At 71.5% G+C, this 115343-nt stretch carries 95 protein-coding genes (2 of these 95 only partly in view); 46 read left to right on the forward strand and 49 right to left on the reverse strand.

Annotated features, from left to right (window positions below; all coding sequences use genetic code 11):
- Positions 1 to 68 carry the beginning of an FAD-binding oxidoreductase gene (locus ACFYPH_RS19810; RefSeq protein ID WP_387183564.1) on the reverse strand. 1435 nt of this gene lie to the left of the window's left edge, so the window shows 68 of its 1503 coding nt (coding positions 1-68); the start codon lies at positions 66 to 68; the stop codon falls past the left edge of the window.
- A 302-nt stretch (positions 69 to 370) separates the two neighbouring features.
- On the opposite strand from ACFYPH_RS19810, the gene ACFYPH_RS19815 reads away from it, so the two are divergent.
- Complete coding sequence (locus ACFYPH_RS19815) at positions 371 to 934, forward strand: STAS domain-containing protein (RefSeq protein WP_354855748.1); 564 nt, start codon at positions 371 to 373, stop codon at positions 932 to 934.
- Here the strand turns inward: ACFYPH_RS19815 and ACFYPH_RS19820 are convergent.
- Positions 882 to 1928 (reverse strand): polysaccharide deacetylase family protein, encoded by a 1047-nt coding sequence (locus ACFYPH_RS19820; protein WP_387183568.1) that lies wholly within the window; start codon positions 1926 to 1928, stop codon positions 882 to 884. The genes ACFYPH_RS19815 and ACFYPH_RS19820 overlap by 53 nt on opposite strands.
- Before the next feature lie 925 nt (positions 1929 to 2853).
- On the opposite strand from ACFYPH_RS19820, the gene ACFYPH_RS19825 reads away from it, so the two are divergent.
- From ACFYPH_RS19825 to ACFYPH_RS19835, 3 genes are all read left to right on the forward strand, one after another.
- The gene (locus ACFYPH_RS19825) at positions 2854 to 4884 is read left to right on the forward strand and encodes a PQQ-dependent sugar dehydrogenase (protein ID WP_387183571.1); all 2031 of its coding nucleotides are present in this window, start codon (positions 2854 to 2856) and stop codon (positions 4882 to 4884) included.
- A 215-nt stretch (positions 4885 to 5099) separates the two neighbouring features.
- The gene (locus ACFYPH_RS19830) at positions 5100 to 5573 is read left to right on the forward strand and encodes a glycerophosphodiester phosphodiesterase family protein (protein ID WP_387183574.1); all 474 of its coding nucleotides are present in this window, start codon (positions 5100 to 5102) and stop codon (positions 5571 to 5573) included.
- Positions 5546 to 6001, forward strand: a complete 456-nt coding sequence (locus ACFYPH_RS19835) for a glycerophosphodiester phosphodiesterase (protein WP_387183789.1) — start codon at positions 5546 to 5548, stop codon at positions 5999 to 6001. Before ACFYPH_RS19830 ends, ACFYPH_RS19835 begins: the two co-directional genes overlap by 28 nt.
- A 110-nt stretch (positions 6002 to 6111) precedes the next feature.
- On the opposite strand, the gene ACFYPH_RS19840 is transcribed toward ACFYPH_RS19835, so the two are convergent.
- Positions 6112 to 8421 carry a BTAD domain-containing putative transcriptional regulator gene (locus tag ACFYPH_RS19840; protein ID WP_387183576.1) on the reverse strand — a complete coding sequence of 770 codons (2310 nt, stop codon included), beginning with the start codon at positions 8419 to 8421 and terminating at the stop codon, positions 6112 to 6114.
- A gap of 463 nt (positions 8422 to 8884) precedes the next feature.
- Here ACFYPH_RS19840 and ACFYPH_RS19845 point away from each other — a divergent pair, with 463 nt between their 5' ends.
- Genes ACFYPH_RS19845 through ACFYPH_RS19860 form a run of 4 tightly spaced genes read left to right on the forward strand, consistent with a single transcriptional unit; the run spans position 8885 to position 17835 of the window.
- Complete coding sequence (locus tag ACFYPH_RS19845; RefSeq protein WP_387183579.1) at positions 8885 to 11221, forward strand: amino acid adenylation domain-containing protein; 2337 nt, start codon at positions 8885 to 8887, stop codon at positions 11219 to 11221.
- Entirely contained in the window at positions 11218 to 14505 is a 3288-nt protein-coding gene (locus ACFYPH_RS19850; RefSeq protein ID WP_387183582.1) for an amino acid adenylation domain-containing protein, read from the forward strand. Before ACFYPH_RS19845 ends, ACFYPH_RS19850 begins: the two co-directional genes overlap by 4 nt.
- On the forward strand, positions 14502 to 17651 hold the full coding sequence (locus tag ACFYPH_RS19855) for a type I polyketide synthase (RefSeq protein ID WP_387183585.1): 3150 nt from the start codon (positions 14502 to 14504) through the stop codon (positions 17649 to 17651). Before ACFYPH_RS19850 ends, ACFYPH_RS19855 begins: the two co-directional genes overlap by 4 nt.
- Positions 17644 to 17835 carry an MbtH family NRPS accessory protein gene (locus ACFYPH_RS19860; RefSeq protein ID WP_007461660.1) on the forward strand — a complete coding sequence of 64 codons (192 nt, stop codon included), beginning with the start codon at positions 17644 to 17646 and terminating at the stop codon, positions 17833 to 17835. The genes ACFYPH_RS19855 and ACFYPH_RS19860 overlap by 8 nt, the downstream gene beginning before the upstream one ends.
- A gap of 73 nt (positions 17836 to 17908) precedes the next feature.
- Here ACFYPH_RS19860 and ACFYPH_RS19865 read toward each other — a convergent pair whose 3' ends face one another.
- On the reverse strand, positions 17909 to 18928 hold the full coding sequence (locus tag ACFYPH_RS19865; RefSeq protein WP_355066410.1) for an aldo/keto reductase: 1020 nt from the start codon (positions 18926 to 18928) through the stop codon (positions 17909 to 17911).
- A gap of 150 nt (positions 18929 to 19078) precedes the next feature.
- Between ACFYPH_RS19865 and ACFYPH_RS19870 the strand changes: the two genes are divergently transcribed.
- The 4 genes from ACFYPH_RS19870 (at position 19079) to ACFYPH_RS19885 (ending at position 22172) form a co-directional block, all read left to right on the forward strand.
- Positions 19079 to 19654 (forward strand): TetR/AcrR family transcriptional regulator, encoded by a 576-nt coding sequence (locus ACFYPH_RS19870; RefSeq protein WP_354855755.1) that lies wholly within the window; start codon positions 19079 to 19081, stop codon positions 19652 to 19654.
- 151 nt (positions 19655 to 19805) lie between these two features.
- On the forward strand, positions 19806 to 20288 hold the full coding sequence (locus ACFYPH_RS19875; RefSeq protein ID WP_387183589.1) for a hypothetical protein: 483 nt from the start codon (positions 19806 to 19808) through the stop codon (positions 20286 to 20288).
- Positions 20289 to 20363: 75 nt separating this feature from the next.
- Entirely contained in the window at positions 20364 to 21554 is a 1191-nt protein-coding gene (locus tag ACFYPH_RS19880; RefSeq protein WP_387183592.1) for an MFS transporter, read from the forward strand.
- Between the two features lie 150 nt (positions 21555 to 21704).
- Positions 21705 to 22172, forward strand: a complete 468-nt coding sequence (locus ACFYPH_RS19885; protein ID WP_387183595.1) for a hypothetical protein — start codon at positions 21705 to 21707, stop codon at positions 22170 to 22172.
- An 8-nt stretch (positions 22173 to 22180) separates the two neighbouring features.
- On the opposite strand, the gene ACFYPH_RS19890 is transcribed toward ACFYPH_RS19885, so the two are convergent.
- From ACFYPH_RS19890 to ACFYPH_RS19940, 11 genes are read right to left on the reverse strand one after another with little or no spacing between them, the layout of a single operon-like run.
- The gene (locus ACFYPH_RS19890) at positions 22181 to 23386 is read right to left on the reverse strand and encodes a 2-oxo acid dehydrogenase subunit E2 (RefSeq protein WP_354855735.1); all 1206 of its coding nucleotides are present in this window, start codon (positions 23384 to 23386) and stop codon (positions 22181 to 22183) included.
- Positions 23379 to 24392: an alpha-ketoacid dehydrogenase subunit beta gene (locus ACFYPH_RS19895; protein ID WP_387183598.1), complete on the reverse strand. Its 1014-nt coding sequence runs from the start codon at positions 24390 to 24392 to the stop codon at positions 23379 to 23381. The genes ACFYPH_RS19890 and ACFYPH_RS19895 overlap by 8 nt, the downstream gene beginning before the upstream one ends.
- Positions 24385 to 25323, reverse strand: coding sequence for a thiamine pyrophosphate-dependent dehydrogenase E1 component subunit alpha (locus ACFYPH_RS19900; RefSeq protein WP_387183601.1), 939 nt, complete (start codon positions 25321 to 25323; stop codon positions 24385 to 24387). The genes ACFYPH_RS19895 and ACFYPH_RS19900 overlap by 8 nt, the downstream gene beginning before the upstream one ends.
- The gene (locus ACFYPH_RS19905; protein WP_355066403.1) at positions 25320 to 25568 is read right to left on the reverse strand and encodes an acyl carrier protein; all 249 of its coding nucleotides are present in this window, start codon (positions 25566 to 25568) and stop codon (positions 25320 to 25322) included. The genes ACFYPH_RS19900 and ACFYPH_RS19905 overlap by 4 nt, the downstream gene beginning before the upstream one ends.
- The gene (locus ACFYPH_RS19910) at positions 25561 to 27444 is read right to left on the reverse strand and encodes an HAD-IIIC family phosphatase (RefSeq protein ID WP_387183604.1); all 1884 of its coding nucleotides are present in this window, start codon (positions 27442 to 27444) and stop codon (positions 25561 to 25563) included. The genes ACFYPH_RS19905 and ACFYPH_RS19910 overlap by 8 nt, the downstream gene beginning before the upstream one ends.
- Before the next feature lie 37 nt (positions 27445 to 27481).
- Positions 27482 to 28510, reverse strand: coding sequence for a 3-oxoacyl-ACP synthase III family protein (locus tag ACFYPH_RS19915; RefSeq protein ID WP_387183607.1), 1029 nt, complete (start codon positions 28508 to 28510; stop codon positions 27482 to 27484).
- Positions 28507 to 30111 carry a hypothetical protein gene (locus ACFYPH_RS19920; RefSeq protein WP_387183610.1) on the reverse strand — a complete coding sequence of 535 codons (1605 nt, stop codon included), beginning with the start codon at positions 30109 to 30111 and terminating at the stop codon, positions 28507 to 28509. The genes ACFYPH_RS19915 and ACFYPH_RS19920 overlap by 4 nt, the downstream gene beginning before the upstream one ends.
- The gene (locus tag ACFYPH_RS19925) at positions 30108 to 30338 is read right to left on the reverse strand and encodes an acyl carrier protein (RefSeq protein ID WP_234591281.1); all 231 of its coding nucleotides are present in this window, start codon (positions 30336 to 30338) and stop codon (positions 30108 to 30110) included. The genes ACFYPH_RS19920 and ACFYPH_RS19925 overlap by 4 nt, the downstream gene beginning before the upstream one ends.
- Positions 30335 to 31723: an MFS transporter gene (locus ACFYPH_RS19930; RefSeq protein ID WP_355066399.1), complete on the reverse strand. Its 1389-nt coding sequence runs from the start codon at positions 31721 to 31723 to the stop codon at positions 30335 to 30337. The genes ACFYPH_RS19925 and ACFYPH_RS19930 overlap by 4 nt, the downstream gene beginning before the upstream one ends.
- Before the next feature lie 11 nt (positions 31724 to 31734).
- Positions 31735 to 38394 (reverse strand): condensation domain-containing protein, encoded by a 6660-nt coding sequence (locus ACFYPH_RS19935; protein ID WP_387183614.1) that lies wholly within the window; start codon positions 38392 to 38394, stop codon positions 31735 to 31737.
- Positions 38391 to 39206, reverse strand: a complete 816-nt coding sequence (locus ACFYPH_RS19940) for an alpha/beta fold hydrolase (RefSeq protein ID WP_355138552.1) — start codon at positions 39204 to 39206, stop codon at positions 38391 to 38393. Before ACFYPH_RS19940 ends, ACFYPH_RS19935 begins: the two co-directional genes overlap by 4 nt.
- 172 nt (positions 39207 to 39378) lie before the next feature.
- Here ACFYPH_RS19940 and ACFYPH_RS19945 point away from each other — a divergent pair, with 172 nt between their 5' ends.
- The gene (locus ACFYPH_RS19945) at positions 39379 to 40050 is read left to right on the forward strand and encodes a hypothetical protein (protein WP_355138554.1); all 672 of its coding nucleotides are present in this window, start codon (positions 39379 to 39381) and stop codon (positions 40048 to 40050) included.
- Here ACFYPH_RS19945 and ACFYPH_RS19950 read toward each other — a convergent pair.
- Positions 39965 to 40573, reverse strand: a complete 609-nt coding sequence (locus tag ACFYPH_RS19950; protein WP_355138556.1) for a class I SAM-dependent methyltransferase — start codon at positions 40571 to 40573, stop codon at positions 39965 to 39967. The two genes, ACFYPH_RS19945 and ACFYPH_RS19950, sit on opposite strands and share 86 nt — an antisense overlap.
- 255 nt (positions 40574 to 40828) lie before the next feature.
- Here ACFYPH_RS19950 and ACFYPH_RS19955 point away from each other — a divergent pair, with 255 nt between their 5' ends.
- The gene (locus ACFYPH_RS19955) at positions 40829 to 41746 is read left to right on the forward strand and encodes a low temperature requirement protein A (protein ID WP_387183619.1); all 918 of its coding nucleotides are present in this window, start codon (positions 40829 to 40831) and stop codon (positions 41744 to 41746) included.
- 125 nt (positions 41747 to 41871) lie between these two features.
- Here the strand turns inward: ACFYPH_RS19955 and ACFYPH_RS19960 are convergent, their stop codons facing one another.
- Complete coding sequence (locus ACFYPH_RS19960) at positions 41872 to 42408, reverse strand: hypothetical protein (RefSeq protein WP_355066388.1); 537 nt, start codon at positions 42406 to 42408, stop codon at positions 41872 to 41874.
- 444 nt (positions 42409 to 42852) lie between these two features.
- On the opposite strand from ACFYPH_RS19960, the gene ACFYPH_RS19965 reads away from it, so the two are divergent.
- From ACFYPH_RS19965 to ACFYPH_RS19980, 4 genes are all read left to right on the forward strand, one after another.
- On the forward strand, positions 42853 to 43944 hold the full coding sequence (locus ACFYPH_RS19965; RefSeq protein WP_387183622.1) for a hypothetical protein: 1092 nt from the start codon (positions 42853 to 42855) through the stop codon (positions 43942 to 43944).
- 16 nt (positions 43945 to 43960) lie between these two features.
- Complete coding sequence (locus ACFYPH_RS19970; protein WP_387183625.1) at positions 43961 to 45721, forward strand: phosphoribosyltransferase; 1761 nt, start codon at positions 43961 to 43963, stop codon at positions 45719 to 45721.
- Entirely contained in the window at positions 45718 to 46782 is a 1065-nt protein-coding gene (locus ACFYPH_RS19975; protein WP_354855719.1) for a hypothetical protein, read from the forward strand. The genes ACFYPH_RS19970 and ACFYPH_RS19975 overlap by 4 nt, the downstream gene beginning before the upstream one ends.
- 181 nt (positions 46783 to 46963) lie before the next feature.
- Entirely contained in the window at positions 46964 to 50893 is a 3930-nt protein-coding gene (locus ACFYPH_RS19980) for a ThuA domain-containing protein (protein ID WP_387183628.1), read from the forward strand.
- 55 nt (positions 50894 to 50948) lie between these two features.
- On the opposite strand, the gene ACFYPH_RS19985 is transcribed toward ACFYPH_RS19980, so the two are convergent.
- Complete coding sequence (locus ACFYPH_RS19985; RefSeq protein WP_387183631.1) at positions 50949 to 51362, reverse strand: hypothetical protein; 414 nt, start codon at positions 51360 to 51362, stop codon at positions 50949 to 50951.
- Positions 51363 to 51450: 88 nt separating this feature from the next.
- Between ACFYPH_RS19985 and ACFYPH_RS19990 the strand changes: the two genes are divergently transcribed.
- Both ACFYPH_RS19990 and ACFYPH_RS19995 read left to right on the forward strand, forming a co-directional pair.
- Positions 51451 to 51798: a PadR family transcriptional regulator gene (locus ACFYPH_RS19990; protein ID WP_387183634.1), complete on the forward strand. Its 348-nt coding sequence runs from the start codon at positions 51451 to 51453 to the stop codon at positions 51796 to 51798.
- A complete protein-coding gene (locus tag ACFYPH_RS19995; protein ID WP_387183637.1) occupies positions 51795 to 52868 on the forward strand; it encodes a hypothetical protein in 1074 nt (357 codons plus the stop codon). Before ACFYPH_RS19990 ends, ACFYPH_RS19995 begins: the two co-directional genes overlap by 4 nt.
- 4 nt (positions 52869 to 52872) lie before the next feature.
- On the opposite strand, the gene ACFYPH_RS20000 is transcribed toward ACFYPH_RS19995, so the two are convergent.
- Positions 52873 to 53325: a septum formation initiator gene (locus ACFYPH_RS20000; protein ID WP_387183639.1), complete on the reverse strand. Its 453-nt coding sequence runs from the start codon at positions 53323 to 53325 to the stop codon at positions 52873 to 52875.
- A 97-nt stretch (positions 53326 to 53422) separates the two neighbouring features.
- Entirely contained in the window at positions 53423 to 54322 is a 900-nt protein-coding gene (locus ACFYPH_RS20005) for a helix-turn-helix transcriptional regulator (RefSeq protein WP_387183793.1), read from the reverse strand.
- A 105-nt stretch (positions 54323 to 54427) separates the two neighbouring features.
- Here ACFYPH_RS20005 and ACFYPH_RS20010 point away from each other — a divergent pair, with 105 nt between their 5' ends.
- From ACFYPH_RS20010 to ACFYPH_RS20035, 6 genes are all read left to right on the forward strand, one after another.
- A complete protein-coding gene (locus tag ACFYPH_RS20010; RefSeq protein ID WP_355066380.1) occupies positions 54428 to 55126 on the forward strand; it encodes an SDR family NAD(P)-dependent oxidoreductase in 699 nt (232 codons plus the stop codon).
- Between the two features lie 23 nt (positions 55127 to 55149).
- On the forward strand, positions 55150 to 55833 hold the full coding sequence (locus ACFYPH_RS20015) for a response regulator transcription factor (protein ID WP_387183642.1): 684 nt from the start codon (positions 55150 to 55152) through the stop codon (positions 55831 to 55833).
- Entirely contained in the window at positions 55830 to 57119 is a 1290-nt protein-coding gene (locus ACFYPH_RS20020) for an ATP-binding protein (RefSeq protein ID WP_387183644.1), read from the forward strand. The genes ACFYPH_RS20015 and ACFYPH_RS20020 overlap by 4 nt, the downstream gene beginning before the upstream one ends.
- 28 nt (positions 57120 to 57147) lie before the next feature.
- Entirely contained in the window at positions 57148 to 57702 is a 555-nt protein-coding gene (locus ACFYPH_RS20025) for a DUF5872 domain-containing protein (RefSeq protein WP_354855713.1), read from the forward strand.
- 94 nt (positions 57703 to 57796) lie between these two features.
- Positions 57797 to 58291 carry a PepSY domain-containing protein gene (locus tag ACFYPH_RS20030; RefSeq protein WP_355066374.1) on the forward strand — a complete coding sequence of 165 codons (495 nt, stop codon included), beginning with the start codon at positions 57797 to 57799 and terminating at the stop codon, positions 58289 to 58291.
- Between the two features lie 209 nt (positions 58292 to 58500).
- Positions 58501 to 58932 carry a cold-shock protein gene (locus ACFYPH_RS20035; protein WP_387183648.1) on the forward strand — a complete coding sequence of 144 codons (432 nt, stop codon included), beginning with the start codon at positions 58501 to 58503 and terminating at the stop codon, positions 58930 to 58932.
- A gap of 21 nt (positions 58933 to 58953) precedes the next feature.
- Here ACFYPH_RS20035 and trxA read toward each other — a convergent pair whose 3' ends face one another.
- From trxA to ACFYPH_RS20055, 4 genes are all read right to left on the reverse strand, one after another.
- On the reverse strand, positions 58954 to 59301 hold the full coding sequence (gene trxA, locus ACFYPH_RS20040) for a thioredoxin (protein ID WP_354855710.1): 348 nt from the start codon (positions 59299 to 59301) through the stop codon (positions 58954 to 58956).
- Positions 59271 to 59663, reverse strand: a complete 393-nt coding sequence (locus ACFYPH_RS20045) for a MerR family transcriptional regulator (RefSeq protein WP_355066371.1) — start codon at positions 59661 to 59663, stop codon at positions 59271 to 59273. The genes trxA and ACFYPH_RS20045 overlap by 31 nt, the downstream gene beginning before the upstream one ends.
- 131 nt (positions 59664 to 59794) lie before the next feature.
- A complete protein-coding gene (locus ACFYPH_RS20050; protein WP_387183650.1) occupies positions 59795 to 61009 on the reverse strand; it encodes a chitosanase in 1215 nt (404 codons plus the stop codon).
- Between the two features lie 148 nt (positions 61010 to 61157).
- Positions 61158 to 62054 carry a LysR family transcriptional regulator gene (locus ACFYPH_RS20055; protein WP_387183652.1) on the reverse strand — a complete coding sequence of 299 codons (897 nt, stop codon included), beginning with the start codon at positions 62052 to 62054 and terminating at the stop codon, positions 61158 to 61160.
- Between the two features lie 70 nt (positions 62055 to 62124).
- Between ACFYPH_RS20055 and ACFYPH_RS20060 the strand changes: the two genes are divergently transcribed.
- Positions 62125 to 63003, forward strand: coding sequence for a dihydrodipicolinate synthase family protein (locus tag ACFYPH_RS20060; RefSeq protein ID WP_387183654.1), 879 nt, complete (start codon positions 62125 to 62127; stop codon positions 63001 to 63003).
- Between the two features lie 33 nt (positions 63004 to 63036).
- Here ACFYPH_RS20060 and ACFYPH_RS20065 read toward each other — a convergent pair whose 3' ends face one another.
- Complete coding sequence (locus ACFYPH_RS20065) at positions 63037 to 64662, reverse strand: glycoside hydrolase family 43 protein (protein WP_387183656.1); 1626 nt, start codon at positions 64660 to 64662, stop codon at positions 63037 to 63039.
- Between the two features lie 250 nt (positions 64663 to 64912).
- Here ACFYPH_RS20065 and ACFYPH_RS20070 point away from each other — a divergent pair, with 250 nt between their 5' ends.
- The 4 genes from ACFYPH_RS20070 to ACFYPH_RS20085 all read left to right on the forward strand — a co-directional run bounded on the left by ACFYPH_RS20070 (position 64913) and on the right by ACFYPH_RS20085 (position 69166).
- Complete coding sequence (locus ACFYPH_RS20070) at positions 64913 to 66208, forward strand: extracellular solute-binding protein (protein WP_355066361.1); 1296 nt, start codon at positions 64913 to 64915, stop codon at positions 66206 to 66208.
- 52 nt (positions 66209 to 66260) lie between these two features.
- On the forward strand, positions 66261 to 67259 hold the full coding sequence (locus ACFYPH_RS20075) for a sugar ABC transporter permease (RefSeq protein ID WP_354855703.1): 999 nt from the start codon (positions 66261 to 66263) through the stop codon (positions 67257 to 67259).
- On the forward strand, positions 67256 to 68095 hold the full coding sequence (locus tag ACFYPH_RS20080) for a carbohydrate ABC transporter permease (RefSeq protein WP_355066360.1): 840 nt from the start codon (positions 67256 to 67258) through the stop codon (positions 68093 to 68095). The genes ACFYPH_RS20075 and ACFYPH_RS20080 overlap by 4 nt, the downstream gene beginning before the upstream one ends.
- A 90-nt stretch (positions 68096 to 68185) precedes the next feature.
- The gene (locus ACFYPH_RS20085; protein ID WP_387183796.1) at positions 68186 to 69166 is read left to right on the forward strand and encodes a LacI family DNA-binding transcriptional regulator; all 981 of its coding nucleotides are present in this window, start codon (positions 68186 to 68188) and stop codon (positions 69164 to 69166) included.
- Between the two features lie 53 nt (positions 69167 to 69219).
- Here ACFYPH_RS20085 and ACFYPH_RS20090 read toward each other — a convergent pair whose 3' ends face one another.
- The 5 genes from ACFYPH_RS20090 to ACFYPH_RS20110 form a co-directional block, all read right to left on the reverse strand.
- On the reverse strand, positions 69220 to 69927 hold the full coding sequence (locus ACFYPH_RS20090) for a vancomycin high temperature exclusion protein (protein ID WP_387183661.1): 708 nt from the start codon (positions 69925 to 69927) through the stop codon (positions 69220 to 69222).
- A gap of 89 nt (positions 69928 to 70016) precedes the next feature.
- Positions 70017 to 71459, reverse strand: coding sequence for a B12-binding domain-containing radical SAM protein (locus ACFYPH_RS20095; RefSeq protein WP_354855699.1), 1443 nt, complete (start codon positions 71457 to 71459; stop codon positions 70017 to 70019).
- Between the two features lie 220 nt (positions 71460 to 71679).
- Positions 71680 to 72363 carry an HAD hydrolase-like protein gene (locus tag ACFYPH_RS20100; RefSeq protein WP_354855698.1) on the reverse strand — a complete coding sequence of 228 codons (684 nt, stop codon included), beginning with the start codon at positions 72361 to 72363 and terminating at the stop codon, positions 71680 to 71682.
- A 4-nt stretch (positions 72364 to 72367) separates the two neighbouring features.
- Positions 72368 to 74506, reverse strand: coding sequence for a hypothetical protein (locus ACFYPH_RS20105; RefSeq protein ID WP_355066350.1), 2139 nt, complete (start codon positions 74504 to 74506; stop codon positions 72368 to 72370).
- Positions 74507 to 74786: 280 nt separating this feature from the next.
- Positions 74787 to 76127, reverse strand: coding sequence for a PHB depolymerase family esterase (locus ACFYPH_RS20110; RefSeq protein WP_355066349.1), 1341 nt, complete (start codon positions 76125 to 76127; stop codon positions 74787 to 74789).
- 524 nt (positions 76128 to 76651) lie between these two features.
- Here ACFYPH_RS20110 and ACFYPH_RS20115 point away from each other — a divergent pair.
- Complete coding sequence (locus ACFYPH_RS20115; RefSeq protein WP_387183667.1) at positions 76652 to 78718, forward strand: cellulose binding domain-containing protein; 2067 nt, start codon at positions 76652 to 76654, stop codon at positions 78716 to 78718.
- A 137-nt stretch (positions 78719 to 78855) separates the two neighbouring features.
- Entirely contained in the window at positions 78856 to 79656 is an 801-nt protein-coding gene (locus tag ACFYPH_RS20120; protein ID WP_387183670.1) for an SAM-dependent methyltransferase, read from the forward strand.
- Between the two features lie 3 nt (positions 79657 to 79659).
- Here the strand turns inward: ACFYPH_RS20120 and ACFYPH_RS20125 are convergent, their stop codons facing one another.
- The gene (locus ACFYPH_RS20125) at positions 79660 to 80640 is read right to left on the reverse strand and encodes a DUF559 domain-containing protein (protein ID WP_363941208.1); all 981 of its coding nucleotides are present in this window, start codon (positions 80638 to 80640) and stop codon (positions 79660 to 79662) included.
- Positions 80641 to 82227: 1587 nt separating this feature from the next.
- Here ACFYPH_RS20125 and ACFYPH_RS20130 point away from each other — a divergent pair.
- Positions 82228 to 83028: a helix-turn-helix transcriptional regulator gene (locus ACFYPH_RS20130; protein WP_387183673.1), complete on the forward strand. Its 801-nt coding sequence runs from the start codon at positions 82228 to 82230 to the stop codon at positions 83026 to 83028.
- Positions 83019 to 83210: a DUF397 domain-containing protein gene (locus ACFYPH_RS20135; RefSeq protein ID WP_355138606.1), complete on the forward strand. Its 192-nt coding sequence runs from the start codon at positions 83019 to 83021 to the stop codon at positions 83208 to 83210. Before ACFYPH_RS20130 ends, ACFYPH_RS20135 begins: the two co-directional genes overlap by 10 nt.
- Positions 83211 to 83281: 71 nt before the next feature.
- Here the strand turns inward: ACFYPH_RS20135 and ACFYPH_RS20140 are convergent, their stop codons facing one another.
- Entirely contained in the window at positions 83282 to 86056 is a 2775-nt protein-coding gene (locus ACFYPH_RS20140) for a M14 family zinc carboxypeptidase (RefSeq protein WP_387183676.1), read from the reverse strand.
- A 193-nt stretch (positions 86057 to 86249) separates the two neighbouring features.
- Here ACFYPH_RS20140 and ACFYPH_RS20145 point away from each other — a divergent pair, with 193 nt between their 5' ends.
- Positions 86250 to 86594 carry a hypothetical protein gene (locus tag ACFYPH_RS20145; RefSeq protein ID WP_354862326.1) on the forward strand — a complete coding sequence of 115 codons (345 nt, stop codon included), beginning with the start codon at positions 86250 to 86252 and terminating at the stop codon, positions 86592 to 86594.
- A gap of 75 nt (positions 86595 to 86669) precedes the next feature.
- Here ACFYPH_RS20145 and ACFYPH_RS20150 read toward each other — a convergent pair whose 3' ends face one another.
- From ACFYPH_RS20150 to ACFYPH_RS20165, 4 genes are all read right to left on the reverse strand, one after another.
- On the reverse strand, positions 86670 to 87995 hold the full coding sequence (locus tag ACFYPH_RS20150; RefSeq protein ID WP_387183679.1) for a glycoside hydrolase family 18 protein: 1326 nt from the start codon (positions 87993 to 87995) through the stop codon (positions 86670 to 86672).
- A gap of 120 nt (positions 87996 to 88115) precedes the next feature.
- The gene (locus ACFYPH_RS20155; protein WP_355066333.1) at positions 88116 to 88535 is read right to left on the reverse strand and encodes a PPOX class F420-dependent oxidoreductase; all 420 of its coding nucleotides are present in this window, start codon (positions 88533 to 88535) and stop codon (positions 88116 to 88118) included.
- Positions 88536 to 88636: 101 nt separating this feature from the next.
- Positions 88637 to 89092: a pyridoxamine 5'-phosphate oxidase family protein gene (locus ACFYPH_RS20160; protein ID WP_387183682.1), complete on the reverse strand. Its 456-nt coding sequence runs from the start codon at positions 89090 to 89092 to the stop codon at positions 88637 to 88639.
- 148 nt (positions 89093 to 89240) lie between these two features.
- A complete protein-coding gene (locus ACFYPH_RS20165) occupies positions 89241 to 89651 on the reverse strand; it encodes a VOC family protein (RefSeq protein ID WP_354862333.1) in 411 nt (136 codons plus the stop codon).
- Between the two features lie 120 nt (positions 89652 to 89771).
- Between ACFYPH_RS20165 and ACFYPH_RS20170 the strand changes: the two genes are divergently transcribed.
- From ACFYPH_RS20170 to ACFYPH_RS20180, 3 genes are all read left to right on the forward strand, one after another.
- Complete coding sequence (locus tag ACFYPH_RS20170) at positions 89772 to 90665, forward strand: NAD-dependent epimerase/dehydratase family protein (protein WP_387183685.1); 894 nt, start codon at positions 89772 to 89774, stop codon at positions 90663 to 90665.
- A gap of 48 nt (positions 90666 to 90713) precedes the next feature.
- Positions 90714 to 92105 (forward strand): hypothetical protein, encoded by a 1392-nt coding sequence (locus ACFYPH_RS20175; protein ID WP_387183688.1) that lies wholly within the window; start codon positions 90714 to 90716, stop codon positions 92103 to 92105.
- A gap of 479 nt (positions 92106 to 92584) precedes the next feature.
- Positions 92585 to 93481, forward strand: coding sequence for an acetyltransferase (locus tag ACFYPH_RS20180; protein WP_387183691.1), 897 nt, complete (start codon positions 92585 to 92587; stop codon positions 93479 to 93481).
- 163 nt (positions 93482 to 93644) lie between these two features.
- Here ACFYPH_RS20180 and ACFYPH_RS20185 read toward each other — a convergent pair whose 3' ends face one another.
- The 13 genes from ACFYPH_RS20185 to ACFYPH_RS20245 all read right to left on the reverse strand — a co-directional run bounded on the left by ACFYPH_RS20185 (position 93645) and on the right by ACFYPH_RS20245 (position 107863).
- Positions 93645 to 94259 carry a DUF305 domain-containing protein gene (locus ACFYPH_RS20185; RefSeq protein WP_387183694.1) on the reverse strand — a complete coding sequence of 205 codons (615 nt, stop codon included), beginning with the start codon at positions 94257 to 94259 and terminating at the stop codon, positions 93645 to 93647.
- Positions 94260 to 94330: 71 nt separating this feature from the next.
- Positions 94331 to 95224, reverse strand: coding sequence for a DUF1996 domain-containing protein (locus tag ACFYPH_RS20190; RefSeq protein WP_355138622.1), 894 nt, complete (start codon positions 95222 to 95224; stop codon positions 94331 to 94333).
- A 235-nt stretch (positions 95225 to 95459) separates the two neighbouring features.
- Entirely contained in the window at positions 95460 to 97343 is a 1884-nt protein-coding gene (locus ACFYPH_RS20195) for a Xaa-Pro dipeptidyl-peptidase (RefSeq protein ID WP_387183698.1), read from the reverse strand.
- 125 nt (positions 97344 to 97468) lie between these two features.
- Positions 97469 to 97954: a DUF2231 domain-containing protein gene (locus ACFYPH_RS20200; RefSeq protein WP_387183701.1), complete on the reverse strand. Its 486-nt coding sequence runs from the start codon at positions 97952 to 97954 to the stop codon at positions 97469 to 97471.
- Between the two features lie 87 nt (positions 97955 to 98041).
- Complete coding sequence (locus ACFYPH_RS20205) at positions 98042 to 99058, reverse strand: SEC-C metal-binding domain-containing protein (protein WP_387183703.1); 1017 nt, start codon at positions 99056 to 99058, stop codon at positions 98042 to 98044.
- A 399-nt stretch (positions 99059 to 99457) separates the two neighbouring features.
- Positions 99458 to 100294 (reverse strand): aldo/keto reductase, encoded by an 837-nt coding sequence (locus tag ACFYPH_RS20210; RefSeq protein WP_387183706.1) that lies wholly within the window; start codon positions 100292 to 100294, stop codon positions 99458 to 99460.
- Positions 100295 to 100376: 82 nt separating this feature from the next.
- Positions 100377 to 101588, reverse strand: coding sequence for an exonuclease domain-containing protein (locus ACFYPH_RS20215; RefSeq protein WP_387183709.1), 1212 nt, complete (start codon positions 101586 to 101588; stop codon positions 100377 to 100379).
- 14 nt (positions 101589 to 101602) lie between these two features.
- Positions 101603 to 102475, reverse strand: a complete 873-nt coding sequence (locus tag ACFYPH_RS20220) for a DUF6218 family protein (RefSeq protein WP_387183712.1) — start codon at positions 102473 to 102475, stop codon at positions 101603 to 101605.
- Positions 102476 to 102479: 4 nt separating this feature from the next.
- Entirely contained in the window at positions 102480 to 102884 is a 405-nt protein-coding gene (locus ACFYPH_RS20225) for a hypothetical protein (protein ID WP_387183715.1), read from the reverse strand.
- Positions 102881 to 105331 carry an AAA family ATPase gene (locus ACFYPH_RS20230; protein WP_387183719.1) on the reverse strand — a complete coding sequence of 817 codons (2451 nt, stop codon included), beginning with the start codon at positions 105329 to 105331 and terminating at the stop codon, positions 102881 to 102883. Before ACFYPH_RS20230 ends, ACFYPH_RS20225 begins: the two co-directional genes overlap by 4 nt.
- Positions 105332 to 105420: 89 nt before the next feature.
- Positions 105421 to 106239 carry a hypothetical protein gene (locus ACFYPH_RS20235; protein WP_354856904.1) on the reverse strand — a complete coding sequence of 273 codons (819 nt, stop codon included), beginning with the start codon at positions 106237 to 106239 and terminating at the stop codon, positions 105421 to 105423.
- Positions 106240 to 106308: 69 nt separating this feature from the next.
- A complete protein-coding gene (locus ACFYPH_RS20240; protein ID WP_387183722.1) occupies positions 106309 to 106791 on the reverse strand; it encodes a hypothetical protein in 483 nt (160 codons plus the stop codon).
- Between the two features lie 511 nt (positions 106792 to 107302).
- Positions 107303 to 107863 carry a DUF4352 domain-containing protein gene (locus tag ACFYPH_RS20245; protein ID WP_387183725.1) on the reverse strand — a complete coding sequence of 187 codons (561 nt, stop codon included), beginning with the start codon at positions 107861 to 107863 and terminating at the stop codon, positions 107303 to 107305.
- Positions 107864 to 107965: 102 nt separating this feature from the next.
- On the opposite strand from ACFYPH_RS20245, the gene ACFYPH_RS20250 reads away from it, so the two are divergent.
- From ACFYPH_RS20250 to ACFYPH_RS20280, 7 genes are all read left to right on the forward strand, one after another.
- Entirely contained in the window at positions 107966 to 109873 is a 1908-nt protein-coding gene (locus ACFYPH_RS20250) for an N-6 DNA methylase (RefSeq protein WP_387183727.1), read from the forward strand.
- Between the two features lie 195 nt (positions 109874 to 110068).
- On the forward strand, positions 110069 to 110476 hold the full coding sequence (locus ACFYPH_RS20255) for a YbaB/EbfC family nucleoid-associated protein (protein ID WP_387183730.1): 408 nt from the start codon (positions 110069 to 110071) through the stop codon (positions 110474 to 110476).
- Position 110477: 1 nt separating this feature from the next.
- On the forward strand, positions 110478 to 110810 hold the full coding sequence (locus ACFYPH_RS20260) for a type VII secretion target (RefSeq protein WP_387183733.1): 333 nt from the start codon (positions 110478 to 110480) through the stop codon (positions 110808 to 110810).
- Complete coding sequence (locus tag ACFYPH_RS20265; protein ID WP_387183736.1) at positions 110807 to 112189, forward strand: WXG100 family type VII secretion target; 1383 nt, start codon at positions 110807 to 110809, stop codon at positions 112187 to 112189. Before ACFYPH_RS20260 ends, ACFYPH_RS20265 begins: the two co-directional genes overlap by 4 nt.
- Positions 112189 to 112599, forward strand: coding sequence for a hypothetical protein (locus tag ACFYPH_RS20270; protein WP_387183739.1), 411 nt, complete (start codon positions 112189 to 112191; stop codon positions 112597 to 112599). The genes ACFYPH_RS20265 and ACFYPH_RS20270 overlap by 1 nt, the downstream gene beginning before the upstream one ends.
- Positions 112600 to 112896: 297 nt before the next feature.
- On the forward strand, positions 112897 to 113961 hold the full coding sequence (locus ACFYPH_RS20275) for a serine/threonine-protein kinase (protein WP_387183741.1): 1065 nt from the start codon (positions 112897 to 112899) through the stop codon (positions 113959 to 113961).
- Positions 113962 to 113974: 13 nt separating this feature from the next.
- Positions 113975 to 115343, forward strand: partial view of a helicase-related protein gene (locus ACFYPH_RS20280; protein WP_387183744.1) — the start only. 1433 nt of this gene lie beyond the right edge of the window; the window shows 1369 of its 2802 coding nt (coding positions 1-1369); its start codon is at positions 113975 to 113977; its stop codon lies beyond the right edge, outside the window.

Raw genomic sequence — 115343 nt, forward strand, 5'->3', positions numbered from 1 at the left:
AAAACCGCGGCCCCCGCGCCGACGGCCGCCGTCGCCTTGAGTACTTCGCGACGAGATAGGTCGCGCATGGTCCGATCCTCTCGATGTGGGTTACGCCAGCGATCGACCAGAGCGACTCTGGTTCAGTGGCACGCAACTCACGGTATTACGGGAGAGTTATTCGGAGATGAGCCTTTTTGTCCGAAAACCCAGTCGAGTGATCGGGGTGGGCCGGCTCGGGGCGGGCCCGCACGGCTGGGCCGTCACGCCACGGCGTGCAAGTCGTGCGGGGACGAGTGCACTGGCGGCCAGCGGAAATCCTCATTACGGTGTGACTGGGTCAAGTCACGCGCCCATCCTGTCCAGGATCTCCAACGGGAGGCGTGTGCCCATGATCGACCGGGTAGAGATGGCGATCCAGCCTCCGCGGGCGACATCGACCCGATTCGCTCGTCGCTACCGGAGTGGGTTCTGGGGCCCGGCTGTCCCGGAACGGCCCTTCTCCGTGGCCCGTTACACCGAGCCCATCAACTCGTCTGCCCCGTTCTCCGCCGACCGGTTGATCGTCGCCCCGGCGGCCTATGTCGACATGGACACCGCCCCGCTGCTGGGGGCGGCGCTGACCAACGCCCTGGACCGCCACCCCGACGTCTGTTGCGATCTCGCGGCTGTCGACTTCTTCAGCGCCGCAGGGGTCCACGTCCTGCTCCTGGCCGCCGACCGGGCGAAGCGGGGCGGCTCCCGCTTCTCGATCAGGGGTGCCGGCGGTATCACCCAGCGTGTACTGCGCATCACCCAGGTGGAGCACCTGTTCGAGCGAATCGCCTCCTGCCGCGAGGCAGTGAAGACGGGCTCTGGTCCTGCGTGGCATCCGGCTGACGCCACGCAGGACCGTCGCGGTGTCAGCCGGCCGTACAGGAGCGGATCTGCGGTCGGGCGCTGCTGTTGCCGTTGAACATCGTGGTGAAGCCGAACGTGTTGCCGCCCCCGTTGGGACGTACGGTCATGACGTTGCCGCTGCTGTCCCAGGTGGCGCTGCCGTTCCAGATGGTGGAGACCTTCTGCGGCGAGGTGAGGGCGACCACCACGGTCCAGGTGTTGGTGCCGCTGACGGTGACCGAGGTGTTGTACCGGTCACCCCAGACGTTCGTCGTCGTCGCCGTCGCGGTGCAGCTGCCGCCGGACGGCGGCGGGGTCGTGCTGCTGGGCGGGGGAGTCGTGCTGCCCGGTGGCGGGGTCGCGCCGTCGGGTGCGACCGCGCGACCGGTGGACGGCGAGATCATGCCGGGGCAGAGGTTGCGGCTGGTCAGGTTGGCCACGATCTGGCCGATGGCGTCCCGGGTGTTCTGGCTCCCGTCGTGCATGAGGATGACCTGGCCGGCCTGGAGGCGGCTGGCGTTCGACACGATCTGGCTGACGCTCGCGCCGTTCCAGTCCTGTGAGTCGACATCCCAGATCACCTGCCGCATCCCGAGCGACGAGGCGACCGACTGGAGGGTCGAGTTGGTTTCCCCGTACGGCGGCCGGAACAGCTGGGGCCGGATGCCGGTCGCGGACTGGATCGCCGAACTCGTCTGGGACAGGTCGGACTGCATCTGGGACTGACTCATCGACGTCATGTGGGCGTGGCTCCAGCTGTGGTTGCCGACCCACATGCCGGCGGCCACCTGTGCCTGCGCCGCCGACCTGTTGTTCTGCACGTTCTGCCCGATGTTGAACATGGTGGCCCGTACGCCGTTGGCGCGCAGCACGTTCAGCAGTGCGCTGGTGCTGCCGGTCGGACCGTCGTCGAAGGTGAGGCCGACGTAGCCGTTGCAGGTGGCGGCGCTCGACGGGGTGGCGGTGGCCACGACGACGATGCCGCACGTCGCGACGGCGGTGGCGAGGATGGACAGCGCCGCACGTAGTCGCCTCGACCGTACGAGCGTGCCAGCGGAGACAGTGCTCATCTGTGCCCCTTCTACCGGTCCGAACGTGCCCCGGTGTGCGGGCGGCATGGTCCGGTCCGGACGTGTGGGTGGTGGGTGGGGAGATCGACCGAAACCCGCCGGAAGCGGGATCGCATCGACCAGAATGGATCGAAGTATTACAGCGAGAATTCCGACGCGTCAACAATTTCCGGAACCCGCGCCGATAGCCACCCGGAGCTGTCCTCGCGTCACCGGACCGATCCGGAGCAGCCGGGATGTCGCCGCAATGGCGATCCGGTGGCTGCGGCGGTGGGGCTGATCGCCTCGGTATTCAGGGCGGCCGGACGGTCGTGATCCGGAAACCTCCCGGAATTCCCGACGGAGATCCGACCAATCAACGAACGGCTTCGCCGAAGCATCCGTTGTGGAGAGATTGATCAGGGCCGTGGCCAGGCTCGACAGTTCGTCAAGTGCGCGGGGGTCGCCAGGCGGCTCCGCAATCTTTCCGGTAAACGTTGACAGTGCGCCGACGTGCTACCAATACTTCCGCCATCGACAGACCTTGACGGGTGTCGATTCGGGTCGCTCGCGGCGACCTGGTCTGCCGGGCGGCGACGGCAGGCGGCCGCACCTTGGCCAACGGTCTCACGCAGGGCGAGCTGACCGCCGGCCGGATCGCCCCGCACGGCGGGCTGGGCGGTCCGGCCGCCGGATCGGATCAGCGTGGGCGCCCGCGGTGGTGCCGCGCGTACCGCCCCGACTTCGGCGGCGACCTCGTTGATCGGGTTTGTCCTCGATCGAACGAGATCGTTGACATGTGTCGCGAATCCATCTTTGATGGTCGATGTTGCTTCCTCGTCGGTCCGGTCGGGCGCTGGGTCGTCCGGCGTGGGGTCGGGCCGTTCGATGCCCCGACCTTGGAGGACGGATGCGAACCTTCGCCCGAGTCAGACCACGACGGCTGGTGCCGGCGTTTGCCGCGGCGATGCTGCTGGCCGTGGCGGTCGGCGTGCCGGCGTCGGCCGCGGGCCCGTCGACCGTCGTCGGTGTGGCGTCCGGTCGGTGTCTGGACGTGGTGGGCAACTCACGCACACCCGGCGCCGGCATCAACATCTACGACTGCGTCGGCCAGGCCAACCAGGCGTGGACGTTCACCGCCGCCGGCGAGTTGCGGGTGTACGACGCGACGATGTGCCTGGACGTGGTCGGCCAGGACACGAGCGCGCCCGCCGCGCTGCAGATCTACGGCTGCACCGGCGGCGCCAACCAGCGCTGGCGGATCAACGCCGACGGAAGCATCGTCGGTGTCCAATCTGGACTCTGCCTGGACGTGACCGGCGGGGGCACCGCCAACGGCACGACTGTCGGCCTCTGGACGTGCAACGGGCAGGCCAACCAGCGCTGGACGTCGTCGCTCGGCAGCACCGACAGTCAGCCACCCACACCGCCCGGCAACCCCCGGGTGAGCGGGCTGACCTGCAACTCGGTGACCTTCGCGTGGAACGCCTCGACGGACAACGTCGCTGTGGCGTTCTACGACATCTATCACGATGGCCAGCTCATGACCTCGGTGAACGGCGGCACCCTGTCGGCCAGCCTCACCGTCGTCCCCGGAGCGAGTTGGGGCCTGTACGTCAACGCGCGTGACGCCGCCGGAAACGTGTCGCAGGCCAGCGCCACCGTGACGATCACGCCGCCGCCCTGCCAGGCCGACACCGTGCCGCCGAGCACGCCGACGCAGCTCACCGGCACCGCGTCGGGGACCACGGTGACCCTGCGCTGGGCCGCGTCGAGCGACAACGTCGGGGTCCGGGCGTACGACGTCTACCGCGGTGGCGTGAAGATTGGAACTGTCACGGGCGCCCCGCCGGCCACCACCTTCACCGACAGCGGCCTGGCGGCGAACACCACGTACCAGTACCAGGTCCTCGCCCGCGACGGGCAGGACAACGCCTCGGCGCGCAGCGCCTCTGTCTCGGTGAGCACCGGCGGCACCTGCGCCAACCCGGTGTGCACGGTGCGGCAGGTCACCACCGACACCGACATCCCGTGGGGGCTGGTGACGCTGCCGGACGGCACCGTCCTCTACACCCGCCGCGACGCGCACGACATCATCCATCTCAACCCCACCACGGGGGCGAAGACCACAGTGGGCACCGTGCCGAACGTGCAGAGCACCGACGGTGAGGGTGGCCTGCTGGGTCTCGCGATCTCGTCGACCTTCGCCAGCGACCGGTGGCTCTACATCATGCACACCTCGCCCAGCGACAACCGGATCGTCCGGATCAAGATGGAGAACGACCGGCTCACCACCGCCAGCGAGCAGGTCCTGCTCAGCGGGATTCGGCGCAACAAGTTCCACGACGGCGGTCGCCTGCGGTTCGGCCCGGACGGCAAGCTGTACGCCAGCACCGGCGACGCGCAGAACGGCGCCTACGCCCAGGACCGCTCCACCCTTGAGGGCAAGATCCTGCGCCTCAACCCGGACGGCAGCGTCCCGGCGGACAACCCGTTCGGCAACTACGTGTGGAGCTACGGGCACCGCAATCCGCAGGGGCTCGCGTTCGACTCGCAGGGCCGCCTGTGGGAGCAGGAGTTCGGCAACTCGATCATGGATGAGACCAACCTGATCACGCGAGGCGGCAACTACGGCTGGCCGGACTGCGAGGGCACCAGCGGCACCTGCGGCACCGCCGGCTACATCGCGCCGGCCCGCACCTACCCGACCGCCGAGGGCTCCTGCTCCGGCATCGCGATCGTGCGCGACGCGCTCTACGTCGCCTGCGCCCGCGGTACGCGGATGTACCGCGCCGTGATCAGCGGCAGCAGCCTGACGAACGTGCAGACGTACTTCAGTGGCACCTACGGCCGGCTGCGGACGGTGGAGCCGGCGCCCGACGGGGGACTGTGGCTCACCACCACCAACACCGGTGACAAGGACAGCACCCCGAACAACAGCAACGAACGCGTCCTGCACGTCACCCTGGGCAACTAGCGCCCACGTTCGCCGACGGCCACCGCGACGATCCGGTGGCCGTCGGTGAACTCCCGGCGCGGCCGCGCTGCCCGTCAGGTCCGTCGTGTCGCGGCCACGGCCGTCGAGGGTTCGGCGAGCGTTCACACCCCGCTTGTGGCGAGGTCATCGCGCCGGATCGCCTCCCACCTAGCCTCACCAGGGCATCTGCACCTGAAAGAGCTGAGGTTTGCACCATGTCCCTGCGTCACGTTCTGGCGGGCCTTGCCGTTCTGCCCGCGCTCGCCGCTCCGGTGGCCGCGCACGCGTCAACCGTCGACAGCGCCAGCGCGCCGCACCCCCGGAAGACCCATTTCGACCTCCAAGCCCACCGCGGCGGCATCGGCATGACCACCGAGGAGTCGCTGGAAGGCTTCGGCAAGGCGATGCGTCTCGGTGTCACCACACTGGAGCTGGACACCCAGATCACCAAGGACCAGAAGGTGGTCGTCAACCACGACCGCCAGATCAGCGCTCAGAAGTGCGCCGACACCGCACCGGTCACGGCCGGTGACCCGATGTACCCGTACGTCGGCAAGTACATCAAGGACCGGGCGCGCCCGAGCAGACCGCGCCTCGCGAGCTGTTCGTCCGGCGGGTCTTCGAGGAGATCCACTCCTCCGGCATCGAGAAGCAGGTCACCATCCAGTCGTTCGACTGGGGTGCGCTGAGCCAGATGCACCGGCTCGCGCCGAAGTGGCCGCTGGTGGCCCTCACGAACTATGACTTTCTCCAGGTTGGCCAGCCGGGCGCGTCCCCCTGGCTGGGCGGGATCGACGCTGACGACTACGACGGTGACTTCGTGAAGGCCGCCGCCGCCATTTCCGGCGTCACCGCCCTGTCGCCCAACTACGGATTCCCCCAGAACGGGACCATCAGCGACCCGAACTTCCGCTTCTACCCGGACGCGACCATGGTGGCCGAGGCGCACGCCCGGGGCCTGAAGATCATTCCGTGGACCTGCGACGACCCGGCCACCGTGTCCGCGCTGATGGACATGGGCGTCGACGGGATCATCACCAACTACCCCAACCGGGTCCGGGCGATCATGGCCGAGCGTGGCATGCGGTTGCCGAAGAGCTACCAGCCCCGCCACTGACCCGCACGCCCGATCCGGGGCCGGTCCCGTGAGCCGCCTGGCGCGCTCGCGGGGCCGGTCCCGTGCGGCGGGCCTGCCCCGGCGCGGCCGGCGACGGTCGGCCGGCCCGGTCAGGCCGGATGCTCAATGAGCCTCCTCGGATTCCCCGTCCGCTGCGCGGGGACGCCGGTCTGGCGGTGGGCGCCGCCCAACTCCGTCGTCCACGGCCGGGTCTGCGCGGCCGGCGCCCGCCACCGGGCCAGTGCCCCGGCCGGCGGCTCGGCGTGCTGCCCGGCGGCCCCCGCGTCCGGGTCGGTCGCCTCGCCGCCGGCCGGCGCGATGCCCAACTCCCGCATCCGCTCGACGTACGTGCGATAACGCCGCTGCGCCTCGCCGTGCCGCCCGGCCGCGCGCAGCACCTGCACCAACTCCAGGTGGGCGTCCTCGTCGTACGGGTCCCGGTGCACCAGCCGCATCAGGTAGACCAGCTTCTGGTCCGTGTCCGAGGCGTGCTGGGCCAGAGCCCGCAGCACGCTGGTGTGCGCGACCTGCGCCTCCTCCCGCAGCGGCTGCGCCCAGTCCTCGTACGGGTCGTCGGCGAGGAAGTCCCCGCCGTACAGCTCGTCGGCACGGACCAGCGCACGGGCCGTGTCCGGGTGTCCGCCCCGCAGGGCGACCTGCGCCTCCTCGGCGGCGGTCAGGAACGTCTCGACGTCCACGTCGATCACGTCCAGGTCGATCGCCACCGAACCCCGGTCGGCCAGCACCGCGCCCCGGCCGCTGGTGCGGCGTCCGGTGCCGAGCACCCGGCGCAACGTGGACAGCAGCACCGACAGCCGGTTCGCGGTCCGCGACGGCGACTCGTCCGGCCAGAGCAGCTCCATCAGCCTGGCCCGGGGCACGGCGCGTCCCCGGTGCGCGACGAGGATCTTCAGCAGGTCCCGTGCCTTCTTGGACTGCCACTCGCCGTACGGGACGACGGCGCCGGCCCGGAACACCCGGAAGTCGCCAAGCGTGTGGATGACCACCGCCGGTACGCGCAGCGTGATCGCGGTGAGCCCGTCGGCGACGCCCGGGTCCAGGCGTACCCCGCAGCGGCGCAGCTTCTGCTCGGCGCCCTCGGCGCCGCGGCGGGCCTGCCGTCCCTGTAGCCGGGCGGCGATCAGCTGGACGGTGGCCTCCTCGGCCGGGTCGCCCAGTTCCCGGCAGAGCGCGGCGGCGTCGTCGAGCAGCCCGGCGGACGCGCGCGGGTCGTCCGCCGCGAGCACGGTGAGCTGGAGCGCCTCGACGAGGGTGGCGCGTCGCCGCCCGACGGTCGCGCCGGTGCGGGCCTCGGCGGCGTCGAAGTGGGCGGCGACGGTGTCACCGCGCAGCAACGCCACCCAGCCGCGGGCCAGCAGGGCGTACGGCCGTTCGGGCTCCCGGGCCATGGTGACCGCCCGTTCGGCGAGATCCTGCGCGGCGCACAGGTCGTCGGCCGCGCGGATCCGCGCCAGCTCGGCCAGGACCCAGGCGGTCGAGACGATGCGCGGCTGACCGCTGCCCACCGCGGCCAGAGCGCTCTCCAACGCCTGCCGGGCCTGCCGCGGCTCCCGCCGGCGGCGGTGCACCATCCCGAGGGCGGCCAGCGAGATCGCCTCGTCGGCGGCGACTCCCGCCAGCTCCCGCAGGCGAAGCCCTGCGGCGCCGTCGGCGAGCGCCTCCTCCAACCGGCCGAGCTGACACTTCGCCACTGCGGTGAGGGTCAGCGCGTACGGCTCGAAACCGGTGTCGCCCGCCACCTCGGTCAGTCGGACGGCCGCCTCGGCGTGCCGCAGCGCGTCGGCGGCGTCGCCGGCCCACAGCAGGTGGCCGGCCAGGTCCAGGTGGACCATCAACCGGAACAGGCCGGCGTCCGCGCGGCGCAGCCCGTCGGTCGCCTCCACACGCCCGCGGGTCGCCGCCGCGTCGCCGGTGGCGGCGGCGAGCAGCACGACCACCCGGGCGTACGCCTGGTGGGCGGTCGGGACGCCGCACGCGTGGGCGGCACGCGCCGCCTCCTCGACGTCGGTGCTGGCGCGCTCGATGTCGTCGTCGAGCAGGTGGTGCACCGCCGCGTGGCAGTACAGCTGCACGGCGTGTGGGCCGGTCGCGCCGATCGGCGCGGTCGCCAGGCGGGCCGTCGCCAGGTGTGGTTCCCCGGCGAGGTGGTGCCGCAGCGCCGCGCGCCAGATCTCCGCGACCGGTGCGTCGGCCGGGTCGGGTGTCGCGGCCAGCAGGTCGGGCTGGGTGGCGAGCCACAGGTGCGCGGCCGCGCGGTCACCGGCGGAGGCGAGGCGGCGCAGCGCCCGACCCGGGTCACCACCCGTAGGGTGTCGTTCTGCGGTCGATGCCTCGTCCCCACCTTCGCTGCGAGCCGGCGTCGACGGGCGCCAGGCATGGTTGACATTGTCTCCGGACATTCACCGCTCCTGTGTTCTCTCGTGGAGGCTCAGGCGAGCGAAGAGACAACCGGGCACTACGAGTCGTCGCCCCCGGCGTGGCTTCCCCCCGGGCCCGATCATTGTCTTCATCGAGCGGCATCGCCATAACCAAAAGAGTCGGTGTACTTACTGACTGCAATGCGCTATCGGCATAAACGCGCACTCAGGTTTCCCTCAGACCGCCGCAACGGCACCCGAACGGCCCCTACAAGCAACTGGCACGGGCGCGGTCCAGACTTCCCGGCATTGCGTGTCGCCCGCCGATCGGAGCTGAGATCCGATGACCGAACAGACAGTTTTCCCTGGCCTTTCCGCCTTTTGGGAACGGCAGCTCACGGACCTCCCGGAGCCGCCGGACCTGCCCTTCGCGCCACCGACCGCCCCTGCCGGGGAAGCCCGTGCGGATCTGCCATGCGACTCGGTCGAGCCGCAGGTCAGCTCGTTGGCCGGCCTGTTCGCGCTGCTGCACCGTTGGGTCGGCGGCCGGGACCTGCTCGCCGAGACGCCGGCCGCGCCGACCGGCTCGGGACGCTGGCTGCCCGTGCGGGTCCGGTTGCCCGAGGATCCCACGTGGACCGAGCTGCGGGACCTGGTCCGAACGGCTCTGCGCGAGGCCCGGGAGCACGACGCGGAATTGCCCGAAACGGTTCCCGACTATCGGCCGGTGGTATCGATTAGCTCCGATCAGGCGCCCCCCGGTTATCGGGGTGCGGTGCGGCTGCTGATCGACGACACCGACGAACGCCCGGCGGCCACGGTGAGCCACCACCCACACGCGACGTCGATCGGGGCGGCGTTGGCCGTGCTGCTCGCCCGGGCGCAGGAGCGGCCCGGAGCGCGCCTGTCCGACCTCCCGCTGCTCGACCCGGCGACGGAACGGCAAGTGGTGATCGACTGGAACGCCACCGACACCGCCTACCCGCGCGAAAGGTCGGTGCCCGACCTGTTCGCCCAGTGGGTCCGGCAGACCCCGGACGCGCCCGCGCTGCGCGACGGCGAGAGGGTCCTCGCCTACCGGGAGGTGGACCGGCGTGCCAACCACCTGGCGGAGCGTCTGCGCCGGCTGGGGATCGGCGCCGAGACGCTGGTCGGCATCTGCCTCGCCGACACCACCGCCTGGGTGATCGCCGCGCTGGCGACGCTCAAGGTCGGCGCCGCGTACCTGCCGCTGGACCCCGGATACCCGCCGGAGCGGCTGGCGTTGATGTGCCGCGACGCCACACCGGGAGCGATCCTGCACACCGCCGCGCTGGCCGACCGGCTCCCGGACGACGACACGCCCCGGATCGTCGTGGACCGGCTGCCGGCCGACGACGGCCCGGCGGACCCGCCGGCGGTGACCATCCATCCCGACCAGCTCGCGTACGTGATGTACACGTCGGGCTCCACCGGCCACCCCAAGGGCACCGGGGTCAGCCACCGCAACATCGTCCGGCTGGTCCGCGACACCAACTTCGTCGACGTACGCCCGGACGACGTGATGGGACAGGCCGCCACGATGTCGTTCGACGCGGCGACCCTGGAGGTGTGGGGCGCCCTGCTCAACGGCGCCTGCCTGGCGGACCTGGACATCAACGACGTGATCGTGCCGGACCGGTTGCGCGCCCGGCTGCGCGACACCGGCGTGACGATGATGTTCCTGGCCACGTCCGTGGCCCGGCAGGTGGCGACCGAGGCGCCGGACGCCCTGGCCGCGCTGCGCTACCTGACGTTCGGCGGCGAGCAGGCCGACCGGACGGCAGTGGACCGGCTCCGGGCGGCCTGCCCGGACACGACGCTGGTCAACGGGTACGGCCCGACCGAGGCCACCACCTACACCACGACGTACGACTGCGCCCGGCTCACCGCCGCGGACCCGATCGTGCCGATCGGCGGCCCGGTCGCCAACACCCGGGTGTACGTGCTGGACCGGCTCCTGCAACCGGTGCCGCCGGGCGTGCTCGGGGAGCTGTTCATCGGCGGGGACGGGGTGGCCCGCGGCTACCTCGGCCGCCCCGACGCGACCGCCGAGAAGTTCGTGCCCGACCCGTTCGGGCCGCGCACCGGGGGTCGGCTCTACCGCACCGGCGACGTGGTCCGGCAACGCCCGGACGGGTTGATCGAGTTCGTCGGCCGCTCGGACCACCAGGTCAAGATCCGCGGGTACCGGGTCGAGCCGGGCGAGGTGACCGAGGCGCTACGCGCTGGCGGGCTGCTGCGGGACGCGATCGTGCGCGCCGACCGCGACGCCGCCGGGGACGCCCGACTGGTCGCGTACGTCGTGCCCGACGACGGGGTGCGCGTCGAGGCGGTCCGGGAGCGGGCCCGCGAGCAACTGCCCGACCACCTGGTGCCGGCGGTGTTCGTGGTGGTGCCGCGGCTGCCGCTCAACCGCAACGGCAAGGTGGACGTCGCGGCGCTGCCCGCGCCCGACGCCGACGCGACAGGCGACGGTGACGCATCTCCGCGGACACCCACCGAGCGGGCGGTGGCCGAGATCTGGCAGGACGTCCTCGGCGTGCCGGTGCGCCGCCGCGACGACGACTTCTTCGACCTCGGCGGGCGGTCCCTGAAGGCGACCCGGGTCCGCTCCCGGCTCGCCGCCGCGATCGGCACGGAGGTGCCGCTGCGGCTGATCTTCGACCATCCGACCGTGGCCGGGCTGGCCGCCGCAGCCGACGAGATCAGCGGGGTGCCGGTCGAGCCCACCGAAGCGGCCCTGCCGGTCGCGTCGGACGGGCCGCCACCCGCCGACCTCGCCGGCCTGCTCGACCAGCTCGAACAGGGGATCGCCCGATGATCGGAGCCCTCACGCCCGAGCAGTTGCGCCAGCGCGTGGACGCCCTGCCGCCCGAACGGCGGCGGGCGTTCCTCGCCGCGATCCGCGCCGACGGCGACCGGTACGGCGTCCACCCGCTCACCGCCGCCCAGGAGTGGATGCTGCTGCTGGCGCAGCTCCGCCCGGACAGCCCGGCCTACCACGTGCCGTACCGGGTGGACCTGCGCGGCGACCTGGACGTGGCCGCGTTGCGCGGCGCGCTCGACGAGGTCGTGGCGCGGCACGAGGCGCTGCGCACGGTGTTCGTGCCGCTGGACGGGCAGTCGTACCAACTGGTCCTGCCGCCGACCGGCCTGCCGCTGGTGGTCGAGAACGTCGCGCCGGAGCGGATCGACGGGTACGCCGCCGCCGAGGCGGTACGCCCCTTCGACCTGGCCCGGGGGCCGCTGGTGCGGGCCACCCTGTGCCGCACCGGCCCCACCGACTTCGCGCTGCTGCTCTCCCTGCACCACGTGGTGTGCGACGGCTGGAGCATGGGTCTGCTCTTCGAGGAGCTGTCGACGGCGTACGCGGCCCTGCGGGAGGGGCGGCGTCCGGCGCTGCCGCCGGTGCCCCGGGACGTACCGGCCGCGCTGGCCCAGGACCGACTGCTCGGCCCGACCGAGCTGGCCCGGCGGCTGGACTGGTGGCGCGACGCGCTGACCGGTGCGCCGCCGGGGCTCGACCTGCCGACCGACCGGCCCCGCCCGGCCGAGCTGGAGGACGCCGGCCACGAGATCGAGTTCTCCTGGCCACCGGAGCTGGCCGACCGGGTCGCCGAGGCGGGCCGCCGCACCGGCGCGACGCCGTACATGATCTTCGCGGCGGCCTGGGCGGCGTTGCTGCACCGCCGCAGCCAGCAGCCGGACCTGCTGATCGCCACCCCGGTGGCGAACCGGCAGACGCTCGACAGCGAGACCGCGGTCGGCTTCTTCGTCAACACCCTGGTGCTGCGCAGCCGGGTCGACGGTGGACTGACCTTCGCCGCGCTGCTGGATCGGCTGCGGGACTCCGCGCTGACCGCGCTGACCGACCCGGTGCCGTTCGACGCCCTGGTACAGGAGCTGCGCCCGGTCCGCGACGCCGGCCGGCACCCGCTCGCCCAGGTGATGTTCGCCGTCGAGGACGGCTGGGAGCAGCGGCTGACCCTGCCCGGGGTGAACGTGCTGGCCAGCGGTGAGACGCACACCGGCACGTCCATGTTCGACCTGACGCTGACCGTCATCCCGTACGAGGGCCGCATCGACGGGCGGATCGAGTACCGGACGCGGCTCTTCGACGAGTCCACCGCCCGGGCGCTCGCCGACCAGCTCGACACCCTGCTCACCGCCGCGCTCGCCGCCCCGGACACCCCCGTGGACCGGCTGCCGCTGCTCGACGTGCCCGCCGGACGGGAGCTGGTCGACCGCTGGGCCGCCACCGCGCCCGCGCCGCAGGGCCAGCCGAGCCTGGGTGAGCTGGTCGCCCGCCGGGCCGCGGCGGCACCGGAGACGGTCGCCCTGGCGTACCGCGATCAGGCCCTGACCTACCGGGAGCTGGACGCGCGGGCCGACCGCCTGGCCCGGACCCTCGCCGCCCGGGGCGTGCGGGCCGAGACGACCGTCGGGGTCTGCCTGCCCGCCGGCCCGGACTGGGTGGTCACGTTCCTCGCCGTACTCCGGGCGGGTGGGGTCTACCTGCCCCTGGACCCGCAGTTGCCGGCGGCCCGGCTGGCGCACCTGCTCGCCGACTCCGCCGCCGCCCTCGTGGTCACCACTGCCGACGCGGAGTTGGCGCTGCCCACCACCGGCGTGCCCCTGCTGCGCCTCGACGAGCGGCCGCCGGCCGGCGACGCCGCGCTCCCGACGGCAATCCACCCCGACGCCGCCGCCTACCTGATCTACACGTCCGGCTCGACCGGGCTGCCCAAGGGCGTCCTCGGCACCCACCGGGGGCTGAGCAACCTCGCCGCCGCGCAGGCCCGGCTGGTCGGCGTCCGGGCCGGCGACCGGGTCCTGCAGTTCCACTCGATCAGCTTCGACGTGGCGCTGTCCGATGTGGTCACCGCGCTCACGGCGGGCGCCACGCTGCGCCTGCTCGGCCCGGACGAGCGCACCCCTGGCCCCGACCTGGCCGCCGCGCTCACCCGGCACCGCGTCACGGCGGCCGACCTGCCGCCGGTGGTCCTCGACGCGCTGGACCCCGCCGCAGTGCCCGACCTGCGGATACTCACCGTCGGCGGCGAACCCTGCGCCCCGGACGTCGCCGCCGCCTGGTCGCGCGACCGGCTCCTGATCAACGGGTACGGCCCCACCGAGGCCACCGTCACCGCCACGGCCGCCCACTGCGCGGCCACCGACACCGAGCTGCCGATCGGCCGGCCGCTGACCGGGGTACGTGCCTACGTGCTCGACACCGAGCTGCGGCCGGTGCCACCGGGGGTGCCCGGCGAGCTGCACCTCGGCGGGGCCGGGGTGGCCCGCGGCTACCACGGCGACCCCGCGCTCACCGCCGGGCGCTTCCTGCCCGACCCGTACGCGCCGACACCGGGGGAGCGGATGTACGCCACCGGCGACCTGGTCCGCTGGCGTGCCGACGGGCAGTTGGTCTTCCTCGGCCGGGCGGACAACCAGGTCAAAATCAACGGCTATCGGATCGAGCTGGGTGAGGTGGAGGCCCAACTGCGGCAGTGCCCGGGGGTGCGCCGGGCCGCCGCCGTGGTGCGGACCGACGTGCCCGGCGGTCGACGACTGGTCGGCTACCTCGTCGGCGACGGGTTGGCGATCGACGAGCTGCGCCAGAGCCTGCTCCGGCGGTTGCCCCGCTATCTCGTGCCGAGCGCCTTCGTGGTGGTCCCCGACCTGCCGGTGACGTCCAGCGGCAAGCTCGACCCGTCCCGGTTGCCCGCCCCCACCGTGGCCCGCGCCGACCTCGGCGCCGCGTACGTGGCACCCGACGGCGCTGTCGAACGGGCCATCGCCGACACCTGGCGGCAGGTGCTCGGGCTCGACGACGTCGGCGCGGACGACAACTTCTTCGACCTGGGCGGCACGTCACTGCTGCTGGCGCGGGTGCAGACCCGGCTCACCGAACGGCTGGGCCGACCGGTGCCCGCCGTCGAGCTGTTCCGCTATCCGACCATCGCGCTGCTGGCCCGGTTCCTCGACGGCACGGCCGCCCCGACGACCGCACCGGCCGGTGGCCGGCGACGAGACGAACGCAAGCAGGCGCTGGCCGACCGGGCCCGCCGGGCCCGCCCGGTGCCGGCGGGGGAGGGACGAGCGTGACCGACCAGGAGACCGGACTGGAGATCGCCATCGTCGGGATGGCCGGCCGCTTTCCCGGCGCCGCCGACATCGACGAGCTGTGGCAGCGGATCCTCGCCGGGGAGGAGACCATCACCCGGTTCACCGACGCGGAGCTGGCTGCCGCCGGCCTCACCGAGGAGGAGCGGCGGCACCCCGACCACGTGCCGGCGCACGGCGCGCTGGCCGACATCGACCGGTTCGACGCCGGCTTCTTCGGCTACTCGCCCCGCGACGCCCGGCTGCTCGACCCGCAACAGCGGCTCTTCCTGCAGACCGCCTGGACCGCCCTGGAACGCGCCGGTCACCTCGCCGGGAACCCCGACCGGCTGGTCGGCGTGTACGCCGCCGCCGCGGCCAGCGGCTACCTCCTGCACCACCTGTTCCGCAACCCGCGGCTCGACTCGGTCTCCGAGTACGAGCTGATGCTCGCCAACGACAAGGACTCGCTGCCCACCCGGGTGGCGTACCACCTGGACCTGCGTGGACCCGCGGTGGCGGTGCAGACGGCCTGCTCGTCGTCGCTGGTCGCCGTGCACCTCGCCGCGCAGGCGTTGCTCGCCCGCGAGTGCGACGTCGCGCTCGCCGGCGCCGCGCACGTCCTGCTGCCCACCGGCACCGGCTACCGGCACGAGGCCGGCGGCATCATGTCCCGCGACGGGCACTGCCGCCCGTTCGACGTGCGCGCCACCGGAACCGTGGGAGGCGACGGCGCCGCCGTGGTCGTCCTGCGCCGGCTGGCGGACGCCCGCGACGACGGCGACACGGTGTACGCGGTCATCCGCGGCTCCGCGATCAACAACGACGGCCGGATGAAGGTCGGCTTCACCGCGCCCGGTGTGGACGGTCAGGTCGCCGCGATCCGGGCCGCCCAGGAGGTGGCCGAGGTCGACCCCGCCACGATCGGCTACGTCGAGGCGCACGGCACCGGCACCGAGCTGGGCGACCAGATCGAGCTGCGCGCCCTGGCCGAGGCGTTCCGGGGCGCAGATGCGAGCCCGGGCGCGGACGGCGGTCGGGGCACCGACGGAGGCCGGTGCGCGCTCGGCTCGGTCAAGTCGATCCTCGGTCACCTCGACGTCGCCGCCGGGGTGACCGGGCTGATCAAGGCCGCGCTGGCGCTGCATCACCGGGTGGTGCCGCCCAGCCCGTACTGCACCGACCCGCATCCCGAGCTGGCCGGCGGGCCGTTCCACGTGCCGACCACCGCGCAGCCCTGGCCCGACCTGGGCACGCCGTCCCGTGCGGCGGTCAGCTCCTTCGGCATCGGCGGCACCAACGCCCACGTCGTGCTCCAGGCCGCCGAACCGGCAGAGCCGAGCGCCGGGGACGGCCCGTCCGCGCATCTGCTGGTGCTCTCCGCCCGGGACGCCGACGCGCTCGACCGGGCCCGCGACCAACTCGCCACCCACCTGAGCGAGCACCCCGACGTGCCGCTGGCCGACGTCGCGTACACCCTCGCGCGCACCCGACGGGAGTTCGGCCACCGGCTCGTCACCGTCGCCCGTGACGCCACGACCGCCGCCGCCCAGCTCGCCGACCGTGACTCGACGCTGGTCCGCACCGGCGTCGCCACCGGCACGCCGGCCGGCGTGGCGCTGCTCTTTCCCGGCCAGGGCGCGCAGTACGCCGGGATGGGCCGCACCCTCTACCGCACCGAACCGGTCTACCGGGCGGCCTTCGACCGCTGCGCCGACCTGCTGCGCCCGCACCTCGACGTGGACCTGCGCGCGCTGCTCTGCCCACCCGGCGACGCGGTCCCGGCCGCGCCCGAGCTGGACGAGACCCGGCTCACCCAGCCGGCCCTGTTCGCCGTCGAGTACGCCCTCGCCGAACTGCTGCGCCACCAGGGCGTACGTCCGGCCGCGATGGCGGGGCACAGCCTCGGCGAGTACGTGGCCGCCTGCCTGGCCGGTGTCTTCACCCTGCCCGACGCGCTCGCCACCGTCGCCGTCCGCGGCCGGCTCATGCAGGCCCAGGCACCGGGCTCGATGCTCTCGGTGGCCCTCGGCGTCGACGAGGTGACGGCGCTGCTGCCCGCCGGAGTGGAGGTGGCCGCCGCCAACGCGCCGCGCCTCACCACCGTCTCCGGCGAAACCGCCGCCGTCGCCGCGCTCGCCGCCGACCTGCGCGGGCGCGGGGTGGCCTGTCGGGAGGTGCGCACCTCCCACGCGTTCCACTCGGCCGTGATGGACCCGGCCCTGGCCGGCTTCGCCGCGCACCTGCGGGAGGTCCCGCTGCGTCCGCCCACCCTGCCTGTCGTGTCGAACGTGACCGGCGGCTGGCTCACCGACGACGAGGCCACCGACCCCGACTACTGGGTGCGCCAGCTGCGCCGTCCGGTCAACTTCACCGCCGCGGCCACCCTGCTGCTCGGCGAGCGGTACGCGGTGCTGGAGGTCGGCCCCGGTCGCACCCTGGCCACCCTCGTCCGGCAGCACGACGCCGCACGGGGGGTGCCGGTGGTGACCAGCCTGCCCGCCGAGCGCACGCCGACCGGCGAGGACGACGCCGTCGCCCGGGCCGTCGGCCGGCTCTGGCTCGCCGGGGCCCCGGTGCGCTGGCCCGACGGCCGCGCCGACGGACGACGTCGGGTACCCCTGCCCGCGTACCCGTTCGCGCGTGACCGGCACTGGGTCGACGCGTACCGGCCGGGAACCGTTGCCCCCGACGAGGTCACGCCGGTCACCGCGCCGCCGCCACCGGCCCCGGCCGGATCGGTGACGGCGGGATCGGTGGCGGCGACGGCCTCGACGGGGTACGAGCCGTACGAGGTGGTGCGGCGGATCTGGGTGGACCTGCTCGGCGTCGACGAGATCGGCCCCGACGACGACTTCTTCGAGCTGGGCGGGCACTCGCTGCTCGGCACCCGGGTGGTGGCGCGACTGCGCGACGCGCTCGGCGTCGATCTGCCGCCCGCCGCGATCTTCGAGTCACCCACGCCCGCCGCGCTGGCCCGTACCGTCGCCGCGCTGGCGGGGCCCGCTCCCGCCGTACCGCCGGCGATTTCCCCGCCCACGGACGGCGACCTCACCGACCTGCTCGCGGAGATCCGGGCGTTGTCCCCGGAGAGTCTCGCCCGCGAGCTGCACCTGGCCCGACACGAGGAAGGCAACCCCGATGGCTGACGAACACCGCGTGGTGGTCAACGACGAGGAGCAGTACGCCCTGTGGCCGCGGCACAAGGAGGTGCCGGACGGTTGGCGGGACGCCGGCTGCGCCGGCAGCCGCCAGGAGTGCCTGGACTTCGTGACGCGCACCTGGACTGACATGCGTCCCCGCAGCGTCCGCGAGCACCTGGCCGCCGGCTGAGCGACCGGTCACGGCCCACCGTGCGACGTCGGTGACCCGGCGGTGACCCGGCGGTGACGTGCCCGCGCCGGGCTCAGCGACGGCGCAGGGCCGGGTCGAGCAGGGCGGGCGGGGTGTCGAACTTCTCGTGTGCGGCGAGGTCGACGCCCGGCGCGACGATCGCGTCGATCGCGTCCAGCACGTCGGCGGAGAGCACGGTGTCCGCGGCGGCGAGCTGGGAGTGCAGGTGGTCGATCGTGCGGGGACCGATGATCGCGCTGGTCACGGCCGGGTGCGCGGTGACGAACCCGAGCGCGAGCTGGATCATGGTGAGGCCGGCCTCGTCGGCGACCTTGGCCAGTTGCTCGACGGCGTCCATCCTGGCCTGGTTGGCCGCGAGTGCGGTGTCGAAGCGCTCCGGCAGAAGCGTCGACCGGCTGGTGGTGATCTCCCGGCCCGCCCGGACCGCGCCGGAGAGCCAGCCCGAGGCGAGCGGGCTCCACGCCAGCACGCCGAGGCCGTACTGCTCGGTCACGGGCAGGACGTGGGTCTCGATCCCGCGTTGCAGGATCGAGTAGCTGGGCTGTTCGGTGACGTAGCGGCTCAGGTGGTGCTCCCGCGCGGCCCACTCGGCCTGCACGATGCGGTACGCGGGGAAGGTCGACGAGCCGAAGTAGCGGATCTTTCCGGCCCGCTGCAGGTCGGTCAGCGCCGACAGCGTCTCCTCGTCGCTGGTGGTCGGGTCCCACCGGTGGATCTGGTAGAGGTCGACATGGTCGACGCCGAGGCGGCGCAGGCTGTTGTCCAACTCGGTGACGAGCCAGCGGCGTGAGCTGCCCCGGTGGTCGCGCCTGTCGCCCATCGGCATGCCGGCCTTCGTGGCCAGCACGATGTCGTCGCGGCGGCCGGTGATCGCCCGGCCGACCATCTCCTCCGACTCGCCCTGGCTGTACATGTCGGCGGTGTCGATCAGGTTGACCCCGCCCTCCAGGGCGGCGTCGACGATCGCGGTGACCTCGTCCTGGCTGGTGCGTCCCAGCTTGCCGAAGTTCATGGCGCCCAGCACGAGTGTGCTGACCTGGACGCCGGTGCGACCCAAGGTGCGGTACTGCATGGTTGTTCCTCCGTGCTCAAGGGGCGTGGTTGGCCGTGGCCCACCTGCTCTGGCATCCTGAACAAGTGGAACCATGTTCCGCTAACCAATATACGGAACACTGTTCCGTTTGCCAACAGTGATCATGGGAGGTCGGGCGCAGTGGCCGACATCGACAGCGGATCGACGTCACCGCGACCGCGGAAGCGGGCGGATGCGCGGCGCAACGAGGCGACGCTCCTGGACGCCGCCGCCGCGGCCTTCGTCGCGTCCGGCGTCGACGTGCCCGTTCGCGAGATCGCCGCCACGGCGGGCGTCGGCGTCGGCACGATCTACCGGCACTTCCCGACGCGGGCGGACCTGATCGTGGCCGTCTACCGACACCAGGTCGAGGCGTGTGCCGAGGCCGGGCCGACGCTGCTGGCCGCCAGCGGCACCCGGTACGCCGCCCTCGCGCGGTGGATCGACCTCTTCGTCGACTTCCTGGTCACCAAGCACGGTCTCGCCCAGGCGTTGCAGTCCGACAACGTCGCCTTCCAGGCTCTGCACGGCTACTTCCTCGACCGGTTGGTGCCGGTGTGCGCCCAACTGCTCGACGCGGCCGCGGCGGCGGGCGAGATCCGCACCGACCTGAGCCCCGTCGAGCTGCTGCGCGGCGTCGGCAACCTCTGCATCGGCGCGGGCGACCCCCGCTACGACGCGCGCCGGATGGTGGAGATCCTCATCGCAGGGCTGGGCGTCCGGTAGCCACCGTCGGCACCGTCTCGACGCCGCTGGCAGGCCCCCCTCTGCTGCCTGTAGAGCTGCCCCATGCCTGGGGCGGCTCGCGTCGCCCGGAGATTGGGCGCGCCCCCGCTCGGGGGTCCGCCGCACCGAACTGTCAATGTAATGTTGACGGATGACGACGACGCCGTTGGCCGGCCTGGCTGAGGTGCGCGCTGCTCGTGCCCACCTGGACGAGCGGGAGGCGGAGCTGATCGACCGGGCGCGCCACGACGGCGCGACCTGGGCGCAGGTCGCGACGGCGCTGGGGCTCGGCAGCCGGCAGGCCGCCGAGCAGCGCCGTCAGCGCCTGGCGGCCGCGCGACGTGCTCGGCGACATGACCTCGACCGTGGCTACCCGTCGCAGATCGCGGCGTTGCGGGGCGCGGTGGCCGACCTCGGGCGCTGGATCGCGACGGACCGGCGGTGGGATTCCCGCTTTCCTCGGGCGGCACTCGTTCGGAGCACAGTGGAGGCCGCCCTGGACGCCGCCCCGGGCTCGCTCTACGCGCTGGCCCTGCACCTCCGCGCCGACCTCGAAGCCGCGGACGACCGGCTGCCGCCACCGGCGCGAGTCATGGCGTCGACGGTGGACACCGTGCTGTCAACGAGCCATTGACATCGCCCGACGCCATTGCCTGAGCCTGGCTCAAGAATCAGGATGTGAGTCAACTCGGCTCAACCTGGAGGGCTCATGCGGCGCAACGCGGGTCTGTTCGTGGCGATCTCGCTGCTGTCCGGCTTCGGCAGCAGCGCCATGTCCCTGGTGGCCGGCATCTGGATCCTGGACCTCACCGGCTCCACCGGTCTGGCCGCACTGGCCGGGCTCTGCGTGTACGCCCCGGTGCTCGCCGGCCCGTGGCTGGGTGGCCTGCTCGACCGGGCGCCCCGACGGGCGCTGGTGATCGCCGTCAACCTCCTGCTGGCAGCGGCGCTCTTGGCGCTCCTCGCCGTCCGCGGCCCGGGGCAGACGTGGGTCATCTTCGCCGTCTCGTGCGCCTACGGTGTCAGCTACGTGCTGATCGACGCGGGCGAGACGGCGCTGCTGCCGTCCGCGCTGTCGCCGACGGACCTCGGCGACGTCAACGGGTGGCGGTCGAGCGCGCAGGAGGGCGTGAAGCTCGTCGCCCCGCTGGCCGGCGCGGGCCTGTACGCCTGGCACGGCGGCCACGCGGTCGCCGTGCTGAGCGCGGCCATGCCGCTCCTGGTCGCCGTTCTGTACCTGGCGGTGCGCCTGAACCGGACGCCGCCCGAACGGCCGACGCGGCGGCATCGCGGCCTGCGCGCCGGGTTTGCGGTCCTGCTCGGACAGCGGACGATCCGCGTACCGGTCGTGCTCGCGGCCGTGTCGATCGCCATGTCGGGCTTCACGACCGCGGCCGTCTACGCGGTCGTCGTCACGGAACTACGCCTTCCGACCACGTTTCTGGGTGTGCTGGCCAGCGCGCAGGGCGCCGGCTCGATCCTCGGTGGACTGGTCGTCGGCCGGCTCCTCACCCGACGGGGCCCCGCCGCCGTCGGCGTCGCCGGAACGGTGCTGTTCGCCGTGGGTTGCCTGGCGCGCTGCCTGCCCTGGTGGCCGGCCACGGTCGCGGGTGCCGCGGTCGCCGGCATCGGGCTGCCGTGGACCCTGGTCGCGGCGGTGACCGCCGTGCAGACGCACAGCCCGGCGGCGCTGCTCGGCCGGGTCGCCGCGACGGCCAACACCGCGATGTTCGGCCCGCTCGTCCTGGCGATCCCGCTCGGCTCCGCCGCCGTCCACTTCGGCGGTCGTCCGCCGCTGATCGCCGCCGCCGTGCTCTGCCTGACCGCCGCGGCCACCCTGCGCCCGCCCAGGCCACGACAACCCGACGCGAGCGCCCCGCTCGTGATCGTTGGCAGCTGAGCGGTGCGACACGCCGGCCCCACCACTGCTCAGCCGCCAACGATCACTACCGACAGATGGCGCCAAGGGTGCGACGGGCTGCGAGGGACCGAGATCGATCCGTGGCCGTACCGCCGCTCGGGAGGTATCGGCGGTCGTTAACGTTCCGCCATGCGTCCAGCCCTGTCGCCCCACCCTCCGTCGGTTGACCCACCTTCGAAGGCCCAGCGCACCACGTGGATCGTCGTGGCCGCTCTCGTCGTCGCGTGCCTGGGCGCACTGGCCCTGCCGGTTGGCGGCTTCCTGCTGTGGATGTACACCGGGCCGGACGTGGACGAGCCGCGCGCGGCGGCCGACCAGTTCGTCCGTCGACTGGAGAGCAACGACGACGCCGCAGCGCACGAATCCCTGTGCCGGAGAATCAGGGAACGGACCGATGTGGCGGCGTTCACCGCGGCGGTGGAGCGCCTCGGCCGGCCCGTGTCGCACACCATGGGTCGGGCCGTCTTCACCAACGAGGCCGGAAACAACGCCTCGGTGACCGTCGAGCTGACCGGCCGGACGGGCCAGACCACGACGCTCGACCTGCGCGTGGAGTCGGAGGTCGGCTGGCAGGTGTGCGACGAGTCCTTCGGCTGAGCGCCGTGTCACTCCTCGGCGAGGTGGTCGGGGGACTCCAGCGCGGCCTTCACGGCCTGGAGGAAGGCGACCGCCTCCCGGCCGTTGACCACCCGGTGGTCGTAGACGGCGCTCAGGTTGACGTAGCGGCGCGTCACGACCTGGCCGTCCGCGTCCAGCGCCAGCTCGTCCTGGGTGCCGCCGATTGCCACCACGCAGGTCTGACCGGGAAAGACGATCGGCCCGGCGAGCACCACGTCGGGGTCGGTGTGCAGGGAGACGACGATGGTGCCGCCGGCCAGCTCGCCGGCCCGGAAACCCTCACCGCCGGCCCGGGAGCGGAAGTCCATCAGCGTCTCGGCGATCTCCGCGCAGGTCAGCTCCTCCACGTCGCGGACCACCGGGATGAACAGCCCCGTGCCGACGTCGATGGTGACGCCGACGTGGGCCGCCTCGGCGAGTCGTACGCTGCTGCCGTCGCCGGGTGCGGCGAAGAGCAACGGGTGGTCCTCGCGCAACCCACCGATGGCCTTGACCAGCAGCTCCGGCAGGCCGACCAGGGTGCGGGTGGCGCGGGTGAGCTGCCGGGCCACCGCGAGGGCGGCGTCGGCGCGGACCTTGATGACGGCGAGCGCCGCCGGCACCTCGCGGTGGGACTCGGTGACCACGGCGGCCACGGCGCGCTGCGCGCGGGAGAGCGCGTGCACCGGGCGCGGATCGTCCGGCTCCGGGCCGTCGCCGGCCGCCAGCGCGGCGGCCGCGGCCACCACCACCGGCTCGGTCGCGGCCGCGGGCGCCGCCGACCGGTCGGCCAGCAGGCGTTCCACGTCGGTACGCCGCACGACCGCCTTGCCGAGGCCGCGCAGCTCGTCGTCGCCGAGACCGTGCGCGGCCGCGAGTTCCCGGGCCGAGTCGGTGAGCACCGGTCCGCCGGGGGAGGCGTCCGGCAGGGGTACGACAGCCGGGGCGACCGCCTCGGCGAGGAAGCGTTGCCGGGCCTCTTCGCTGTCGAAGACGTGACCGATGACGTCGCCCGGGGCGCACTCCCGGTTCACCTCGACGAGCCGGTGCAGGACGCCGTCGCCGTCGCTGAGCAGCTCCTCGGCCGCCTTGGAGGTCTCCACTTCGGCGATCGGCTCGCCGGCGCGCACCTGCTCGCCGTTCTCGGCCAGCCAGTCGAGCAGGACGTACGTCGTGTCGTTGTTGTTGAGCTTGGGGACGACCAGGTCAGTCACCACTGACGACCTCCTTCACGGCCTGGCGGATGTCGGTGTCCTGCACCAGCACGGTGCGTTCGAGATGCGCGGCGGTCGGGATGACGCTGTCGGCGGAGTGCACGAGGCGTACCGGCGCGCGCAGCGATCCCCAGAGCCGCCGGTGCACGACCTGCGCCAGCTCGGCGCCCCAGGTGCCGCCGGCGGTGCTCTCCTCGGCCACCACCACCCGGCCGGCCCGCGCGATCGGCGGCAGCAGGGTGTCGGTGTCCAGCGGCCAGAGCCGCGACGGCACCAGCACCTGGCAGACGATGTCGTCGCGCAGCAGCAGCTCCCGGGCCACCGACACCGCCCGGGCGGCCAACCCGCCGGGTACGACCAGCACGCAGTCGACCTGCTCCTCCTCGTCCACCCGGACCCGGGCGACGTCGGCGTCCGGGCCGATCAGGTCGTAGCGGAACAGCTCGTCCACCACGCCGTCGGCGTACATGCGGGTGGTGTAGAGGACCTTGTCCTCGAAGAGCAGACCCGGCCGGCCGGTGGCGAGCATGCCCGCGAGCACCGCCCGGTTGTCGTGGAACGGCGACACCTCGTGCACGCTCAGGCCGGGGATGCCGATGAAGTGCTTCAGCGGGCTCTGGCTGTGCGTCGGGCCGTACCCCCGGTTGCCGCCGGTGGGGCAGCGCACCACCAGCCGCATCGGCACCCGCCGGCCGTACATGGCGGTGGACTTGCTGGCGAAGTTGAGGATCTGGTCGAACGCCAGCGCCACGAAGTCACTGAACATGATCTCGACGATCGCGCTCTGCCCGGCCAGGGCCAGCCCGCCGGCCACGCCGACGATGCCGCCCTCGCTCAACGGGGTGGACAGCACCCGCTCCGGCCAGCGCGTCGACAGTCCCCGGGTCACCTTGAACGCCCCGCCGTACGGGTCGACGAGGTCCTCCCCGAGCACGGTCAGCGCGGGGTCGTCGGCCAGCAGCGCGTGCAACGCCTGGTTGAGGTTCTCCACCACCCGCTCAGCCACGGTCGGCCTCCGCCCAGCGGCTCGCCGGTCGGCCGGCGACGTCGGCGACCACCTGCGCCACGTACGCCCGTTGTCGCTCGTCGTGCGCGCCGAACTGCTTCGGGTACGCCTGCGCGTAGCGGGCGTACCAGTCGTGCGCCCGCGCGTGCGCGATCTCCTCCGGGCGGCGGCTGTCGTCGCCCTTGCTGTGCGGTCCCACCCGGTGCGTGAGCAGTTCCACCACGTACGGCGTGGACCGCTCGCGGACCCGGCGCAGCACCGGCGTCAGCGCGGCCCGGACCACCTCGGTGTCGGTGGAGGTCACCCGCAGGTGGTCCACCCCGAACGCCCGCGCCCGCCCGCCGATGCTGCCGGCGAGCTGCGCGTCGGTGGGCGTGGACTGGGCGATGCCGTTGTTCTCGACCACCAGCAGCAGCGGCAGGCCCCACAGCGCGGCCATGTTCAGCGCCTCGTAGACGGCGCCCTCACCCCAGGTGCCGTCACCCAGGTAGACAAGCGCCAGTCGGCCCGGCTCGGTGCGCTTGAGGTGCAGCGCCACCCCGGCGGCCACCGGCACGCTCTCGCCCTGCACCCCGGTCGACAGGTAGCGGTCCCGCAGGATGTGCTGGCTGCCGCCGACGCCGTGGCACACCGCGCCCTCGCGGCCCATCACCTCGGCCAGCAGGCCGTGCGGGTCGGCGAACCGGGCCAGGTAGTGCCCGTGGCCCCGGTGGTTGCTGAACACGAAGTCGCCGTCGGTGAGCAGCGGGCGCAGCGCCACCGGCACGTACTCCTGGCCCAGGCAGGTGTGGGTGGTGCCGTGCAGCTCGCCCCGGCCGAACATGTCCAGCAGGGCCAGCTCGAAGTGCCGGATCAGCAGCAACAGGTCCAGGTCGGCGTCGGCGAGCCGGGTCGGCGCGATCGGCGGCGCCTCGGTGCGGGTGGCGGTCACCGGGATGCCCCGTCCAGCTCGCCGGCGACGAGGTCGACCAGTTCGCCGACCGCGGTCACCGCCAGGTACGCCCGCAGGTCCAGGCGTACGCCGAGGTCGTCCTCCAGCGCGGAGAGCAGACGCAGCGCCTCCAGGCTGGTCCAGTTGGCCAGCGACGCGAACCGGACGTCGGGCGAGATCTCCTCGGCCGGTACGTCCGCGACCTGCTCGATGAGGTCCGCGACGGTGGTGAACAGGTCAGGCACGGATGTCTCCCTCCTCCAGGGCGATCCACGCCGGCAGCAGCCGGGGCGGGGGATGCAGCGGCAACACGTGCCGGGTGGTGCCGTCGTCGACGGATGCCACGGTGAAGCCCGCGGCGGGCCAGACGGCCCCGCCGGGCTTGTTGCGGGCGGTGGGCCGGAACAGGGCCTCCAGCCGGGTCGCGCCGGCGGCTCGGGCCAGCTCCGCCACCCGGTGCAGCGCCGCCTGCTCGACACCCCGGGAGAAGACCCGGCAGCTGAGCACGAAGTTCTCGATCACCCAGGCGTCCGGGTCGTTCCGGTCCAGCCACAGGCCGCCCACCAGCCCCTCGGCGCCGAACCGGTCGGTCACCTCGACGGTGAGCACCAGGTGGTCGGGGGAGTCGGCGCGCGCCCGGGTCTGCGCCTCGGTGTGCGCGCGCTCGGTCATGGTGAACTGGTTGGTGCGCAGCCCGAGCTGCGCGAGCCGGGGCAGGCTGTGCTCGTCGACCTCCCGGACGGTGACGCGCAACGTCAGCTCGTGCAGATAGTCGGCCGCCGAGTCGAACGTGGCGGCGAAGCGCTCCCGCCCGGCGCGGGCCCGGTACAGCTCGGTGCGTTCCCGGTCGGTGGCGCCGGTGGCCAGCACGGTGAAGTGCCCCTCGGTGAGCAGCCGGGTGGGGAAGCCCGCCGGGTCGCCGGCCAACTCCACCACCCGTACGGTCGGCAGTTCGCGGCGTACCAGCTCGCACTCGAACGGGCTGTCGTCGGCGAACACGACGGCGTCCAGGCCCAGGTTGAGGGTGGTGGCGAGCTGGCGCAGGTTCTCGTCCTTGCGTCCCCAGTTCACCGCCTGGGCGACGAAGTCGTCGGAGCGCAGCAGCAGGTCCGGATGCTGCGTGAACGCCTCCGCCACCAGCTCGGGGTCGTTCTTGCTGCACACCGCGAGCAGCACGCCCTGCCGGCGCAGCGCCAACGCGCGACGCTGCACGTCCCGGTGGCAGTTGCCCGGATAGTCGGTGCCCAGCCGGATGCCGGTGAGCCCGTCGTCGCCGAGCACGCCCGCCCAGAGGGTGTTGTCCAGGTCCAGCGCGAGCACCTTCGCCGTCCGGCCGAGGACCGCGCGGCAGAAGGTGGCGGCCTCGTGCGCGTACCGGCGCTCCACCGTGGGCGTCCACGCCATGCTGGCGAACCGGTACAGGCGCTCGTCGCGCACCGGGCCGTCGTGGTCCACCAGCAGCGTCTCCAGATCCAGGGTGTACGTCGTGTCCCGCCCGCCCAGCTCCAACAGCTGGGAGTTCAGCTCCCGCCAGATTCGGCCCAGCTCGGCCCGGCCCCGGAAGCTGACCAGGCCGCGGTGCTCCAACGGCGACAGCGGCACGGTGTGCAGCAGCACCGCGCCCTCGTTGCGCGCCGCGTACCCGCGCAGCGCGGCGGCGAGCACGCCGGCCCGTTCGCCCAGCACGTCGGCGAGGCCGGCCAGGTCGCCGGGGTCCCACTCGGCGGGCAGGAACCAGCCGTCATGCAGCAGGCAGAGCGTGACGTCCGGCCGGAACTCGGCGAGCGCCGAGCGCGGGTCGCTGAGGTCGAGCACGAGCTGGTCGAAGCCGGAGACGTGGATCTCGGCGGCGATGCCGATCCGCAGCAGCGCCACCCGCAGCAGCGGTTCCAGCGTGCCCGGCGTGAACGTGCCGGTGACCGCGACCCGCAGCGGGCGCAGCGGGAAGTCGGCGCTGGCCAGCTTCTCGACGGGTACGTCGGCGAGCAGCCGACCGGCGGACGCGACGGTGGTGACCGCCGCGTCGTCCAGGTGGACCAGTCCGGGCGCCAGCTCCGGGTCGGCGGCCGCGTCGGGTCGGCGCAGCCGGCGGATCCGGTGCAGGACCTCCTCGACTCTCATGTTCGGTGTTCCTTCCCGTCGGGTGTGGTCCGGCCGGTCAGACCCGCAGCAGGGTGCAGACCCAGTGCATGCCGCTGCCGGTGCTGGTCAGGGCGACCAGGTCGCCGTCGGTCAGCTCGCCGCTGTCGAGGTGGCGTTCCAGGCCGATGAGCTGGTCGGCGCAGCCGATGTGGCCGTGGGCGAGGGCCAGCTCGACGTTGGTCCGTTCCAGGTCCACGCCGAGGTCCTTGGCCAGCTCGGCGAACTGCCGGGCGTTGTCGTGGAAGTGCACGAACCGGTGGACGTCGGCCAGCGTCACGCCCGCCCGGGCGCACGCCGTCTCCACCACCTGCCGGTTGCGCTCCCGGATCGTCGCGACGAACCGGAACATCCGGCGTACGTCCCCGGCGAAGAACTCGTTGAGCCGGTCGGCCGGGTCACCGACGCGGGGGGTGCCGCCGTCCGGGGTGAACGGCTGCGCCGCGCCACCGACGGGCATGCGCATGAAGCCCGCGTACCGGCCGTCGGTGATGGTCTCGGTGGCCAGCCAGCGGCACCGGTCGTGGTCGCGCACCAGCACGGCCGCCGCCGCTCCGTCGGAGAAGACGCTGGTGTTCACCTCCATCCGGTTCCAGTACGGCTCGCACACCCGGTTCGCGCCGATCAGCAGCGCCGTCCGGTACTCGGGGTGGGTGGCGAACCGCCCGGCCACCGTGTCGAACGCGGCCACCCCACCGCCGCACGCCTGGTTGAGCAGCACCGCCTCGGCCCGGTGCGCGCCGAGGCGGGCCTGGGTGTGCGCGGCCGGGTCCCAGTAGAGGTACTCGGCCAGGTCGGGGATGGCCAGCACCACCAGGTCCACGTCGGCGGCGCTCAGCCCGGCCCGGTCCAGGGCCGTGCCGCCGGCCACGACCGCCAGGTCGGTCACCCCGACGCCGGGGCCGGCCCGGTGGAACGCGCGGTACTCCCAGGACCGCAACCGGTCCAGATCCTGGGTGTACGCGGCCGCGGCAGCCGCCACGTCGACCGGCTCGCCGAGGACGTGGGCCAGCGCGGCCACCCCGACGCCGACCGGCGGCGCGCTCATCGCCGTACCGCCGTGGCTGTCGGCGGTGTCGATGCCGTCGCCGACGGTGGCGTCGAATTGTCGTCGGACGTGTGGGCGGCGCGCAGCCGGACCCGGGGGTCGGCGGGCGCGACACCGTCCAACTCGGACAGGAAGCGCCGAGCGGTGCCGTTGCGGCCCGTGTCGGTCCAGCGGACCAGCACCTCGCCAGCGCCGGCCGCGCCCGCCCGCCGGGTCACCTCCCGCAGCACGGCCGCCTCGACGCCCTTACCGAGCACCGGGCAGGAGAGGGAGAAGACGTCGACGGTCCAGCGGTCGACGGTCCGGTCCAGCGCGACGAGGCCCGAGGTGCCGTAGTCGCCGAGCCGGTCGCGTACCCGGATCGCCAGCAGGTCGGCGGCCCGCTCGGCCAGCGCGGCGGCCGGTGGGGCGGGGGCGAGGGCGAAGTCGTGCGCCCGGGCGGCGACCTCGGCGACCTCGGCGACGCTGTCGGCGGCCACCGGCCGGTAGTCGACGTGGACGTCCAGGCCGGCCACGAAGTCGTCCAGGGACAGCTCGGTGGGCGCGACGGCAGGCCGGGACGTGCCGCCGGTCCACCGTCGGGCCGGGAGCCGGTCGGTCAGTCCCGCCGCCCGCAGCTCGTCCGACCAGAGCGCGGGATCGGACCCGAGCGGGACGTGTCGCGGCGGCGCCTGCGTCGGGCCGGTACCCGCCAGCACGAGCTGGGCCGGCGCGACGTCCAGCTCGTCGGCGATCTCGGCGAGCTGGTCGGCCAGCGGCCGCTCGTCGGTGACCCAGCCGTCCAGCACCGCCAACAGGTCCGTCGCGTCGGCGCTCGACCACCAGTCGGCGCCGGTGGCCCGCAGCGCCACGCGTACGCCGGCGGCGCGCAGCTCGCGCAGCGCCGGCAGCAGGTACGCCGCCGCGGTCAGCCCGTCGCCGTCGAGCACCAGCGCTCGGCAGCCCGCGCCGAACCCGGCGGCCACCAGCGCGGCGGCGGTGGCGCCGAGCCGCGCGAAGACCTCCTCGGTGTACGGCACCTTCGCGAAGCGGAACAGCGCCGGGTGGTACGCCCGCTCGTCACCGACGGCCCGGACCGCCTCGTCGGCGTCGACGAGCAGCACCCACGGATCGCCGGCCAGCCGGTCGCGCAGCCGTTGCCGGACGGCGGTGGCACTGGCGGTCACCCCGTCGGCGTGCATCGCGTCGGCCGACCCGTACGGGCGGGAGGCGGGGACGGCCGGTAGGACGTACACCAGCAGGGCCCCGTGCCGGCGCGCGGCGGTGACTGCCGCCTCGGCCCCGGCCAGCAGCTCCGCCGCCCACGCGTCGCCGGCCGGACCGGGATCGCCGGCCTCCTCCAGGCGCTGCGCCACCACCAGCACGTCGGGTCGCGCCTCGGCGAGGAAGCCGTCGGTGGCGAGACACTGCTGCACGACCTGCTGGAACGGGCCGACGGCGAGCGTGGCCGGCAGCCCGGTGTCGTGCAGGGCCAGCCCCAGGTACGGCACCAGCGGATCCACCGTGTAGCTGGCCAGCAGCGCGACGCGCAGCGCCGGTGCCGGCCGCTGGCGGGTGAGCGCCTGCCAGCGGGTGCGTCGGGAGAACAGGTCGGCGCTCATCGGGTCTCCGTGCCCTTGGCGCGCAGCACGGTGCGCAGCTCGCCGACGCTGCGCACGTCGCGGATCTCCTCGAAGGCGAAGGACAGCCCGTAGACCTCCTCCAGGGTCACCACCAGTTGCAGGTGCCGCAGGCTGGTCCAGGTGCCGATGGTCTGCGGCCCGGACTCGTCGGTCACCTCGGCCGGGTCGACCTCCAGGACCCCGGCCACCACCTCGGTCAGCGTCACTTCGCCACCACCGCGCGGTCGTCGGTCAGCTCGTCGGTGCCGCTCGGCGATGGCAGCGGGGCCGGCGGGTCGGTCGGCTCGTCGTAGTCGGGCAGGTCGACCTCCATCCGGCGGATGCTCGGCGAGGCGAACCCGGCCGCCGCGACGCCGATGCCGAACAGGCCGACGATCACGAAGATCAGGCCCATCCCCGCGCCGGGTCCGCTGCCGACCAGCCACCCGAAGTACGGGACCCCGGGCCCGCCGTCGCGCATCATCGGCTCGAACCAGCGGTCCGCGGCGATACCGGCCAGGGCGGTGCCGCCGGGGTACGCGAGGTCCTCGATGAACTGGCGGGCGGCGAAGACCCGGCCCTGGTGCGACGGCTCGACCTTCTCCTGCCACACCGACTGGGCGTACCCGTCGATGAACGGGATGGACAGGTGCAGGAAGAGCAGGGCGACCGACCAGACGATGATGCTGTCCCCGACGCCGTAGACGATCCGGCCGAGGACGCTGAAGACCAGGATGGCGATGAGCATCCGGCGGATCTTGTGGCGGGTGTTGGGCAGCAGCCCGAGCAGGAGCGCGCCGGCCACACCGCCCACCGCGCCGATGGTCTGCACCAGGCCGACCGCGTTGGTGCTGCTGTCGGTGCGGGCCAGGATCTGCGGCACCAGCAGGGCGAAGCCGACCGCGGCGAGCACGTTGATGGCGAACATGATCGCTTCCAGCCCGGTGAACGCCCGACTGGCCAGGATGTAGCGGAAGCCGTAGATCGTGTCGTACCAGAAGCCGCCCTCGTTCTGCTGCGTCGAGCGGGGCCTGGGTGGGAGCTGCACCAGCAGCACCGCGCCGATCGCCACCAGGTAGGACAGCGCGTCGATGAGCAGGATGACCTTGATGTCCATCAGGCCGAGCAGCGCGGCGGCGAAGCCGGGGGCGAAGATCACCGGGATGGTCCGGACCGCGAACATCATCGCGTTGGCCCTCGGGTACTGGCCCTTCTCCATCATCACGGTGATGGTCGCCTGGTACGCCGGCAGCTGGAACGCGAGGAACGCGCCGGTGACCAGGTTGACCAGGTACAGGTGCCACACCTCGACCGAGCCGCTGAGGAACAGCAGCAGCACGACGGCGGTGGTGATCGCCGAGCCGACGTCACTGAGCACGATGGTCAGTCGTCGTCCCCACCTGTCGACCAGCGCGCCGGCGATCGGGCTGAAGATCACTGTCGCGCCGAACGCGAACGCCATCAGCATGGTCAGGTCGAAGGCCCGGCCGGTGGCGTCCCACACCCAGATGCTCAGGGCGAAGTTCGTCATCCGGGTGCCGAGCGCCGACAGCAGCTGGCCGAACCAGATCGTGGTGAACCCGGCGAACCGGGACGGGCGTCGGAACGCCATGGGGTCTCCTCCTACTGCCGTGGCGGTTGCCCGTGGTTCCCGACCAGGCGCAAGAGGCTGGTCCGGATGCCGTCGAGCAGGTTCTCAGCGGTCTCCGGCCGGAAGGCCGGAGTGGCGTAGCTCAGATCGACGCGCAGTGCGGGGCCGGTGAGCGACCCCGTCACGTCGAAGGGGAAGGGCCAGTGCCCGTCGGGGTCCTCGGTCGGCCCGAACGGCGCCGTGCAGACATCGAGGAGCTGGTTGGCTGGGGCGACATCGTCGAAGCCGAAGCCGCCCATGTAGTTGACCGCGACCGGCGGCGGCGGTGTCGCGGCCAACCGGTCCCGTACGTCGTCGTCGGGGCAGAGATGGCGCAGCAGCGAGTACCCGATGCCGTTGTCCGGGACCCGGCCGAGCTGGCGGATCACGGAGCGGACCGAGCGCGCCGCATCGGTGGTGGCGGGCAGTTCCAGCCGCAGGGGATAGAGCACCTGGAACCATCCCGTGGTGCGACTGACGTCGACGTCGTCGAAGAGCGGTTCCCGGCCGTGGCCGGTCGTGGCGACGGTGACCGCGCCCCCGGTACGCCCCGCCACGGTGGCCACCACGGCCCAGACGAGCAGGTCCCGCACGCTGGCGCGCAGCCGGCGGGCGACGGCGTGCAGTCCCCGGGTCGCCGCCTCGTCCAGCGTCACGGTGGCCAGGCCCAGGTCACCGAGGCGGAACGGCGCGGCGGTCGGCTCGTCGGCCAGCCGGGCCAGGACACCCTCGTCGGCCTGCGCCAGCCAGAACGGCAGCTGCTCGCGCAGCTGCGGCGAGCCCGCGTACTCGGCCAGCCGCCGCGCCCAGGCCCGGTACGACGTGGTCTTCGCGGGCAACGCCGGCTCGACCCCGTGTTCGAGCTGGTCGCAGAGCGTTTCCAGGTCGGCCAGGAGCACGCCCCGGGAGACCGCGTCGACGACGAGGTGGTGGTTGACGAGCAGCAGCCGATCGGGCAGCTCCGGGCCGAGCCGGAAATGCGCCACCCGGGCCAGCGGGCCGGCCGTGAGGTCCAGACCGGTCTGCGCCTCGGCACAGCGGGCCTCGACGGCCGCCTCCCGCTCGTCGACGCCGAGCCCGGTCAGGTCGTGGCTGACGAACGGGACCGCGTCGGCGGGGTCGGCGTGGTGCTGCCGCCAGCTCCCGTCCGGCGCTCGGGTCAGGCGAAGCCGCAGGGCGTCGTGCTGGGCCACCAGCCGGCGGACCGCCTCGCGGAGCAGGTCGGCCGGGAGCGCGCGGGCCAGCTGGAGGTAGTAGGGGTGGTTGAACAGGGCGGGCCGGCCCATGGTGGGGGCGACCAGGTCGGTGAACCAGCGCTGCGCGCCGGTCAGCGGGGCGTCGCCGTGCACCGCGCCCTGTTCGGCGTCCAGCGCCACAGTCGTCTCTCCGAGGCTGGCGGTCAGCTCGGCGACGGTGGGGTGGCGGACGAGCTGTCGCGGGGTGATGTGGATGCCGGCCGCCGCGCAGCGGGCGACGAGCTGCATCGCGAGCAGCGAGTCACCGCCGACGGCGAAGAAGTCGTCGTTGATGCCGAGCTGGTTGGTGCGCAGCAGCTCCGACCAGATCGCCACGAGCTGACGTTCCCGGTCGGTGCGCGGCGCGGCGGCGGCCCGGTCGGCCGAGCGCCGGTACCCGTCGGTGACCGCGCCGCGCAGCGCCGCCGCGTCGCTCAGCTCGGTGGCCACCTCGGCGAGCAGGCCGGCGGGAATCCGGTCGACCGGCGCGTCGGCGGCCCGGGAGACGTCCGCGTCGAGCGACCAGAGGCCACGCAGCACGTCCACGGGCCCGTTCGCGGGGTCGACGGGCAGCGCCGGGGCGTCCGGCGGCGCGGGTTCGGTGGCCGGGTGCAGGACCAGCGTGGCCGCGTCGGTGGGCGGGGTCGGGGCGTACCCGATGATCCCGGCGGTGACCAGCGCGGACAGCTCCGCGCCCTGCGGCGTGGTGGTGAGCAGCACCTCGCGCCCGGACCGGGCCTGGGCCGCGAGCAGCCGGGCCAGCTCCGCCTGCCGGTGCGCCGGCCCGGCCGGTACGACCAGCCGGCTCAGGGCCGGGTGCCGGACCGCCCGCCGCACCACAACTGTCGCGGCGACCGCCGCCAGCTCCGGCGACCAGGCGTCGCCGGCGAACAGCTCCGGCACCCCGTAGCGTCGCGCCCACGCCTCGACCGCGACGACGTCGACGTCGGGCCGGGCCTCGGCCAGCCGCGCGGTCAGCTCCGCGAAGAACGCGCTCCACGGCGACGTCCGGTACGGCGGCGACGGCGGGCACACCACGAGCGTTAGCGCCGCCGCGCTGTGCCCCCGGTGGACGTCCAGTGCCGCCAGCAGCTCGGTGTGGAAGTCGCGCAGCCCGACGATGCCCGCCCCCAGCGGACCGGGTGTCCGCCGGTCCTCCCAGCGCAGCACCAGCACGTTGTGGTCCCGTTGCCCGGTCGCCAGGCCGGCGGCCGGATCGCGCAGCAGCCGCAGCAGCGCGCCGGACGGCAGCTGTTCGAGGGCGTGCGGCAGGCCGAGCAGCCCCGTCCAGAAGCGGACGGTCGCCGCCAGCCCCGGCACCTCGACGGTGCCGCCGACGACCAGCCGGGGCGCCGGCGGCGCGAGGCGGCGGGGCGCCGACACGCGCCGTCCCCCGCCGAGCGGGGCGTCCGGCCGACGAACCCCCTCGTCGAGCACCTTCGCGAGCCCGGTCAGCAGCCGGACCATCCGCTCCGGCCCGAACAGGTCGGCCCGGTACGCCAGGTCGGCGTGCAGGTCGTCGCCCTGCCAGGTGACGCTGAGGAAGAGGTCGAAGTCGACACCGACGCTCGGCACCTCGACCGGCGTGGCGGCCAGCCCGGCGAACTCCGGCAGCTCGTCGGCGCCGTCGAGGACGTTGAGCACGCACTGGAACAGCGGGTGGTACGCGGCCTGCCGGGGCAGCCGCAGCGCCTCCACGATGGTCGCGAACGGCAGCCCCTGGTGCCGGTACGCCTCCCGTGCCGTCCGGTACGCCCGGGTCACGAGCTGCCGGAAGGTGGGCCGGCCGCCCACGTCCACGCGCAGCGGCAGCAGGTCGGCGAAGCAGCCGATCAGCGAGGCCAGTTCGGCGCGTTCCCGGCCGGCGGTGGGTACGCCGAACACCAGGTCCGGTTGCCCGCTCTCGGTGTGCAGGAGGGCGGCGAAGCCGGCCAGCAGCACAGCGAACGGGGTGACCCCCTCCGCCCGGGCCAGCTCCCGCACCGCCGTGCCGAGCCCGGCGCCCAACCGCTGGGCCTGATAGCCGGCGACGTCCGAGCGCTCCGCGGGGCGGGGGTGGTCGGTGGGCAGGTCCAGCAGCGGCGGCGCGTCGGCCAGCCGCTCCCGCCAGTACGCCAGGTGCGGCTCGACGGCGGTGGACGCCAACCAGTCGCGTTGGTGTCGGGCGTAGTCGGCGAACTGCACCGGCAGCGGGGGAAGCGGCCGGTCGACGCCAGTGGCGTGGTGGGCGTACCGGGCGGCGAGGTCGTCGAGCAGGATGCTCCACGAGGTGTTGTCGCAGACGATGTGGTGCATGCCGAGCAGCAGGTGCCAGCGCTGCTCGGGCAGCCGCAGCAGGCGGGCCCGCACCAGCGGGCCGGCGGCCAGGTCGTACCGGTGCGCGGCCAGCTCGGCGGCCGCCCGGCGCAGCGCCCGGGCCTGCTTCGCCGCCGGCAGCCCGGTCAGGTCCAGCGTCTCCAGCCACGGGTCGACGTGCGGGCGTACCACGGGTTCCGGTTCGCCGCCCCGGTCGGAGAAGGTCGTCCGCAGCACCTCGTGCCGGGCCAGCACGTCGTCGAACGCCCGGCGTAGCGACGTCTTGTCGAGGTCGCCGCGCAGCTCGACGGCGGCGGTGGTGTTGTGCCGGACGACGTCGTCGCCGAGCTGGTCGAGGGCCCAGAGCCGTACCTGCGCCGAGGAGGCCACCGCGGGCGTACCCGGCGGGGCGGGGGTGAGCGGGGCGAGCGCGGTGGCGTCCGGGTCGGCGTCCAGCACGGCGGCGAGCCCGGCCACGGTCGGGTTGGTGAACAGGGTGTAGAGCGACACCTCGCGACCGAACTCGGCCTGCACCTGCGACAGCAGACCGGTGGCGAGCAGCGAGTGCCCACCGAGGTGGAAGAAGTCGCTTGTCACACCGACCTGCTCGACACCGAGCGCGGCGGCCCACAGGCCGGCGAGCCGCTCCTCGGTCGGGGTGCGCGGCGCGACGATCTCGCCGTCGGCCGCCGCGACAACCGCCGGAGCCGGGCGGCTCCGGTCGGCGACCGCCGCGGCCGTGCTCAACTCCTCGACGACGTACGCGGCCCGCTCCGACCCGATCGCCGTGCGCAGCCCACTCGCCCCGGTCGCCGGCACCGGCGCGGGCGGGTCCAGCGGCCAGACGTGGGCGAGCAGCCGGCGCAGCTCGTCCCACCCGGCGGGCACGGCCAGCGCCAGCACGCCCGGGTGCGCCTCACGCAGCGCCGCGACGGCCTGCGGGTCGGTGTCGAGCACCACAGTGGTCGCCGGGTCCGCGTCGGCGAGCGCGGCGGCCGTGTACGCCCGCACCTCGTGACCGGGCAGCGCGCCGACGAGCCGGTCGACCGGCAGCCGTTCGGCGTCGACGAGCACGAGGCGGCGCGGCTGGCCGACGAGCCGCCGCAGCTCCCGCAGCACGATCGTGCCCAGCGCCGCGAAGTACTCGCCCGTGTACGGCACGTGGCCCAACTCGTCCGCGCGCTCGTCGCTCACCTCGCTCACCAGGTACGCGCCGGCATGGTCGGCTGCCCAGACCGCGTGCACCCCCGGCGTACGGGCGGCCAACGCGGCCAGCCGGTCGTCGAGGCGGCCGGACCGCTCGCCGAGCCGGTCGGCGACGCGCGGCGACGCGGGGCACACCACCAGCAGCAGCGGGGCGTCGGTCCGCCGTCGGTACGCCGCCACCGCCGCGTCGAGGTCGTCCATCGCCGCGTCGAGGGCCGCCTCCGCGCCGGTGTCGTCCTGCCTGCGCAACCAGTCCTCCCACCGCAGCAGGCAGACCGTGGCGTCGGCCGTCGGCCCGGCCAGCAGGTGGGCCACCAGCTGGCCGTAACCGGCCAGCTCCACCGACGCGGGTACGCGCAAAAAGCGCAGCCAGAACTCCACCGGATCGCGCAGCGGGTCCACGGTGAACGTGGCCGCCAGGGCGATGCGGTGGCGGCGCAGCCCGGTCACCTCCGACAGCGGCCGGTCCGGCGCGTCCGCCATGACGCGCAGCAGCTCCGGCAGCCGACCCACCGTCGCGGCGATCGTCTCGTCGAGGTACAGGTCGGCGTTGAAGTCGACCGCGCCGTCGATCCGGTCACCGTGCGCGGTCAGGCTGACGAACAGGTCGAAGTCGGTGAGGCCACTCTCGGCGGGCACCGGCCGGAAGGTGACCCCGGCGGCCTGCCGCTGCTCCACGCCGCCGTCGGTCATGGTCGCCAGCACCTGGAACAGCGGGTTCACGCTCGGATCGCGGACCGGGCGGACCTCCTCCACCACCCGCGCGTACGGGGCCTCCTGATGGGCGTACGCCTCGCTGACCGTGCGGTGCACCCGGCGGACGAGGTCGCGCACGCTCGGGTCGCCGCCGGTGTCCACCCGCAGCACCAGCATGGTGGCGAAGCAGCCGATCAGCGGCTCAAGGTCGGTGCTCGCCCGGCCGGCGGTGGGCATGCCGAGCAGCAGGTCGTCCTGGCCGGTGGCCTGTCGCAGCAGGGCGGTCAGCCCGGCGAGGACCACGGCGTTGACGGTGGCGCCCGCGCTGCGGGCCAGTCCGGCGAGGGCGGCGGCCACCTCGGCGTCGACGGTGAACGGCAGGCTCCGGCCCCGGTGGGTCTGCACCGGCGGCCGGGGGCGGTCCGGTGGCAGCGTCGAGCGGGCCGGCGCCGAGGCGAGCCGCTCCCGCCAGTGGGCCAGGTGACCGGCCAGCTCCCGCTCCGCCTCCGGCCGGCGGCGGGCGGCGACGTGCGCGACGAACCGGGTGGGCAGCGCGGGCAGCCCGGCTGGTACGCCGGCGGCGAACTCGCCGTACCAGCTCACCAACTCCTCGACGAACACGCCGGCCGACCAGGCGTCGAAGACGATGTGGTGCGCGCTCACCAGCAGCAGGTGCTCGTCGGCGGCGAGGGCGAGCAGCCGTACCGCGAGCAGCGGCCCGGTAGTGAGATCGAAGGTGACGGCCGCGTGCGCGGCCACCTCCCGGTCGACCGCCGCCTGCCGCTCCGACTCCGGCAACGCCGTCAGGTCGAGGACCGGAAGCGGCACCTCCAGGGCCTCCGACACCCGCTGGGTGACGACGCCGTCGACGGACGCGAACACGATCCGCAGCGCGTCGTGCCGGGCCACCACCGCGTCGACCGCCCGGTGCAGCGCCGTGACGTCGAGAGGGCCCGTGATCCGCTCGGCGAAGGGCACGTTGTAGACCGGCGTGCCGGGCTCCAGCCGGTCCAGGAACCAGAGCTGCTCCTGGGTGAAGGAGAGCGGATAGCTGGCCGGTACGCCGCCCGATCGGGGCGTCGGCACGGCGGTGTCGGGTCGGCTGGCGCGGGCCTCGCTGGCAGGGCCCTGGCTGGCACGGCCCTGGCGCAGCCGCAGGGCCAGCAGCTCCCGCTGCTCGGGGGTGAGGTCGGCGAGGTCCGGGTGCAGGTCCTGGGTCATCGGGTGGCCCCTTCGACGTACGCGCGGTCGGCGGCCGGCCCGCCGCCGAGCAGGCGGGACAGCGGGGGAGGGGAGTCGTGCAGGTAGAGGTGACCCCCGGGCACGACGGTCAGCGAGAAACCGGAGTCGGTGCAGGCCGCCCAGCCGGCCACCTCGTCCGGGCTGACCAGGGGGTCGTCGGCCGCCGCCACCGCGTCCACGGGCAGCGGCAGCGGCGTCACGGTCGCCGGCCGGTACGACGCGACGACTGTCAGGTCGGCCCGCACGGTGGGCAGGATCAGCTCCAGCAGGCCGGGGTCGTCGAGCACCTCGTCCGGGATCCCGCCCAGGTCGTGCAGCCACCGGGTCAGCGCCGCGTCGTCGAGGCGGTGCGCCGCGCCCAGCGGTGCCGCGTTGCGCGGCGGACGGGCCGCCGAGACCACCAGACGCTGGGGTACGTGGTCTCCCCGCGCGACCAGGCGGGCGGCCACCTCGTACCCGATCAGGCCGCCCATGCTGTGGCCGAAGATCGCGAACGGCGCCGGCACCCGCTCGACGATCGCCTCGACCAGCGGGGGCACCAGTTCGTCCATCGTGCTCAGTGGCGGGTCGGCCAGCCGGCGCTCACGGCCGGGCAGCTGCGCGGTCCACACCTCCACGTCATCGCCGAGCAGGGTGGTCCATGGCCGGTACGCGGCAGCTCCGGCACCGGCGTACGGCAGGCACACCAGCCGCAGCCGGGCGGCCGGGCGCGGCGCGACGCAGCTCAACCAGGCTGCGGCGCCGGCCGCTCGGGTGGCGGTCGTCGGCATGGATACGGGTGGTGTCGCCATGCCCGCACACGCTAGGAACGGGCCGTGACAGCGGTCTTAGCGTCGGCTGAGGGTTCGTCGCGGTGTCCGCTGCGCGCGGCCCGAGCGAGCGGTCCGCGCTCTCGGCGAGGACGGCCTCATCCAGCTCGAGCCCGCCGAGGCGACGAGCGGTGGGGATCCTAGAGTGGCCGGCGTGCCGATGAAAACCGCTGCCCTGACGACGACGCTGACGTTTCTCTTCGTCGCTGCGGTCGCCTGTGCGCCCTCAGCCCCTTCGCCGCAGCCCACGAGCGCTGATCTGACGGGAATGTGGTGCGGCTCCTCGGGCGACCGGATTGATCTGCGCGAGGACGGGTCGGCGCGGCTGGACGCGATCTCGGACGCCTACCTCTTTCACGTCGTCAGGGATCTCCGGGTCACGTGGAGCGACGAGTACATCTGGCGCACCTACTTCGACGGCCGCCGGCCTGCTTCGGCTCAGGGCACGTGGACCTTCAGCGAATACGAGGACGAATACGACGAGGACCACGACGACGGCGACCAGTGGGTGCGACTTGACCTCGGGGAACGCAAGGCCGCGCCCACGCGTGACCAGCAATCCCCGGAGCGCTACACATTCGGCGACGGGCTGCTGGTCAGCCATGACGGCAAGGGGTTCGAGCTGTTGGCCCTCGATGGGATGCCGGACGAGGGATGGTCGAGCCGCTTCACCCCCTGCGCCGAGCGGCTTCATCGTCCGACCGGCCGCTCGGCAGTGGCTGCCGCGGTGGCTCGTCGCCCTACTGCTCGGTGGCGACCGCCGCGATGGCGTAGTGCGGCCGATGGACGCCACCGTCGGGCCGCTCCAGGCGCTCGACCTCGGTGAAGCCGGCGCGCGCCAGTCGCTCGGAGATCTCGTCGACGGGCCACCGGTAGGCGGTCATGACCTTGTGGTCGAAGGCGTCCACCTCGTCGCCCGCGAAGAGGCCCAGCACCAACCTCCCGGACGGGGCCAGGGCACGCCGGAACGTGGCGAGCACGCCGTCGAGGCGCTGCGGCGGCAGGTGGATCAGCGAGTACCAGGCCAGGATGCCGGCGACGGAGTGGTCGGCGACGTCGAGGTCGTCCAGCGACCCGAGGCGGTAGCTGCCGCCGGGATGAGTCGCCCGCGCGTGGGCGATGAACTCGGGCACCACGTCCACGCCCGTGGCGTCGACGCCCAGCGAACGAAGGTGGTCGGTGAGGTGACCCGGGCCGCAGCCCAGGTCGAGCACCGGACCGGGTCGGCCCCCCAGGTGCCGGCCGATGAGGGCGAGGTCGTCGGGGTCCACCTGCTCACGCGTGCCGAACAGTTCGATGTAGAGATCCGCGACTGCGGCGTACGCCTGCCGTACCTGTTCCGTGCCCACCGCCCGACTATAGGAGCGCCGGACCGGGTCGGCCCACCGCACGCAACCCCCCGTCCAAAAGATCGTTAATGCCCGGGGGTGTGTCCGGGATGTCGCACGCGTGGACGGGACGGCTGCTGCGGGATCCGGTGGCGGGCGCCGCCGAGGCGCTGTTCTTCTTCCTGCTGCTCTGGTTGATCTGGATGTTGGCGGCCTGGGTCACCAGCCTCTACGATCCGGCGCTGCCGTTCGTCCAGGCGCTGGTCATCGTGGGTCATGTTCGGCGCGCTGGTGCTGGCCATCGGGATGCCCCACGTGTTCGGCGGCCGAGCCGTGGTGTTCGCGGGCACCTACGTCACCAACCAGCTCGGCCGGCCGCTCGCGCTCACCCTGGCGTTGCGCCGCCAACCACGACGGTTGGTGACCACCCGCATCACGATCTGGACGGCCGTCGCCGCAGTGCCCTGGCTCGTCGGCGCCGCCGTGAGCGAGCACGCCCGGCCCGCGGTCTGGGCCGGCGCCCTGGCCATCGAGTACGTGGGGTTCGCCACCGGCTGGCCGATACCCCGGCTCGGCGCCTCCCGGGTGAACCAGTGGGTGATCAACGGGGTCCACCTGGTGGAGCGCTACCAGCAGGTGTTCCTGATCGCACTCGGCGAGGCGATCCTGGTGATCGGCCTGGCCTCCAGCGCGGACCCGTTGACCCCCGCGGCGGTCGCCGCCTTCGTCATCGCGTTCGCCGTCACCGTGCTGTTCTGGCGGATCTACTTCCACCGTGCCGGACACCTGCTCCCCCCGGCGATCCGCGACTCCCGGTCCCCGGCGCGACTCGGTGAGAGGGCGACCTACATCCACCTGGTGACGGTGGCCAGCGTGCTGATCACCGCAGTCGGATTCGAGCTGGTCATCGCCCACCCCGCCGACGAGGGCGCGTTGCCGCCGGCGGTCATCATGCTCGGTGGTCCGGCGCTGTTCCTCCTCGCGCAGGCCTGGGCGGAGTACGAGGTCTTCAGGCGGCGCCCCGTCCACCGGCTGGCCGGGGCGTTGGTGCTGGCCGCGGCAGTCCCGGTCGGCGCCCTGCTGCCGGGCCTGGCGGTCCTGGTCATGGCCGCCGTGGTGCTCGTCCTCGTCGGCGGGGTCGACACGCTGGTCAGCCACCTGAAAGATGCCGATGATCTGCCCTCACCCGCGTGACGGGAATCAGGGTCGCTCGGTAAAAGACCTGAGGGGAAACCGGGGCCGCACCCCCGGCGGCTGCCGTGGTGGAGCGTCGCCGTGCTGCTCGTCGGCATCGTCCTGCCGGCCGTCGACGTCGGCCATCAGCGGGTCAGGTCGGCATAGACCGCGATCTGCCAGGCGAGCACGGCCGTGGCGGCGACCTCAATGAGAGATACGGCGACGAAGGCGACGCTCAGGGGCCCGTTCGCCCAGAAGACGATCAGAGCGGCGAGCGGCGGGACGACGAAGGTGCCAAGGTCGACGGCGAGTTGCAGATACTTCCTGGAGACGCGGCGGGCGTCCGAGCGGTGAGCCGTCTCCCAGCCGAAGGCGGCCTCACCTCCAGCGGTCAGCGCGACCAGGCGGGGGCCAAGGTCGGTGCGGACGTAGCGACCGATCGCGGAAATCTTTTCGTCGTTGATCAAATAAGTCCATCCGAGAACGACGCTTGCCACGGGCAGCAGGAGCAACAGGTTGGCGTGGCCCTTCACGGAGAGAGCGGCCGCGACAACCGCCGCCATCGAGCCGAGGGTGGCATAGATCAGATTGTCGCGGAACCCGATCCGGGTGCGCTGCTCCTGTTTCAGCTGCTCATACTCGGTGAGCAGCAAACCGCCGGTAGTGATCTCGCCGACCATGCACGTCCTCCCGGATCGACAGGTGATGCGCCCCATGATGCCCGAGGCCACCAAGGACGGGCGATCGGTGAATAAGTCGACAACCTTGGCCCGTCGGGCGGCGCAGACGAGCAGGTATCCAGCGATTACCCGGCATTGTTGTCGCCCTGTCGGTCGTGCTCCTTGGCCGAGCGTAGGTCTTCCCGTCAGTCGTCTGTCCATTGTCGGGTTTCGACACCGATGGACGGCACTTTCGCATCTTCACAGGCCGTGTTGGCGCTGCTAGGTTTGCCCAGGATCCGCCCCCGGCGCGTGTGGGGGAGCCGGGGGTTACACCCAATCGGACAAGGGCGGCTGTGCCTCACACCGTCCGCAACATGACTCGGGGCATCGATGACTGGTCGACAGGCGTCGATATCGGCGACGGTGTACCAGCCGACGTGGAACGAGCACCTGGCGTTGCACGTGTCCAAGCTGGTCGTGGGTTTGGCGACCAACCCGCTGAGCCGCACTGTCCAGGATGGACTTGATCGCTGGTTGGCGGCGAAGAGGTCGGCCGCCGAAGACGGCTACCGGGTCTCCGTCCCGGGTGACGCCACGATCGACCGCCTGTGGCACCGGTGGGGCGAGGTCGCCACCGGCTGGCGGAGTGAGCAGAGAGCCTGCCTCGACCTCACCAACTGCGCATTCTCCGATGTGGCAGGTCCTGCCTTTCTCATCTCGAAAATGGTCGAGCGGCACCGCCTCGGGCTGGTTACCAGAGTCCGACTTCCCGAGCAGCCAGAGATGATCAATTTCCTCCGGGAAATCAACTTCCTGGAGGCGATGACCGTCGCCACCGAGACTCCGCTGCCTCAATTGCTGACCACGCAGAGCGTGTACCGATTGACCCGGGTCGACTCCTATCCTCACCGCCGGGCGGCGACCAGACGCCCGACCCTGCCCTTCAACATCTTTCCCTTCAAGGTCCTGCCACTCGGGTCGAGCACTCGGCACGCACCGGCAGTGCGGTACGCGGCGGATTGGCTGTCGAAGCATGTGGTCGCGGCGCTCGATCGGGATCTGGACGGCCATGGCGCGCAGGTGGCCCGCAGGGTCATCCTGGAGACCCTGATCCGCGCGTCGATCGGCCACGAGAAGCGGACCGCGGTTGTCGCCGCGCACTACGGGATGCGACGTTCCGGTCGCGCCCACCTGCAGATCGCCTTCTGGTGGGACGGCGCCGACGATCGATCGACCCAGGTGGCAACGGCCGATCTGCTTGACCTGGTCTTCGAGGAGGCGCAGGAAACGCTCGCCACTGCGGCGCCCACGTCCACCGCGCTCCGAGACGCCTGGCAGCCGCCGAACAATCCCACCGTGCTCGCCAGCGCGGTGATCGACATTTTCGGCGGCCAGCTCGACGCCTACGGTGCCGACGTGCACCTCGCCGTGGCCCGCGACAGCAGTGACGGCAGCGACGTCTCAGCTCTGCCACCGACGATCACCTGCGATCAGTCGCACGGTGGGACAGTGCGTGGCGACCTCGTAGTCGTGACCCTTCCGCTCAGCGACTAGTTCGGCGTCTGGCCCGATGCTGGAACGTGAACAACAGACACCACCGACCACGTTCGACCTCGTTCGCTTCGGGCTGGGTCCGGGCGAGGAACCGAACGAGCAGCAGCGAGCCTTCTACGCCTACGTGGCCCGGATCGTCGCCGGCCACACGATGCGCTACGTAGGATCCGCCGCCGCCTTTCACACCATCGACACGGCGACGGCGCTCGTCGAAACCGAGTCCATCTACGAGCCGCTCTACCGGGCGTTGATGGAGCTTCCTGACCGGGCGGATATCGGGATTCTCGACCTCTCGGTAAGCACCCGAACGGTCAACACCGAGCTGTTCCTCCGCCCGGAGGCTCTGCTGCATCTCGCCTCGGCGGTCAGCGCCGCCTGCGGCAGCGAGCAATGGGCCGCCCGCACCCTGGTCATCCTGCTCCCGACCGAGCAGGCAGAGGACATCAGGCTCCGTGAACAACTGGACGCGCGCCTGGCCTCTGGTCAGATTCACCTTCTCTCCGACGGTGGCACCGCCTCCTGGCCGGGCACCGACGAGGACGACTACCGCAGTGCCCTGGCCCGTCTACAGACCGCGTCGATCGACCTGTTCGAACGCAAACTCATCACCCGGCTCGGCTGGTTTCGTCCGCACGGCCGGCAGGGCGAGCGGAAGGTGCTACGCCACTACTTCGACGCCAGCCGGGCACAGGACGAACTCGGCCACCTGCTGGACGAGGCGATCGGCGCGGACCGCCCGGACCTGATCGTCTACCACGAGTCCGTCTCGGACTGGCTCGCCAATCCCCTGAAGGGTTCCTGCATCTCCGCCGGCTCGCTGCCGATCCGATCCTTCTCCGAAGCGATGGACACGACGCCGACGGACGGCCCTCAACCCCGGTCGGTGCTGCTGGTCGTGCCCGTCGTCAACACCGGCGTCTCGCTGACCGAGCGGGTCACCACCCTCCATGCCCGGTTGCGTCCCGAACGACTGCGGGTCCTGTCCGTCCTCTGCGTCGGAGGCCCACAGCCACGGTTCGGTCGCCGCCGGATCGAGGGAAATGACGGCACGGAGCACGAGGTTGCATACTTCCTGTCGGTTGAACAGCGCACCGAGTCGGAAGCCGAGTGCCGCCTGGCTGTGGTGGGAGAGACCAGGCGGTACGAGGAGCGGACCAACACGCTGACCACCGCCGAGTTCTGGGATCTGGTACGAACATGCGGCGTCAAGCCTGAAGATGACGTCCCGGCTCCCCGCCGTCGCGGCTACGCCGTGGTCCCTGACGTCCCACAGATCCTCGAGCAGTACGGAAACTGGCTGGCCGACAAGCTGTGGATGTTCGTGCGTCGGTCAACCAGCACCGTGGGACAGGACATCCTGTTGGTCTGCCCCGAACGCGAACAGGGTTCCCGAAAATTGTCCAACAGCCTGTCCCTGCGTTCCGGCGCTCAGGTGGTACGAATCCCGCGCGAGGATATCGAAAGGGTGGTCAAGGGCACCGCACCGGAACAGGTCTTCGATGCCAGGGCCCCTTGGTGCCAGGAACTGGATTCCGTCGCGACGAAGGAGGTGGTCCTCATCGACGAGTTCGTCGGTAGCGGCGACACGATCAGAGCGATGGAGCGCATCGCCCGGGCGAAGGGCCTGAACGTGAAGGCCGTTTGCACACTGCTCGACTTCTCGCCCGACGCGGCCGGGCAACGGCACTCGCTCTACGGCTGGAAGCCACCCGCCTCCCAGACGGACCTCCCCGCGCAGCGCCCGGATGCGGACGGGGCAGCGGTGCGCCGGCCATGACCCGACAGCCGACCGAGAACGATGTCCTCACCCTGCTCGCCCTGCTGCGGGCGGAAACCTCGGACGACGTTGCGTCGATCATGTTCGACGACCTTGTCTGGTCTGTCAGTCGCCTCGACGAGAGATTCCGGTCGAAAGTTCTCGTCCACGCCGCGGCAATCATGGGCTCCCGCTGGCTCGAGGCGGACCGCGTGCGGGACATTTACGAACAGCTTGACAGGTGGCAGGTTGCGCGCAGCGTCGATTTTGCGCTCGTGACGGTGAAGGAGCGCGAGTTCGACGCCGCGAAGGCCGCGCTGGGCGTCGACCTTCGACGTGAGCCCGACTACTCGGTCCGCGGCGCATACTTCTTCGACGTCGAAGTGGCGCGCGACGGCCAGCCGCCGTTGAAGGGGATCATCACCAAGTGCGGGACCGCCGGCAACAGTCGGATGGCGGCCTTCCTGCACACCGTGTTCTCCGCGTACGACGTCCGGCTGTGCTGCCTGGTCGGCATGGCGGCCGGTCACAAAAAGCAGGTCCAGGTGGGCGACGTCGTGTTCGGTGACAAGGTGATCGATACCGGTGGTGGGATCTCGACGGCCCGTGGCTACGTGCCCGACCCGACCCCACTGAATCCGGATCTCCGGATCGCGCGGGAGATGACCTCGTTTCGGCCGGAGCGGCTGGATTGGCACGAACTGATTGCCAAGCAGATCGCCGCCGCGACCGCCGACCTGGACGATCTGCAGGTCCCCGAACTCTTCGACCCGGCGACCTACCGTCCACGGCTCATCCCGAAGACGATCCTCGCGAAGGACGAGTTGATAGAGGACGGGAAGGTAGGGCGGCGGGCACGGCGGTTCGGCCCGGAGCGCCGCACCGGCGCCTTGGAGATGGAGGGCGCCGGATTCGCGGTGGCCTGCGTCGAGGAAGGTGTGCCCTGGATGGTGATGCGCGGGATCGCCGACCTGGGTGAGCCCGATCGCGTGAAGGATTGGCAGTTCGTCAGCACCGTCGCGGCGGCCACCGCGGTGCGGCTCTGGTTGAAGTCCTGCCGGTTCATGCAGGACCGGGCCTAGTACGGCGGGGAAACCGTAATCTGATCTTGCCCCCCAGAGTCGCCTTGAGCTGTGGAGATAACGCTCTCACGGATGGTGCGAGAACCCTTGACGGACCGGGTATCGAGCGGCAACGATGCATGCACACCACCACCCGGCGTGATCGGCGCACGTCGTCCCGCACCCGCGAAAGGACCTACCCGTGCGCAGATCCCTGAGAGCGTGGTTCGGCGCTGCGCTGAGCGCGATCCTCGTCCTGGGCGGCGTCGTCGCCACGCCGCCTGCGGCCAGCGCCGCGCCGTTCACCGTGCTGGTCTTCAGCAAGACCGCCGGATTCCGACACGGATCCATCACCCCCGGCATCACCGCGATCCAGCAGCTCGGCGCCGCCAACGGGTTCACCGTCGAGGCCACCGAGGACGCGGCCCAGTTCACCGACGCCAACCTGGACCGGTTCGCGGCGGTGATCTGGCTGTCCACCACCGGCGACGTGCTCAACGCCGCACAGCAGGCGGCGTTCGAGCGCTACATCACCGGCGGCGGCGGGTACGTGGGTGTGCACTCCGCCTCCGACACCGAGTACGACTGGCCCTGGTACGGCGGGCTCGTCGGCGCGTACTTCGCCTCGCACCCGGCCGAGCAGACCGCCACCGTGAAGGTCGCCGACCAGGTGCACCCGTCGACCAAGGCGCTGCCGCAGCGGTGGAGCCGGTTCGACGAGCTCTACAACTACCGCGCCAACCCCCGGGGCAACGTGCACGTGCTGGCCACCCTGGACGAGAGCACCTACACCGGCGGCAGCATGGGGTACGACCACCCGATCTCCTGGTGCCAGAACTACTCCGGAGGGCGGGCCTGGTACACGGGCCTCGGCCACACCGACGCCTCGTACACCGACACGGCCTTCCGCCAGCACCTGCTCGGCGGCATCCAGACCGCGGCCGGGGCGGTCACCGCCGACTGCGGCCCCACCGTCACCACCAACTTCCAGCAGGTGGAGCTGGCCAAGGGCGCCGCCGAGACCGGCGAGCCGATGAGCCTCACCGTCCTGCCCGACCGGGGCGTGCTGCACACATCCCGCGACGGCGTGATCCGGCACACCGACGCGGCCGGCAACACCAAGATCGCGGGCACCCTGGCCGTCTACACCGGCGACGAGGAGGGGCTGCAAGGCATCAAGGCCGACCCCAACTTCGCCACCAACCGCTGGGTGTACGCCTACTACGCGCCCCCGTTGAGCACACCCGGCGGTGGCGCCCCGGCCACCGGCACGCCTGCCGACTTCGCCGTCTGGGACGGCGTCAACCGGTTGTCCCGCTTCACCGTGAACGCGGACAACACCATCAACCTGGCCAGCGAGACGCTGATCCTGAACGTGCCCACCAGCCGGGGCATGTGCTGCCACGTCGGCGGCGACATGGACTTCGACGCGGCCGGCAACCTGTACCTGTCCACCGGCGACGACACCAACCCGTTCGACTCGGCCGGGTTCACCCCGATCGACGAGCGAGCCGGCCGTAACCCGGCCTTCGACGCCCAGCGCACCGCGGCGAACAGCAACGACCTGCGCGGCAAGGTGCTGCGCATCAAGCCGAGCACGGCGGGCGGTTACACCATCCCGGCCGGCAACATGTTCGCGCCCGGCACCGCGCGGACGCGCCCGGAAATCTACGCGATGGGGTTCCGCAACCCGTTCCGGATGAGCGTGGACAAGGCCACCGGCATCGTCTACCTCGGCGACTACGGCCCCGACGCCGGCACCGCCGACCCGAACCGGGGGCCGGCGGGCAATGTGGAGTTCGCCCGGATCGACAGGCCCGGCTTCTACGGCTGGCCGTACTGCACCGCCCGCAACGACGCCTACAACGACTACACGTTCCCGTCCGGGCCGTCCGGGCCGAAGTTCGACTGCGCGGGCGGGCCGGTCAACAACTCGCCCAACAACACCGGCATCACCCAGCTGCCGCCTGCCGTCCCGGCCTGGCTGCCGTACGGCGGTTCCGGCTCCCCGCCGGAGTTCACCGGCGGGGGGCTGTCGCCGATGGCCGGCCCGGTCTACCGGTACGACCCGAACAACACCTCCGCCGTGGCGTTCCCGCAGTACTACGACGGCACCTTCTTCGCCGGTGAGTTCGGCCGCCGCTGGATCAAGAACGTCAAGCTGGACGCGGCCGGCCAGCCCTTGAAGATCAACCCGTTCCCGTGGACCGGGACGCAGGTCATGGACATGGAGTTCGGCCCGGACGGCGCGCTCTACGTTCTCGACTACGGCACCGGCTGGTTCAACGGCGACGCCAACTCGGCGCTCTACCGCATCGAGTACGCCCGCGAGGGCAGAGCGCCCGTCGCGAAGGTCACCGCCACCCCAACCAGCGGCATCGCACCGTTGACCGTCGCCTTCTCCTCGGCCGGCACCCTCGACCCGGACGGCGACCCGTTCACCTACGCCTGGGACTTCGACAACAACGGCACCACCGACTCGACCGCGGCGAACCCGAGCTTCACGTACACGACCAACGGGACCCGCAGTCCGACCCTGACGGTCCGGGACACCACCGGCAAGACCGCCACCGCGAGCGTGGTCGTCACCGTCGGCAACAGCGCCCCGGTCGTCACCGTGAACACCCCGTTGAACGGGCAGACCTTCGCCTTCGGGGACGCGGTGCCGTTCAGCGTCACCGTCACCGACGCCCAGGACGGCGCGATCAACTGCGCCCGGGTCAAGGTGAACTACGTCCTCGGCCACGACTCGCACGGCCACCAGCTCGGCAGCGTGCAGGGCTGCACCGGGGTCATCCAGACCTCGGCCGACGGCGAGCACGACACGGCGGCGAACATCTTCGGCATCATCGACGCCGAGTACACCGATCTGGGCGGGGGCGGCCAACCGGCGCTGACCACGCACACCCAGGCCGTGCTGCAACCGCGCGTGCGCCAGGCCGAGCACTTCGGCGACTCCTCGGGTGTCCAGATCGTCGCCGGGGCGGCCGGGCACGGCGGCGCCGCGGTCGGCTACATCGACAACAACGACTGGATCTCGTTCCGCCCCTACAACCTGACCGGCATCCAGTCGTTCAGCGCACGGGTCGGCGCCCCGGCCGGCGGCGGCGGGACGCTGGAACTGCGCGTCGACTCGCCCACCGGGCCGCTGGTCGGCTCGGCCACGGTAACGCCCACCGGCGGGTACGCCAATTTCGCCACGGTCACCGGTGGGGTCACCGCGCCGACCGGCACCCGCACCCTGTTCCTGGTCTTCAAGGGCCCCGGGCCGTGGTTCGACATCGACGAGTTCACCCTCTCCACCAGTCCCGGCGGTCCCGGACCGGACCCGGATCCCGAGCCGGGCACCAACCTGGCCAAGGGCAAGCCGGCGCGAGCATCCAGCTACGAGGGCGCGTTCGTCGCGGCCAACGCGTTCGACGGCGTGGCCGGAACCCGCTGGGGCAGCGCCTTCGGCGACCCACAGTGGATCGACGTGGACCTGGGCGCCACGTACGCCCTCAGCCGGGTCAAGCTCACCTGGGAGGCGGCGTACGGCAGCGGGTACCAGATCCAGACCTCGACGGACGGGGTCACCTTCACCACGGTCCGGACGGTGACCGGCGGCGACGGCGGGGTGGACGACCTGACCGGGCTCACCGGCTCCGGCAGGTACGTCCGGCTCCTCGGCACCGCCCGCGGCACGGCCTGGGGCTACTCGCTCTACGAGTTCGAGGTGTACGGCGCCACCGGCGGCCCGACCGGCGGCAACCTGCTGCTCAACAAGCCGACGACGACGTCCAGCACCGAGGGGGCCGACGTGACCGGCGCCCAGGCGGTCGACGGCAGCCTCACCACCCGCTGGTCGAGCACCTTCTCCGACCCGCAGTGGATCCGCGTCGACCTCGGCGCCCCGACCGCCATCGGTCGGGTCAAGCTGAGCTGGGAGGCGGCGTACAGCAGCGCGTACCAGATCCAGACCTCCAACGACGGCACCACCTGGACCACCGTGAAGACGGTGACCGGCGCGGACGGTGGCGTGGACGAGCACAGCGGCCTCGGCGCCAACGGGCGCTACCTGCGCATCTACGGCACCGCCCGGGGCACCGGCTACGGCCACTCGCTCTGGGAGGTGGAGGCGTACAGCAGCTGAACCACCACCGATGACGTGGCCGGCGCGGTCCTCCCCGTGCCGGCCACGTCGCCGTTCAGCTGCTGGGCGTCGGCGCGGGCGTCCGGGTGAACGGCCACGGGGGATCGCCAAAGAGGTTGGTGCAGGCCGCGAGGAGTCCCTGCTGGGCGTCGGCCAGGCGAAGGTATGCCGGCCCCTTGTCGATCGTCGGGTCGTTCTTCACCCAGAGGTCGCCGGCCTGCTTGGCGGCCGCCCCCAGCCGCTGACCGGCCTCGCGGATGCCGGGATCGGTCGCCTCGACCGCACGACTGGCAACGCCAATGTCGTCCGGAGGGAAGGGCTCCTTCCTCTCCATGGAGAGGGTCAGACGGGTACACGCGGCCTCCGCGTACTTGTCCGGGGGTGCGGTGGGGCTGGCAGCGGGGGAGGACGCCTCGGTGGGAGAGCATCCGGCCAGCAGCAGGGCGGCGAGCGCAAGCGTGCGGATCACGGCAGGAGGCTAGCAATCTTGCGAAACGACCACACCTCCAATGCGACGTACCCTTGAATATGCCGATTACCGGTATATGCTTCTCGGCATGACCGACAGTCCACTTCGGGAGCCGACGTTCTTGGTGCTGACCGCTCTGGCCGAGTCACCCAAGCATGGCTACGCCGTCATCGAGGACGTGCTACGCATCTCCGACGGCCGGGTGCGCCTGCGCGCGGGCACCCTCTACGCCGTACTCGACCGGCTCCGCGCCGACGGTCTCATCGAAGTCGAGCGCGAAGAGGTGGTGCAGTCGCGACTGCGTCGCTACTACCAACTCACAACCCTGGGCGCGCGCCGACTCGCCGAGGAAGCGGCCCGCCTGCGACACAACGCGGACGCCGCTCGCGTGCGACTGCGCCGCGCCGGCCTCCTGACCCACGGAGGTGCGGCGTGAGCAGCGACGATCTGGAGCGCCGCTACCGGCGGCTGTTGGCCGTCTACCCGTGGGAGCACCGCCGGGCGTACGAGGACGAGATGGTGGCCGTGCTCGTCGCCGGCGCTCGGCCGGGCCAGCGGCGGCCCGCCGCGGGAGACGTGCTGAATCTGGTCGGTGCCGGGCTCCGGGCTCGGCTGCGGGTGGGCGCACGGGGGTTCACCGAGCCGACCTGGACGGACGCGGCGGCCGTGACGGGCCTGCTGGGCGCGCTCGTCCTACTCGCCCTCGCCGGGACGTCGTTGCTCGACCAGCTCATCTCCAATCCGGGTTTGCCGCCGGGGTTCGGGCCGAGCGGCCCGGACGTCGTCGACTGGCTACGGGTTGCCGGCTGGGCGGGCGTCTGTGTGGCCGTGCTGGTCGGGTGGCGCCGGGTGGCTGTCGGTCTGGCCTGGGCCGGTGTGCTCGGCTGGGGCGTGCTGGTCGCACCGCAGGCCGGCGACAACCCGGGGTACGTGGTGGAAACTCTGCCCCAGCTCGCGCTCGCGGTCGTGGCAGCCGCCGCGCTGACCGTGCCGGTGCCGCGGCGCCGGTTGCCTGCGCTGCTGGGTGTGCGCCGACTGCTGGCGCTGCTGCTCGCGCCGGTCGCGGCGGTCGCGCTGTTGGAGGTCAACCGGGTGACCAGTCCCACGTTCGCCCACAGCGACGAGGTTACCTACCAGGTCTTCTACGGCATCGAGGCCAGCAGTTCGCTGGTCGTCTGGCTCTATGTGGCCGGCCTGGGGGCCGCCGCGTTGATCGTGCTTGTCGCGCTGGTCACGCTCGACCCCGGAGTACGCCGGCGGATCGTCGTTATGCTCCTGCCGGTGGCGGCACTCGCCCTGGTGATCGACAACGCCCTTGCCGGCTGGGCCACCTCCACCATGTACCTGGGGCACACCATTCCGCTGGTGCCCGCGCAGTGGGCGATGCTGGTTCTTGTCCCACCGGTGACCTTACTGGCCGGAGCCCTGCTTGTCCGTCGTCGAGAGGAAACCCTGCGCATGGTCGCCCTCGGTCGGGCTGCGGACCGCGAGCAGCCGGCGGGCTAGACGCTTAGTCGTCGGCGACGGCCACCGGCTCCGCGCCGACGCAGCGGACCTTCAGCTCGTACTTGCCGCCCGAGCCCTCGAACGTGACCTCGACGTCGTCGTCCGGGCCCCGGTCCACGTCGTGGACCCGGTAGCCCTGCGCGGGCGCCCAGGAGACGAGGCGTACGCCACCGGGAGCGCACTCGGCCACGGCCGTGCCGCCGTCGGTGGCGAAACTGCGGCGGATCCCGGAGTTGGGGCTCGCCGTGCCGGGGCCGGGCGGCGCGACGCTTGTGGTGCCGGTGGGGATCGGCTCCGGCGAGGCGAGCGCCCGTTCGATCTCGGCCTCGCTGCGCACCCCGCCCGGGGTGCCGGTGATGCTCTCGCCGACCAGCCGGATCGCACCCAACCCGATCAGGGTGGCCACGGCGATGGTCGCCACCCACCCGACGGCGACGAGGATCGAACGACGGCTCATGCCCCGACTATCCCCGATCCGGGGTCGTCGCCCACACATCCCAACGCTAAAGCAGAGTTAAGACCGCCCTCGCTGCCCTGTGCTGAGCGGCGTTCGGTCAACGCCCGGCGCGGTGCCGGGTGGTGTCGCCGAGGTCGGCAGACGTCGACGGGTCGGGAACCCCGGCCACGACAGCCAGGCGCATGCTGGTCTCGTCGCTGGTGCCCGGAGCCGCGGTGAGGATCACGATCTTCAACTCGGCGTCGCCGTCGGTCAGAACGTCGCAGTCGACCGTGACGGCACCGACCGACGGATGTTCGACGATCTTGCGGTCTTCGCGGTGCGCGGCGACCGTCCCGGCCGCCCACAGCTCGGCGAACCGCTCGTTGCCCTCGGCGAGGTCGCGGATGAGCTTGGCCAGGCGACGGTCACGGGGAAACCGGCCGGTGGCGCGCCTGAGGTCGGACACGACCGCGGCGCTCGTGACTTCGTCGTCCAGTGCGAGCACGGGCCACTGCGACAGCCGTGGCTTGTCGGAGGTCACCGGGAAGGTGTCGCGAGCGAAGTTACGCAGGCCCGGCGGTGACGCCGACGGATCGCCCAGCAGCGCCGCCCAATTCCGGTTCCACCAGATCAACTGCCAGTCCGCGGCGAAGACGGCGACGGCGGCGTCACCGAGGCGCCCCACCACCCGCTGCACCCCGGGCGGAATGTGGTCGGAGATCTGGTCGTCCGTCGGGGCGGCCAGGTGGGCCAGCCGGAACAGGTGGTCGCGCTCGGCGGAGGTCAGCTGTAGGGCGCGGGCGAGCGCGGAGGCGACCTGCGCCGAGGGTGTGGTCGCCCGTCCCTGCTCCAGGCGCACGATGTAGTCGACCGACACGCCGGCGAGCTCGGCCAGCTCCTCCCGGCGCAGCCCGGCGGCCCGTCGCCCGTGGCCGGCGGGCAAGCCGGTGGCGGTCGGCGACAGGCGGTCACGCCAGGCGCGGATCGTGGGCCCCAGTCCCGCAGCCTGCGTCATCACGCCTCGATTGTTGCGCACACCCCCGGCGTGAAGGTGGTATTGCTTTTCCTACCGATGTGACGTCCCTGGCACATGCGCTCACCTCGACGAACGCTGGGACGCATGACGATCACCTTCATCACCGGGGCCAACAAGGGCCTCGGCCGCGAGACCGCTCGCCGCCTCATCGAACTGGGCCACACCGTTATCGTCGGAGCTCGTGACCCCGAGCTCGGCGCCGTGACAGCCGACACACTCGGCGCCCGGTTCGTCCAGATCGACGTCACCGACGACGACTCCGTCACCGCTGCGGCCGCCGACGTCGAGAAGCACGAGGGCCGCATCGACGTGCTGATCAACAATGCCGGCGTCCACGGGCCGTTCGGCGACCCGAGCGAGTTGACCGGCGACGAGATGCTCGACGTCCTCAACGTCAACCTCGTCGGCGTGGTGCGGACGACAACGGCGTTCCTGCCGCTGCTGCGCCGCTCGCCCGACCCGGTGATCATCAACGTGAGCAGCGCGATGGGATCCCTGTCGGCCACGCACGACCCGTCGCGAGCCGAGTCCGGCGTCATCGCCCCCGTCTACACGTCGTCGAAGGCGGCGCTGACCATGCTGACCACCCAGTACGCCAAGGCGCTGACGGACGTCCGCGTCAACGCCGCTGACCCCGGATACACCGCCACGGACCTCAACGGTCACAGCGGGCCGCAGACCGTCACCGAGGGCACGGACGCCATCGTCGCCCTCGCCACCGAAGGGCCGGGACATCGTTCGGGCCGCTTCGTCGACCGCCACGGCGAGATCGCGTGGTCCTGATGGCGAACCGTTAGCCTGCCAGGGTGGCCCGCCTGCTGCTCATCGAGGACGACCTGACGATCCGTACGCCGCTGATCCGAGCATTGCGGGAACGCGGCCACGCGGTCGCCGCGGCCTCGACCGCGATGGCCGGGCTGCGCGACGTGCTGGAGGACCGACCGGACCTGGTCGTCCTCGACCTGGGCCTGCCCGACCTGGACGGACGCGAGCTGCTGCGGATGCTGCGCGCGGTCAGCTCGGTGCCGGTCATCGTCGCCACCGCCCGCGACGACGAGACCGAGATCGTCCGGGTCCTCGACGCGGGCGCCGACGACTACGTGGTCAAGCCGTTCACCGCCGCGCAGCTCGACGCCCGCGCCCGAGCGGTGCTGCGGCGGGGCCCGGCCAGCGTCGACGCGCGGGAGGTGTCCCTCGTGGTGGGCGGGCTGCGCGTCGACCCCCGGTCCCGGCAGGTCACTCTGGACGGCACGCTGGTGGAGCTGACGCCGCGCGAGTTCGACCTGCTGCACCACCTGGCCGGCCGGCCCGGACAGGTGGTCACCAAACGCGAGCTGCTCACCGAGGTCTGGCAGATCCCGTACGGCGGCGCGGACAAGACGGTCGACGTGCACCTGTCCTGGCTGCGCCGCAAGCTGGGGGAGAGCGCCCAGCAGCCCCGCTACCTGCACACCGTGCGCGGCGTCGGGGTACGACTGGAGGCGCCGTGAGGGCACGGCTCGCGCTGCTGGTCGCTGCGGTCAGCGTGCTCACGCTCGTCGCCTTCCTGGTGCCGCTGGCGCTGCTCGTCCGCACCGTCGCCCAGGACCGGGCCACCGTGCGGGCCACCGCCGACGCGCAGAGCCTCGTGCCGGTGGTCGGCACCGCCGACGCGCCGACCATCCGGCTCACCGTCGAGCAGCTCGCCGCGGAGTCCGGTCGACAGGTGAGCGTCTTCCTGCCCGACGGCACGGTGCTCGGCGCCCAGGCGCCCCGTACGCCAGCGGTGGCTCTGGCCGCGCGTGGCCAGAGCCTCACCGGGGAGTCGGCGGCCGGCCGGGAGGTGGTCATCGCCGTGCAGGGCCGGGCGGACGGCACCGGCGTGATCCGGATCGTGGTGCCGCGGCAGGAGCTGACCGCCGGGGTGACCCGGGCCTGGCTGGTGCTGGCGCTGCTGGGTGTGGTGCTGGTGCTGATCGGGTTGGCGGTCGCCGACCGGCTGGCGCGCACGCTGGTGCGGCCGATCAGCGAACTCTCCGCCGTGTCGCACCGGCTGGCGAACGCCGAACTGGACGCCCGGGTCACGCCCGCCGGCCCGGCGGAGCTGCGCGAGGTGGCCGGTGCTCTCAACCACCTGGCCGGCCGGATCCAGGTTCTCCTGCTGCAGGAGCGCGAGCAGGTCGCCGACCTGTCGCACCGACTGCGGACGCCATTGACGGCGCTGCGGCTGGAGGCGGAGTCGCTGCGCGACCCGGACGACGCGGCCCGGATCGCCACCGCCGCCGACGGGCTCGAACGGGCGGTCACCGGTCTGATCCAGCAGGCCCGCTGGCGTCGCGCGCCGACACCGGGGACGGCCGCGTCGGATGCCGCCGCGATCGTCGCGGACCGGGTGGCGTTCTGGTCGGTGCTGGCCGAGGACACCGGTCGGGCCGTGCACCTCGACCTGGCCCCCGGCCCGCTCACCGTCGGGGTGCCCGCCGACGACCTGACGGCCGCCGTGGACGCCCTGCTCGGCAACGTCTTCGCGCACACCCCCGACGGCACGCCCTTCACCGTCCGGCTCGCGCGCGACGACGGGGAGGTGCTGCTCACCGTCGCCGACGAGGGACCGGGCATGCCGTCGGGCGCGGTCCGACGGGGTGCCAGCGCCGCCGGGTCGACCGGACTCGGCCTCGACATCGCCCGCCGCGCCGCGCAGGCCGGCGGCGGTCGGCTGGAGCTGCGGTCCGGTCCGCAGGGCGGGGCGCAGGTGCTGCTCCGGCTCGGTCCGTCGACGTCGCGGCGAGAGGCATAGCCGCTGCGGTGCCGGGTAGCTGCCACCCATGGCGCGGTATACGAAACCCGAGCTCAGAGAGCAGATCAAGGAAGAGATCAAGGCGTCCGACAAGGGCGGTCGGCCGGGTCAGTGGTCGGCACGCAAGTCACAGCTGGTCACCCAGGAGTACAAGAAGCGCGGCGGCGGTTTCCTGGGCGAAAAGGACGAGCGGCAGAAAGCGCTCCAGCGCTGGGGCAACGAGAAGTGGCAGACCAAAGAGGGCGACACCCGTGCGCGCAAGGACGGCACGACGAGCCGCTACCTGCCTAAGAAGGCCTGGGACGAGATGTCGGAGAGCCAGAAGCGCGCGACCGACACCAAGAAGCGGGAAGCCTCCCGAACCGGCAGGCAGTACGTCGCCAACACCGGGCCGGCCAAGAAGGCGCGTCGAGACGCCACCACCGCCGGCCGGATCTCGGAGATGTCAGTCGCCGAGGCCAGCAAGCTGGTCCGTGGCCTCGACACGCGGCAGCTCAGAACGGCCCTGCGCAACGAGCACGCCGGCAAGGACCGCAAGACGCTCGTCCAGCGGCTCGAAGCGGAACTCAACCGACGCGGCTGACGGACTTAACCCGGCCTTAGCGTCCGGACAGCGCGCCGCTATCCCGATCCGACCGATCCTCGGAGTCGACAACCGAGGAGAGGTGGACACCACGATGAAGCGAACCAATCTGCTTCTGGCGACGGTCGGCGGCTCGGCGGTGCTGGCGGTGGCCGGGGTCGCGCTGGGCGTCGCCGCCGCGAACGACACGCGGCGCGGCGACACGGCGCTCGCCGCGGCGACCATCGCCCCGACGGGCACGGACGCGCCGGACGACAGCGCCACCACCGTCGCGCCGGGGGCCAGCGGCACGCCGTCGGCGGGGACCCCGTCGGGTACGCCGTCGAGCGGCACGCCGTCCGCCGGCACCGCGCCGGCGGGCAGCGCGGTCGACGAGCAGCGCGCCGGTGAGATCGCGCTCGCCAGGGCCGGTGGCGGCCAGATCGTCGAGGTCGAGGCCGAGCAGGAGCACGGCCGGCCGGTGTGGAGCGTCGAGATCATCGCCGGCGACATCGAGCACGAGGTGGACGTCGACCGGGACAACGGCGCGGTGGTCAAGGCCGAGCAGGAGCCGGTCGACGATGACGACAGCTCCGGCGACGACGACTGACGAAAGACCGGCGACCAGCGACGCCCCGACCGGATCCGGCACAGCGGTCGGGGCGTCGCCACGCGCCGGGCCGGCACCACGCCTGCCGGCGGATCAGCTCTTCGGACGAGATCGCTCACCACGGGTCACCACGGGTGTTCCGGTACCGTTGCCAGACGGTGTGCGGGCCAGGTCGAGGTCCTGGTCGAGTGGCGGGGTGGGTGGTGGCGGTGGGTGCGGTAGGTAAGGTCATCCGGTTCGACGAGGCCCGTGGTTACGGCTTCATCGCGCCGTCGAAGGGCGGCGAGGACATCTTCGTCCACGCGAACGATTTCGGCGAGCAGCGGCATCTCGTGCATCCCGGCATGCGTGTCGAGTACGAGGTGGAGGCCGGTGAGCGTGGTCTGAAGGTGGCGTCCCTGCGGATCGTCGAGCCGGTCGCTGTCTCCCGGCCGGAACGGGCGCCGACCATCACGTCGAGCCGGACCGCGCTGGCCGGCGAGGACGACGGGATGTGCGACGTCCTGTCGCCGCGCGAGTTCACGTACGAGGTGACGGAGTTGCTGATCGAGCGGGTGCCGACGCTGACCGCGGCCCAGCTCTCCGCGATCCGGCAGTCTCTGGTCGACCACGCCAGATCACACGGCTGGGTCGAGAGCTGAGCCGCTGACCCTGCCCGCCGGTCAGAGGCCCGCGTGCAGGGTCAGGCTCTGCCGCAGGTGGAGTTTCGGCCGGGACCCGACGACCGAGCCGACGACCTCGCCTTGACGGAACACCAGCAGCGTCGGCAGGGACATGACTCCGTAGCGCCGCGTGGCCTGCGGGTTGTCGTCGGAGTTGAGCTTGGCGATGGTCATGCGGTCGCCGAACTCCTGGGCCAGCTCGACGAGGCTCTTCTCGATCATCTTGCAGGGCGGGCACCACTCTGCCCAGAAGTCGACCACGACGGGCCGGTCGCTGGCCAACACCAGCTCGGCGAACGTGGCGTCGGTGACGGTGATCAGGGGGCGGACGGTCGTTTCCTGGGGCATGTTTCCTCCCGGTGCGCGATGGCGTGGGTGAGCTGGGTGCGCAACTGCTGACGGACCGCGGTGAGCCGGTCGAGGTAGTCGTCGACCTCGGCGAGCTTGCGCCGCAGCACCAGCACCGAATCCGGGCAGACATCGCCGGACGCGTTGCCCGCTCGCAGGCAGGCGACGAACGGTCGGACGTCGTCGAGGCCGAAGCCGACGTCGAGCAGTGCCCGGATCTCCCGGACGACCCGCAGCTCCGCCTCGTCGTAGACGCGGTAGCCGTTGGCCGAGCGCTGCGGGCGTACCAACCCGTGGGCCTCGTAGTAGCGCAGCGTCCGGGTGCTCGTGCCGGCCCGTTCAGCCAGCTCGCCGATCAGCATCAGACCTCCTCGACCAGCCCGTCGTGACCAGGCTAAACCTTGTCGTCAGCGTCAAGGCAAGGTCGCTCCCGGGGACGGCTCAGGGCGCCGCGAGGCGGCGCCCTGAGCGTCGGTGCGTGCCGGAGAGGGTTCTAGCCGATGCGGAACTGCTCGCCGTAGACGGCGAACGTCAGCGGCGTGTTCAGGTTGACGTTGCCGTTGTTGAGGAACACCCGCTGGGCCGTGTCGACGCGGGACGTGTCCGAGTGGGCTTCTTCCTTGCGCATCTCGATGACCCGCTCGTCGAGGAACGCGTTGAGCCAGGTCCGCTCGTCGCCACCCTGGGCCGGCGGCTTGGCACGGGCGAGGGCGCGGCTGCGGATCTGGCGCATCCCCTCGTACCCGTGCATGACCGCCGCGTCGTAGTAGGCGAACTGGCCGAGTGCCCGCACCCCGTCGTTCTTGCCGTCACGGACCGACGGGTTGAAGTAGACCCGGTCCCGCTCGGCTTCCTGCGCGGCCCGGAACACCGAGTCGTTGGCCGCGGTGCGCCAGTCGCGGGGGAAGTTGGGGTCGAGGCCGGCGTGCGACGCGGTGCCGTTGACGGCGCGCAGCGCCGGCAGGTATCCGGCCAGCACGTTGCCGGGCTTGGTGTTCGTGTACGCCTGGACCAGTTCGAGCATGTCGCTGGTGCCGGAGCAGAAGCCGATGATGCCAGCGGTGTAGCCGCGACCGTCGCCGATGTCCTCGATGTAGGAGAACTGCGCGCGCCAGTCGAGCGAGGAGTTCTCCGCCGCCGACACGAGCTGCATGGCGACGTCCTTCTTCGCCGGGTCGTCCAGGTTGGTGCCGGCCGGGACGGTGGCGCTCGGCGTGGGGGTGGGGTTGCCGCCGCCGGGAAGGGTCCACTGCTGGTTGGTGGTGCCGCCGCAGGTCCAGATCTGCAACCGGGCGCCGTTGGCGGTGCTCCGGTCGGTCACGTCGAGGCATTTGCCCGAGGTGGTGTTGATTAGGGCGCCACCGCTGGCGGCGGTCCACTTCTGGGCGCCGGTGTTGTTGCAGTCGTACAGCTGGATCTTGGCGCCGTTGGTGGTCGACGCGGCGGTGACGTCGAGGCACTTGCCGAGCGCGCGGATCGAGCTGTCGGTGTTGCCGACCGTCCACGTCTGGGCCGCGCTGCCGTTGCAGTCGTAAAGCTGCACCGCCGTGCCGTTGGCCGGATTGGCGCCGGCGACGTCGACGCACTTGCCACCGAGGCCGGTGATCGGGCCGGCGGTCGCGGCGCTGGCCGACGGGAGGCCGTAGCTGACCGCCGCGACGCCGATCAGCAGGGTGCCCACGACGTAGGCGGCTGTTCTCTTGCGCACCATGGTGTTCCTCGGGGAAGAGGCGGCGTGCCGCCGGCCGGTCGGTGCCCGGCGCGGCGATCGGCCCCGGCGGGCACCGCGAGCTTCAGGAAACAGTATTAACAGATAGTGGTACGTCGATCAACTGCCACATCGGCGACGATCAGGATCAATCGAGGAAGGCGGTGGTGGCGCTGCGCAGCGCGGAGACGCACGCGACCACCGCGGGGTGGCCACCCGCGCCCCTGCGGTAGGCGACGCGCGTGCGGCGGCGCATGGCCAGCGGCAGGAGCCGGACCTGCGGGGTGGGCTGCGCGATGGCGAGCTGTGGAATGAGAGCGACGCCCTGACCGGCGGCGACGAGAGCGAGCATGGCGGTGAAATCGTCGGCGTGATGCCGCACCGCCGGAGTGAAGCCGGCCAGCTGGCAGGCGTGCAGGGCGACCGAGTGGCAGAGCGTGCCGGGACTGCCGAGGATCCACTGGGCGTCGCGAGCTGCGCTGATCGGCTCGGCGGCGGTGCTGTCGGCGGTGTTGCCGGGCACGGCGAGGAAGACGGTCTCCTCCAGCAGGGCGATCGAGTCCACCGTCGGGTCGGGTGGGGTCGGCGCGATGTCGTAGTCGTGCAGCAGGGCGACGTCGAGCCGTCGGCTCCGCAGGGCGGCCGGCATGTCGACCGGGTCCAGCTCGCTGATCATGAGGTCGAGCGCCGGATGGTCGCGGCCCAGGGTGGCCAGGGCTGCCGGCAGCAGGGTGCGTACGGCGCTGGGGAAGGCCCCGATGCGGACGCTCGCGCGCAGACCGGTTCGGGCGGCCGCCAGGGTGGCGTCGGCGGCTTCCAGCGCGGCGAGAACGACCTCGGTGTGCTGCACGAGCGCGGTGGCGGTCGACGTGAGGCTGACCCGGCGTCCGGTGCGCTCCAGCAACCGGGTGCCCGCCTCCCGTTGCAGGGCGGCCAGTTGCTGCGAGACGGCGGACGGCGTGTAGGCGTGCGCCTGGGCGACCGCGGCGATGGTGCCGAGGCGGGCCAGGTCCCGCAGCAGGACCAGGCGACGGACGTCAAGCATCAGCTCAGCTTACGGATAGGTGGAGCAATCGGAACTGGACCTTCCCGGTCGGCCCGCCGAGAGTGGAGGCATGACCCTGACCGGCCTGTACGTTCCGCTGATCACGCCGTTCGACCTCGCGGGGGACATCGCCGTCGACGCGCTGACGGCCCTCGCGAACGATGCCCTGGACGCCGGCGCGGCCGGCGTGGTCGCTCTCGGCACGACGGGGGAGCCGGCCGCCCTCAGTGCCGACGAGCGCGGCACGGTGCTCGACGTCCTGTCCGCGGCCTGCCGTGCGCGCCGCGCGCATCTGCTCGTCGGCGCCAACAGCATCGAGGCGTTGCGCGCCCTGGCCGACCGGCCCGAGGTGACAGCGGCGCTCTGCCTGGTGCCCCCGTTCCTGCGGCCGGGCGGCGCGGGAGTGCTCGCCCACTTCGCCCACCTCGCCCAGGCCAGCCCGGTGCCGCTGGTCGTCTACCACGTCCCGTACCGCACGGGGCAGCAGCTCGGCCCGGACGACCTTCGACAGCTCGCCGGCCTGCCCGGCGTCATCGGCATCAAGTACGCCACCGGGGGGATCGACGGGGACACCGTCGACTTCCTCGCCGACATCCGGCCTGGCTTCGCCGTACTCGGTGGGGAGGACCCGCTCATCTCGCCGCTGCTCGCCCTCGGCGCGCACGGCGCGATCGCGGCCTCGGCCCAGGTCGCCGCCGCGGATTTCGTCCAGCTGGTCGCGCACTGGCAGGCCGGGGACCTCGTGCGGGGGCGGGCGCTCGGCCATCGGCTCGCGGGCCTGTCCGCGGCGCTGTTCGCCGAACCCAACCCGACAGTGATCAAGTCGGTGCTCCACGCGCAGGGTCGCATCCCGACGGCCGCCGTACGGCTGCCGCTGCTGCCCGCCGGTCCGGACGCCGCGCGGCGGGCGCTCCGGCGCCTGGACGAGCTGACGAGCGCGTCGAGGTGACCGGACGGCGCCCGCCGCGCCGCGTCCGCGTGGTCAGTGCTCCCGGTAGGTGGCCCGGTCGAAGTCGGCGTACACCCCGTCGCCGCCGAGATCCTGCACCCACAGGCCGACGAACGCCCCGGTGAAGCCCCACGCCGCCGGCTCCCCGTCGATGATCAGGGCGGCGTGCTCGTCGGACAGGATGGTCGCGTCCAGGTCGATCGGCAGCCGCTGCCAGCCCGCGCCGAGGTCGTAGTCGAAGCGCACCACGGGCCCGTCGAACACCGCCCGCAGACCGACCCGGTCGACACCGCTGGCATCGACGGTCAGCTCGGGGTACGGGGTGCGCCGCCCGTTGTCCGAGCTGAGCAGCTCCAGCACCGTACGCCCGTCGTCGGCCCGGGTCAGGTAGAGGTGATGCCAGTTGAGGGTGTTGTAGTACGCGGTGATCCCGGCGAGCTGACGGTGGTCGACCGGGTCGAACTCGACCACGGTCTCCAGCGAGCAGTGCGTCGCCCCGACCCGTCGCGCGACCAGGCTCGGCGCCTGTCGACCCACCGGCGACTGCCCACCGTGGACCCGCAGGTGCGAGGGGCGGGACCGCAGGTCGACCCAGTCCGCGGTGGCCGGCCGGCGCAGCGTCGACCAGCAGGAACCCAGCTCGGCGGCGTCGAAGTCGTCGGTGGCGGGCTCCTGGGGCCACGGATGCGGGGACAGGTCGGGAGCGGCGACCTCCTCGGCGGGCACCCCTCCGGGAATCCGGGGCCAACCGCCCGACGGCCACTCGACCCGCTGGATCGCCGTCTCCCGGCCCAGCACACAGTTGCCCAGCGGTGAGTAGGGACGGCCGACCAGGTGGGCCAGATACCACCCGCCGTCCGGGGTCTGGACCAGGCTGCCGTGACCGGCCTTCTGCAACCGCAGGTCCGGCCGACCGACGGAGGTGAGCAACGGCCCCTCCGGGTCCACTTCGTACGGACCGAACAACTCCCGCGAGCGTGCCACGGTGACCTGGTGCTCCCAGCTCGTGCCGCCCTCGGCGGTGATCAACCAGTACCAGCCGTCGTGGCGGTACAGGTGCGGGCCCTCGGTGACCCCGACCGGTGTGCCGGTGAAGAGCATGCGGGGCCGGTCGACGAGACGACGCGCCGCTCGGTCGTACTGCTGGATCTCGATGCCACCGAAGCGGTCGCGGCCGGGTCGCCAGTCGGCGCTCATGCTCAGCAGCCAGCTGGTGCCGTCGTCGTCGTGGAACAGGGAGGCGTCGAAGCCGCGCCCGTGCAGTTTCACCGGATCCGACCAGGGGCCGGCGATGTCGGGCGCGGTGATCAGGAAGTTCTGCGGATCCCAGTAGCCGCTGGCGAAGCTGGCGACGTCGCTGTAGACGAGGTGGAACTTCCCATCCTGGTACGTCAGGTCGGGCGCCCACACACCGTTGGAGTCGCCGCAGCCACGAAGGTCGAGCAGGCGGCGGTCGGTGATGATCCCGCCCAACGGGCGCCAGTTGACGAGGTCGCGGGAGTGGTGCACGCGAACCCCCGGATACCACTCGAACGTCGAGGTGGCCAGGTAGAAGTCGTCGCCGACGCGCAGGATCGACGGATCCGGGTGGAACCCGGCGAGGACGGGGTTGCGGATCGACCAGGCAGCGGTCGCCACGTCAGCGGTGTCGGTCGACACGGGGGCTCCTCTGTGCGGCTATGAAACTTCCGGAAACTTGCGGGGACCAGATCACTGGAAGCCCCTCGTACGGTAGCCGGTCTTATCGCGATAGGACAGGGGTCTTGACCGCTGGGGGAACTGCTCGTAGCGTCCCGGCCATCGATCGGTAATACCGACGAAGCAATGAAAGTTCCGGAGATCCAGGTTCGAACCCTTGCCGGCTCGGCCGGCGTCCGAGCACCCCGTGAGTCCCCCGAAGGGATGGATCATGACAGCGCACCTTTCCCGCCGATCGCTGCTCGGCCTGGCCGGCGCCGGCGCCGGCGCCTACCTGCTGAGCGCCTGTAGTGGCGACGAGAAGTCCAGCGACCCGAACGCCCCGCAGACCATCAACTGGTGGCACATCCAGAACACCGAGCCGATGCTGCCGGTGTGGGCCGCGATGGCCAACGAGTACAAGACCGCGCACAGCAACGTCACGTTCACCATCCAGCCGCTGGAGAACGAGGCGTTCAAGGCCAAGCTGACCACCGCCACCCAGGCCGGCGACCCGCCGGACCTCTTCCAGTCCTGGGGCGGCGGCGTGCTCAAGCAGCAGGTCGACGCGGGCCTGGTCAAGGACCTCACCGACGACGTGAAGGATCTGGTCAGCGGCATCCTGCCCGCCGCCATGCAGCCGTACACGATCGACGGCAAGATCTACGGCATCCCGTTCGACATCGGGATGGTCGGGTTCTGGTACAACAAGGACCTCTTCGCCCGCGCCGGCATCACCGAGCCGCCCACCACCTGGACGGGCGTGCTCGACGCGGTCCGCAAGCTCAAGACCGCCGGCATCACCCCGGTCGCCATCGCCGGCAAGGACAAGTGGCCGGCCCACTTCTACTGGTCCTACCTGGCCATGCGCATCGGCGGCGTCGGCGCGCTGCAGAAGGCCGTCGATGACAAGAACTTCGACACCCCAGACCTCGTCGCCGCGGGAGAGCGGCTCAAGGAACTCGTCGACCTGCAGCCCTTCCAGAAGGGTTTCCTCGGCGCCGAGTACGGCTCCCCGGACGGGCAGGCCGCCACGATGGGCAACGGCGGTGCGGCCATGGAGCTGATGGGGCAGTGGGCGCCGGCGGTGCAGGCGTCCAGCTCCACCAGCAAGAAGGGCCTCGGCGACAAGCTGGGCTTCTTCCCGTTCCCGGCCGTGGACGGCGGCAAGGGCACCGCCACCGAGGTCTTCGGCGGTGGCAACGGCTTCGCCGTCGGCAAGGACGCGCCGGCCGCCACCATCGACTTCCTGAAGTTCCTGCTGAGCGTCGACAACCAGCGTCGTTCCGCGAAGACCGGCGCGGTGCTGCCCACGGTGAAGGACGCCACCGACGCCATCACCGACGCCAACAACAAGGTCGTCGCGGAGACCCTGGCCAAGAACACCGGTTTCCAGCTCTACCTCGACCAGGCGTACGCGCCCGCGCTCGGGCAGCAGATCAACGACAGCGTCGCCGAGATCATCGCCGGCAAGAAGCAGCCCGCGGCGATCCTCAAGGACATCACGCAGGTGGCGAAGACCGTCTGACCGTGACCCCGTATCCATCCGTAGCCGGCGATAGAACCCGAGTGGAGCAGGCATGACCAGGCCATCGACCGTGTCGGACACGAGGCGCGGCGACACGGCGACCGATCCGCCGGCACCGGGGCCGGGCACCACGCGACAGCGTGGCCGCCAGCCCCGGCCGGGGCGGGGTGGCGTCCTCGCCGTCTTCCTGGCGCCCGCCCTGGCGCTGTTCCTGCTGCTGGTGATCGCGCCGATCCTGGTGGCCGGCTACGCCAGCCTCTACAAGTGGAACGGCTTCGGGCTGCCGGAGAACTTCGTCGGGCTGGACAACTACACCCGAGCCTTCGGCGATCCGACCTTCCGGGGCGACCTGTGGCGTGGCCTCGTGCTCGTGCTGCTCTCCCTCGCCGTGCAACTGCCCGCGGCGCTGGCCCTGGCCATGCTCCTCAACCAGCCGTTGCGCGGCCGGGCCGCGTACCGGCTGATCTTCTTCGCCCCGTACGTGCTCTCCGAGGTCACCACGGCCGTCCTGTTCACCCTGGTGTTCTCGCCGAACCGGGGCCTGGGGGAGTCGGTCTCGCGCTGGTTGGGCGCCGACGCGGGCGCCGTCTTCGCCGACCCCGACACCGTGCTGTTCGCCGTCTTCCTGGTGGTGTCCTGGAAGTACTTCGGCCTCTACATGATGCTCTTCCTGGCCGCCCGTCAGGGCATCCCGAAGGAGCTGTCCGAGGCCGCGGTCACCGACGGCGCCACCGCCTGGCAGGCGTTCCGGCACGTCACCCTGCCCCTGCTCGGCCCGACGATCCGCATCAGCATCTTCCTGTCGGTCATCGGCACCATCCAACTGTTCGACATGGTCTGGGTGCTGACCGGCGGCGGCCCGATCCACACCTCGGAGACCATGGCCGTCACGATGTACCAGTACGGCTTCCGCCGCTTCGAGGTCGGCTACGCCAGCGCGATCAGCATCGTCATGTTCCTGCTGAGCCTCGTCTTCGCCCTGTTCTACCAGCGCATCGTCCTGCGTCGGGACACCGCGGGTGCGATCACCAACCAGGGAGGCCAGCGATGACCGCCACGACCAGTCGCGCCCAGCGGACCCGCAGCCTCGTCCTGCACCTCATCTGCATCGGCGTCGGCGCGCTCATCGTCGTGCCGGTCTGGTTCGGTGTGATCGGCGGCTTCAAGGACAACGGTCAGCTGTCGACCAACCCACTGGGCCTGCCCGACCCGTGGGTGCCGCAGAACTACACCGACCTCTTCGCCTCCGGCGTGTTCTGGCGACAGCTCGGCAACAGCCTGCTCATCGCCGTCACCAGCACCGTCATCGTGGTCGGCGCGGCGGCGATGGCGGCGTTCGTCTTCGCCCGCTACGCCTTCCGGGGCCGCGAGTTCCTGGTCACCCTGTTCGCGATCGGCCTGATGTTCCCGTTCGCGGTGGCGATCCTGCCGCTGTTCGTCCTGCTCCGCGGCCTGGGCCTGCTGGACAACCCCCTCGGTGTCATCCTGCCCCAGGCCGCGTTCGGGCTGCCGATCACCATCATCATCCTGCGCCAGTTCTTCCGGACCATTCCCGCCGAGGTGGAGGAGGCCGCCGTCCTCGACGGCTGCGGCTCCTTCGGGTTCTTCTGGCGGGTCCTGCTGCCGATGGCCCGTCCCGCCCTGGCCACCGTCTCGGTGCTGGCGGTCGTGACGAGCTGGAACAACTTCATGCTCCCGCTGGTCGTCTTCAGCGACCAGAGTTGGTGGACGCTCCCCGTCGGGGTCCAGGCGTTCCAGGGCCAGTACGCCGACGACACCGCCCGGGTGCTCGCCTACGTCGTCCTGTCCATGATTCCGGCCCTGGGCTTCTACGCCGTGGCCGAACGCCAACTCATCGGCGGCCTGACCGGCAGCGTCAAGGGGTGACGACACCGGATCGCCAACCCAGCTGAAGCGTCCCGCAGAACAAAGGAGCGGACCGTGGGCTCCGACAACGGCCGAAACGTCACCATCGCGATGATCGCGCGACTGGCCGGTGTGTCCGTGCCCACGGTCTCCCGGGTCATCAACGGTCGCTCCGACGTCGCTCCCGAGACCCGGGAGCGCGTCGAGCGGCTGCTCAACCACCACGGTTACCGCCGTCGCACCCAGGCCCGGCGGACCGAGGCCGCACTGATCGACCTGGTCTTCAACGACCTGGACAGCCCGTGGGCCGTGGAGATCATCCGTGGGGTGGAGGACGTCGCCCGTGCCAGTGGCGTCGGCACCGTCGTCTCCGCCATCCACTGGCGCATCTCCTCGGCCAAGCAGTGGCTGGACAACATGCGTACCCGATCCACCGAGGGCGTCATCTTCGTGACCTCGATGGTGAACCCACCGCTGCAGGCGGAGCTGCGCCGGCTGCACCTGCCAGTGGTCATCATCGACCCCGCCGGTGTCGACCCGCAGGAGTCGCCCACCATCGGCGCCACCAACTGGGCGGGCAGCCTGAGCGCCAACCAGTACCTGCTCGGCCTCGGCCACCGCCGCATCGGCTTCATCGCCGGACCACCACACCTGATGTGCAGCCGGGCCCGGATGGACGGGTACCGCGCGGCGCTCGGCGCCGCCGGCATCGCCGTCGACGACGCCCTCATCCGGCCCGGCAACTTCTACCACGAGGCCGGCTTCACCTCGGGTACGCAACTACTGGCCCTGCCCGACCCACCCACCGCCATCTTCGCCTCCAGCGACCAGATGGCGCTCGGCGTCTACGAGGCCGTCCGCAAGAGCGGCCTGCGGGTGCCCGACGACATCAGCGTGGTCGGCTTCGACGACCTGCCGGAGGTCCGCTGGTGCTCCCCACCGCTGACCACGGTCCGCCAGCCACTGGCCGAGATGGGCATGCTGGCCGCCCGAACCGTGCTGCGCCTTGCCGGAGGCGAGAAGACCGAGAGCCCGCGCATCGAACTCGCCACCGAACTCGTCGTCCGCGACAGCGCCAGCCCGCCCCGCTGACCTTGCCGGGCCCGCGCGACCGTCGCGGTTCTTTTTCGGTACGCCTCCTGCGCTCAGGCGTCGCGCAGGGCGTCGTCGACACCGGTCTCGCGGCGACCGAGGTGAGCGGGCTCCCGGCCGGACAACACGTCCACCGCGGCCTTCAGGCAGGCGCCGTTCTCGCGCAGGGAACCGAACCGCCACGTCCGGGAATACCGCTTCGCGCTGTCGTCGCCCACCCCCTGAGCGTCGATGCCGAGGCGCCGACACAACGCCACGGCCCGGGGCAGATGGAACGACTGGGTCACGACCGTCGCCCGTTGCACGCCGAAGATCTGCCGGGCCCGCGCGCAGGAGTCGTACGTGTCGAAGCCGGCGTAGTCCAGCACGACCTTGCGTGCCGGCACACCCCGGTCGACCAACCAGCGCAGCATCGCTTCCGGCTCGTTGTAGTCGGCGTTCATGTTGTCGCCGGACACCAGGATCGCGCTCACCAGGCCGGCGTCGAGCAACCGCCGGGCGATCTCCAACCGGGCCGCGAGGACCGGCGACGGCGTCCCGTCGGCGTCCACCTTGGTGCCGAGCACCAGGGCGACCGGCGCGGCCGGCACATCGGCCTCGCTGTAGAGGTGGCCCTCCGACTCCCCGCGGACCCACGACACACTGGCAACGGTGCCGCCGGCCAGGACCACCGCACCCACCACCAGAACGAAGGAGGTACGACGGACGAACCGTCGATGCGCCGTGCACCACCGCCTGGCCGCTCCGAGTCGTCCCCGCATGCCGCGAGAGTATTCGGGCTTCGCTCATGGCGGTCGGGTCGGGGCGGTCACCTTCAGCCGAGGTCGTGCTCCTCGACGTGCTGCTCCGACTACGCGAGCATCCGATGTGCCGCAGCTGAGCTTGCAACCTGCTCGCGAGCGTGCGTTGCCGTGCCGACCATCGGTGACGTCGTGCCGCGTGCGCGTTCCACCCGCTCCAGAGTGGCAACGAAGTCACGGCGCCACGTAGGCGCATTCCAGTCATAGCTGAACGCCCAGGGAGCAACCCCGCGCAGTTCGACTCCTGGCGGGGGGTGAGAGACCATCGGTGCGCCGCGGACCATCTCCAGCATGTTCAACGAGCAGTCGACCCGGTCAGCGGGCGCCGCCGCCTGTAGGCGGAGCAACCACGCCAGTTGTGCCTGCGCCTCCTGCTCCTGCTCTCCTGGAAAGCCAAAGATCAAGTTCGTCACGACGGTGATACCCGCCTCCGCCAGCGCCAGGATCAGTTCCTCAAGCATCGCGGGATCGGCTCGCTTGTCGAACAGCCGCTGACCAGCCGGGCTGATCGTCTCCACGCCGATCTCCAGCGTGGCGAGTCCGGAGTCGGCCAGGAATGAGGCCAGCGGAAGCAGCGCTCGACTGGCCTTCGTCGTTGCGCTCCATCGCAGTCCAGTCACCGGCTCGTGGCGCAACGCCTCGGCCAGGGTGCGCAGCATCGGCGCTGTGAACAGAGAGTCCTTCAAGGAGAAGCGGCGGACGTCGTGGGCCCGGACGAGCGCGCTGATCGTCCGCGCCGCGGCATCTGGGGCGAGGGCGGTGACCTGCCGTTCGACGACCGGGTAGGTGCAGAAGGTGCATCGCCCGTAGGAACACCCTCGTGAGAACTGGACCGGCAGCGTCAGCGAACGGCGGTCGTAGAGAGCGAGCTGGCGGGCGTGGAACGTGGGTAGATACTCGAACGGAGCGTCTGCTGGAGTTTGCGCTGGTAGCAGCGGTCGCCGGATGCCGCGAGGGCTGAGTCGGACCAGAGTCGCCACAAACTCGTCTTCACAGTGACCGGCCAGCACAAGGTCGACCAGGTCCCGGATGCCGTTGTCACGGTGAATCCGATCTCCCAACAGGGTTACGTGACTGCCACCGAGCATGGTCGTCGTGCCGGGCCAGATCTCCTTGACCACCCGCAGTACGAGCAGACCGACGAAGACCTGGGACGGCCCCATCAGGGACACGCCCACCACCGCGGGTGGGGTGTCGCACGAAGCTTGGAGCTGCTGTTCGAGCCACGTCCGCCATGGCTCCGGCTCGGCGGCGGCGGCCGTCACGGCGGCCGTGATCGCATCGGTTGGGTAGTGCATCCCCGCCACCGGATCGGCGGTGTCGGGCAGATGCAGCGGAGGCGTACCACGCAGACCCGTGTGGGCGAAGAGCCATCGCGCGGCGGCCGCCACGCTCGACCGGTCCTTGCCGTGGTCGCCCAGTGTGCTGCGGAGGGTGCCAGCCTGATTGCCGAACCGGTTGAGTAAGAGAATGTTGAGGTCCAGGACCTCCACGTTAAAGCCGTGACGTGCGGCGACGGTCGCGAGGATCGCCGGGCCCAGCGGAGGGTTGGTGTCCGATGGAGACGGTGGCGGTACGACGATCAACGCGTCGCAGAACGGTGGTGGCGTGTGGGATGAAGACGACCAGACAACTCGAGGTGATGCCATTGGCGACCTCGCACTCCGTGAGGCATTGATTGCTCACAGTTTAGGCAGTGCGATTGGAGGTGGTCTATATGCGATGGAGAACCTCGCGAAGGTCCCTGATTCGGAAGTCCGCGCTGCAGTTGCGAAATGCAAAGTCGGGATGGGCGAAGAGGTAGGTCGTCCCCCCGGCCACCTCTGCCAATCGCATGTCGCTCGCCGAGTCTCCGACGATCACGATCTCCTCGAAGGCCTGTTGGCCGACGAGGTACCCGGCGAGAACATCCCTCTTGGTGGTCTTCACGTCCAGGACATGCTGGTCCACAGCGAACGCCCGCCCCGGCAGGAAATAGTCCGCGAGCTCCAGCAGTTTGAGGAACATGTCGAGGGTGCCGGGGCGGGTGTTGGAGATGACGATCTGCTGGTGCTGGATGGCTATGGCGTCCAGTACGTCGGTGACATGTGGAGTCGGTTTCATCCAGTGATACTGCAGGTCAGGCCGCTCCTCGGAGAGGGTGAAGCACGCGTCCTGCAGCTCCAGGTGCCGGTGGTGCGTCTCGTTGGGCAGGAGGAAGTCAAAGTATTCGTACCACTTGTGGCCGTACAGGCGGCGGCCGTCCTCGTACCCGAATCTTTGCTCGTATCCGAAGGTGGCGAGCACCTCGTTGGAGATGTCGATCACGGCTCGATCGTTGCCCTGCTCCAGTACGCCGTGCAGATCCCAGACAAAGAGTTTCACGAGTTCGCCCTTCCCGTGGTCGCGTAGTGTCATCTGCTCATCCCGCAAACGACGTCGAGCTTCCGTCCGCAATGGGCCGACGGGAGATCGCCTGCAACATCTCGGACAGCTTCTCTTCCATCGCCGACGTCAGCCCTTGGCCGGACAACGCAGTGGTGGCCGCGCGGAGCGTCGACAGGGAACGGCCACCGATACTCTCATGCCGCACCAGATAGATGTCCATGAAGGTGTACAGGTCGACGTAGCGGCGTTGCGGGGGGATTGCCTGGAAGGTGGTGCTCTCGAACATCGCCAACACTCGGGTCGTCGTGCGTTCGTGCGGCGGGTAGGGCGGCAGATCCAGGAAGGGTGGGCGGCCTGCCCTCACGTCGCCGTAGTAGTAGAGGACGTAGCCGCGGCTGCAGGCCCGGAACGCCGAGTCGTACTGCAGCAGGTAGAAGAACCGTGACAGCGCCGAGTCCGACTCGTGGTGGCACAACGCCCACAGAATCGAGCTCAACAGGAACTCGTCTCGCTCTCGCTGCAGCAGTGCGGTCAGCTGCTCAGGAGCCGCCGGACTGGTCCGCGAGATCAAGTAGACCAGCAGGTTGCAGACCGTCAGCCGGTCACCCGTGTCGAGACCTGGTTCATCACGCAGATGCCGGTACAGCTGGGAAAGCCGTTCGCCGAGCCGGTGGTCGGCCAGCTCCTGCAGCTGACCGATCAAGTGGTGGCGGACCTCTCTCGTCAGGTCGCGACGCAGCAACGTCACAGCCTGCTCGGGGGAGAGCACGGCGAGCAGCCGGTCGCGAATGTGTCGGGCCAGCAGGTATTCGTAGAACGAGTAGTGCAGGAACTCGCCGACTTCGGTGCCGTGGAGAGTGCGCCGGTCGATCACCTGGTCGAGTGCTCTGATTTCGGCCCCGCGTCCGCGGCTGGTTGCGAGAGCGGCGTGCAGGTCGGCCATCGGTATGGCGTCCGCCGGCAGTTCGCGTGCGTGCACGAGCCAGGCCGCCGTCTGCCAGACCGACAGCGACTGGCCGGCCCAAGCGGGGTGGGTGCTGCGCACCGCGAAGTCGGTTGTACGGCTCAGCCGGTTGAGATACTCGCCATAGAGATTACTTGCACTGCTGATCCGCGTTGCGGCGTCATGGCCGATGAAGGTGAGCATCCGGGCGTAGAGCGGACGCTCTACGAGTCTCGTCAACCGCTCCGAGTCGACCACGGTCCGGTAGAGATCGGGATCGGCGATCAGCCCCTGCCGTTGCAGTCGGATCAGATAGTCCGCGAACTCGGTCTCCGCCGACCAGCCCTTGAGCACGAACACCTCGTCGAAGCTGATCGCGGTGGTCTCGAAGGCGATCCATTCCTCGTATTCCCTGGTGCGGGAGGTGACAAGCGCCGGGGCGTGTTGGAGCAGTTGCAGCAGTGCGACGGTGAGCGGCCCGTCGCCGGCCAATTCACTCGCCTCGTCCAGGCCATCGACAAGCACCACCGCGTCCGTCGCTGCCGTCGGGTCGAGTCCTGCCTGCTGCAAACGGTCGAGGACCTCCACAGCGTCAAGCGCGCGCAGCGGAATGGGTATCAGGCCGGCTTGTTGTAGTTCGAGCGCCGCGCCGTAGAGCGAGAGGCTCTTTCCGGACCCGGGCTCGCCGAGCAGAAGCACCGACTCGCCCTGGTGGAGAGGGGCCATCAGTGCCGCCACGGCATGCTCGCCCACTTCTGGGCCTCGCTCGTGATACCGGGTCATTCGGCCGGGCACGAACAGGTCCAACCGATGCAGCTCGGCGAGGCTCAGATCAAGGGGGTATGCGGTCCGTCTCCGACCGAGACGGCTGACCAGTCCCGTCGAGAGGCGTCTCAGTCGGATCCGTTGTTCCTCGCGTCGGTCGTCTACCGGCGCTTCCTGTTCAGCGGACTCGACAACTGTGGACGGCGGCGGTGCCGGTGGCGCGGTCTCGGCGTCCGCCAGGTCCGGGTGACTCGGGGTTTTCGTTCCGCCGTCCGGCAACACCGTCAGGACGACGGTTAGCCCGACCAGGAGCAGTGCCAGTACGCCGAGTGAGTGCCACGGGTGGGTGCGGACCAACTCCAGCCAGCCGGGCCACCGCTGCTGGGCCGACGCCTCGTTGGTGATCAGCCCGGTGAGCACTGTCGCGGCTGAGAGGACGCCGGTGACCGCGATTGCCACCACCATCCGCGGCGTCCTCATCATGCGCATCCCTCATCACCAGTCGGTGGTGGTCGGATGTTCGGCGCGGCCGCCAACCGTTTCCCGCTTGTTGACGGACCGTGACCATGGCCTGACTCCAGGCTAACGCCCGTCTTCCAAGCTGGCTGCCCAGCGATCCGTGGAGAGCCACGACGGGGCCGAGCCCCACTGGCTGGCCGTCTGGAGCGGAATCGCGGCCCGGCTCCGGAAGATCCCGGGCCGGGCCGCATCGTCGCCGGTAGCACCGACCGATCGGGCTACCGCATCAGCTTCTGGTCCACCTCTGGCTGGTCCCGCCGTTGCAGGTCGAGAGGACCACCGGGCTGCCGTTGGCGGTGCCAGCGGAGTTCGGGGTGAGGCACAGACCCGACTGGACTCCGGTGACCGTGCCGTCGGTTCCGAGGTTCCACTGCTGGTTGGCACCGCCGTTGCAGTCCCAGATGATCACCCGAGTCCCGGAGGACGTCCCGGCGCCCTCGGCGTCCAGGCACTTGGTGCCGTACACCTGGAGTTGCCTGCCGGTCGTCGACGTCCACTGCTGGTTGGTGCCGCCGTTGCAGTCCCACAACGCCACCTGGGTGCCGTTCGTCTGCGACCGGGACGGGACGTCCAGGCACCGGCCGGCGTTGACGTTGCGCAGCGGCGCCGCCGTGCCGCCCGGCGGCGGGGTGGTGGGGTTGGGGTTGGTGGTGTCGAAGCCGAGGAAGCGGATGGCCTGGGCGGCGTCGAACGGGATCGAGTGGCCGTAGCCCTGGAAGCTGATCGCCTCGACCGGGGCGGTGGGGCCGGTGCCTCCGTAGCGGGTGCGGGTGGCGCTCGTCTGGGGGTAGTCGGTGTAGCTGGGGGTCTGCGAGACGCCCAGCACGTTGGTCCACTGTTTGATCTGCTCGCCGAAGTTGACGTAGCTCAGCGTGGTGTCCGTGGTGCCGTGCCAGATCTGGACGCGGGGGCGGGCGCCGGTGTAGCCGGGGTAGGCGTTGCGCACGAGGTCGCCCCACTGCTGCGGGGTTTTGGTGATGCGTCCGCCGGAGCATTCGCTGTTCCACTCGGCGCCGTTGGTGGTGGCGAAGCAGCCGAACGGGACTCCGGAGGAGCTGAAGCCGGCGTTGAACACGTCCGGGTAGAGGCCGAGCATGACGTTGGTCATCATGGCGCCGGAGGAGAAACCGCCCACGGCGATCCGGGTCGGGTCGACCGGGTAGCGGCTGCGGACGTAGTCCAGCATGGACTTCAGGCCGACGGGGTCGCTGCCGCCGTCGCGGCGCAGGGCCTGCGGGGAGGAGACGTCCCAGCATTTGCTGCTGCGGGTGACCGACGGGTAGATCACGATGAAGCCGTAGCGGTCGGCCAGGGAGCTGAGGCCGAAACCGGTGTGCACGGCCGGGCCGCTGCCCGTGCAGTAGTGCAGCGCGAGGAGCAGCGCCGGGCGGGCCGCGACCCGGTCCGGCACGTACAGGTGCATCTGCAGGTTCGTCGGGTTGGTGCCGAAGTTGCTCACCTGGGTGAGCGTCGCGGCCGACGCCGGGGTGGCGAGCGTGACCACGGCCGTCATCGTCGCCAGAGCCGTCGCCAGCCCGGCGGCCAGCAGCGCGAGCCTTGTTCTCATCGGCGGTTCCTCCACAGTGGGTGCAGCGGTGGCGGTGGGGGTGTGCGGGGAGAAGGCCCGGACCGGTCATCGGCACGACGAACCACGCGGGCGCGCGGAGTCCACCGCGCGTCACCCGCGGGCTGTTGACCGGTCCGGTCGCGACGCCCGCCTGCCGGCGGGCGTCCTGACCAGCGACGGCTCTCCCGGTGAGCCGTTGACGCTGGGCGTCTCGCATCGACTGTGAGCGATAACATGTCGTTCGTCAAGACGTAACGTATGACGTCATTTCAGTCGTGGGAGCGCCTGCTTCGGGCGGGTCCCCTTGAGATCCCCGATTCGACCATGACATTCTTGGCCGTCGATAACCTGCTGCGCGCGGGGCTGACGCCCGTCCACTGGGCAGCCGGGACCGGACCACGGATCCCGGAGGACGGGGATTGAGTGATGGGGCGCCGGGGCCTGTCCGTCCACGAGTCCGCCCGCCGCCGCGCCGCTTTCTGCCGGCCGGGTGACTCACCGTCGTTTCCCGAAGGAACCCAGCCATGCAGATACCGAACCGCCGCGCGGCGCTCCTGGCGGGCGTGCTGCTCGCCGCGAGCGCACTCTCCGGCATCCACCCTCCGACAGCGATGGCGGCGGCCGACCCCGGCGCCGTCGCCGTGACCGTGAACGCCCGCGCCGGACTGGCGCGGGTGTCCGACACCGCCTTGGGCGTCAACCACGCCATCTGGGACCAGAACCTGGGCACCGCCGAGACGTCGGACCTGCTGCGCGACGCCGGCGTGCAGATGATGCGCTATCCCGGCGGCTCGTACGCCGACATCTACCACTGGAAGGACCACACCGCGCCCGGCGGGTACGTCGCCCCGAACACCGACTTCGACACGTTCATGGCGGCGGTCAGGCGGGTCGGTGCCCAACCGATGATCATCGCGAACTACGGCACCGGTACGCCGTCCGAGGCCGCCGACTGGGTGCGCTACGCCAACGTGACCAAGGGTTACGGGGCGAGGTACTGGACGATCGGCAACGAGAACTACGGCAACGGGCTCTACGGGTCGGCGTGGGAGGCGGACGACCACCCGGACAAGAGCGCCAGCCAGTACGCGCGGCTGGTGATCGAGTACGCCGACGCGATGAAGGCGGTCGACCCGAGCATCAGGGTCGGCGCGGTGCTGACCATGCCGGGCAACTGGCCGGACGGCATCACCGCCGGCGGCGACCCCGGCCCCTGGAACCAGACCGTGCTCTCCCTCGCCGGCCCGAAGATCGATTTCGTGGACGTGCACTGGTACCCCGGTGGCAGCGCCGCCGAGTCGCTGACCCGCACCAACCAGCTCCCCGACGCGACGTACCTGCTCCGGCAGCAGCTCAGCCGGTACGCGGGCCCGAACGCCGACCGGATCGGCATCAGCTTCACCGAGCTGAACGTCGGCGCCGGCCAGAACACCCAGCCCGGGGCGCTGTTCCTCGCCGACGCGTACAGCGGGCTGCTGGAGAACGGCGTCTTCACCGCCCAGTGGTGGAACGTCCACAACGGCATCGGCACCGTGAGCGAGGTGGCGGGCCAGACCGACTACGGCGACTTCGGCATGCTGTCCAGCGGCGGCTGCACGGCGGACGGCTCGGTGTGCGAGCCGCCGTTGAACACGCCGTTCGCGCCGTACCACGCTCTGACGATGATGAAGCTCTTCGCGAAGACCGGCGACCAGTTCATCCGTGCCGGCACCGACGAGCCGCTGGTCAGCGCGCACGCCGTCCGCCGGACCAACGGGGACCTGGCCGTGCTGCTGATCAACAAGGACCCGGACGCGGCCCACGACGTCGCCATCGACTACGCCGGGTTCACGCCGTCGACAGCCGCGCCGACGGTGTCCACCCTCACCAACGGCGCGACGGGCATCGCCACCGGCCAGTCCGGCTCGGCGATCAGCCGGACGCTGCCGCCGTACTCGTTGACGACGCTCGTGCTGCGCCCGGCCGGCGCGACCGCCGGGCGGCCGTCGGCCCCGGGCCAGCCCACCGCCAGCGGCGTCACCGACCGGGGCGCGACGATCACCTGGCCGGCGGCCACCGCCGGCAGCAGCCCGATCGCCAAGTACGAGGTGTACCGGCAGAACGGCGCGGTCAGCGAGCAGTTCGGCGAGACGGCGACGACGTCGTTCACGGTCGGCAACCTGGTGCCGGGCAGCAGGTACACAGTCAACGTGCTGGCCCGTGACACGGCCGGCCGGGTGTCGTGGGCCTCACCGCCGTTGACGTTCGCCACCGGCAGCCCGGCGACCAGCGCGTGCACGGTCCGCTTCACCGCCAGCAACGACTGGGGCAACGGCTACATCGGGGGCGTCGAGATCACCAACAACGGGACGAAACCCATCACCGGCTGGACGCTAACCTGGACCTGGCCGACCGGGTGGCAGCAGGTGAGCAGTGGCTGGAGCGCCACCTGGGAGCAGGTCGGCAGGGCCGTGCGCGTCACCCCGACCGACGACAACCGGCAGATCGCCGCCGGCGCCACCGTCAGCGCCGGGTTCGTCGGCGCGTACAGCGGGCCGAACGTGCTCCCCACCGCGTTCACCCTCAACGGCACCGTCTGCACGACCGGCTGACCGCGCCCGTCGACGATCGTGATGCCTGTGAGTTGTCCAGATGACCCACAGGCATCACGCTCGTGCCGACTCCGGGGGTCCGTGATCGACCATCGTGGACGGTATGCTGCGGGCTCGGCGGGGAGAGGTGGTCGGCCATGACGCAGTCGGAGCCCAGGCTGAGCCTGCAGACCGACCGGCCGAACGCGGCGCGGATGTTCGACTACTACCTCGGCGGCAAGGACAACTTCGCCGCCGACCGGGCCGCCGCCGAGATGGTGTTGCAGGTCGCGCCGTGGATGCCCGAGGCCGCCCGGCAGGGCCGCGACCTGATCGCCCGTACGGTCCGCCACCTCGTCGAGGAGAAGGGCGTCCGGCAGATCCTGGACCTCGGTTCCGGGCTGCCGACCCGGGACAACGTGCACGAGATCGCCCACCGCATCGACCCGGGCGTACGCGTCGTCTACGTCGACAACGACCCGGTGGTGTGCGCCCACGGGCGTGCCCTGCTCGCCGACGCGGCGACGGTGTCGGTCGTGGAGGCCGACCTGTGCCGACCCGCCGAGGTGCTTTCCCATCCGGAGGTCGCCGCCGCCATCGACTTCGACAGCCCGGTCGCGGTCCTCATGATGTTCGTGCTGCACCTGGTGCCCGACGAGCAGGTCCCGCACCACATCGTGGCGACCTACCGCGACGCGCTCGCCCCCGGCAGCTACCTGGCGCTGTCCCACGCCAGCACCGACGTGCACCCCGACCTGATGGCCCGCATCTCGGCGATCTACGCCCGCGCGAACACGCCGTTCGTACCGCGCGGCCACGCCGACGTCACCCGGTTCTTCGGCGACTTCGTCCTCGATTCGCCCGGTCTGGTCAACATGTGGCCGTACCCCGAGCCGCCCGCCACCGTCGACGCCGAGGTCGCTCGTACCGGCTACAGCGGCGTGGCCCGCAAACCGTAGGCATCATCGGGCTTGTTCCGGCGACCGTCGCGCCGCGCCGGTCGGGCTCCAGCCGGCCGCGACCAGCGCCCGTCGAACGGTGTCGGCGACCTCGTCGGGGCGGGCGCGGACCAGCCAGGCGGGGAAGCGCAGGATACGGTCACCGCTGGTCCATACGTCGTTCTGCCGGCGCATGTCCGCCGCCCACTGCCGGGCGTCCATGTGGTGCGCGCCGTCGATCTCCACCTGCACCCGCCACTCGTGCCAGTACGCGTCCAACCAGCGGTTGCGGCCCGCCGCGTCGACGCGGTGTCGTTGCAGGTCCGGCGCGGGCAGCCGGTGCCGCCGGCACAGCCGTACAAAATTGATCTCGGAGAGCGCCTGCGCACCGCCGGCGATGTCGGCGACGGCCTGCCGGATCAGCCGTCGGCGAGGTGCCCGGGGCAGGACGTCGAGCACGGCATCCAGTTCCTCGGGTAGCACGCGACGCTGCTGGCATCCGGCGGCCAACAACCCCTGCGCCTCGTCCACGCCGCCCGCCCATCCGGCCGCGTCCACCAGGGAGCGGGCCGTCGTCGTGCGTGGCGGACGGGCGAGCTGAACATGCCCGTCCGGCAGCACCGACGTGCGATGGACCAGCACCGCGGGCATGTCGATGGGCAGCCGACGCAGGGCGGTCCGCGCGGCGCGACGCTCGGCCGGCACCAGCACGTGCAGTGGTTCGCGCCGCAGTCCCCGTACGCCCGCCTCGGCAGCCGCGGTCACCCCGGCCAGGACCGCTCCCGGACCGGCCGCAAGCACCGCCACCCACAGTTGCTGGTCGCGGGTGAGTCGACCATTACCGGCCAGCACGATCCCCTGACAGACCGACCGCCAGCGTCCGGAGCGAATCCGGCCCCGGACCGTCCCCTCGGTGACGAGCCCGGAGAGCTGCGCGGTCGTCAGCACACCCGCCTGCTCGAAGGCGAGCCAGTCGAGTGCGTCAGCGTCATCAGGAGGCAACATCCCGTCGAGCCTTCCCACCTGGTTGGTGCCGCGCCATCACATGGCGGACAGTTCTGCCGCTGGCGTACAGCCCTCGTTGCTGCCGCTGCCGCTTGCTGCTGCCGCCGCTGCTGCTGCTGCCGCTGCCGCTGCTGTCGTTGCGGCGTTGCGGCGTTGCGGCGTTGCCGTGCTGCCGCTCCGCGCTGCCGTTCGGCGTCCGCCGCGTGTCGCGTGTCGCGTGTCGCGTGTCGTGCGCCGTGCGGCGTGGCCGCGTTGCCGTTCGGCGTCCGTCGCGTGTCGTGCGCCGTCCGCCGCGTGTCGCGTGTCGTGCGCCGTCCGGCCCTGCGCCGTGCGGCCGTGCGCGGCGTTGCCGCGCGCTCCGTTGCTGTCGCCCGTGCAGATCTTGGACAGTTTCCGTTAGCAGCTAACGGAAACTGTCCAAGATCTGCAGGGATTCGGGCATGAGTGGGTGTGTGGCTAGCGGGGGGAGGCCCAGGTGGTGAAGCGGTCGGTCAGGTTTGGGGGTGGTTTATCCGGATTGAGGGCAGTGAGGTGGGCGGCGGCCTCCGCCTGAAGCGCCGCCAGGTGGGCCAGCAGGGCCGGGCGATCAAGCCGGTAGGTCGCGAGGAGGCGGAGCTTGGCGGGCGAGCAGGGCCAGGCGATTCCGCAGGTGCCGCAGCGCCACGTCGGGCGGGCCGGCTGATGGTCGTGAGCACGCCGGGGCATCAGCCGACCCGCACCGGACCGCGCATTGCCGGGCGCCGAGCAGCACGACGCGGCGGTGCCGTGGGCCGGGACGGTGTGGTGGTCGGGCGCGGCGGTGCGGTGACGGGTACCGCGATGGGCTTGGGCGGCGCGGCGGTCCGGGGTGGGGTGGCGGTCCGGGATGGCGCGGGCGTCGGGGATGGGGTGGCGGTCCGGGATGGCGCGGGCGTCGGGGATGGGGTGGCGGTCCGGGGTGGAGTGCCGGTCCGGGGTGGAGTGCCGGTCCGGGGTGGGGTGGCGGTCGGGGATGGGGTGGCGGTCCGGGGTGGAGTGCCGGTCCGGGGTGGAGTGCCGGTCCGGGGTGGGGTGGCGGTCCGCGGTGGGGTGGCGGTCGGGGGTGGCGCGGTCGTTCGGGGTGGGGTGGCAGGTGGGGAGGGGAGCCAGCGCGCGCCGGAGGGCATCAGGTAAAGCTCGCGGCGGGCGACGGCGTCGCCGCTCGGGCCGAGCTGGTAGGCGTCGATCCACAACCAACCGTGGTACGTGTGGCGGTCGGTCAGGGCGCGGATCACGCGGACGGTGATGGGGCGGGCAAACTGCGGGCTTGCGGCGCGGGTCAGGTGCAGCAGGTCACCGGACCGCACCTGCGTTGGCTGGTCGATGGGCATGGTCATCCCCCTGGCAGGCGTTGGGAGGGGCCGCCCCGTGAGTGCTCGCCCAGAGGGCGGCCCCGGTACGAACGCGTCCGCCGGGTCTCGGGTCCTCCACCGGCCGCGCCGCTGGTGACACTCTGCTGTGGAGTCCACTACGCTCGGAAGGTGGTTCGCCGGTTCGGGCTGAGCTGGCGAAACGTTCCACGCCGGGCAGTGGCGTGAGTAATTGATCTTCCGGCTTGGGGAGCTTTGAATGGCTGATCTGCCGCACCCGCTCGCCGCGTTCATCGTGGGCGAGATTCGTCGCGCCCGAGGAGCCGCCGGGATGACCCAGGAGGCGTTCGGCCGAGGTGCCGGCTTCAGCGCCTCCCACGTCAGCGCCGTGGAGGGCGAGACGCGAGCGCTCACGATGGACTTCATCAAGGGCGCCGACCGGGCACTCAACAACGCCGGCCTGTTCGAACGCATGGTGGGCAAGCTCGGCGCCCCATCGTGGTTCCTGCCGTGGCTCGACGCGGAGCGGACGGCGACGCAGCTCAGGTCTTTCCAACCGACCCTCGTTCCGGGCCTGCTCCAGACGGAGAGCTACGGCCGGGCCGTCATCCGCTGCAATGAAACGCTGAGCGATGACGAAGTCGAGAAGCGGCTGGCGCACCGGATCGACCGGCAGGCGATCTTGACGAAGGCAAACGCCCCGCATCTGGTCGCCGTCATCGCCGAGGCGGTGCTCCGCCGCGCCGGCACGGACTTCCGCGACATCATGGCCGGGCAGATCAAGCAGTTGACCACCCTCGCGGAGCGGCCGAACATCAACGTTCACCTGCTGCCGGACGAGGTCAGCATGCACGTCGGCCTGACCGGGCCGTTCAGCTTGGCACGCCTGCCCGAGCACAAGTGGGTGGGGGAGATGGAGAACCAGCTCGGCGGAGTCGTCATCGACCGAGACGACGATGTGGATACTCTCATGTCGAGGTGGGAGATGGTTCGCAGTGAAGCGCTTCCCCGCCGGCAGTCGATCGAGCTGATGAAGGATGTCGTGACGTCATGGACCTGATCGGCGCTAGGTGGCGCAAATCCACTCGCAGCGGCTCTGGCGGCGGCAACTGCCTTGAGGTTGCGGACAATCTGCCGGGCATCGTCGGTGTGCGGGACTCCAAGGACCCCGACGGGCCGGCGCTCGTCTTCCGGCCAGCCTCGTGGCGGGCGTTCGTCGCCGATCTCGCTCGGCGTTCGTAGCCAGCGCCCCAAGCGACAAGCGCCCGCCCCCCGAACAGCGGGGACGGGCGCTTCGCTGTGCAGGGGACCGGTCAGGCGACCACCGACCGTAGTGGCACTCCGGCGGCGCGCAGCGCGCGTACCAGATCGTTCGTGAAGGGGTGTTCGTCAGCCTGGAGGCCCTGCGGGTTGGGGATCAGGACGTACGCCGAGGTGCCCTTCGCGGACGTCCGGGCGTCGGTGGTGAAGCGTTCGACGATGGCCCGCGTGCGAGCCAGGTCCGTCGCCGCGACCTCGATGGTGGTCGGCCGCCATCCGCCGCCCAGGTCCGCCGCGACCGGCGCGGCGGCGGCGCTGGCGCGCGCCGCGTCGGTGCCCGGCGTGCGTCGGGCGTCGGGTGCGCCCGGCGGGTAGAGCAGCGCGTTGGCCACCAGGTGCAGACCATTCTCGTTGTACGCGCGAAAGAGCGGGTTGAACGCGAACAGCACCGACCTGCCGGCGCCGGTCGGCTCGTCGACGACGGCGGCCGTGCCCTTCAGTGTGTCCGCGCCGACGGTGTAGCCGTTGGCCCAGAACGTGTCGTCGGTCGGGTAGGTGAGCACGTTCGTCCCGGTGGTGCTGGGGTTGAGGATCGGGTCGCTGTTGTTGAACTCGAAGTCCTCGGCGGGGCGGCCGAGGGCGACCGGGTTGTCGGTGTCGACGTCGACCCGCAGGTGCGAGCCGATCACCAGGTAGTCGGCCGGTTTGGTCTTCTCCGTGGTGGAGGTGAGCCCGGCGGCGCGGGCCAGCCGGGTGCCCTCGTTGCGCAGCCCGACGTACGTGTGGCCCTGGGCGATCCAGTCGCGCAGGTTGGCCTGCCCGGCGGCGGTCAGGCCGCCGGTCGGGCTGCTGCCGTCGGGGACCAGCAGCACCGTACGCCCGGTGAACGCCGCGGTGTTGTCGTTGATGTCTGCAGTGGTGACCGGCTTGAGGGCGAGGCCCCACCGCTTGCCGAGCACGTACCGGGCCTCGCCGTGCGAGCCGGACGTGGTGGAGATGCCGGTGCCCTGGAACAGCCCGACGTCGGGCAGGTCGAGGCGGGTCCCGGTGGGGCGTCCGCCGGGGGTGAGGGTGACCCCGGCAGCCTCGGCCAGGTCGTCGACCGTACGGCTCAGCCGGGTCGCCGGGATCGCGACGCGGTTGGTGGTCAGGTCCCTTACGAGCGGCACGCCGCGGCCGAGCAGGGTGAAGGTGAACTCCGCGGCGGCGGCCGAGTCCAGCGGGTACGTGTACGAGCCCCACGGCCACGCCAGCCCGCTCCGGCCGCCGGCGATCCCACGGACGAGCTGGGCCTGCGGGCGGACGTTGTCGCCCGTGTAGATCGTGGAGACGCCCATCAGCAGGGGGTTGCTCCAGGAGGACACGTCGTAGAAGTACGGGAACGGGACGTACGGGTCCTCGCCCATGATCGCCTGGATCCAGTGTTTCTGCGGCTGGTCCATCGGAATCCAGTACGCGCCCTTGGGCACCGTGACGTTGGTGGCGCTGCGACCGCCGAAGACCCGCGCGGTGGGCACGCGGGTGGGCTTCTGCACCTCGTACACCTCGACGTCCATCCGGCGCAGCCGCTCGACGAGCCGGCGGACGTCGGCGAGCTGCCGGTCGGGCAGCAGGAAGTACGAGCGGATCGTGATGTCGGGCACCGGGAACTGGACCTCATTGGTGGGCTGCACCACCTCGTTCGGCTCCAGGGCGCCCGTCCGGCCCTCGGCGAGCGCGTCGGTCCAGATGTCGAAGTAGCCGTCCAGCACCTCGCGCTTGTTGGCGGCGGCCCAGCCGAGCGTCGACCACTGGGTGTGGAACTGCTGCTGCACCCGGTCGGCGACGGCCGAGGCGCTGCCCTTCTCGTATGTCATGCCGGCCGCGCCGAAGCCGGTGGTCGGCACGGTGTCGCCGTAGCCCATGAAGAACATGTCGTACGTGTCGTAGTTGAAGTAGCACTCGGTGGTGACCGTGTCGTCGCAGGCGCCGTTGTAGCCGAAGCCGGCCTTGTTGGCCTCGCCGATCCGGTTGATCCAGTCCACCGCCTCGCCGGCGATCTCGTGGTGGATCGGGTCGGCGTTGGGCGGGAAGAAGTACTGCCGGCCGCCCATCTCGTGGGCGTCGATGAAGACCTGCGGCGGGTAGCGGCGCAGCAGTTCGAGCTTGCCGTCCGTCTCCTGCTGGGTGCGGGCGAACCAGTCCCGGTTCAGGTCGAAGCCGAACTCGTTCTGCCGCCGGGTCGCGTCGCGGCCGTCCGGGTTCTGCGTCGGGACGATGATGGTGACCAGGTTGTCGTTGCGCCGCGCGACCTCGCAGGACAGGCCGGCCGCCAACTCGTACAGCGTCTTGAGCGCCGCGTCGGTGCCGCTCTTCTCGCCGCCGTGCACGTTCGCGGTGACCCAGACGATGGCCGGGCCGTCCTTCGCCGTCCGGGCGGCCGTCCGCGCGCTCGTCCGGCGGGGGTCACGCAGGTCCCGTACGTCGTCGGCGATCTTCCGCAGGGCGGACGGCCGCACGTGGCGCTCGTTGGACACCACCGCGTACGGCAGGGGCTGGCCGAGCACGCTGGTGGCCGTCACACCCGTGACGACCCGGTCGGAGGCGCTGTCCACGGCCCCGAGGTAGGTGCGGACCTCGTCGTTGGTGACGACCCGCTCCTGTCCCGTCCCGAGGGGGAAGCCGAGCACGGCCTCCGGGGCGGGCACGCTGGCCAGCCGTGCGCTCGGGTCGGTGCTGCATCTCGACGGTGGGGCGCCGCTCGCGGCCGGAGTGCCGCCGAGCAGGGGAGTCAGACCGAGCAGGAGCGCGACGGCGGCGGCACCCGCCAGTCGCTTCGGGGGGACCATCCGGATCGGACGCGACGATGGGGCCATGTCTCGGGTTCCCTTCTTGGGGGAAAGCCTCGCAGTGGCCGGAGCCTATGAACCGGCCGACACGGCGGTCAAGGGCTGATCGACATCGGTGAGTGCGCGGGATGCCGGGGCCGGGTCCGGCTGGCAGGATGGCGGGTGGCCTGTCGTCGTCTGGAAAGGGGAGACCGTGCCGGAGACGATCACGCTCTCGGTCCATCCGGATGTTCCGTCCGCCGATGCGCGGCGCTCTCTGGCGTCCTGGCTGCGCGCCGAGGACCGGCTGCGGGACGGGGTGACCACGACACCGTCCGACGTCCTGGGTGTGGTGGTCGACGACGCCGGCGCCGTCATGGTGCTGGTCCAGGCGATCGCTGGCTGGCTCACTCACCGCCGGGAGGACGTGACGGTCCAGCTCGACCACCCGGGGTGGTCAGCCGAGGTGGACGTGCGCCGTGCGCGGGACATGGCTCAGGTGACCGCTCTCATCGAGGCCGCGGTGCGGTCGGTGACGCCCCAGGAGCAGCGCCCGTGATCACGTGATGCTCAGCAGTTGTCGGTGACCCGATTCAACTGGTGGCCATCACGTGATCACGGGCGTCGGGTACGCCTACCGGGTGGTTAGGCCGAGGCCGATCGTCTTGGTCAGCGTGGCGTTGTCGTCGTCGCCGTCGAGTGACCAGACCATCGCGCCGGCCAGGCCGGCCCGCCGGATGTAGAGCATCTTCTGCAGTACGACAGCCGGGTCGTCGTACGTCCAGAAGGTCGTACCGTCGAAGAGCCAGGCGTGCCCGGCGCGCAGGTCGCGGTGCACGGTGTAGCCGTTGCCGGCCAGGGTCTTGAGCTGCTTGTAGTCCTCGTACCCGGCCTCGAAGGTCGCCGGTGCGGGCCCGGCGGCCGGCTGGAACAGGCCGTTGCCGCCGCCGGTCACGCCGGTCCAGCCGCGACCGTAGTAGGGGATACCCAGGACCAGCTTGCCGCGCGGCGCCCCACGGTCGAGCCAGCCGTCGATGGCCACCTCGACGGAGAAGTCCGGGTTGTCCGGCGAGCCCGCCGGCACGCGCAGCGCGGACTGCTGGTTGGTCACCGCGTCCCAGCCGCCGTGGAAGTCGTACCCCTGCACGGTGGCGAAGTCCAGGTACTTGAAGATCTTGCGGCCCTCGTAGCCGGCGTCCATCGTGGCCGGGTTGGCCGGCAGGAAGGCGGTCAGCGGGTGGTGCGCGCGGGTCGTGCGGCCGTACGCGTCGAGCTGCCGGCGGAACTCGGCCAGCAGCTTGGTGAAGTTCTCCCGGTCCTGGGGGCGGATGACGTTGCCGGGCTCGCCGTCCCAGTTCGGCCACTCCCAGTCGAGGTCGACGCCGTCGAAGACGCCCGCCGCGGCACCCGGGCTGCCCGGGAGGTTGCCCTTGAGGTACAGGTCGATGCAGGACGCGACAAACGCCTTGCGGGAGGCGTCGGTGCGGGCGGCGTTGGAGAAGTACGTCGACCAGCTCCACCCGCCCAGCGAGATCAGCACCTTGAGGTCGGGGTGCTTGGCCTTCAGCTTGGCGAGCTGGCCGAAGTTGCCGTTGAGCGCCTGGCCGGGGGCATCGGCGACGCCGTCGACGCTCTCCTCGGCGGACACCGGCCGTTGGTAGTCGGCCCAGGCGTCGCCCTCGCCCGGCCCGCCGTCCACATAGCAGCGGCCGTCCTCGCTGACGTTGCCGAAGGCGTAGTTGAGGTGGGTGAGGCGGCTCGCCGCACCGGAGGCGTCGAGCTTCTTGACCGTGAAGGCCCGGCCGTAGATGCCCCACTGGGTGAAGTAGCCGACCCGGTGGTAGCCGGGCTGGCGGTCGGGCCTGGCGCCGGCGCTCGCCGCGGCGGGCGGGGCGGCGGTGAGCAGCAGGGTCGCCAGGGCGACGACGGCGGTGAGGCGGCGGTGACGCAATTGTCGCATCGGCACTCCCACGAGGGATCAAGCAGAATTAGTAAAGACACTTATCTGATTGATGAAGTTAAGCCGATCACGCTCTGCGGTCAAGAGCCGCCCATCCGCCGCCGTCCCCGCGGCGGACGGTCAGCCGACCTGGCTGTTGTCCTTGAGCGACCCCCAGCCGTGCCAACGGTCGATCTCGATCAGGGCGCTGACCCGACCACGATCACGCCGGGGATAGGGATTGCCCGTGTAGTGCCGGGACAGCCGGTCGATGTCCGCGAAATCCTCGTCGGCGCGCAACTCGGCGACGTGCCCGATGATGCTGACGTGGGTGTACCAGCCGGCCTCGTCCAGCACCGTGAGGGAGACCCGAGGATCGTTGCGGACGTGCTCCAACCGGCGGCGGCTCTCGTCCATGTTGACCAGGATCCGGCCGTCCTCCCAGAGGTACCAGGTCGCGGCGGACACCGGCTGACCATCACTGCGAAGCGTGGTGATGACGGCCGGGTTCGGCTTCTGCAGCATCTCGACCGCGGCCTCGGGAAGCGGTGGCTTGGACATGAATGCTCCTTTTCGCATGAGCGGTTACCCCTGCACGGTACGCACCCGCCCGGCCCCCGCACGGCAGGACGCGGATCGCGGCGTGCGGGAGGCCGAGGGGCTCAGTCGAGCCAACGGCCGTCGCGCATGAGGACGCGTCCCCGCAGCTCGTTGGCCTCCCGCCAGGCCAGGATGCGCCGCGGCCGGATCACGAAGTACTGGTAGGGCTCGGCGATTCCGCTCGGGTCGAAGCCGGTCCTGGTGGCGAACGCCGTACGCCTGTCGTGGCCGAGGTCGGCGGTGTCCACCGGCTCGGCGGCACCCTCGACGATGACGACGTCGCGCGTCGTGCCCAGGCTGAGTCGCACCCGGCCATCCCCCACCAGGTTGCGGCCGGTGACCGAGGCACGCGGCGTCGAGATGAGAAACACGCTGCCGTCCCAGAGGTAGGAGAGCGGGACGAGGTGCACGCCGTCGGGGGAGCCCGACGTGGCGACCCAGAGGTCGACGTCGTTCTCCAGTCTCCTGCGCGTGTCTCTCAGCCGCTCCTCACGCCCCCGCGGTGACGTGCTCGCCATGTCTTCCCCCGTCCACCTCGTGACCTCTGATCGGTTCGGTCGCCCCCGCCGCGACCAACGGCACGTCCGGCGCGTGACGCAGTCGGGCGAGGTCGTCCAGGCGCTGCTCCTCGGCGCGTGCGCGTCCCCAGGCGGCGAGACACATGGCTCAGCGCAGTTCCTGGATGCGGACCATGTTGCCGGCCGGATCGCGGAAGGCGCAGTCGCGGATGCCGTACGGCTGCTCGGTCGGCTCCTGGACGACCTCGGCGTCGCGGGCCTGCACCTTCTCGAAGGTGCCGTCCAGGTCCCGGGTGGCCAGCAGGATCCACCCGTAGGTGCCCTTGGCCATCATCTCGGCGATGGTGCGCCGCTCGTCCTCGGTGATGCCGGGGTCCGCGGCCGGCGGGGCCAGCAGGATGGACGTGCCGGGCTGGTCGACAGGGCCGACGGTGATCCACCGCATGGTCCCCTGACCGACGTCGCTGCGGACCTCGAAGCCGAGGACGTCGCGGTAGAAGGCCACGGAGGCGTCCGGGTCGACGTGCGGAAGAACTGTCGTGTGAATGGTGATGTCCATGCTGGCCATGCTAGGTAGGGCCCTCGGCCGGTACTTCTCGATTCCTGATCGATGCGGCGGGTGGCGGGCGCGGGCGCACCCGCGTGTGGGGTGTCCCGGCCGGCCGGAGAGGATGGGGCCATGACCGATCCCGTACTGCCCGGACGCGTTGTCGTCACCGGCGCCACCGGCAAGCTCGGCCGTGCCGTGGTCGCCCACCTGCGCGGCGTGGGCGTCGACGTGCTGGCGGTGGACCGCGTGGGCGGGCGCGATCCCCGCGACGTCGACGGCGAGTTCCTCCTCGTCGACCTGACCGACTACGGGCAGGTGGTGGAGGCGTTCACCGGAGGCGCCGACGAGCACCCCGGCGGCGTCGAGGCGGTCGTGCACCTGGCCGCGGTCCCGGCGCCCGGGCTGATACCCAACGCGACGACGTTCGCGAACAACTCCGCCGCGACGTACAACGTCTTCGCCGCCGCCCGGGCGGCCGGCATCAAGCGGGTGGTGTGGGCGTCCAGCGAGACCGTGCTCGGGCTGCCGTTCGACACCCCGCCGCCGTACGCGCCGGTCGACGAGGAGTACGCGCCGCGACCGGAGTCGACGTACTCGCTGAACAAGGCCCTCGAGGAGGAGATGGCGCGGCACTTCTGCCGGTGGGACCCGGAGCTGGTCATGGTGGGTCTGCGGTTCTCCAACGTGATGGACGTCGAGGACTACCTGCCGTTCCCCTCCTTCGACGCCGATCCGCGGTCGCGGCGCTGGAACCTGTGGGGCTACATCGACGCCCGCGACGGCGCCCAGGCGGTCGAGCGGGCGCTCGCGTACGACCGGCCCGGCGCGGACGTGTTCATCATCGCCAACGCCGACACCGTCATGAGCAGATCGAGCGCCAGCCTGATGGCCGAGGTCTACCCGGGTGTCGAGATCCGCAAGGAGCTCGGCGAGCACGAAACCCTGCTCAGCATCGACAAGGCGCGGCGGGTGCTGGGCTACGAGCCCCGGCATTCGTGGCGCGACCACGTCGACCAGTTGTAGGCCGCCTCGGAGCGAAACCAGGTTGTGCCGTACGCCCAGAATGTATGCGTGACCCTCGATATTGATCACGTGTACGTGCCGGTCAAGTTCGACCTCGGCGGCACGGTGCAGGACGTGGAACCGGCGCTCCCGCTGCTGGCCGCACTGGGCGCCACCTCGGTCGACGTCGTCCAGCACGAGGAGACCCGGGCCTACAACATCTCCTACCTGGCCACCCACCCGCCGGTGCTGCAGATCTCCCTCGGCACGTCGGCGGTGCGCATCGGCCGTACGACGTGGGCGACCAGCACCCAGATCGTGATCTACCCGGCGCTCGGCGTGATCTCGGTGGATCTGCGGTTCGCCGCGCCGGAGCCGGCGGTCAGCACCGAGGACATCTGCCGGTTCTACGACGACCTCGTGCGCGAGAACACCCTCGACTACTTCCGGCACCTGCGCGACCTGGACACCTTCCCGCCGAACCTGGCCGGGCACCTCAGCATGATCGAGGCCGAGCCCCGGGAGCACGGTGGGCTGACGGTGTCCGCCCACGTCCAGGCGGTCCGCGCCATCCTGCGCGAGTCGGCCGGCTTCGAGCCCCGGGAACGCCGCTACCCGTTCCAGAACATGCGCCAGTTCTTCGTCCTGCGCGGTCCCGAGCGGGCCGAGAACGAACCGCTCGTGGAGTCGTTGCTGCGGCTCTCCGCCCTGCCGGTGACCCCGGGCACGGCTGCCGACGACGGGCCGCTGCGCCTGCCCGGCCTGCTGGTCCGCACCACCGGCTGGTCCACCGTGGCGGTCCTGCACAACGGGGTGGAGGGCGCGTCGGCGGCGGCCCGCATGGTCCAGGACATGTACGGCCAGATCCACGCCCAGTGGTTCTTCTGCCAACTGTGGGTGGGGGTGGACCCGAACGACCGCGACGAACTCGTCGGGCCGGGTCACTCGCTCGGCGCGCGCATCACCCAACTGGCGCGGGTGCAGTTGCAACTGAGCCGAGGGCTGGCCGAGGTCGGCAACGTCGACCTCATGTACCGCGATCCCATGCGCATCGCGGTGGCCACGTTCCTCATCGACGGGCTGCGGGTTCCCCGGCATCTCCAGGCCGCCCGGCAGCGCCTCGAACTGCTGCGCAGCAATCTGAGCCAGCTCTTCGGGTTGCAGACGGCGCTGTTCCAACAGCGCCTCCAGTGGCTGTTCTCGGTCACCGCGGTCGCCGGCGTCGCGGCGCTGCTGCCGGAGATGCTCCAGGTCGACAGCATGCGCTGGCGGATCGTGACCATCGCCCTGTTCGGCACGTTGGCGCTGTTCTGCTGGCTGCTGATCCGGCTGCTCGGCCGTGCGGACCTTCGCACGGACCGGCGGGCCCGGCCGACCCGGACGAGGCGGCGGACCGCCCGAACGAGGCGGTGGAGGCCCTGGGGGCGCGGCGTCGGCCGCCCTCCGGGCGATCTGGCATAACCATCGGGCGTACCGACAGACCGGGATAAAGGCCCCTCAGCGGGTACGAGACGGGACCGGGTCGGCGAGGGGGTGCGGCCATGGCCGTGGTGTCCTCTGGTCGCTCGCGCTCGCCGTTGAGCTCGTCGGCGCGGCCTCCCACTGGCCGGTGCCGCGTATCGGCCGTGCGCCGCTCGCCAACCTGGTCGCGGTCTCCGAGCGTCCTTCTCCCGCCGGTCGCCGTGACCGCCGTGGCGGCGCTGATCCTCGCTGGGATCGCCGTGGCCGACGGGCGGGTCCACCAGCGCGGCGCGGAGACCAACCCGACGCTGTGAGCCGGGCCGGAAGAACGTTGTGCGGCTGCTGGCGCTTCGCGTATGTTGGCGGGCACGCCGTCGAGCCGAGAGGAGGTCAGAACAATGTCCGATGTTCTGCGCCCCCTCCGCGTATCGGCGTCCACGCGGATCTGACCCGGGGCGCTCGCTTTCCGGAGGTTCGCCATGACCAGTCTGGTCATCCGCCCGCTCGTCGCGGGCGAGGAAAACCTGTTCGACTCCATGACCGATCCGCTGCCCCAACTGCGGCAGATCGCGTACGCCGACGGCATCACCGGCGGCGGCTACCGGCCCGAGAACACCTGGATCGCCCTGCGCGACGGCCGGGTGGTCGGGCGGGCGGCCTGGCTCCTCCCGCCCGGGGCGGTGGGCGCTCCCTGGCTGGAGCGGTTCGACCTGGCCGCCGAGCCGGAGGTCGGCGCCGCGTTGCTGCACGCTGCCCACGAGGCGCTGGGCGGCCCCGGTCGGTACTACGCGGCTCTGCCCGCGCACTGGCGGCGTCGACCCGAGGTGCTGGCCGTGGTCACCGCGCCGATGGACGCGGCCCGACTCGCCGGCCTGGTCGAGGTGGGTGAGCGGCTGCGGTGCTCGTGGACGGGCACGCCGCTGCCGGCGACCTCCGGCCGGTACACGTTCCGGCCGCCCGTCGACGCTGCCGAGATCAACGCCCTGGTCGCCCGGGTCGCCGTGCCGGACGTGCTGACCGGCGCGGAGATCGCGCGTGCCGTCGGCGGCGTCGACCTGGCCACCGATCCGCTGGCCTGGCTGGGGGAGTCGACCGACCAGTGGCGCGTCGGGGTGCAGGCCGGGCAGCCGGTGGGTCTGGTCGGCACGGCCGGCGACGCCTGCTACCCACTGCTGGCGTACCTCGGCCTGCGCGACGACGCGGCGCGCGGTGAGCTGCTGGCCGAGGCGGTCCGGGTGCTCGCCGCCGGAGGCGCCCGGGAGGTGATCGCCGACGTGGACGCCCACCGCGTCGCGGTGCTCGCGGAGTTGGAGCGCACCGGGTTCCGGCAGCTCCGCGCGCGCGTGCTGTTCGCGCCGCCGGCCGAGAAGGCGTAGCCACTCGGGGGTGCGCCCCGCGTCACCCGGGGCGCACCCCGCACCGGCGGCACCGTCGGGGCGGACCGGACCGAGACCGTGCCCTCACCGCACGCCCGCTGATCCACCGGTGATCAAGAGGTTCGCGTCACGACACGCCGGTGGGATGACGCAAACCTCTTGATCACCGAGGCGGGGCGGGGGAGGAGGAGGCGGGGGTGAGGGTGTTCAGGTTTGTTTGGTGGGTGGTGTTGGACTGGATCACTGTGGTGGCCAGTGTGGTGGTGGCCGGGTGGACGCCGCCCTTCTGCTCGGCGGTGGCGACCCGGACCGTCTGCGTGAGGTACGCGCGCAGGTGCGCGGCCAGCAGGCGGTGGAACGTCTTCCCGGTGGCCGACCGCAGCGCGGCCAGCTCGTCGGCGGTGACCATGCCCGGCATGTCGTGGCCCTCGTGCGGGTTGGTCGTCGGCGCTCCCGCCTCGACGAGCAGTTGCCGGGACCGGGTCAGGTCGGCACGGTTGCTGGCCCGCACCTCGGCGGCCAGGCGTCGCCAGGCGGGGTCGGTGGTCCGGGTTGGCACCAGGTCCAGCACCGGGAGCAGCCGGTCCGTCAACGCCGCCGTCAGTTGCAGCCAGGCGATGTCGGTGGGGCTGAAGGAGCCTGCCGATCCGACGTTCGACGGTGTGGACGCGGCCGGCGCGACAGTGGGTGGCCCGGCGCTGTGCGCGGTGCCGGGAGACCCGCCGGCGCAGCCGGCGACGAGCACCGCCGCCGTGAGCAGCGCGGCGTGAGCGCGCATGCGGCCTCCTTTCGCCCACGGCGGGCGGGCCCGGCGTGACCGGACCCGCCCCTCCGTACGACGGTGTCGGCTCAGATCGGCCGGCCGTCGTGCCCGCACTTGATGACCGGACGGATGCAGTCCTGGACCCGGCGGGCCATCTCCGCGGTCGGCCAGGCGTTGAAGAAGTCGCCGTGCATGGTGTAGCCCGGACCGGAGGCCAGCCGGAAGTGCGACGGGTCGCCGTTGACCGGGTACCGCAGCACCTGCCGCAGCTTCGGCACGTGCACCGGGTGGGTGCTCGGGCAGGCCTGGTTCACCGGGTACGCCAGGTGGCTCTTGTGGTCCGGGGAGTCCAGGTCCCGACCGTTCCAGCACTGCGGGAAGTCCAGGTACGACTCCAGCATCGTGCCGGCCGGGCAGTTGACGAAGTCCTTCGACGGCGGCACCTGCCCGGCGTGCAGGCAGGACCAGCGGGCGATGCTGTCGTTCGGCCCGGTGGCCTTCGCGTTGCCCGCGACGAGTCGCAGGCCCTGCGGGATCGGTTGGGTGTTGGCGACGACGTCGGCGCGGACCCCTTCACCGAGGTAGTAGAACGTGGCGATGGCCGGCTCCACCGCGACGTTGTCCCGGTAGAGGGTCGGCACCCAGTACGACGAGACGTCCACCGCCGGGTTGCAGGTGCTGGTGGACCTCACCAGGTCGGGAAGCGTGGTGTTGCCGTTCGTCACCGTGCTGCCGAAGAAGCTGTGCATGTGTGAGGCACCGGGCAGCCCGGGAAAGACGATCGGGTCGTCGGGCAGCCGGTGGCTGTACGCGCAGTCGGCGGGGAACTCGGCGACCCGGATGACGTTGGCGACCGGGGCGGCGTCGGCCCGGTCGGTGGTCCAGGCCAGGTACGTGCCGAGGAGCGTCAGCAGGGCGCCGATCGCCGTGGCGATGCGTAGCCGGCGGGGGACGTGGGAGAGGGGTGCGGCCCTGTCCATCTCGTGACTCCTGTCGGGGACGGGTCAGGGACAGCTCCGACGCCGCCGCCGAAAGACGTCGGAGAGTGTCCTGGCCGAAAGGGGGTGGTGGCCCGGGAACCGGGGCGAGAGAGCGCTCTCACCACATCAGACTGTTCCCCACGTCGACGGTTGTCAATACGTGCGCAGTTGGTGGAAACCGCGGCGGGAGGGGCAGCCCGACACCTCGGACTGCCCCTCCCGTGGAACGAGGACGTCAGAAACCGAGTACGGCCCGCCCGCCGACCACGGGCAGCCGCACCTCACTGTCGTTCGGCGCGACCCGCAACTCGGTGCCGCCCAACGGCAGCAGCGTGTACTCCTGGTCGCTGGAGAAGACGACCACCCCGATCCGGTGGCCCGCCGGGAAGATGTAGTCCTTGGGCTCCATGGTCCAGCGGTAGTCGTACAGCTTGCCCTGCTTGACCGGCTCGGTGCGCGCGGCGCTCTTGCGGTTCTGCGGGTCCATCCAGCCGCGGGTCACCACGGTCGGCGCGGCGGTCGACCCGGCCGGGCCGTAGTCGACCAGGTACGCGGTGAGGTTCGCGTCCGGCTTGTTGTCGATCGCCATCCGCAGCCGCATCTCCGGGCGCCCCGAGATGCGCACGTTCTGCGTCAGCGCGGGGGAGCGGTACGCGAGCCGGTTGGCGCTGGCCGTGTCCGGATCGGCCACCAGGGTGTCCGGGTGGATGGTCCGTCCCTCGTCGACGAAGCTCTGCTCGACCTTGGCCTTCGGCGGCTTGCCCGTGGTCAGAGCGCCCGGCGCGGTGGCGTCGGTCGCCGCGAACCGCAACCCGACCTCACGCGCGGCGGGGTCGGGCCAGTTGGCGTACGTGGTGTAGGCCCGGTCCTCGCGCTGGAGCACCGCGGTCGGCTCGTCCATGATGCCGTTGCGCACGTTCCACAGCCAGAAGTCGAACCAGCGGTTCTCGGTCTGCTTGTAGGTCCAGGTGTGGCCGTCCGGAAGCGTCACCGAGGCGCTGCTACCCGGACCGCCGTGCCCACCCTGGTGCAGCCAGATCTTGCGCGGCACGTCGCGCTTCGCGAGCTCGTCCCACCAGCCGGCGAAGTGCTCGGTCTTCACGTTCCAGTCGTTGAGGCCGTGCACGACGAAGACGCTGGCCTTGACGTCGCGGGCGTCCAGGTAGTCGCGGTCCTGCCAGAACTTGGAGTAGTCACCGGTGACCCGGTCCTGCTCGGCGGTGATCGTCGCGAGCTCGTCGGCGCAGGGCCCCTCGGCGCGCGCCTGCCCGGCCGTGTACTGGGCCAGGATGTCGAGGTCCTCGCCCTGGAACGTGCCGGGCGCGACCACCAGACCGTTGGCCCGGTAGTAGTCGTACCAGCTGCTGATCGCCGAGACCGGCACGATGGTCTTCAGGCCCTTGACCCCGGTGGTGGCCACCTGGTTGGGCAGCGTCCCGTTGTAGGAGACGCCGGTCATGCCGACCGCGCCGGTGGTCCACCCGGCGGTGACCGGTGCGCCGTTCACGTCGTACGCCTTGGCCCGCCCGTTGAGCCAGTCGATGACAGCCTTGGTGCCGAGCGTCTCGGCCTGGTCGCCGCTGGTCGGGCAGCCGTCCGAGTCGCCGGTGCCGACACTCTGGCCGAGCACCACCGCGTACCCACGCGGCACGTAGTAGTCGTCCAGCGAACCGGGCAGGTTGGCCTTCGCCTGCGCCCGCTGGGCTTCCACCTCGACCACCCGCCGCCCCGAGCGGTCGGTCACGCCGTTCTGCGGCAGGTCGTCGACCAGCACGCTCGGGTACGGCACGTCACCCCAGGTGCCCTTGCGGTACGGGCTGTGCTCGAAGATGACCGGCACCTTGAAGCCCTGGGTGGCGGTCTCCCGGGGGCGGGAGATGTCGATCGCCACCCGGTCGGGACGGCCGTCGTGGTCGGTGTCCACCGGGGTCTGGACGAACACCCGCTCCTCAATGGCGTCCGCGAGCGAGAACACCGGTTGGGTCATGCCGTCGGCCACCACGATGCCGGTGGGCGCGGAAGGCGTGGGCGGAGCGGCCGCCGCGGTCGGGGCTGTGCTCAGCACCAGGGCGCCGGACACGCCGACGCTGAGCAGTGCGAGATGGCGGGGTCGACGCATGCGCGTCTCCCTTCGGTCGGGCTGGCTGCCGGGTCCCGGCACGGACCAATCACGAAGATCCATTCGTCGCCATGCTAGGTGCGAGTGGGCGTCGCGTCGATCCCCTCGGGCCGCGCCCGCGCTCGTTACTGGCCCTCCCAGACCGCCTTCGCGCCTGAGTCGCCGGTACGGACCACGTAGTACACGGCGATGGCGGCGGCCACCACCGACAGCACCTGCAACACCAGCGTCAGCGCCTTACCGGAGCGCGCGCCCTCGGCGCCGCGCGGCGCGGCGAACCAGACCAGCGCCAGCGCCACGACCCCCAGCCCGATCGCGGCGTAGAGGGTGAGGTCGCCGAAATCCTGGTGCGCCTCCAGCTTCGGGACGAACTCGGGCGTGACGCGGTTGGCGGAGCGCAGGCGCGCGAAGAACGCGTCGCCGGTGAGCTTCGCCAACAGGGCGGCGACCGGCGCGCCCACGGCGAGCAGGCCCAGCACCCAGCGTGTGTGCGGCCGGATCGGCGCGACGAGCGCGTACGCGACCGTCAGGAGGGCCAGCAGCGGCACGAACACGACCGCGGCGTGCAGCACGAGAGGGTGGGCGGGGATACCCATGAACTCCTCGAACATCGGCGTCTCCTCCGAAAGGGGTGGACGTCGATCGTCCGGGAAGGACGTTATCGGTCGCGCGCGGACGTGTCAGCCCTCGGGCTCGCCTCAACTGCGCGAGCGCGGCAGGCAGTCCTTCTTGTACTTCAGGCCCGATCCGCACCAGCACGGGTCGTTGCGCTCCGGTGGCCAGGGGACCCGCGAGCTGGGTCGCGCCGACACCTCGACCGCGTAGCCGGCCCGGATCGCCGCGTCGGTCGGGTCGCCGTCGCGGCGACCGGCGAACGCGTCCAGGCCGGCCACTGTCGCTCTGAACACGCCCAGCCCGGTCCGGCCGGCACTCGTCAGCCGTACCAGCTCCTTCTCCAGCCTGGCCCGGTGCGCGTCCCAGTCCGGCCCGTACACGTCGGTCAGCTCGGGGTGCTCGGCGAGCAGGCGGTCGAACTCGGCCCGGGGCCAGAGGAGCAGATCAGAATCGGCGCCCTGACGCTCTGCGGCCCGGCGGACGAGCTGGTTCTCCAGGCGGTCGGCCAGATCGTCCTGCCGGTCGTGCGGCAGGTTGAGATTCCGGCGTACCCGGTGGCGCTGTTGCAGCAGGAAGAAGAGCACACCGGGCGCGTCCGGCGGGCCGACCTCCGGGTCGGCCACAGCCCCGGCCCGCTCACCCAGCAGGGTGTCGACCGCCTCGCTGAGCCAGGTCTCGGCGATCGCCGAACGGCCGGCCGCGTCCAGCGCCGCGCTGATGTAGGCGGGCGCGTCGGGCTGCGTGAGCAGCAACGGCCGCAGCGCGGTCAGCTCCGCCATCGCCTCGTCGTCCCGACCGCCGGCCTGGAACATCACCCGGGCCCGCAGCGCCCGGACGACGCCGGCCCGGGGATCGTCGGCCGACGGGTACGCCGCGAGCGCCTCGTCCGCGTACCGCAGCGCGGCATCGGGCCTGGCCCGGATCTGGGCGATCTCGGCGGCCAGGGTCAGCGCCTCCCCGGCGTCGTCCGGATCCTCCAGGCGGCCCTGCCGGGCCGCCTCGGCGACGTCGGCGGCGACACCGAGCGGGTCGGCCGCCCCGAGCGCCGAACGGCGGAGTTCGGCGAGGTCAGCCTTGGTGAGTACGTCTCTCGTCGGCACGACCTCACGGTACGTCGGCGTGCTTCCGCCCGGCCGAATTATGGCCATCTGCCGTCAACCAGACCTCGATAGCGTCCGGTCGTCAGTTTCTCGACCAGATCGCACAAAGGGACTTCAAGGGTGACGCGCGCACGTCCCGCTGTCCGCTCGTGAACCACCTGGATGCTCGCCGGTCGGGGGCGGATGCCTCGGTGAGCGATATGACTCTGAGGTATATCTATACCTCAGAGTCATAACGCTCGAGGTAGTCTCCGCCCGCACGGACCTCACGCTGCGTAGCGGCCCGGCCATGCCGCCGGTGCGCAGTCGTCAACCCGCCATGGCCGGCAGAGCCGCCCAGGTCGGCTACGGAAAGCCTCCGAGGTACGCCGGCATGTGCTGCGGGCCGAGACGTGTCGATCAGAACTCCTCGTACACCGCCGGGTCTTGATCCGCGAGCCGCCCGTCCGGGCGGCCCAGCGCGGTGATGGCCTCGACCTCCGCGTCGGTGAGCTTGATGTCGAAGACGTCCAAATTCTCGATCTGGCGCTGCGGGGAGGCGGCCTTGGGCAGTGGGATCACCTGGCGGGCCACGTGCCAGGCGAGGATGGCCTGCGCCGGGCTGACGCCGTGGCCGGCCGCGATCTCCACGATCGTGGGGTGCTCCTGCAGGTCGTTGCCGTGCCCGAGCGGACTCCAGCCCTGCACGAGGATCCCGTGCTCCCGGTGGTAGTCGATCGCCTCCTGCTGCGGGAAGTACGGGTGCACCTCGATCTGGTTGACCACCGGGGCGACCCCGGTCTCGGCCACCAGCCGGTCGATGTGCTCGGGCAGGAAGTTGGACAGGCCGATGTGTTTCACCAGCCCGCGCTCCCGAGCCTCGATCAGCGCGCGCCACGCCTGCACGTACAGGTCAACCTTGGGGTTCGGCCAATGGATCAGGTAGAGGTCGATCCGGTCCAGGCCGGTGCGGTACACACTCTCCTCGATGGTGGTCAGCGCCTCGTCGTAGCGGTGGTGCCGCCCCGGCAGCTTCGACGTGACGATCAGCTCGTCGCGTACGCCGCCCGCCGCACGAGCGGCCCGACCGACCGCGCCCTCGTTCTCGTAGTTCACCGCGGAGTCGATCAGCCGGTAGCCCGCCCGGATCGCCTGCCCGATCGCGTCGACACCCGCCGCGCCGTTCAGCCGGTACGTGCCGAGCCCGATCGCCGGCAGGGTGGTGCCGTCCGCAGCCGTAAGGTGGGGAATCGTCATGATTGGACCCTACCCGTGGGACGTTGGCGGTGTGCCGCAGCGTTGGCGCCACCACCAATGACAGCGCCGATGCCGAATGCGCTTACCGATTGAGGTCGGCGAGCATGCGCTGGTACGCGATGGGGTGCACGACCGGAACGGCGTACTGTCGGGCCTTCTTGGCCTTGCCGGACATCGAATCGGGGTCGGCAGCCACCAGGAGGCGGGTCTTCTTGGTGACGTTGTCGCCAACCTGCAGCCCCGCAGTCCGAGCGTCCTCTTCCCAGGACCAGCGTGGTGGTTCCATCGCCCCGGTGAAGACGATCACGTCGCCGGGTCGGAGCCGCCAGTTGGTGTGCGGCCGGGTCACGTCGGCGTCACGAGCGGTCTTGAGGGCATGGTCGACGTCGAAGGCCTGCAGCCCGAGCAACGAGGCAACCTGGTCCAGATCGTGGCGTTCGGCCGACGTGAGGACGTTGTCCTCCAAGGCCACAGCCGCCAGACTCGCCAGGTAGGTGCGGTGCAGGTGGTCGACGTCGACTCGGGCGAGGCCGAGGTCTTCGGCCGTGGCGACGAGCGCGTCCGCCTCACTGTTGGAGATGTGCCGGTCAAGCAATGCCCGGTCGAGCAGGTCCAGGTACGCGTCACCCTGCGGTTCGCGGAGCCGCGGAAGCCGGTCCACCAGACGGGCCAGGAAATGCTCTTCCCGGTGCCCCAGTTCGCGGCGCGGCACCGGCACCACTGCTTCGGCGGCCAAGGGCGGCCAGGGGGCAGCCGCAGCGGCGTCGATGACGGACGTCCACGGCGGTGGCGTTCCCGCGTCCCGCAGGTAGCGGGCCAGAAGCTGCGCGGCTGCCCGCGCGTCGTGCAGAGCGGAGTGTGCCTGGTGCGGTGGCAATCCCGCTGCGCGACAGCAGTCGTGCAGGCTGCGGCCGGCCGACGGCAGGAAGTGCGCGGCCAGCCGCATCGTGCACAATCCCTCTGCGGGGCTGATCGGCGGTTCAATCTGCAGCCGGCGGTACTCGGCGAGGAGGAAAGCGGCGTCGAAGTGCAGGTTGTGGGCGACCAGCACCCTCCCGCGAAGGAGACCGGCGAGGTGACCTGCGAGCCGGCTGAACTGCGGTGCGCGCCGTGCCTCGGCGGCCGAGATGCCGTGGATGAGTTGCGGGCCGAGGTCCCGGTCGGGGTTGACCAGGCTGCACCACTCGTGCGTCACCTGCCCGGCGTCGTCGAGGTGGATGACGGCGACCTCCACCACGCGGTCGTGCCAACTGGTGCGCAGGCCCGTCGTCTCCAGGTCGATAACTGCGTACACGTCGAGTCGACTCCTTAGATCGTGGCCGGAGCGGAATTGTCGGCGGCCGCGCGCAACCAGGCCAGCCACCGTGCGGGCAACGGCTGGGGTTCGCCCAGAGCGCGCAGGTACCTTCGGCGATACCGCGCCTGCTCGGTGTCCTGCCAGAGCTGAGCGGTCATGGCGACAGCCGATGTCAGGGCCAGCGCCGTCCCCGCGACCGGCGAGGCGGCGCGGGGCTGCACGGCGAGCCGGACCGCCAGATCCTCGTGATCCGGCACCTCGGTGTGCCAGGCGAGTGGGGCGAGCTTCGACGTGGACACCGCACGCTGCCGGTCGACCGCTTCGGCGTAGGCGGACCGGTGCTCAGTGATCTCCGTGAGGAGCTCAGGGATGGTCAGTACGTACCCCCGCAGCGTGCTGACCAGTTCCGGTGGCAATACGTCAGCGAGCCTGTCCAGAATCGCGACCGGCGTCTCCCGGTCCCACCCCACCAGGCATCGCCCCTGCAACATCCACATGATCCGAGTGAGCTGGTCGTGCTGCGCGGCGTCATCGAGGCGTACCACCCACGCCCCGCCGGCACGTCCGGTCGGGCCGAGCCGCCACACAGCCAGGGACTCGGCGCCGTCCGTGTCGGGGCCGATGGCGAGAACAGCGTGACCACGCGCCCCGGGTACGTAGTCAACGGGTATCGAAAGTTCGCTCTCTGCTTCCTCGGGTGCTGCCATTCCGCATCCTTCATGATCGGCGACGGGAGCATCACAGTAGGTGTCAACGTGGTCACACCGGCTCAACCGGAGCGGCACCTCATCGCGCGCAGTGTCCAGACGCGAGTGACTGAAAAGATCACGCGTGCGGTGCGAGTGGGTCAGGACGTCGCGGTGACCGGCGGCTGCCGTGTTCATGGGGTCAGTTCGTGGTGCTGGCGGTCGGTTGGAGGTGCGTGAGCAGGGTGCCCACCTCGGTGTGCAGGCGCCGTAGCTCCGCCGCTGTCGGGGCCAGCTCATAGCAGTGATGGTGCGTGGCGGTGGAGAGCGTCGCCCAGGCGAACGCCACCCGCCGGGCGGTTTCAGTGCCCGGCCCGAGTCGGCCACGCAGCATCAACTGCTTCGCGCGGCCCTGCGGGCATACCGCCACGGCCGGCTTGACCCGCTGCCAGTAGCCGTCGACGCCGCCCTCCAGGGCGAGCCGGATCAGGCAGGCGCAGGCCCGAGGCCACCAACCGGCGCTGACCGCCGCGGCACCGAGCAGACCGGACCCGCGCAACAACTGGTCGGCCGCCGCCAGGCAGCGCTGCGGCGTCGGCGCGGTCACGACAGCGCCGCCGCGAGGAGGCGGGCGTCCGCGACCAGGCCGGGCAGATCCCCCAGGTTCGCACCGTGCACGCCCTCCCGGCACGCCTGGTACGCGTTCACCGCACGTCTTCCGTGCCGGCGGCCGAGCCAGCCGAGCACCTCGCCGCCCTTCTCGGCATCGTCGAACGCCGCCATCGCGACGATGGTGGCCAGCCGACGCGACGCGTCCACGATGGCCGCCTCGATGTCGGCGTGCGGAACGCCCCGCGCCACCCGGGTCCGCCAGACCGTCCGGTGGCAGGCAGCCTCCACCGCCGAGCGGCACAGCTCGGCGACCACTGGCCCGCGCACCTCGGCGGGGATCTCCTCGTTCCGCGACAACGCGTGCGCGTCGTCCAGGTAGCGGGCCACCGGGTCGGAGCCGGGCCGCAGCGTCACCACCGACTTCTCCGCCCGGGTCACCTCGATGATTCGCGCCTTGCCGATGTCGAGCCGGCGCACCGCGTCCGGCAAGCGCGTGTCGTGGGTGAAGACCACCACCTGCCGCTGCTCGGCCAGCGCGGCGAGCACCCGCGCGAGGCCGTCCACCTTCGACGGGTCCATGCTCTGCACCGGGTCGTCGACCACGATGAACCGGAACGGGCTCTCCGGGGCGCAGCTACGCGGCAGGAAGGTCGCCAACCCGAGCGCCTGCATCTCACCCTGGCTCATCACCCCGAGGGCCGTGCCGTTGTCGGCGCCGTCCACGCTGACCGGGAAGACCACGCGCCGCCGGGTGTTCGCGCCTTCCAGCGTCATCGCACCCAACTCGACGTTGCTCTCCTGCCGCAGCTGCGCCCAGATCTGCTGGGAGTGCTCCGCGAACGGCGCGACCCGCTCGTTGCGGATCTGCGTACCGGCGTCCTTCAACCAGGCGCGCGCGGCCTTCAACCGGGTCAGGGTCGCCTCCCGCGCCGGCAGCCCGTCGGCGGCGGCCACCCACTCGCGCACGTCGGCCGCCGCGGCCCGCCAACCGGTGTCGCGCTGCCGCAGGAACCCTTCGGCGTACGCGCGGGCCGCGTCCGCCGCGGTCACCACCGCCGGGTACCGCGCGGCCAGGTGGTCGGCCAGTTCGGCCGGCTCCCCAGGTACGCGCCGCAGCGCGGCCACGGCGTCACGCAGTGCCCCGACCGTCGGCTCCGACCCGGGGCCCTCGGGCACCACGAGGTCGTCGATCAGGTGGTGCGCCTGCCGCAGCAGAGCCGTCAGCCGGGTCGTCGCCGTCTGGGCGGCGACGCTGCGCTGCCGCAGCTCGGTGAGCGACTGCGCGGCGGCGGCACGCCACCCGCCGTCCAGGGTGCCGGTGGCGCACACCGGGCACGACCCGTCGCCCTCGTCGTCGTGGTGTTCGAGGGCGAGGCGGAGCAGCTCGGCGCTACGCAGCGCGGCCCGGGACCGGCCACCGTCGTAGCGCAGCGCCTCCGCCGCCGCCTCCCGCAGCTGACCGGCCAGCCGGGTCACCTCGTCGACCGGCGGCGGGGCGAGGGCGGCGAGCTCCCGGCAGAGCAGCACCTCCCGGTCGGCGGTCGCCTCGTCCGGCTCGTCGAGGATCGCCGTCACCGCGCCGAGGTCGACCGCACCCCGGCCACGCAGCAGAACGGCGGTCCGCCGAGCCCGATCGTCGGCGATCCCCGCAAGCGCGTCGGCCAGGGCGGTGCGCTGTGCGCGTACCTCCTTGACGGTGGTGTCGTGCGGCCGGGCGGCGCGCAGCAGACGCTGGTCGGCGTCGGTCAGCGCGTCCAGGCCGAGGATCGCGAAGAGCGCGTCGAAGAGCTGGCTCTGCGTGCCAGCGGCGAGCTTGCCCAGCTCGGCGGCGGTGAGGAACGGCCGGTACAGCTCCAGCGGGCGGGCCAGACCCAGCTCGGAGAGGCCGGTGTGCCGACCCTGGGCGCTGGTGACGGTCACCTCGGCGTCGGCCAGTTCGGCCCCGACCGGCCACGCACGGTTCACCCGCGTCGGCGTGGCCACCCCGTCGACCCGCAGCTCGACGTCGACCCAGCACGGGTCCGGGCTGTGCAGGTTGCGCCATCCCGTACGCCAGACGCTGGTCTTGTCGGCCCACCTGGCGCTGTCACCGGTCAGGGCGAGCTCGACGGCCTCGGCGAAGCTGGACTTGCCGGAGCCGTTGCGGCCCACGACCAGGGTGAGGCCCGGGCCCGGGTCGACCTGGAGGGTCCGCTCCGGACCGACGCCGCGGAACCCGGCGACGGTCACCGACTTCAGCCAGATCCGCTCCGCCGGACCGTCGTCGGTAGGGAGGCGGGTGTCGAGCCGGGTCGGGGTGCCGGCGAGGGCGGCGGTCAGGTCGTCTTCGCCGGTGAGCGCGGCGAGGACCAGCTCGGCGGTCTCGGTCGGTACGTCAGCGGCGGCGAGCCGGTCGAAGATCAGCTCGATCAGGGGCGTGGTGGGCGGGGGAGGCTGGGTCATGGTCGTCTCCAGGCGTGTGGTGTCCGCGGACCGACGGGTCGTCGGTCCGCCCGGGTGAGCGGTGGATGTGCGTTACCGTGGTCGCGCGGTCAGAGCGTGACGTTCGCGTGCCAGTCGCGCAGGAACGCGTCGACCAGGGCGTGCGCCCGAGGACGCAGGTCGAAGGACTCCTCCTGCCGCCGGCGGGCCATGTGCGACAGGCCGTCGGCAGCCTCGTTGAGGGCGTGGCCGCTGTGTCCCTTGACGTGCGCGAACGTCAGATCGGGGCGGCGGGCCACCTGCTCGGCGAGCCGGACCAGGGTGGGCTGGTCCGACCAGCGGCGCTCCCGGAGGCTGTAGCCGGCCGGCATCGCGCCGGTCTCGCCGGCCTGCCAGCGGCGCAGATAGCGCAGGGCGGCGAGGCTGTCCAGCAGTACGGTCATGCCCGCTGGCACCTCGTCATACCCGGTGAGCAGGTAGTCGACCGCGCGTAGCTCGTTGATCAGCACCCGGGAGACGCCGGTCGGGTCGAGCCGACCGGTGCCCCGGCCGAGCAGGCCGTAATGGCCGTCGCTGACGACGTACCCGATGCCGCCGACGCGGCCCTTCCAGCTGGCGTCGGTCGCGGCGACCAGCGGCGCGGACGTCGCCGCCCAGCGGACCACCCGGCCGCGGCCGCGCTGCTGGTCGTCGCCGGACCGGCGGTGGATGCCGTGGTCGGCGGCCAGCCGCTCGGCGGTGTCGAGCAGCTCACCGGTGGAGGTCAGCTCGTCGTAGTGGGCGGCGGTGAGGGCCAGGCGGAGGGCGTCGCCGATGCGCTGGCAGTCGTCGCAGCGGGTAGGGCGGGTGAAGGCGCGCAGGGTGAGTGCACGGTCGTGCAGGGGAGGGGGGAGCAGGGCCAGGGTGCGGAGGAACTCATCGGGACGCACGACGCCTCCTGACGTCTCACGGGGGAGGGAGAGCTTGTTGCGCGCTACAAAGCTGATGGCGTAGATGAATCAAGCGGGTGCGATGGTCCAGTTGCCGTCGGCCGTCACCTGCACGAGCGCCGGCGCCGTCAGCGGACGGACTCCCGAGTAACCGCCGATCTCGTTGACCAGCAGGCCGCCCTCGCCGGTTTCCAGCGAGTAGGCGTGCACCACGAAGTTGGAGCTGCCCCGGGAGTGGGTGATCTTCACCGCGCTGGCTTCTCCGCCGAGGACGATGACGTTGTCGCCCTTCCCCGACGCCTTTCCTGAAAGGGCTTTGGTGGCCATCTGGTCCACCGATCCGATGGTCAGGGTCCAACTGCCGGTCGCCTCGACCTCGAACTGAGTGGTGAGCGCACCGTCCTCAAGGTTGATCCAGCGCTTGCCGCTGTACGAGCCGATCGCGTTGACCAGCAGGCCGTCGGGCCCGTCACTGCGCAAGACCGTGTTGCTGCTGCATCGACAGGTGAACTTCACGACGGCCAGGTCGGTCAGCTCGGGAATCCGCACCACGTCATCACCCCGCCCCTTGATCACCTTGGGCTTTGGCGCCGGCGGGGTCGTGGTCGGAGCCGCCGCCGTCGGCGGGGCGCTGGACGGAGCCGCCGTCGTCGGGGCCGCGGTGGTCGGCGACGCCGTCGTGGCAGCGGGGGTGGGACTGCTGGAGCTCGCGCCGGTCGAGGGTTTCCCGTCATCGCTACTCACCGCCCCGATGACCGCACCGCCGCAGCAGAGGGCGATGACCAGGGCGATACCACCCACCGCCCACGCCCGGACGTGGGACCTCTTGCCAGGCGTGGTCGGGACAGGGGCGCCGAGCAGCATGCCGCCCGCAGGGGTGATGGACGTCGGATCGGCATTGGGCGGGACCTGAGGCTGCGACGGGTCGGCGGGGTCGCCCGCCGGCATCGGAGTGGTCGGGTCGGTCACGGCAGGACTCCTCTGTGAACAAGTGGCGCGGTGTGAACAGCCGGGGATGCCGGGGCGGGCAGATCGGTGCCCGCCCCGGTGCGGAAGCGGAAGGTCAGCCGAGGGTGACGTCGACGCCGCCGGAGAACATCGAGTCGTGCAGCTCGAGCTTGGCGAGCTTGACGTTCTTCGGGATGTCGAAGACCACGACGCCGGTCACCTGGTTGCCGGGGTTGATGTCGTTGAGGAACGTCTCGGCGTTCTTGTTCGCATAGATCGCCGCGCCGGAGTCGGCGGAGTACTCGGTGCCGTCGGCCGCGTACGCCTTCTGACTGCTGCCGTCGAACATCTGGGCTTCCTTGCCGATGTTCTTCACGTTGACCGTGACCAGGCAGAACTGGCCCTGCGCCTTCGCGCCGAGCACGTCGCTGCCGATCTTGGCGACGCCGCACTTGGACGACTTGACCGTGAACTCGAACTTCCCGTCCCGGGCCGGCTGCCCGATCTTGGCGGTCTTCGTCGGCTTCTCCTCGGCCTTGGCACCGCCTTCGTCGCCGCTGGAGCTGCTCGCCTTGGTGTCGCTGCTGGAGTCGCTCGCCTTGTCGGCGGCACCGGAGCCGCAGCCCAGGGCGATGAGGCCGGTGGCGAGCAGAGCGAGAGTGGTGGTCTTGCGCATCGTTGTCCTCCTGAAGTGAGCGTTGCGGGGTCAATGAGAGCATCGTCCGACAACACTGTCAACAGACAATCTCGTGCTTGACAGATGTGCGAGACTTTCGGCGTGCAGGAGAACCCGACCATCACGGCAGCGGAGATCGCCCGGCTCGCCGGTGTCGGTCGCGCTGCGGTCAGCAACTGGCGTAAACGGCACCCCGACTTCCCCGCCCCGGTGGGCGGGACGACGGCGAGCCCCGAGTTCGACCTGATCCAGGTCGAACAGTGGCTACGCGCCCAGGGCAAGCTCCCCGAGCTCGCCACCGCCGACCGGCTCTGGCGACACCTCGCCGCGGCCAGCGACTCCCCGGCCGGCGGTCTCGCGGCGGTCGGCGCTTTCCTGCTAGCCCGTCAGCGCGGCTCCCGAAGCGGCAACCCCGACGCGCAGCTAGCACCGCTACTGCCCGACGTCGACGCGCTCGCCAACGAGCTGGGCCCGCAGGGCGCGTTCGACGAGCTGTGGCAGCGGTTCTCCACACCCGGGCCCGGCCGCCCTTTCGCCACCCCCGACGACCTCGCCGACCTGATGATCGGGCTCGCCAGCGTCGGCGGCGGCTCAGTCCTGGACCCGGCCGCCGGTTCCGGCGCCATCCTGCGAGCCGCCGTCCGCGCTGGTAGCACCTCCGTGTACGGGCAGGAACTCGACGAGGGCCTGGCCAAACTCGCCGGCCTGTGGTTGGCGCTGCACGACGTACCCGGCGAAGTCTGCGCCGGCGACACCCTGCGCGCCGACGCCTTCGCCGGCCGCGCTGTCGACGCCGTCGTCTGCCACCCACCGTTCGGCGCCACCAACTGGGGCGACGAGGAGCTCGGTCACGACCCCCGCTGGATAGTCGGCACCACCCCCCGCACCGAACCCGAGCTGGCCTGGGTACAACACGCCCTGGCCCACCTGCGGGTCGGCGGACACGCCGTCCTGCTGATGCCACCCACGGTGGCCAGCCGCCGCGCCGGCAAACGGATCCGCGGCGAACTGCTGCGCCGCGGCCACCTGCGCGCCGTCATCGCCCTTCCGCCGGGGGTGGCGGCGCCGCACGGCGTACCCCTGCACCTGTGGGTGCTGCGACGCGCCGCGACGGACGCGCCGCCACCGGCGCGGGCGCTGCTGATCGACGCCGCAGGCGGCGACCTGGCCGACACCGCGCCGCGCGTGCTGGCCGCGTGGCGGGCCTTCACCGCCGCCCCCGACGGCGACGTCGAGGAGGCCGGGTTCGCCCGCGCGGTCCCGGTCATCGAGCTGCTCGACGAGGAGGTCGACCTCACCCCCGCCCGCCGGCAACCCGCCGTCGTGGGCGAGGCTTCAGGAGAGCATCTGGTACGCACCAGAGAGCGTCTGGCCGCCATCGTCGGTGAGCTGCCGGCGCTGCTGCCGCAGGTCACGCCCGCGCCCGACGGGCCGGACGGCCTCTTCCTCACGGTGGGGGAGCTGGCGAAGACCGGGGCTCTTCGACTGATCGGCCCGGTCCGCGCCGGCACGTCCACACCCGCACCGGATGGGCCGCCGGTGCTCACCGTGCCGGACGTGCTCGCCGGGGTAGAGGCGTCCGGGCGGGTCGACGACCGGTTCGGTCAGGAGATTCCCCTCGCTGTGGGGGACGTCGTGGTGCCGATGATCGCGCGGCAGCTCACCGCGCGGGTGGTCACGACCGAGGGGGAACTGCTGGGACGCAACCTGTACCTGCTGCGACCCAACCCGGCGGCGTTGGATCCGTGGTTCCTCGCAGGTCAGCTACGGACGTCGGCGAACGAGAAACAGTCGTCGAGTCTGTCGGGGACGATGCGCTTCGACATCCGGCGGGCTCAGGTGCGGCGGCTGCCGCTCGACGAGCAGCGGGCGCACGGTGCGGCGTTCCGGCGGCTGGAGGCTTTCGAGGCGGCGGTGCGGGAGGCGGCGGTGTTGGGGGCCGAGCTGGTACAACTCACCGCTGACGGTTTGGCGCGGGGGGTTGTGTCGCCGGACGGCGACATCCGATAGGCCTCCGCCTCCACCGCTCTGCGCGTCATGCGTGAACCCGGTGTTCTGAGTCGTCGTTCGGCGTCTCTGGTTGATCCTTCCGCTCTGCACCGATGACTGCGGGGCGTCGTCGATCGCGATCGTGGTGCACAGTAGAGGGATCGGCGTCCGTCGAACGACGGCACGCCGAGATACGTAAAGGGGGGGGTTACGAGAGTGCTGGGTCGAGATCCGGACGCGGCACAGGAAATGCTGCATTCCTGGACAGCCGAGCTGTCGACACGAGCCCAGGCCGCCGCTGAGCTGTCGGACCGAGTCGCGACCATCACGGCATCGGCGGTCGGCGCGGATGGTGCGGTGCGCGTGACGGTCGCCGCCTCGGGTGCGGTGACGGACCTTCAGTTGGACAATCGCGTCCAGCGAGTGACCGGCTCCGAACTCGCCGGCATCATCATGGCCACGCTTGCCCGTGCGCAGGCCGGGTTGATCGAGCAGGTGAGCGTTGCGGTGCACGACACCGTGGGCACCGACTCGGAGACCGGACGGGCGGTCACCGACACCTTCGCCAGGCGTTTCCCCAGGCCCCCTGACGAGCAGCCGGATCGGTGGGAGCAGGACGCCTGACGTGGCTGGTGACGCGGAGATGCAGATGTCGGTGGCGGCGGTGATCCGCCATGCCAGCACGGTCGACGACACCGCCGACAAGATGGAAACCGCTCGTGGGGCGGCGGCGTACGTGCAGATGGGCGTGGAGGCGTACGGGCAGATCTGTGTGTTCCTGCCTCGGTTGATCGATCCGGTGGCGGACAGGACGGTGACGGCGCTGGGGGAGTCCGCCACGGCGCTGCGTGAGGCGGCAGCCAACCTGCGGGCGGCTGCTGCCGCGACCGAAGCGACCGACGCGGCGAGCGCGCAACGATTCACCGACCGCACCGGCCGGTTGGAGCTGCCGTTGTGACTGACATGGCGGCCAACCCGCTGGTGGCACCGCGCCACGACTCGACCCGGTGGTACACCGGCCTCGGGTTGGTGGAAGACGTCGCCGACACCGTGTCAGGCATCGAGTCGGGAAGCTGGATCGACTCCACGATCGGTGGTGTCGCCACGTCGATGGACGCGCTGGCCACAGTGCTCGACCCGCTCGGCTCGCTGGTCAGTTGGGGCGTCGGCTGGTTGCTCGAACACGTCAAACCGCTGTCGGACGCGTTGGACTGGCTGGCCGGCGACCCGGACCAGATCAACGCGTACGCATCAACGTGGCAGAACGTCGCAAAGCAGAGCACCGATGCGGTGGCTGACCTGCAGGCCGCGATTCCCTCGCAGCTCGCCGAGTGGCAGGGCGCCTCGGCGCGGGCCTATCGGGCGCATATGTCGGGTCAGGTACGGGCGATGGAGGGCATCGCCCGGGCTGCCGGCGGCATCGCTTCGCTGGTTGAGGGCGCCGGGCTGCTGGTGGCGCTGGTCCGCGAGCTGGTTCGGGACCTGATCGCGGACTTCGTGTCGGTGCTGGCGGTCAGGCTGCCACTCTGGCTGGCCGAGGCCGGCGCGACGCTGGGTGTGGCGACTCCGCTGGTGATCTCCCAGGTGAGCAGTCTGGTGGCCAAGTGGGCGGCGCGGATCGGCAGGTTGATCAGCGCGCTGATCAGTAGTCTGCGTCGGCTGACTCCGCTGCTCAGGCGCTTGGGTGACCTGATCGACGATCTGAACGGCCTGCTGCGGCGGGCAGCTCGCACCGACCCGGTCAGCCCGGGGAACGGCGCCACACCCGGTGGGCGCCCTGCTACCTGGGCAGACCCAGACCTGGACTCGATGGGGCGTCGGTCGGACTGGGAGGATCCCTCCGCACATCCGCAGGCACCGCCACCGCCGGATGCGCACCTCCCGGCCGGGGATCCGGTCTACCACCGCCCGAACAGCACGGCCATTGGCTACGACAGCGCCACGATGCGCAACTTCGACGCTGTGGCGCCGATCCCCGGCCATCACGACGTGGTCGTGCACGGCGAACGCACTGGGCTGTTCCGGCCCGGCCTCGTGGGCGCCGACGGTGCCGACCACCCCGCCAACTTCACCCACCCCCAGCAGATCGCCGATGCCATCCGCGCCAACCCGCACTACGACGGTGGCCCGGTACGGCTGGTCTCCTGCCACACCGGCACCGTCGCTCCCGAAGCCGGCGTGCCACCAGCGGCGCAACAGGTCGCCGACGCCCTCGGGGTGCCGGTGACGGCACCGACGGACGCGGTCGGTGTCGACCGGTATGGTCCGGTGGGGCAAACCCCGATGATCCGGGGTGGCGGAGAGTGGAAGACCTTCTATCCGAACGGTGGGCGTTGATGGGCGGCGGTCAGCTGAAGGCGGCGGGGATGTTCCGCGAGTTCGGGCCGGTCCGCTCCGCCGAGCCGCAGGAGAGCATCTTCGACAGCGTCGCTGACGAGGAACTACCCGACCTCACCCAGGTCGTCAGCTATTTGAACTCGGGACACGTCCTCATCGACGTGATGGACGTCGCCAACGACGCCTTCGACTCGACCCGCCAGGTGATGAACGGCTCGACCGTCGTGACCGACGGTGACTGGCTCTGGCGGAAGGACCTCGCCTACTACGTGCGGCGTCACCGCATCGCATTGCCGGAGGACTTCCTGGCGCTCATCCGTGAGCGTGACTACGTCGTCCCTTCGCGGGGCGTGCCGGAGCTGACGGCTTGTTCGCGGCAGGCACGCGACCTGATGTTCTGGAAAAGCTGACAAGCTTCCTGGTGGCGTCAGATATCCGACGGTGGCGCAGAGCTTCGGTGACATCCGCGGAAATCTGGCGGGCCGGGAGCGGCATCCAGATGCTCGGCCACGCCTTCAGGTACGGAGGTTGTCGCACGCCGACTCATACATCGAGCGAAACCAAGTATGAATTCAACGCCGAACAGGAACCGCCATTCGGACGCTTCCTCGTCGAAAGTTGAACGTTGTACGGTCATGCGTCTGCCCGGCGTCGAGCCGACAGAGCAGACGAGCAGTTTTGGGTGGGTGTCATCGTGAGGGGGACGAATGACGCTGGGCAGAATCGGCGGCTACGAGTTGGTCCGGCCGCTCGGCTCAGGCGGTATGGGCGACGTGTTCTTCGCGGTGTCGCCGACCGCCGAGCGGGTCGCCGTCAAGGTGATCAAGCAGCACCTGATCGAGGCGCCGACGGTGCGGGAGCGGTTCGCCGCCGAGGTCGACAGCCTCAAACTGGTCTTCGGCTCCCGGGTAGCCCGCCTGGAGGGCGCGGACCCCTATGCGAACCCGGCCTGGCTCGCCGTGGAGTACGTCCCCGGGGCCACGCTGCGCCAGCACGTCGACGCCCGAGGGCCGCTTTCCCTGCCGCTGGCCGCGATGGCCGGTGCGATGCTCGCCGAGGGCCTCGCCAAGGTGCACGAGGTCAAGCTGCTGCACCGTGACCTCAAGCCGCAGAACATCATCCTCGGCCCCGACGGCCCCAAGCTGATCGATTTCGGGTTGGCGGTGTTGAGTGATCGGAATGATTACCTGACCGAGCCCGGCGCCCTGGTCGGCACTCCCGCCTACATGTCTCCTGAGCAGGTCAAGGGCGAGCGGGAGCTGACCCCGGCGGTCGACGTCTACGCGCTTGCGGCGACGCTGGTCTTCGCGCTGACCGGTCGTGGGCTTTACCCGCCGACCAACTCGTGGAATCTGCTGCTGCGCATCAGCGAGCCGAGCGACCTCCCCGACCTGTCCGGGGTGCCGGCGGAACTGGTGCAGTTGCTCGGCACGATGCTCGCCTTCGATCCCACCGCCCGACCCGGTCTGAACGACGTTCGCGCCCGGCTGCTTGCCGTCGCCACCACTACCAGCGGCAAGAGCGTCCACGCACTGCGCCAGGAGGTGGCCGCGCTCACCTACGACGGTGGCACGGAACTGCTGGTCCCTCCCGACCTCATTGATCCGCGACAGGACCCGGAGGGCGCCACGGTCGTCGAGGACGAGACCCCTCCGGATCCGACACCAAAGCCCGACAAGCGCGACCCCGAGCGGCCCGCCAAGGTGCCAGCCGATGTGACATGGCTCGTCGACAAGATGCGCCGCCAGTACGCCCGCCGCTCGACCCTGTAGGAAGGCACCACCGATGACCACCACCCAGGCCGCGACCTTCGCCCCGGGCTCCCGCATCGTCGTCCGCGACGAGGAGTGGCTGATCCGCAGCGTCAAGACCGGCACCGCGGACGGCACGATGGTGAAGGCGGTCGGCGTCTCCGAGTTCGTCCAGGACGTCGAGGCGACCTTCTTCACCGATCTCGAAGACATCATGCCGCTGGTGCCGGAGGAGACGGACCTCGTCCAGGACACGTCGTCGCGGTTCCGGCAGAGCCGTCTCTTCCTGGAAGCCGTGCTGCGGCGTACGCCGCTGCCGCGCACCGAGCGCGGGTTGGCTCTCGCGGACCGGTTCCTGCTCGACCCGCTGACCTATCAGCAGCGGCCGGTCGAGCTGGCCCTGTCCGGCCTGCGGCCGCGGATCCTGCTCGCCGACGTCGTCGGGCTGGGCAAGACCCTGGAGATCGGGCTGATCCTCGCCGAGCTGATCCGTCGGGGCCGAGGGGACCGCATCCTCGTGGTGTCCCCGCAGCAGGTGCTTGAGCAGTTCCAGCGCGAGCTCTGGACCCGGTTCGCGATCCCGCTGGTCCGGCTCGACTCGACCGGCATCCAGCGCATCCAGCAGGAGATCCCGGCCGGGCGGAACCCGTTCACCTACTTCAAGCGGGCCATCATCTCGGTCGACACCCTCAAGGACGCCGGGCAGTTCGGCCATCATCTCGACGCCACGACCTGGGACGCGGTCGTCATCGACGAGTCACACAACCTCATCAACAAGGGCACCCAGCGCAACGAGCTGGCCCGGCGCCTGGCCGCGAAGACCGACGCGCTGCTGTTGGCCAGCGCGACCCCGCACAACGGTGACAAGGAGTCGTTCGCGCAGTTGATCTCGCTGCTCGACCCGGCGGCGATCGCCAACGAGAAGGACTACCAGGCCAGCGACATCGCGCACCTCTACCTGCGCCGCACGAAGATCAGTCCGGAGGTACGCGACCAGATCGGCGATCGCTGGGCCGACCGTGGCCCGTCCGAGGCCCTGCACTGCGCGGCGACCACCATTGAGGAGCAGATTTTCGACGAGCTGACCGACGTGTGGCTGGCCGGCAAGTGGACCGACGAGCCAATCACCGGGCAGCACCGGCTGTTCCCGTACACCTTGTTGAAGTCTTTCCTGTCCTCGCACCGCGCCCTGCACGAGACGGTGACCAACCGGCGCAAGAAGGCCACCGGCACCGAGCGGGCGGCGCTGGACCGGCTCGCGGAGCTGACCTCCGCGATGACCGACCAGGATTCCAGCAAGCTCAAGGGGCTGGTCGACGAGCTGCGGAAGATCGGCGTCGGCAGGGGCAGCGACACCCGGGCCGTGGTCTTCTCCGAGCGGGTGCCGACCATCAAGTGGCTCG

It is taken from the genome of Micromonospora sp. NPDC005252 (assembly GCF_042872475.1).
In the GTDB taxonomy this organism is placed as follows: domain Bacteria; phylum Actinomycetota; class Actinomycetes; order Mycobacteriales; family Micromonosporaceae; genus Micromonospora.

What these genes read in the sequence shown, in the direction of transcription:
- ACFYPH_RS20110 (WP_355066349.1), bottom strand. Translation starts at nt 76,127, where the DNA reads ATGAGAACAAGGCTCGCGCTGCTGGCCGCCGGGCTGGCGACGGCTCTG.
- ACFYPH_RS19990 (WP_387183634.1), top strand. Translation starts at nt 51,451, where the DNA reads ATGACCGACAGTCCACTTCGGGAGCCGACGTTCTTGGTGCTGACCGCT.
- ACFYPH_RS20025 (WP_354855713.1), top strand. Translation starts at nt 57,148, where the DNA reads ATGGCGCGGTATACGAAACCCGAGCTCAGAGAGCAGATCAAGGAAGAG.
- ACFYPH_RS20135 (WP_355138606.1), top strand. Translation starts at nt 83,019, where the DNA reads ATGGACCTGATCGGCGCTAGGTGGCGCAAATCCACTCGCAGCGGCTCT.
- ACFYPH_RS19830 (WP_387183574.1), top strand. Translation starts at nt 5,100, where the DNA reads ATGTCCCTGCGTCACGTTCTGGCGGGCCTTGCCGTTCTGCCCGCGCTC.
- ACFYPH_RS19820 (WP_387183568.1), bottom strand. Translation starts at nt 1,928, where the DNA reads ATGAGCACTGTCTCCGCTGGCACGCTCGTACGGTCGAGGCGACTACGT.
- ACFYPH_RS20150 (WP_387183679.1), bottom strand. Translation starts at nt 87,995, where the DNA reads ATGCGACAATTGCGTCACCGCCGCCTCACCGCCGTCGTCGCCCTGGCG.
- ACFYPH_RS20190 (WP_355138622.1), bottom strand. Translation starts at nt 95,224, where the DNA reads ATGGACAGGGCCGCACCCCTCTCCCACGTCCCCCGCCGGCTACGCATC.
- ACFYPH_RS20045 (WP_355066371.1), bottom strand. Translation starts at nt 59,663, where the DNA reads ATGCTGATCGGCGAGCTGGCTGAACGGGCCGGCACGAGCACCCGGACG.
- ACFYPH_RS20275 (WP_387183741.1), top strand. Translation starts at nt 112,897, where the DNA reads ATGACGCTGGGCAGAATCGGCGGCTACGAGTTGGTCCGGCCGCTCGGC.
- ACFYPH_RS20210 (WP_387183706.1), bottom strand. Translation starts at nt 100,294, where the DNA reads ATGACGATTCCCCACCTTACGGCTGCGGACGGCACCACCCTGCCGGCG.
- ACFYPH_RS20105 (WP_355066350.1), bottom strand. Translation starts at nt 74,506, where the DNA reads ATGGTGGTGGCAATCGCGGTCACCGGCGTCCTCTCAGCCGCGACAGTG.
- ACFYPH_RS20085 (WP_387183796.1), top strand. Translation starts at nt 68,186, where the DNA reads ATGATCGCGCGACTGGCCGGTGTGTCCGTGCCCACGGTCTCCCGGGTC.
- ACFYPH_RS19970 (WP_387183625.1), top strand. Translation starts at nt 43,961, where the DNA reads ATGCTGGAACGTGAACAACAGACACCACCGACCACGTTCGACCTCGTT.
- ACFYPH_RS20245 (WP_387183725.1), bottom strand. Translation starts at nt 107,863, where the DNA reads ATGCGCAAGACCACCACTCTCGCTCTGCTCGCCACCGGCCTCATCGCC.
- ACFYPH_RS20010 (WP_355066380.1), top strand. Translation starts at nt 54,428, where the DNA reads ATGACGATCACCTTCATCACCGGGGCCAACAAGGGCCTCGGCCGCGAG.
- ACFYPH_RS20030 (WP_355066374.1), top strand. Translation starts at nt 57,797, where the DNA reads ATGAAGCGAACCAATCTGCTTCTGGCGACGGTCGGCGGCTCGGCGGTG.
- ACFYPH_RS20125 (WP_363941208.1), bottom strand. Translation starts at nt 80,640, where the DNA reads ATGTTGCCTCCTGATGACGCTGACGCACTCGACTGGCTCGCCTTCGAG.
- ACFYPH_RS20080 (WP_355066360.1), top strand. Translation starts at nt 67,256, where the DNA reads ATGACCGCCACGACCAGTCGCGCCCAGCGGACCCGCAGCCTCGTCCTG.
- ACFYPH_RS19930 (WP_355066399.1), bottom strand. Translation starts at nt 31,723, where the DNA reads ATGGCGTTCCGACGCCCGTCCCGGTTCGCCGGGTTCACCACGATCTGG.
- trxA (WP_354855710.1), bottom strand. Translation starts at nt 59,301, where the DNA reads ATGCCCCAGGAAACGACCGTCCGCCCCCTGATCACCGTCACCGACGCC.
- ACFYPH_RS20115 (WP_387183667.1), top strand. Translation starts at nt 76,652, where the DNA reads ATGCAGATACCGAACCGCCGCGCGGCGCTCCTGGCGGGCGTGCTGCTC.
- ACFYPH_RS19935 (WP_387183614.1), bottom strand. Translation starts at nt 38,394, where the DNA reads ATGACCCAGGACCTGCACCCGGACCTCGCCGACCTCACCCCCGAGCAG.
- ACFYPH_RS20230 (WP_387183719.1), bottom strand. Translation starts at nt 105,331, where the DNA reads ATGACCCAGCCTCCCCCGCCCACCACGCCCCTGATCGAGCTGATCTTC.
- ACFYPH_RS20005 (WP_387183793.1), bottom strand. Translation starts at nt 54,322, where the DNA reads ATGACGCAGGCTGCGGGACTGGGGCCCACGATCCGCGCCTGGCGTGAC.
- ACFYPH_RS19860 (WP_007461660.1), top strand. Translation starts at nt 17,644, where the DNA reads ATGGCTGACGAACACCGCGTGGTGGTCAACGACGAGGAGCAGTACGCC.
- ACFYPH_RS20130 (WP_387183673.1), top strand. Translation starts at nt 82,228, where the DNA reads ATGGCTGATCTGCCGCACCCGCTCGCCGCGTTCATCGTGGGCGAGATT.
- ACFYPH_RS20195 (WP_387183698.1), bottom strand. Translation starts at nt 97,343, where the DNA reads ATGCGTCGACCCCGCCATCTCGCACTGCTCAGCGTCGGCGTGTCCGGC.
- ACFYPH_RS19875 (WP_387183589.1), top strand. Translation starts at nt 19,806, where the DNA reads ATGACGACGACGCCGTTGGCCGGCCTGGCTGAGGTGCGCGCTGCTCGT.
- ACFYPH_RS19920 (WP_387183610.1), bottom strand. Translation starts at nt 30,111, where the DNA reads ATGAGCGCCGACCTGTTCTCCCGACGCACCCGCTGGCAGGCGCTCACC.
- ACFYPH_RS20155 (WP_355066333.1), bottom strand. Translation starts at nt 88,535, where the DNA reads ATGTCCAAGCCACCGCTTCCCGAGGCCGCGGTCGAGATGCTGCAGAAG.
- ACFYPH_RS19850 (WP_387183582.1), top strand. Translation starts at nt 11,218, where the DNA reads ATGATCGGAGCCCTCACGCCCGAGCAGTTGCGCCAGCGCGTGGACGCC.
- ACFYPH_RS20220 (WP_387183712.1), bottom strand. Translation starts at nt 102,475, where the DNA reads ATGAACACGGCAGCCGCCGGTCACCGCGACGTCCTGACCCACTCGCAC.
- ACFYPH_RS19865 (WP_355066410.1), bottom strand. Translation starts at nt 18,928, where the DNA reads ATGCAGTACCGCACCTTGGGTCGCACCGGCGTCCAGGTCAGCACACTC.
- ACFYPH_RS20055 (WP_387183652.1), bottom strand. Translation starts at nt 62,054, where the DNA reads ATGCTTGACGTCCGTCGCCTGGTCCTGCTGCGGGACCTGGCCCGCCTC.
- ACFYPH_RS20185 (WP_387183694.1), bottom strand. Translation starts at nt 94,259, where the DNA reads ATGCGCGCTCACGCCGCGCTGCTCACGGCGGCGGTGCTCGTCGCCGGC.
- ACFYPH_RS20120 (WP_387183670.1), top strand. Translation starts at nt 78,856, where the DNA reads ATGACGCAGTCGGAGCCCAGGCTGAGCCTGCAGACCGACCGGCCGAAC.
- ACFYPH_RS20060 (WP_387183654.1), top strand. Translation starts at nt 62,125, where the DNA reads ATGACCCTGACCGGCCTGTACGTTCCGCTGATCACGCCGTTCGACCTC.
- ACFYPH_RS19815 (WP_354855748.1), top strand. Translation starts at nt 371, where the DNA reads ATGATCGACCGGGTAGAGATGGCGATCCAGCCTCCGCGGGCGACATCG.
- ACFYPH_RS19880 (WP_387183592.1), top strand. Translation starts at nt 20,364, where the DNA reads ATGCGGCGCAACGCGGGTCTGTTCGTGGCGATCTCGCTGCTGTCCGGC.
- ACFYPH_RS20165 (WP_354862333.1), bottom strand. Translation starts at nt 89,651, where the DNA reads ATGGACATCACCATTCACACGACAGTTCTTCCGCACGTCGACCCGGAC.
- ACFYPH_RS19960 (WP_355066388.1), bottom strand. Translation starts at nt 42,408, where the DNA reads ATGGTCGGCGAGATCACTACCGGCGGTTTGCTGCTCACCGAGTATGAG.
- ACFYPH_RS19840 (WP_387183576.1), bottom strand. Translation starts at nt 8,421, where the DNA reads ATGTCCGGAGACAATGTCAACCATGCCTGGCGCCCGTCGACGCCGGCT.
- ACFYPH_RS20200 (WP_387183701.1), bottom strand. Translation starts at nt 97,954, where the DNA reads ATGTTCGAGGAGTTCATGGGTATCCCCGCCCACCCTCTCGTGCTGCAC.
- ACFYPH_RS20180 (WP_387183691.1), top strand. Translation starts at nt 92,585, where the DNA reads ATGACCAGTCTGGTCATCCGCCCGCTCGTCGCGGGCGAGGAAAACCTG.
- ACFYPH_RS20170 (WP_387183685.1), top strand. Translation starts at nt 89,772, where the DNA reads ATGACCGATCCCGTACTGCCCGGACGCGTTGTCGTCACCGGCGCCACC.
- ACFYPH_RS20090 (WP_387183661.1), bottom strand. Translation starts at nt 69,927, where the DNA reads ATGCGGGGACGACTCGGAGCGGCCAGGCGGTGGTGCACGGCGCATCGA.
- ACFYPH_RS20270 (WP_387183739.1), top strand. Translation starts at nt 112,189, where the DNA reads ATGGGCGGCGGTCAGCTGAAGGCGGCGGGGATGTTCCGCGAGTTCGGG.
- ACFYPH_RS20000 (WP_387183639.1), bottom strand. Translation starts at nt 53,325, where the DNA reads ATGAGCCGTCGTTCGATCCTCGTCGCCGTCGGGTGGGTGGCGACCATC.
- ACFYPH_RS19885 (WP_387183595.1), top strand. Translation starts at nt 21,705, where the DNA reads ATGCGTCCAGCCCTGTCGCCCCACCCTCCGTCGGTTGACCCACCTTCG.
- ACFYPH_RS20160 (WP_387183682.1), bottom strand. Translation starts at nt 89,092, where the DNA reads ATGGCGAGCACGTCACCGCGGGGGCGTGAGGAGCGGCTGAGAGACACG.
- ACFYPH_RS19915 (WP_387183607.1), bottom strand. Translation starts at nt 28,510, where the DNA reads ATGAGCGCGCCGCCGGTCGGCGTCGGGGTGGCCGCGCTGGCCCACGTC.
- ACFYPH_RS20070 (WP_355066361.1), top strand. Translation starts at nt 64,913, where the DNA reads ATGACAGCGCACCTTTCCCGCCGATCGCTGCTCGGCCTGGCCGGCGCC.
- ACFYPH_RS20140 (WP_387183676.1), bottom strand. Translation starts at nt 86,056, where the DNA reads ATGGTCCCCCCGAAGCGACTGGCGGGTGCCGCCGCCGTCGCGCTCCTG.
- ACFYPH_RS20100 (WP_354855698.1), bottom strand. Translation starts at nt 72,363, where the DNA reads ATGACACTACGCGACCACGGGAAGGGCGAACTCGTGAAACTCTTTGTC.
- ACFYPH_RS19940 (WP_355138552.1), bottom strand. Translation starts at nt 39,206, where the DNA reads ATGGCGACACCACCCGTATCCATGCCGACGACCGCCACCCGAGCGGCC.
- ACFYPH_RS19955 (WP_387183619.1), top strand. Translation starts at nt 40,829, where the DNA reads ATGTTCGGCGCGCTGGTGCTGGCCATCGGGATGCCCCACGTGTTCGGC.
- ACFYPH_RS19910 (WP_387183604.1), bottom strand. Translation starts at nt 27,444, where the DNA reads ATGAGAGTCGAGGAGGTCCTGCACCGGATCCGCCGGCTGCGCCGACCC.
- ACFYPH_RS19975 (WP_354855719.1), top strand. Translation starts at nt 45,718, where the DNA reads ATGACCCGACAGCCGACCGAGAACGATGTCCTCACCCTGCTCGCCCTG.
- ACFYPH_RS20075 (WP_354855703.1), top strand. Translation starts at nt 66,261, where the DNA reads ATGACCAGGCCATCGACCGTGTCGGACACGAGGCGCGGCGACACGGCG.